Origin of the sequence: Vibrio sp. 10N.222.52.B12 (assembly GCF_002875385.1) — a bacterium.
Taxonomy (GTDB): Bacteria; Pseudomonadota; Gammaproteobacteria; order Enterobacterales; family Vibrionaceae; genus Vibrio; species Vibrio jasicida.
In genome coordinates this window covers 1-83,424 of record NZ_MDAW01000152.1, presented here as the reverse complement: position 1 = coordinate 83,424, position 83,424 = coordinate 1, and the positions used below count along the sequence as shown (strand labels likewise).

Annotated in this window: 79 protein-coding genes and 1 tRNA gene; 19 read left to right on the top strand and 61 right to left on the bottom strand. The window is 43.9% G+C overall.

Going from position 1 to position 83,424, the window contains the following annotated elements:
- Together BCT11_RS23750 and BCT11_RS23745 are read right to left on the bottom strand one after the other, a co-directional pair.
- On the bottom strand, positions 1 to 3,383 hold a 3,383-nt coding region (locus BCT11_RS23750; RefSeq protein WP_133152159.1), incomplete at its 3' end, for a retention module-containing protein.
- A 281-nt stretch (positions 3,384 to 3,664) separates the two neighbouring features.
- Positions 3,665 to 3,928, bottom strand: coding sequence for a hypothetical protein (locus BCT11_RS23745; protein WP_038867962.1), 264 nt, complete (start codon positions 3,926 to 3,928; stop codon positions 3,665 to 3,667).
- A gap of 324 nt (positions 3,929 to 4,252) precedes the next feature.
- On the opposite strand from BCT11_RS23745, the gene BCT11_RS23740 reads away from it, so the two are divergent.
- Positions 4,253 to 4,501 carry a YgjV family protein gene (locus BCT11_RS23740; RefSeq protein WP_038867963.1) on the top strand — a complete coding sequence of 83 codons (249 nt, stop codon included), beginning with the start codon at positions 4,253 to 4,255 and terminating at the stop codon, positions 4,499 to 4,501.
- 82 nt (positions 4,502 to 4,583) lie between these two features.
- Here BCT11_RS23740 and BCT11_RS23735 read toward each other — a convergent pair whose 3' ends face one another.
- Positions 4,584 to 4,865, bottom strand: coding sequence for a DUF2218 domain-containing protein (locus BCT11_RS23735; RefSeq protein WP_038867965.1), 282 nt, complete (start codon positions 4,863 to 4,865; stop codon positions 4,584 to 4,586).
- An 80-nt stretch (positions 4,866 to 4,945) separates the two neighbouring features.
- Entirely contained in the window at positions 4,946 to 6,952 is a 2,007-nt protein-coding gene (locus BCT11_RS23730; protein WP_102389434.1) for a TonB-dependent siderophore receptor, read from the bottom strand.
- A gap of 116 nt (positions 6,953 to 7,068) precedes the next feature.
- Here BCT11_RS23730 and BCT11_RS23725 point away from each other — a divergent pair, with 116 nt between their 5' ends.
- A complete protein-coding gene (locus BCT11_RS23725; protein ID WP_102389433.1) occupies positions 7,069 to 8,028 on the top strand; it encodes an AraC family transcriptional regulator in 960 nt (319 codons plus the stop codon).
- Between the two features lie 406 nt (positions 8,029 to 8,434).
- Positions 8,435 to 8,821 carry a Cu(I)-responsive transcriptional regulator gene (gene cueR / locus BCT11_RS23720; protein ID WP_005437780.1) on the top strand — a complete coding sequence of 129 codons (387 nt, stop codon included), beginning with the start codon at positions 8,435 to 8,437 and terminating at the stop codon, positions 8,819 to 8,821.
- A 44-nt stretch (positions 8,822 to 8,865) separates the two neighbouring features.
- Here the strand turns inward: cueR and vctC are convergent, their stop codons facing one another.
- Genes vctC through BCT11_RS23700 form a run of 4 tightly spaced genes read right to left on the bottom strand, consistent with a single transcriptional unit; the run spans position 8,866 to position 12,431 of the window.
- A complete protein-coding gene (gene vctC / locus BCT11_RS23715; RefSeq protein ID WP_063345326.1) occupies positions 8,866 to 9,621 on the bottom strand; it encodes an iron chelate ABC transporter ATP-binding protein VctC in 756 nt (251 codons plus the stop codon).
- Between the two features lie 2 nt (positions 9,622 to 9,623).
- Positions 9,624 to 10,574 carry an iron chelate uptake ABC transporter permease subunit VctG gene (gene vctG / locus BCT11_RS23710; RefSeq protein WP_102389432.1) on the bottom strand — a complete coding sequence of 317 codons (951 nt, stop codon included), beginning with the start codon at positions 10,572 to 10,574 and terminating at the stop codon, positions 9,624 to 9,626.
- Positions 10,567 to 11,502, bottom strand: coding sequence for an iron chelate uptake ABC transporter permease subunit VctD (gene vctD, locus BCT11_RS23705; RefSeq protein WP_102389431.1), 936 nt, complete (start codon positions 11,500 to 11,502; stop codon positions 10,567 to 10,569). The genes vctG and vctD overlap by 8 nt, the downstream gene beginning before the upstream one ends.
- A gap of 20 nt (positions 11,503 to 11,522) precedes the next feature.
- The gene (locus tag BCT11_RS23700; protein ID WP_102389430.1) at positions 11,523 to 12,431 is read right to left on the bottom strand and encodes a siderophore ABC transporter substrate-binding protein; all 909 of its coding nucleotides are present in this window, start codon (positions 12,429 to 12,431) and stop codon (positions 11,523 to 11,525) included.
- Positions 12,432 to 12,677: 246 nt separating this feature from the next.
- On the opposite strand from BCT11_RS23700, the gene BCT11_RS23695 reads away from it, so the two are divergent.
- Positions 12,678 to 12,842, top strand: coding sequence for a DUF3012 domain-containing protein (locus tag BCT11_RS23695; RefSeq protein ID WP_078609721.1), 165 nt, complete (start codon positions 12,678 to 12,680; stop codon positions 12,840 to 12,842).
- 76 nt (positions 12,843 to 12,918) lie between these two features.
- Here BCT11_RS23695 and BCT11_RS23690 read toward each other — a convergent pair whose 3' ends face one another.
- The 10 genes from BCT11_RS23690 to rbsD all read right to left on the bottom strand — a co-directional run bounded on the left by BCT11_RS23690 (position 12,919) and on the right by rbsD (position 22,109).
- Positions 12,919 to 13,599, bottom strand: coding sequence for a Crp/Fnr family transcriptional regulator (locus BCT11_RS23690; RefSeq protein WP_005437794.1), 681 nt, complete (start codon positions 13,597 to 13,599; stop codon positions 12,919 to 12,921).
- Between the two features lie 122 nt (positions 13,600 to 13,721).
- A complete protein-coding gene (locus BCT11_RS23685) occupies positions 13,722 to 14,453 on the bottom strand; it encodes a nucleoside phosphorylase (RefSeq protein ID WP_102389429.1) in 732 nt (243 codons plus the stop codon).
- 10 nt (positions 14,454 to 14,463) lie between these two features.
- Positions 14,464 to 15,195 (bottom strand): nicotinamide riboside transporter PnuC, encoded by a 732-nt coding sequence (pnuC, locus tag BCT11_RS23680; RefSeq protein ID WP_039976726.1) that lies wholly within the window; start codon positions 15,193 to 15,195, stop codon positions 14,464 to 14,466.
- Positions 15,196 to 15,352: 157 nt separating this feature from the next.
- On the bottom strand, positions 15,353 to 15,571 hold the full coding sequence (locus BCT11_RS23675) for a hypothetical protein (RefSeq protein WP_039976727.1): 219 nt from the start codon (positions 15,569 to 15,571) through the stop codon (positions 15,353 to 15,355).
- Positions 15,572 to 15,793: 222 nt separating this feature from the next.
- Positions 15,794 to 16,804 (bottom strand): substrate-binding domain-containing protein, encoded by a 1,011-nt coding sequence (locus BCT11_RS23670; protein WP_005435752.1) that lies wholly within the window; start codon positions 16,802 to 16,804, stop codon positions 15,794 to 15,796.
- 286 nt (positions 16,805 to 17,090) lie between these two features.
- The gene (rbsK, locus tag BCT11_RS23660; protein WP_102389428.1) at positions 17,091 to 18,005 is read right to left on the bottom strand and encodes a ribokinase; all 915 of its coding nucleotides are present in this window, start codon (positions 18,003 to 18,005) and stop codon (positions 17,091 to 17,093) included.
- A 204-nt stretch (positions 18,006 to 18,209) separates the two neighbouring features.
- Positions 18,210 to 19,088 carry a ribose ABC transporter substrate-binding protein RbsB gene (gene rbsB, locus BCT11_RS23655; RefSeq protein ID WP_102389427.1) on the bottom strand — a complete coding sequence of 293 codons (879 nt, stop codon included), beginning with the start codon at positions 19,086 to 19,088 and terminating at the stop codon, positions 18,210 to 18,212.
- A 91-nt stretch (positions 19,089 to 19,179) separates the two neighbouring features.
- Entirely contained in the window at positions 19,180 to 20,163 is a 984-nt protein-coding gene (gene rbsC / locus BCT11_RS23650; RefSeq protein ID WP_039976729.1) for a ribose ABC transporter permease, read from the bottom strand.
- Entirely contained in the window at positions 20,160 to 21,665 is a 1,506-nt protein-coding gene (gene rbsA / locus BCT11_RS23645) for a ribose ABC transporter ATP-binding protein RbsA (RefSeq protein WP_102389426.1), read from the bottom strand. The genes rbsC and rbsA overlap by 4 nt, the downstream gene beginning before the upstream one ends.
- A gap of 24 nt (positions 21,666 to 21,689) precedes the next feature.
- A complete protein-coding gene (rbsD, locus tag BCT11_RS23640; protein WP_102389425.1) occupies positions 21,690 to 22,109 on the bottom strand; it encodes a D-ribose pyranase in 420 nt (139 codons plus the stop codon).
- Positions 22,110 to 22,625: 516 nt separating this feature from the next.
- On the opposite strand from rbsD, the gene BCT11_RS23635 reads away from it, so the two are divergent.
- A complete protein-coding gene (locus BCT11_RS23635; RefSeq protein ID WP_038880724.1) occupies positions 22,626 to 24,962 on the top strand; it encodes an EAL domain-containing protein in 2,337 nt (778 codons plus the stop codon).
- Between the two features lie 102 nt (positions 24,963 to 25,064).
- On the opposite strand, the gene BCT11_RS23630 is transcribed toward BCT11_RS23635, so the two are convergent.
- The 4 genes from BCT11_RS23630 to BCT11_RS23615 all read right to left on the bottom strand — a co-directional run bounded on the left by BCT11_RS23630 (position 25,065) and on the right by BCT11_RS23615 (position 28,101).
- Positions 25,065 to 25,820, bottom strand: coding sequence for a 5'-methylthioadenosine/adenosylhomocysteine nucleosidase (locus BCT11_RS23630; protein ID WP_009704133.1), 756 nt, complete (start codon positions 25,818 to 25,820; stop codon positions 25,065 to 25,067).
- Between the two features lie 357 nt (positions 25,821 to 26,177).
- Positions 26,178 to 26,876 (bottom strand): aspartate/glutamate racemase family protein, encoded by a 699-nt coding sequence (locus tag BCT11_RS23625; RefSeq protein ID WP_102389424.1) that lies wholly within the window; start codon positions 26,874 to 26,876, stop codon positions 26,178 to 26,180.
- 8 nt (positions 26,877 to 26,884) lie between these two features.
- Positions 26,885 to 27,502, bottom strand: coding sequence for an NUDIX hydrolase (locus BCT11_RS23620; protein WP_038867999.1), 618 nt, complete (start codon positions 27,500 to 27,502; stop codon positions 26,885 to 26,887).
- Between the two features lie 188 nt (positions 27,503 to 27,690).
- Positions 27,691 to 28,101 (bottom strand): NUDIX domain-containing protein, encoded by a 411-nt coding sequence (locus BCT11_RS23615; protein WP_102389439.1) that lies wholly within the window; start codon positions 28,099 to 28,101, stop codon positions 27,691 to 27,693.
- A 574-nt stretch (positions 28,102 to 28,675) separates the two neighbouring features.
- Between BCT11_RS23615 and BCT11_RS23610 the strand changes: the two genes are divergently transcribed.
- The 3 genes from BCT11_RS23610 (at position 28,676) to BCT11_RS23600 (ending at position 30,377) form a co-directional block, all read left to right on the top strand.
- The gene (locus BCT11_RS23610; RefSeq protein WP_038868002.1) at positions 28,676 to 29,317 is read left to right on the top strand and encodes a murein L,D-transpeptidase catalytic domain family protein; all 642 of its coding nucleotides are present in this window, start codon (positions 28,676 to 28,678) and stop codon (positions 29,315 to 29,317) included.
- Between the two features lie 179 nt (positions 29,318 to 29,496).
- The gene (locus BCT11_RS23605; RefSeq protein WP_227740528.1) at positions 29,497 to 29,970 is read left to right on the top strand and encodes a hypothetical protein; all 474 of its coding nucleotides are present in this window, start codon (positions 29,497 to 29,499) and stop codon (positions 29,968 to 29,970) included.
- An 83-nt stretch (positions 29,971 to 30,053) separates the two neighbouring features.
- A complete protein-coding gene (locus BCT11_RS23600; protein WP_102389423.1) occupies positions 30,054 to 30,377 on the top strand; it encodes a hypothetical protein in 324 nt (107 codons plus the stop codon).
- Positions 30,378 to 30,461: 84 nt separating this feature from the next.
- Here BCT11_RS23600 and BCT11_RS23595 read toward each other — a convergent pair whose 3' ends face one another.
- The 3 genes from BCT11_RS23595 to BCT11_RS23585 all read right to left on the bottom strand — a co-directional run bounded on the left by BCT11_RS23595 (position 30,462) and on the right by BCT11_RS23585 (position 32,262).
- Positions 30,462 to 31,139 carry a DedA family protein gene (locus tag BCT11_RS23595; RefSeq protein ID WP_038868006.1) on the bottom strand — a complete coding sequence of 226 codons (678 nt, stop codon included), beginning with the start codon at positions 31,137 to 31,139 and terminating at the stop codon, positions 30,462 to 30,464.
- 49 nt (positions 31,140 to 31,188) lie between these two features.
- A complete protein-coding gene (locus BCT11_RS23590) occupies positions 31,189 to 31,596 on the bottom strand; it encodes a hypothetical protein (RefSeq protein WP_102389422.1) in 408 nt (135 codons plus the stop codon).
- Positions 31,597 to 31,743: 147 nt separating this feature from the next.
- The gene (locus BCT11_RS23585; RefSeq protein ID WP_038868008.1) at positions 31,744 to 32,262 is read right to left on the bottom strand and encodes a DUF4136 domain-containing protein; all 519 of its coding nucleotides are present in this window, start codon (positions 32,260 to 32,262) and stop codon (positions 31,744 to 31,746) included.
- Positions 32,263 to 32,575: 313 nt separating this feature from the next.
- Between BCT11_RS23585 and BCT11_RS23580 the strand changes: the two genes are divergently transcribed.
- Positions 32,576 to 32,650, top strand: a tRNA-Gly gene (locus BCT11_RS23580).
- A gap of 185 nt (positions 32,651 to 32,835) precedes the next feature.
- On the opposite strand, the gene BCT11_RS23575 is transcribed toward BCT11_RS23580, so the two are convergent.
- The 6 genes from BCT11_RS23575 to BCT11_RS23550 all read right to left on the bottom strand — a co-directional run bounded on the left by BCT11_RS23575 (position 32,836) and on the right by BCT11_RS23550 (position 39,350).
- Positions 32,836 to 33,243 carry a hypothetical protein gene (locus tag BCT11_RS23575; protein WP_042605618.1) on the bottom strand — a complete coding sequence of 136 codons (408 nt, stop codon included), beginning with the start codon at positions 33,241 to 33,243 and terminating at the stop codon, positions 32,836 to 32,838.
- Positions 33,244 to 33,346: 103 nt separating this feature from the next.
- Positions 33,347 to 34,204 carry a sterol desaturase family protein gene (locus BCT11_RS23570; protein WP_042605619.1) on the bottom strand — a complete coding sequence of 286 codons (858 nt, stop codon included), beginning with the start codon at positions 34,202 to 34,204 and terminating at the stop codon, positions 33,347 to 33,349.
- A gap of 9 nt (positions 34,205 to 34,213) precedes the next feature.
- Positions 34,214 to 35,224: a DUF2804 domain-containing protein gene (locus tag BCT11_RS23565; protein WP_102389421.1), complete on the bottom strand. Its 1,011-nt coding sequence runs from the start codon at positions 35,222 to 35,224 to the stop codon at positions 34,214 to 34,216.
- A 253-nt stretch (positions 35,225 to 35,477) separates the two neighbouring features.
- Positions 35,478 to 35,942 carry an OsmC family protein gene (locus tag BCT11_RS23560; RefSeq protein WP_039976737.1) on the bottom strand — a complete coding sequence of 155 codons (465 nt, stop codon included), beginning with the start codon at positions 35,940 to 35,942 and terminating at the stop codon, positions 35,478 to 35,480.
- A gap of 80 nt (positions 35,943 to 36,022) precedes the next feature.
- Positions 36,023 to 38,386, bottom strand: coding sequence for an ATP-binding protein (locus tag BCT11_RS23555; protein WP_102389437.1), 2,364 nt, complete (start codon positions 38,384 to 38,386; stop codon positions 36,023 to 36,025).
- Complete coding sequence (locus BCT11_RS23550) at positions 38,379 to 39,350, bottom strand: cytochrome c peroxidase (protein ID WP_241909056.1); 972 nt, start codon at positions 39,348 to 39,350, stop codon at positions 38,379 to 38,381. Before BCT11_RS23550 ends, BCT11_RS23555 begins: the two co-directional genes overlap by 8 nt.
- 263 nt (positions 39,351 to 39,613) lie before the next feature.
- Here BCT11_RS23550 and BCT11_RS23545 point away from each other — a divergent pair, with 263 nt between their 5' ends.
- The 3 genes from BCT11_RS23545 to BCT11_RS23535 all read left to right on the top strand — a co-directional run bounded on the left by BCT11_RS23545 (position 39,614) and on the right by BCT11_RS23535 (position 46,093).
- Entirely contained in the window at positions 39,614 to 43,219 is a 3,606-nt protein-coding gene (locus tag BCT11_RS23545; RefSeq protein WP_102389420.1) for a transporter substrate-binding domain-containing protein, read from the top strand.
- Positions 43,216 to 44,358 carry an EAL domain-containing response regulator gene (locus BCT11_RS23540; protein ID WP_102389419.1) on the top strand — a complete coding sequence of 381 codons (1,143 nt, stop codon included), beginning with the start codon at positions 43,216 to 43,218 and terminating at the stop codon, positions 44,356 to 44,358. Before BCT11_RS23545 ends, BCT11_RS23540 begins: the two co-directional genes overlap by 4 nt.
- 67 nt (positions 44,359 to 44,425) lie before the next feature.
- Positions 44,426 to 46,093, top strand: a complete 1,668-nt coding sequence (locus BCT11_RS23535; RefSeq protein WP_038880748.1) for a response regulator — start codon at positions 44,426 to 44,428, stop codon at positions 46,091 to 46,093.
- Between the two features lie 37 nt (positions 46,094 to 46,130).
- Here the strand turns inward: BCT11_RS23535 and BCT11_RS23530 are convergent, their stop codons facing one another.
- On the bottom strand, positions 46,131 to 46,397 hold the full coding sequence (locus tag BCT11_RS23530) for a hypothetical protein (protein WP_102389418.1): 267 nt from the start codon (positions 46,395 to 46,397) through the stop codon (positions 46,131 to 46,133).
- Between the two features lie 96 nt (positions 46,398 to 46,493).
- Between BCT11_RS23530 and BCT11_RS23525 the strand changes: the two genes are divergently transcribed.
- Entirely contained in the window at positions 46,494 to 47,861 is a 1,368-nt protein-coding gene (locus tag BCT11_RS23525) for a nodulation protein NfeD (protein ID WP_102389417.1), read from the top strand.
- A gap of 9 nt (positions 47,862 to 47,870) precedes the next feature.
- Positions 47,871 to 48,662, top strand: coding sequence for a slipin family protein (locus tag BCT11_RS23520; protein WP_038868031.1), 792 nt, complete (start codon positions 47,871 to 47,873; stop codon positions 48,660 to 48,662).
- Positions 48,663 to 48,951: 289 nt separating this feature from the next.
- On the opposite strand, the gene BCT11_RS23515 is transcribed toward BCT11_RS23520, so the two are convergent.
- The 3 genes from BCT11_RS23515 to BCT11_RS23505 all read right to left on the bottom strand — a co-directional run bounded on the left by BCT11_RS23515 (position 48,952) and on the right by BCT11_RS23505 (position 51,105).
- Positions 48,952 to 49,323 carry a hypothetical protein gene (locus tag BCT11_RS23515; protein WP_102389416.1) on the bottom strand — a complete coding sequence of 124 codons (372 nt, stop codon included), beginning with the start codon at positions 49,321 to 49,323 and terminating at the stop codon, positions 48,952 to 48,954.
- Positions 49,323 to 50,189, bottom strand: coding sequence for an HNH endonuclease (locus BCT11_RS28480; RefSeq protein ID WP_241909055.1), 867 nt, complete (start codon positions 50,187 to 50,189; stop codon positions 49,323 to 49,325). Before BCT11_RS28480 ends, BCT11_RS23515 begins: the two co-directional genes overlap by 1 nt.
- A 493-nt stretch (positions 50,190 to 50,682) precedes the next feature.
- Entirely contained in the window at positions 50,683 to 51,105 is a 423-nt protein-coding gene (locus tag BCT11_RS23505; protein WP_102389415.1) for a globin, read from the bottom strand.
- A gap of 287 nt (positions 51,106 to 51,392) precedes the next feature.
- On the opposite strand from BCT11_RS23505, the gene BCT11_RS23500 reads away from it, so the two are divergent.
- Positions 51,393 to 52,049, top strand: coding sequence for an NAD(P)H-dependent oxidoreductase (locus BCT11_RS23500; protein ID WP_102389414.1), 657 nt, complete (start codon positions 51,393 to 51,395; stop codon positions 52,047 to 52,049).
- 157 nt (positions 52,050 to 52,206) lie between these two features.
- Here BCT11_RS23500 and choV read toward each other — a convergent pair whose 3' ends face one another.
- From choV to BCT11_RS23465, 7 genes are all read right to left on the bottom strand, one after another.
- The gene (gene choV, locus BCT11_RS23495) at positions 52,207 to 53,391 is read right to left on the bottom strand and encodes a choline ABC transporter ATP-binding protein (RefSeq protein ID WP_102389413.1); all 1,185 of its coding nucleotides are present in this window, start codon (positions 53,389 to 53,391) and stop codon (positions 52,207 to 52,209) included.
- Position 53,392: 1 nt separating this feature from the next.
- Positions 53,393 to 54,235, bottom strand: coding sequence for a choline ABC transporter permease subunit (gene choW / locus BCT11_RS23490; protein WP_005425967.1), 843 nt, complete (start codon positions 54,233 to 54,235; stop codon positions 53,393 to 53,395).
- Positions 54,236 to 54,297: 62 nt separating this feature from the next.
- Positions 54,298 to 55,236, bottom strand: a complete 939-nt coding sequence (locus BCT11_RS23485; RefSeq protein ID WP_050914127.1) for a choline ABC transporter substrate-binding protein — start codon at positions 55,234 to 55,236, stop codon at positions 54,298 to 54,300.
- Between the two features lie 29 nt (positions 55,237 to 55,265).
- Positions 55,266 to 56,966: a choline dehydrogenase gene (gene betA / locus BCT11_RS23480; protein WP_102389412.1), complete on the bottom strand. Its 1,701-nt coding sequence runs from the start codon at positions 56,964 to 56,966 to the stop codon at positions 55,266 to 55,268.
- Positions 56,967 to 56,985: 19 nt separating this feature from the next.
- A complete protein-coding gene (betB, locus tag BCT11_RS23475) occupies positions 56,986 to 58,446 on the bottom strand; it encodes a betaine-aldehyde dehydrogenase (RefSeq protein ID WP_102389411.1) in 1,461 nt (486 codons plus the stop codon).
- 16 nt (positions 58,447 to 58,462) lie between these two features.
- Positions 58,463 to 59,062: a transcriptional regulator BetI gene (betI, locus tag BCT11_RS23470; protein ID WP_041060594.1), complete on the bottom strand. Its 600-nt coding sequence runs from the start codon at positions 59,060 to 59,062 to the stop codon at positions 58,463 to 58,465.
- 418 nt (positions 59,063 to 59,480) lie between these two features.
- On the bottom strand, positions 59,481 to 60,542 hold the full coding sequence (locus BCT11_RS23465; protein WP_038880774.1) for a sensor domain-containing diguanylate cyclase: 1,062 nt from the start codon (positions 60,540 to 60,542) through the stop codon (positions 59,481 to 59,483).
- A 205-nt stretch (positions 60,543 to 60,747) separates the two neighbouring features.
- Here BCT11_RS23465 and BCT11_RS23460 point away from each other — a divergent pair, with 205 nt between their 5' ends.
- A complete protein-coding gene (locus BCT11_RS23460; protein WP_038868052.1) occupies positions 60,748 to 61,068 on the top strand; it encodes a hypothetical protein in 321 nt (106 codons plus the stop codon).
- 235 nt (positions 61,069 to 61,303) lie between these two features.
- Positions 61,304 to 61,465, top strand: a complete 162-nt coding sequence (locus tag BCT11_RS28170; protein ID WP_198593994.1) for a hypothetical protein — start codon at positions 61,304 to 61,306, stop codon at positions 61,463 to 61,465.
- Positions 61,466 to 61,935: 470 nt separating this feature from the next.
- Here the strand turns inward: BCT11_RS28170 and BCT11_RS23455 are convergent, their stop codons facing one another.
- A complete protein-coding gene (locus tag BCT11_RS23455) occupies positions 61,936 to 63,198 on the bottom strand; it encodes an amidohydrolase family protein (RefSeq protein WP_102389410.1) in 1,263 nt (420 codons plus the stop codon).
- A 182-nt stretch (positions 63,199 to 63,380) separates the two neighbouring features.
- Between BCT11_RS23455 and BCT11_RS23450 the strand changes: the two genes are divergently transcribed.
- Complete coding sequence (locus BCT11_RS23450) at positions 63,381 to 64,520, top strand: hypothetical protein (RefSeq protein WP_102389409.1); 1,140 nt, start codon at positions 63,381 to 63,383, stop codon at positions 64,518 to 64,520.
- Between the two features lie 39 nt (positions 64,521 to 64,559).
- Here the strand turns inward: BCT11_RS23450 and BCT11_RS23445 are convergent, their stop codons facing one another.
- From BCT11_RS23445 to BCT11_RS23365, 16 genes are all read right to left on the bottom strand, one after another.
- Positions 64,560 to 65,567 carry a hypothetical protein gene (locus BCT11_RS23445; protein ID WP_102389408.1) on the bottom strand — a complete coding sequence of 336 codons (1,008 nt, stop codon included), beginning with the start codon at positions 65,565 to 65,567 and terminating at the stop codon, positions 64,560 to 64,562.
- An 804-nt stretch (positions 65,568 to 66,371) separates the two neighbouring features.
- Complete coding sequence (locus BCT11_RS23435) at positions 66,372 to 67,796, bottom strand: hypothetical protein (protein WP_241909054.1); 1,425 nt, start codon at positions 67,794 to 67,796, stop codon at positions 66,372 to 66,374.
- Between the two features lie 88 nt (positions 67,797 to 67,884).
- Complete coding sequence (locus BCT11_RS23430) at positions 67,885 to 68,565, bottom strand: OmpA family protein (RefSeq protein ID WP_102389405.1); 681 nt, start codon at positions 68,563 to 68,565, stop codon at positions 67,885 to 67,887.
- 8 nt (positions 68,566 to 68,573) lie between these two features.
- Entirely contained in the window at positions 68,574 to 70,121 is a 1,548-nt protein-coding gene (locus tag BCT11_RS23425; RefSeq protein ID WP_039976750.1) for a TadE/TadG family type IV pilus assembly protein, read from the bottom strand.
- Between the two features lie 4 nt (positions 70,122 to 70,125).
- The gene (tadF, locus tag BCT11_RS23420; RefSeq protein ID WP_102389404.1) at positions 70,126 to 70,686 is read right to left on the bottom strand and encodes a tight adherence pilus pseudopilin TadF; all 561 of its coding nucleotides are present in this window, start codon (positions 70,684 to 70,686) and stop codon (positions 70,126 to 70,128) included.
- Positions 70,673 to 71,155 (bottom strand): TadE family protein, encoded by a 483-nt coding sequence (locus BCT11_RS23415; RefSeq protein ID WP_045423976.1) that lies wholly within the window; start codon positions 71,153 to 71,155, stop codon positions 70,673 to 70,675. The genes tadF and BCT11_RS23415 overlap by 14 nt, the downstream gene beginning before the upstream one ends.
- A 2-nt stretch (positions 71,156 to 71,157) precedes the next feature.
- Positions 71,158 to 71,880: a tetratricopeptide repeat protein gene (locus BCT11_RS23410; RefSeq protein ID WP_102389403.1), complete on the bottom strand. Its 723-nt coding sequence runs from the start codon at positions 71,878 to 71,880 to the stop codon at positions 71,158 to 71,160.
- On the bottom strand, positions 71,880 to 72,731 hold the full coding sequence (locus BCT11_RS23405) for a type II secretion system F family protein (protein ID WP_038880821.1): 852 nt from the start codon (positions 72,729 to 72,731) through the stop codon (positions 71,880 to 71,882). Before BCT11_RS23405 ends, BCT11_RS23410 begins: the two co-directional genes overlap by 1 nt.
- The gene (locus tag BCT11_RS23400; RefSeq protein ID WP_038880822.1) at positions 72,728 to 73,630 is read right to left on the bottom strand and encodes a type II secretion system F family protein; all 903 of its coding nucleotides are present in this window, start codon (positions 73,628 to 73,630) and stop codon (positions 72,728 to 72,730) included. The genes BCT11_RS23405 and BCT11_RS23400 overlap by 4 nt, the downstream gene beginning before the upstream one ends.
- 1 nt (position 73,631) lies before the next feature.
- Entirely contained in the window at positions 73,632 to 74,903 is a 1,272-nt protein-coding gene (locus BCT11_RS23395) for a CpaF family protein (RefSeq protein ID WP_038880823.1), read from the bottom strand.
- Complete coding sequence (locus tag BCT11_RS23390) at positions 74,900 to 76,141, bottom strand: P-loop NTPase (protein WP_042605640.1); 1,242 nt, start codon at positions 76,139 to 76,141, stop codon at positions 74,900 to 74,902. The genes BCT11_RS23395 and BCT11_RS23390 overlap by 4 nt, the downstream gene beginning before the upstream one ends.
- Position 76,142: 1 nt before the next feature.
- Positions 76,143 to 76,619, bottom strand: coding sequence for a hypothetical protein (locus BCT11_RS23385; RefSeq protein WP_039976756.1), 477 nt, complete (start codon positions 76,617 to 76,619; stop codon positions 76,143 to 76,145).
- Positions 76,616 to 77,986, bottom strand: coding sequence for a pilus assembly protein N-terminal domain-containing protein (locus BCT11_RS23380; RefSeq protein ID WP_042600395.1), 1,371 nt, complete (start codon positions 77,984 to 77,986; stop codon positions 76,616 to 76,618). The genes BCT11_RS23385 and BCT11_RS23380 overlap by 4 nt, the downstream gene beginning before the upstream one ends.
- Positions 77,986 to 78,810 carry a Flp pilus assembly protein CpaB gene (gene cpaB / locus BCT11_RS23375; RefSeq protein ID WP_038868087.1) on the bottom strand — a complete coding sequence of 275 codons (825 nt, stop codon included), beginning with the start codon at positions 78,808 to 78,810 and terminating at the stop codon, positions 77,986 to 77,988. The genes BCT11_RS23380 and cpaB overlap by 1 nt, the downstream gene beginning before the upstream one ends.
- A gap of 21 nt (positions 78,811 to 78,831) precedes the next feature.
- Positions 78,832 to 79,269 (bottom strand): prepilin peptidase, encoded by a 438-nt coding sequence (locus BCT11_RS23370; RefSeq protein WP_102389402.1) that lies wholly within the window; start codon positions 79,267 to 79,269, stop codon positions 78,832 to 78,834.
- A 152-nt stretch (positions 79,270 to 79,421) separates the two neighbouring features.
- Complete coding sequence (locus BCT11_RS23365; protein WP_038868088.1) at positions 79,422 to 79,640, bottom strand: Flp family type IVb pilin; 219 nt, start codon at positions 79,638 to 79,640, stop codon at positions 79,422 to 79,424.
- 476 nt (positions 79,641 to 80,116) lie between these two features.
- On the opposite strand from BCT11_RS23365, the gene BCT11_RS23360 reads away from it, so the two are divergent.
- Complete coding sequence (locus BCT11_RS23360; RefSeq protein WP_038868090.1) at positions 80,117 to 81,007, top strand: LysR family transcriptional regulator; 891 nt, start codon at positions 80,117 to 80,119, stop codon at positions 81,005 to 81,007.
- 186 nt (positions 81,008 to 81,193) lie between these two features.
- On the opposite strand, the gene BCT11_RS23355 is transcribed toward BCT11_RS23360, so the two are convergent.
- Together BCT11_RS23355 and BCT11_RS23350 are read right to left on the bottom strand one after the other, a co-directional pair.
- Positions 81,194 to 82,243, bottom strand: coding sequence for an alpha/beta hydrolase (locus tag BCT11_RS23355; RefSeq protein WP_102389401.1), 1,050 nt, complete (start codon positions 82,241 to 82,243; stop codon positions 81,194 to 81,196).
- 366 nt (positions 82,244 to 82,609) lie between these two features.
- Positions 82,610 to 83,424: BspA family leucine-rich repeat surface protein (locus BCT11_RS23350; protein WP_347231050.1), on the bottom strand; the 815-nt coding region annotated here is incomplete at its 5' end.

The window sequence follows — 83,424 nt, the reverse complement described above, 5'->3', positions numbered from 1 at the left end:
GTTAAACCGTCAACTGGTGTTGATGTGCCATCGAGTTGGTAGCTCACCACTCGGTCTGAACCTTGTGTGGTGGTGAAGTTACCATCAATAGAAATTGGATTGCTTTGGTCTGAGCCAATTGAAGCTAGATCATCTTCATCAACCGTAATGGCGTCGACGTCGGTAATCACTGGCTTATCGTCCACGATCGTCACAGGGATCGTGGCATTTGTGGTGTCGCCATCAAAGTCGGTCGCGATGATTGGGAAGTTGAGTGTCAACTCATCGCTATCTACTGCGTGGTCGATTGGCCCTTCAATCGTGAAGTTATAAGAGCCATCAGTGTTCACTGTCAGCGTAAAGACCGCTTCAGAGCCCGCAGTTGCCTCGTAAGTAAAGCTGCCATCACCATTTGCAGTTTCAGTCAGCGTGACTGCCACGCCTTGTGATGTGAGTCCAGCCACTGGTGTTGCGGAAGCATCGAGCTGATAGCTCACCACTCGATCAGAGCCTTGTGTGGTGGTGAAGTTGCCATCGATTGAAATCGGGTCAGTCTGATCTGAGCCAATCATGCCTAAATCATCTTCATCAACGGTAATCGCATCGACATCGGTAATGGTCGGCTTATCATCCACGATGGTAACGGGCAGTACGATTTGGCTTGTGTCACCATCGAAATCGGTAGCAATGACGCTAAAATCAAGGGTTAAGCTGTCGCTATTTGCCGCATGGTCGATTGGACCTTGCAGCTCAAAACTGTACGAGCCGTCGGTATTCAAAATTAATGTGAAAACTGCACTGCCATTTGCCGTTGCGCTGTAGGTGTAACTGCCGTCTGCATTTTGCGTTTCGGCAATGGAGACGGTTTGCCCTTGAGATTGCAGGCCATTTAAAGGATCAGCATTTACATCCAACTGATACTGTACGACGCCATCAGAGCCCTGAGTCGTCGTGAACTGACCTTCAACCAGCGTTGGCTGTGATTGGTCAGAGCCTACCGAACTTAAGTCATCTTCATCGACGGTAAGAGCAACAACGTCGTTAATGGTTGGCACATCATCAGTAATGGTTACCGGTAGAACAAGTGAACTGGTGTCACCGTCAAAGTCCGTTGCGACAATAGTGAAGTCTAGCGTTAAGCTATCGCTACCCACAGCATGATCGATTGGACCTTCAAGGGTAAATAAATAAGAACCGTCAGGGTTCACTTGTAAGGTGAAGATAGCGTCCCCTTCTGCCGTTGCAGAATAGGTAAAGCTGCCATCTGAGTTGGTTGTTTCCGTCAGAGAGATAGATCGACCCTGTGATTCCAACCCATTGAGTGAATCAGTGCCGCTCTCTAATTGATAACTTACAACACGGTCTGAGCCCTGAGTCGTCGTGAAGCTGCCTTGCGCGAGCACAGAGTCGCTTTGATCGGAGCCGATGCTTGATAGATCATCTTCATCGACGGCTAGTGCATCAACGCCATCAATCGTAGGAACGTCATCTTGAACTTGAATGACAATTTGCGCCGCTTCTGGTGTGTTCGAACCTTCGGTAATCGAGGAGCGGTCGCCATCTGCATCTACCGCGTAAACTGGCAGTGAGAAAGTAAGCGAGTCATCGTTAGCACCCGTATGATCGAGTTGTTCATACAAGTTGAATTGGTATTCGCCCAATGTAGGCGCATCAATCGCCACATCAAATACGGTGATACGCACGCCATCCAGCTCGATGAAGCCTTCGTAAGTGCGCACGCCGTTACTCTCGGACGCAAGTTCCAGTTGAACAACCTGCCCTTGAGATTGGAGTTCTCCACCAACATTAAACTCTGTAGGTTCCAACTCATAGTGATCAATGATGTCACTTCCGACCGCTGTCGTGATCGACCCAGTACCACTTGTTACTACCGCGCCTTCCTGTGAACCTTGGTCAACCCCCGCCTCGTCTAAAGACAATCCCGTCACGTTTTCAATCACTGGATTATCGCCATCAAGGATGGTCATCGTAAAGGTGTTGCTTGCCGTATCTTGGTCAAAGTCGACGATTGTGGTTGGCAAAGAGAGCTCAATCGTATCTTCACCGTTTGTTTGTTCTAACGGCTTAAATTGCTCAAATTGGTAGGTACCATCAGTATTCAAACTGATGGTTAAGACGGTTTCATTCGAGCCCGCAATGGACAAGGTGATAGTACTGCCGTCTTCAGAGAGTACCACCTCTGTCGCCTGATTATCACTCAGTAGGCCATCGAATTGACTAAGCCCTTCTTGATTAAACGTGACCGTTGCCAATTGATCACTACCAATATCAACAAAGGTGCCAGTGATTGGTACAGAGGAAGATTCAACGTTTTCAAAAGTAACGTTTTGCGGCGCAGGATCATCGCCATCAATAACGGTTGTCGTAAAATCGATAGGCGCTTGAATGCTGTTCCCACCAATATCTGCGCCAGTAATATCAAAAGCGATATTGATTTGATCACCGGAGATCGATACTTGGCCATCAGCAACAGACGCGACATGGTCAATACCCTGGCTAATCGTGGTAACGACCTCTAACTCTAAATCACGGCCTAAAGATGTCGCTTCGATCTCGATACGAAGCACTTCGTTACCTTCTTGAGTACCGATAATGGCATTTTGCGCTTCGTCATAAACGAACGCCACTGGCTGACCACCAGAGGTAATATCACTGTTAAGCTCACTTAACAAAGACTCTAAAGAAGACGTTTCGGGTACAAATGAAGTAGTATCAAGTGCGAGATCCCCTGCTTCAACCAGCACACTAGACGAAATGGTTTGCGGGTAGCTTGATAGAGAAATTGAGCCTTCTGTTACTTGAGAAGAAAGAGACTGACCGCCGTCAGCAAAAATGGTGATGTCGAGGCCATCAATATCATCGTCGGTTTCGGTATCACCGCTTGGAGCCGATGTCTCGAAGAAGGTTGATGCGAGTACTTCAGGATTGTTGTACTCAATGGTAACAAAGCCCGCATTCGCAGAACCGGAACCACCACCTCCGCCAGGGCCTGCAGCGGTTGCTTCTAAAATGGCGGTAGGGTCGGCACCTTCCAAAATGGCTTGTTGAATCGCAGCCACGTCTTCTGCACCAAACTCAGCGTTTGCCGCTGCCGTTGGGTCAACATTGACTTGTCCGTCAACAGGCGCTTGAACGACCGCTTCCGTCGGTACGGCTTCAGGTGTCGGCGCTGGAATGCACGCCACACAATTTTCGTCCACTAAATAGAGAGAACCTTCCGCTAACACTTCAATTGAAGCGCCGTTTTCAGTGATAATGACATCACCCGGAACCAGTGTATCTCCAACGTTAACCGCTCTGACCTTCCCCTCAAGGTCTAAAGCGTAAACATCCCCTTCGACAGCGTCTACAATGACGGCTTGCGGCACAGCTTGTGTACTCATCTGACCCCCGCTAAATGGTTAACGTCTTTACGTTAGACCTTTATAAATTATTTTAGTTTATCGGAATGTGATTCACATTTTCTCATACGCTGATTTAACTAACTATTGAGTCAATAAACAATCATATTTTGCACTTTCGTTAATCAGTCGAAACGAAATCAGGATATAGTCACAATTATGTGACACCTTAACTAAGGTAAAACCCCAACCAAGCATATGAAAATAATAGCTTATTAATCAAAGTTTAGTTAGTTTGCATGAAAACTAGAAATTGAATCAGCTTAATGACTGAGAACAAGGCCGCCGGTGCCAATCAAAAGCGGTAGAAAAGCGAACAAAATGTCAAAACTAGAAGAACGCTTGGCGAGCCTGATCAGTAAGGGAGAAGAGAAGAACATGACCATCAAGTATTGGATTGCATAGTCAGAAGGAATCACAAGCAACATGACAACGTGCGTCATAATATGAATAACCACACCCCACGAATGAGGTTTGGTACGCATCATCAAAGCAAGTGAATACAGAAAACTAATAGCAACAGGCATAACTCAATTCTTTAATTAATAATGATTCTCATTTTCAATATTATGTCATTGTTGTCATTGCTTCAACTTTGTTTTGTCTATCATTTGAATCGTTATTATCAATCAACACAATAAGTAAAATTATCAACAATTTCTTTCCTAAACGTTTGCGTAATCGCTAACCTTCTCTTAACCTTGATTTGAGGCTTTCATCACGATTTTTCCATTGCTATAGTTCACCCATCAGAACAAACAAGACCATTCGAGGCATGGAGCTTCCTCGCTAATCTCAAGATGAGAAGAATAGGTACCGAAAACATTCGGCAGATTTAAGAGGGTCAAATAATGGAGATGAATATGGTTGAGATTTTAGGTTACGCGGCATCAATCATGGTTGCTATTTCGCTGACTATGAAAGACATCGTTAAACTACGTATCCTAAACTTCATCGGCTGTGCACTGTTCACTGCATACGGTCTAATGATTGATGCGTGGCCTGTTGTGCTAACAAATGGTTTTATTGCATGTGTTAACGTGTACTTCCTTGCTAAAATGCAGCAGGAAAAAAAAAGCCTAGCGCCTGAAGAAGCCTAGTAGAAATGATTTTAGAAAGCCCGTAAGTGTTACGCTTACGGGCTTTTTCGTTTGTTTCTTTTGATCCGCTCGTGCACTTTCGTTATCGTATCCAGTTCAACTCTAGAGTTTCACGACGCGAAAACATTTCTACATGAACCGACACAACGCCCTTCACTTTTTCTAATGACTCTTCAGAGTCCGCCTCGCAAGTTATCAGTAAACGCTCCCCCTCTAACTTGAACTCCGTATTTCCAACAGGAAATGTCACCAAACCTTTTTCATCATTCCAAGTCGCCGGCACTTTACGTGCGAAGTGGCGACACAAAGTCACGAGATATTTCGCCGCATGCTCGCTTTCAATTACAGTGGTTTCTTTGATCAATTTCAGTCCCTCGTCCCTTTCATAAAAAAGGCTCTCGTACGAGAGCCAAACATCTAAGGTTGTTGTTATTGCCCTTAGAGTTAGAATTGATAAGCGGCAGACAACTTGTAGTTACGCCCTGGTTCGTAATCGTCTAACGTAATCCCCCTTGCTGTGCCCGAGCGAGAGGCGTGAGACGTGTAAAGCTCATCAAATACGTTATCAATACCAAAGGTGACCGATAGCCCGTCAACGTTAGAAGGCACCCATTGTGCGTACAAGTTGTGAACATCGTAACTGTCTTTCTTCGGTTGGCCGTCAAACACATTGTCTTCCTCAAGCACAAACATTGAGTTCCAACCAAAGATGGTTTCTAACGAATCAGATTGGTAATCCAGCGTTAAAGCGATACTGTCACCCATGTCAATACTACGGCCATTGCCTCCCGCTACTGGGCCGCCCGTATCTTTGTTCTTTGTATCCGACTTAGAGTAAGACAGTTTGCTGCCGAAGCTTTCGTAACCATAGAAAGCACTCGCTTCAAAGCCTTTGATCTCGACATCACCTTCATTGTAAATAAGGTATGTTTGAGTCGCTCCTTGATACGCTTTTGCAATGTAGTCATCAATATCGGTTTGGAACACGGTTAGGTTTGCGCCAAATGTGTGTTCATCTACCGTCTTATTGAAACGAACACCACCTTGAGTGTTGAGTCCCGTTTCTGGTTTCAAACCATCTTGTAGGTAAGCCACATCTTGGTAAGCAATAAAGGTTTCCATCAGTTCTGGACCTTTAAAGAGCGAACGAGAACTTGCAAACAGTGTCCAGTCTTGTGTTACTGCCCACTCTGCCGCTAGTGCCCATGTCACTTTGTCGTAATCGTTGTTAGCTGTTTCTGCTTTGCGTTGGTAGTCGTCAAATCGTAGGCCGGCCGTGATCGAAAGCGCATCCGAGATAAAGAATTGGTCTTCGACGAACAAAGCTGTAGAAACCGCAGATTCATCCATGAACTTGCTACTGCCATAGTAACTTTCAGAAGTTTTATCCATGTAATCAAGGCCGTAAGTCGCGCGATGATCAAAGTTCCCCATAGTGAGCAACGATTGGAATTTTGCACTTAAGCCAAAGTTCTGGTTTTTCGCGGTATTTTTCGATAAACGGTTTGCTGGCCAACGCGGCGCCATGACAGATTCATCACGGACGATTTCGGTTTCAGTGTTATATAACGTGACGTCCCCTTGGTGTTGCTCACCACGAAGCTCATAACTTAATGTGACCGTGTCACGATCATAATCGGTTGGAATCAGAAGCTCACTAGACAAGCCATTATTAGCGTTACCAGACATATCAGGGCGTGGGTTGTAATCACCACTGTCACGATACATATCGTATGAGATTTCTAGTCGGTGGATATCACCAAACTCATAGCCGAGCTTACCTAAGATGTTGTAAACATCTCCTTCCGCACCAAAGGTTTTATTGCCATCACCATCTTTAAAGTCATCACGTGTTACGTAGTGACCATAGACCATCGCGTCCACGTTTTCAGACAGTAATCCATAAAGTGTTAGGGAACCTTGTTGGTTGTCGTTAGACGCATAACCGCCGTAAACGCGAGCACCAAAGTTTTCATCGTAACGCAGCAGATCACGAGCATCTTTAGTCTCAAAGTACACTGAACCACCAAGACCGCTTTGAGTAACTGAGTTATTACCCACTTGGATATCTGCTGACTTTAGAATGTCTGGGTTGAGTGTAAGGTTCCCAATATGGTGGAACATGTTGGCATGCTGAGAGGCGCCGTCTAAACGGATATCAAGATCGGTTTCACCAAGACCACGAATGGTGATACGTTGATTGACAGAATGTGTACCGCCCACGTCAACGCCGGGAATATCACGAAGCAAATCAGACATGTGGTCAGCTTGTTTGAGCGACATATCGTCGGCAAACATTGATTCGGTGTTACTGGATACCTTCGTACCCCATACCACTACCTCTTCGAAGTGAGAATCTTGATCTTGGGCTAAAGCGGGATGAGCAAGTGCCACCACGACTGCTAGGCATAGGCTTGAAAGCTTAATTGATGAGCTAACTGGGCTTTCCATAAACGTCTTCCTAAATATAAATGATAATAATTCTCACGTATGATAGGGTCGCTATTGATAAATACAAAGACGAATCACTTATGCGAAATCGCATAGGTGTTATGAGGAAACGTCAAATGGCGGAAGAGACAAAAAAAAGAACTAAAATTGCCAAAGTGGCTCTAACCAAAAAGCTTGAGCAGACGGAAAAACAGATCATTGTGACTCAAGGTCAAAGCAGCCAAACCCAACTCGCGGAAGGTCAATTCCTCTCCTACCAATACAACGACCAAATCTTTGTTCATGGCGGACGTTGCATTGAATTAGTCGATTCGAATATCGTTTCAACCGCACATTCTGCACTACTGATTACCATTCTGTTGGAGGGGAAACTCTCTTTTGGTTACGATGACCTCCAATTTGACTTTGACGCAAGCAAAGGCCCACAAGGCGTGGTTGTTAACCTAGCTAAGCCTGCAAACTTCCGCCGCTCGCTGATTCAAAACAACCGAATGAATAAGATTAATATTCTTATTAAGCCACCTTGGTTGGAATCGAGAATGGCGGGACATTGCGGTCACAAGCGCTTTATTGAAACTCACCAAGCCTTTTACACGCTGGAGCTTAATGAGACGTTAATTGATTTAACACGAGCTCTCACTCAACATGAATCTCCGACAAACATGAAAGATCGTATCGGGGTAGAGAGTTTGATCTACCACTCGATTGGGCAAATGCCAGACGACTACTGCGCAGAGTGCGAAGAGAAAAAGCGTTCTGGCGATGCTCGAATCGAGGATGTAGTCAGTTATATCGAGACGCACCTCGAAGAAGATTTAACCTTAGAGCGCTTAGCAGAACAGTTCTCGATGAGCGTTTCTAATCTGCAGCGCCGCTTTAAACAATCTTTTAATATGACCATCAACGGTTACATCCGTCACCGCCGCTTAGAGATCGCTCGCCAGCATTTGGAGCGCGGATTAGTGACTATCACAGAAGCGGCATACGAGGCGGGTTACCACCACCCATCGAACTTTACCAACGCCTTCAAGAAAGTGTTTGGTGTTCCACCACACGAGGTCGTAAACAGCCATTGATGGTATCCATATATACCCAAGTGACTTCAAGATGCAGGATTCAGAGCGTTGTCATTGATTCGAGAGTAAGGAAAACAACGCAGTGTAATAGCTAGCTCTTTCCAAGTTGTTTGACGCAGCCATTTGTTTGACTAAAAAAGCGAGTCAATGACACGCTCCTAAAGGGCACTCTTTGCAAATAGTAAGGGCCTTGGCTTGTATACTTTGTTGCCGATTCTTGATTTAGAATGACTAGATCTTTAAATCGCCGCCGCGTCTACAAACCAAGTCATTCTCGCTGAACCTAGCATCTCGAGGTTACTTGGGTATAAACGCCACAAAATAGGTTTGCTATCAAAGCCATTTGGGAAGATAAACACTTGGCGTTATACTCGCGAGAAAGGTTATCTGAAATACAGAGGTCATCATGAATATTGGTGCAGTTGCGAAATTAACAGGGTTGTCTTCTAAGTCGATTCGTATGTACGAAGACAAAGGCATCATCTCGTCACCAGCTCGCAGCGATTCAGGCTATCGCGAATATTCTGACAAACACATCCAAGAGCTCAACCTTGTTTCCCGAGCGAAAAACGCAGGATTCTCACTACAAGAATGCAAAGAATTTGTGCAACTGGCGCACAATCCAAATCGTAAGAGCAGCGAAGTGAAAGCGCGTACGATGGATAAGCTTCATGAAGTTGAGCAAAAGATCGCGCACTTGTTGGAGATTAAAAAGCAATTAGAGGGTTGGGTTTCATCTTGCCCAGGCGATGCCGAGAGCCGATGTCCAATCATTGACGAGCTCACCAAGTAGGCTCGCCAATATTTCTATTTCGTTTTAATTTCATGAATATAGGTTTAATGGTAAGTGCACATACGCTTGCCATTAAGCTCAATGATATTAAAAGGTGTCTCGTAGATATCTTCTAACGTGGATGCCTGAATCACCTCCTCTACTTTGCCAGTGGCAACCACTTTGCCCTTCTTTAACGCAAGGATCTCGTCGGAGTAACAAGCCGCAAAGTTAATATCATGAATCACCACGACCATGGCTTTATTCATATCGTGAGCAAGGCGCTGAACGACTCTCATGATCTGCAATGAATGTTTGATATCAAGGTTATTCAATGGTTCATCGAGGAAAACGTAATCCGTATCTTGGGCAATCACCATCGCAATAAACGCCAACTGCCGTTGACCACCACTCAATTCATCTAAGAACTTATCTTGAATTTCTTTTAGGTCTAGGTAGTCAATTGCTTGGTCGATGATCGCATGGTCATCTTTGGACAAGTTGCCTTTTGAATAGGGGAATCGCCCAAACGAGACCAATTCTTTTACGGTAAAACGCATCGTGATCGTGTTTGCTTGGCGCAACACCGCCAATTTTTTTGCGAGCTCTTTGGTGTCCCATTCTGCAATCTCTTTGCAGTCGATCATGACACTACCGCCATCTCGCTCGGTCAATCGTGACGCCATCGACAGCAAGGTACTCTTTCCTGCTCCGTTTGGACCAATAATCGATGTCACCTTCCCTTTCTCAAATTGGGTATCCGCGCCATCAACGACTTTGTTGGAACCAAATGCTTTGGTTAATTTATCTATAACTATCATGTTTATACGACTTTGTTTTTCAGCAGTAGATACAAGAAGTAGATACCACCAATAAAGTTAATCACCACGCTCAGCGTCGTTTCAAATGAAAATAGGTTTTCTATAATCCACTGCCCCGACAACAAGGCACAAATTGCCATCAATGAACAACCAACTAATAAAGTACGATGCTGGTAAGAGTGGAACATTTCACGGCTCAAGTTCGTCACCAATAAACCAAAGAACATGATTGGCCCGACTAAAGCCGTCGAAATGGCAATGAGAACCGCAGAGAGAATAAAGACATTGCGCGTCACTTTAGGGACATCAACCCCTAGGCTCTTAGCATTGTCTTGGTCGAGCCAAAAAACATCTAAAGTGCGATGCATGCGATACAGCAACCAGCAAGCGATGAGCAATATTGGCGAACTAAGATACACCAAGTTCACCTTCACGTTGTTGAAGCTGGCGTACAGTTTAGATTGCACAAACGCAAACGTATTTGGGTCCATCAGAAGGGAGAAGAACACTGCACTATTGCTAAACAACTGCCCAAAGATCAGCCCCACCAACAACAAAGTGATGAGATTGCGCCCACCTTTTGAAAAATAAAACCCAAACAGCAACATCGAAAAGCCTACCATCACCAATACAGCAATCGAAAAGTTGATGTAAACATTCAGAACGAGTGCGCTTAAACCACCAAACAACAAAACAATCAGCACTTGCGTCAACACATACAACGCATCAAATCCCATGATACTTGGAGTAAGAATCCGGTTGTGGGTAATGGTTTGGAACACCAATGAAGATTGAGCAATCGCAATACCCGCTAATACCATGGCTAATACTTTAGGCACACGTCGCGACAAAAAGTATTGGTAGTTATCTGCTGTTAAGCCAATACCAATAAACAGAAACGCAAAAAGCAGCGCGACGGCTGCCAATAAGAACAGTTTCTTGGAATCACGCACTTTGCTTACCTCGCAACAACATCGCGATAAACACCACTCCGCCCAAGATACTGATCACGATTGAAATCGGCATTTCATGAGGGAAGATGATCAATCGGCTAACCAAGTCACACGCCAAAACGAGTATTGCCCCATACATGGCAGTAAGCGGGATATTGCGTTTAAGATTGTCGCCATAGAAGTAACTGACTAAGTTTGGAACGATAAGCCCAAGAAACGGCAGTTGACCAACGATCATCACAACACTGGCAGACATTACCGATACCAAAAGTACACCTAACGTCACCACTTGTTGGTAGTTAAGACCAAGGTTTACTGCAAAGTCTTTACCAATGCCAATAGCAGAGATACGCGAGGCAAACAGGTAGCTTAAAAGCGCCACAGGCACGGCAATGTAAAGCAGCTCAAAATCACCACGCAAAATGTTGGCAAAATTCGCTAAGCTCCACGCTGAAAGACTTTGTAGTGCATCGTATTTGTAGGCAATGAAAGTAGTAACGGCGTCAACAACGTTACTAAAGATGATGCCGACGAGCGGTACAAACACGACACTTTTGAATTGGATGCGTTGAATGAACTGGACGAACATCAAGGTCCCCAGAATAGAGACAGCAAAGACAAGCCAAAGCTGTTCGCCATTACCAAAAAACACCACACTCATTACGTAACCGAGCATGGCACACTCAATCGTGCCCGTTGTTGAAGGCGCGGCGAATCGGTTTTGGCTAATTTGCTGCATCACTAATCCAGCGATGCTCAGCCCTGCTCCGGCAAGAAGAATGGCAAATAGACGCGGAATTCGGCTAGTAAAGAAGAGTTCTATTGCTTTTGCATCGCCCGAAAACAACTGTTGGGGTGTCATATTTGCCACCCCAACAAACAACGATGCGACGCTTAGAACAATAAGAACAAGCAATAACTTTTTCAAAGTTAACCTCAGCTAGCTTTTTACAGATCGATCGTGTGTTTGATTTCACTCACCATCTTTTCCGTCGCGGTTACCCCAGACATCGCTAAGTACCAAGCATCAACATCTAGGAAGGTAATTTTCTTGTTCTTGTATGCCGAAGTTGCTTTAACCAAATCGTTATCCAACGCTTTAGCGAGGTCATTGTCAGACTTTGCGTGAAGTGAGTTTCTATCAATGACTAGAATATTTTTCGGGTTAGCTTCGCGGATAAACTCGTAAGAGATGACATCACCGTGCGTGCCTGTTTTGAGGTTCTTCACTGTTTCAGTAAAACCAAAATCGGTGTAAATCGCGCCAAAACGAGACTTCGCACCGAACGCACTGATGTTGTCTCCGATACTCAAAATCGTGAGTGCATCATTATTATTGGTTTGGTTGTATTCGCGAATCGCCTTGAACTGTGCATCCAAGTTTTCGATCTTTTGCTCAACCTTGTCCTCTATGTTGAAGATCTTACCAAGATTACGCCATTGTGCTTTTGTGCCCTGCCAGTAAGCTTCTTTCTCTCCTGATGCAAAAACGACTGTTGGTGCAATTTCACTTAACTCATCGTATTTCGATGAACCACGAGGACCAACCAAAATCAAATCTGGTTTTTGCATATAGATGGTTTCGAAATCCGGTTCAAACAAGCTACCAGCAGAGGTGTAATTGTCTTTATTGTATTTCGATAAGTATTTAGGGAGATGCGAGGCATTCGAAACTGCAACAGGGTCGATGTTAAAGCTATCGAGCATATCAAGAGGGCCAAAGCCAATCACAACCACACGCTTTGGTGATTGTTCGACTTCTGTCGTCCCCATGTAGTGATCGATTTTGACGGTTGCAGCAAAAGCAGGTGAGATTGTGAGCAGCGAAACAAGAGCCGCACTGACGAGTTTTTCCATTATTTTAAACCTTAAATGAGATCCGTTATCATGCGCATTCGCAATATATCGTTACTCACATAGGCATTCAACCGATTATTTAATAACTTTACATTCGTTACACTTCTGAATTGGCTCAATAAATCAACAAATTACACTGTACCTATATCGGATTTGAGACGGTAAGCGCAAAATAATAATTTTCATGTTTATCTCGTGATCGAGTGCTTATACTTCAAAACAAGTCTTATCAAAAAGGATTAGAAAATGAAGAAGTTAGCATTAATGGTTTTTGTCGCAGCGCAACTGATGGCTTGTACAGAGGTGGGCAGTGAAGCGTGGTGTAACGACATGAAAGAAAAGCCAAAAGGCGAATGGACCGCTAACGAAGCGTCTGATTTTGCTAAAAATTGTGTTTTTAAATCAGAATAAACACACATTGTTCTGATTGAATAACAGATAAACCAGATAGCCCGCAGCTTTTATTTTTAAAATGGAATCGTGCGAGCTATTCATAGGCATCAAGAAACGCTTTTAGTGCAAGTTCATCAACAATCTCTAGCCCCTGTTCGCCCTTTCTGATCAACCCCTTTTCCATTAAATCTTTCACCGCTCGGCGATAAACACGCCCCGAAGTGCCAAATCTTTCGGCTTCTTGGTTTACTTTGCCAAATCCACCCAACAAGGTATTAGTCTGTTTTTGCACCAACAAATCATAAGCGATGTTGTAAGTAATTGGGTGTAACAAGCGATTGGTATAGATGTCCATTGAATCCTGATAATCCTCCGCCAAAGCAGAAGCAAAGAAGAACATCATGTCAGGTTGCTGATGCAGCGCCTCAGTCAGTTTTTGGATACAGATGATATCCACCTGCATGTGTTCATCAGCTACCACATTCCATTGGCAAGGCGTTTGTGTGAAGTACTCCATTTCACCATAGATATGATAATCGCAATTGGCTTCACCCAGTTGGAAACGACGTCCATTAGCTGCAATGATGCTCATCGAAACTCGACCGACTGGCACAACATAGAGATATTGAAGTTGTTCACCTTGGCGAAGGATCTCTTCACCAGAGTCAAAGTATCGACTGCCGATTTGGCATTGATAGATTAAGTCACGAAACTCGGCACTTTTCTGTTCTAGAAAGCTTTTGAAACGTCCGGTCGGATAAGGGCTTATTTTCACGTGAGTTTCTCTTTAATGACAACAATCTCAAATAGATTGTACTCGCTAGAATCGTTTGATGACAGCCAATAAAAAAGCGACACCAAGGTGCCGCTTATAAAATTAACTAAGCTGTGATCTGGTTAACTCTGTGCAATTAAGGCTTCAAGAGCAGCGTAAGACGCTAAACGCTCCCCTTCCATCATCACTTGCGCTTCGTCTACGTACTGCCCTACGCCTTCTTTCACATCCTGCTGATACAAAACCACATTGTTCAAGATGGAAGCGACATTCAGACCACGCAGTCGACCGACAGTAAACAGAGCTGAGGTTTCCATATCCGCGCCGAGAATACCCTTCTTGTTCCAGTACTCGCAGATCGCTTCTTCGTCGTCGGTATAGAAGCTGTCATGAGAGCGAACCACACCTAAATGATAGTGCGCCTCTTTTTCGGCTAAATAGCTATCCAGCGCTTTCAGTAACGAAAAGCTTGCGTAAGCAGGATAAGAAGAGCGAACGTACGCTTTCGAGCCACCTTCGTCTCTTACTGCGCCTTCAGCCACAATCAACTCACCAAGTTGAATGCCAGATTGCATCGCACCAGCCGACCCCACACGAATCACATCTGTCACACCACACTGCTTTAGCTCTTCCACCGCAATGATCATCGATGGAGCGCCGATACCTGTACTACACACTGATACGCGCTGACCTCGGTATGTCCCCGTAAACACTCGATACTCACGGTTTTCAGAGACCAGTTCTGCGTTATCAAATAACGCGGCAATACGGTTTGCTCGATCTGGCTCACCACAGACGATCACTCGAGGCGCTATTTGAGTGCTGTCTACGCCAATATGAGGTTGTTTCATCATTGGCTTAACCTTAAGCTGCGGCTTGAGTTAGGGGCTTCTCACCGTTGCGTTTTGCGCTACGTGCCCACTCTCTTGTGCCGTTTGCTGCGATGAACATGAGAATCGCGTATTGAACCGACATTGCGTACACACCTTGTGTCGCATAAATCCCAACACTGATGATGTTGATTACGACCCAAAGAATCCAGTTCTCAACGTACTTACGTGTCATCAAGATTTGCGCCACGATAGAAAGCACGGTCATGGTTGCATCCCAGAATGGGAAAGCATCTGGCTCTAAGACTGGCTCAGACAAACCTGCACCGAACACATTCAACGTATCAACGGCAATGTTAGCCAACGCAAAGAAGAATGGGTCGATGTAAATCGTTAACATCGCAATCGCAACAATGCTTACAGAACCTGTCGCGATCAGCTTCTGTTTGCTTAACCAACGAACCTCAAGTGTCTCACCTTGTGCATTTGGTCTTGTCCATGCATACCAGCCATAGATGTTGGCGCAGAAGAAGAAAAGTTGAAGCAGAAGCAATCCGTAAAGCTGAATCTGGAAAAAGATAACGGCAAAAAGTGTTACGTTCAGCAGACCGAACAAGTAGTTAATGGTTTTTTCTTGGCTCGCAAACCAAATACAAAGCAGACCGAAAACTGTACCAAACGCTTCGATCCAGCTCATTGCATAGCCACCACCAATAGGAATGTTAACAAGGGTGTTGTTAATGTCTAACAGGGCAAATAGGTCCATGAAGATGTCCTTTATTATTGTGCTTGGGATGCGCTCATCTTATTGTCTCGCAGCAAACAAAAAGGAGGACATTTGTCCTCCCTTTGATGTATCCGATCATAAATCAGATCAATAATTGTTTTAAAGTGCTTTGATGGCACTTGTCACCCCAAGTTGTTTACAACTCATGCCCTAAATAGCGCTTTTTGAAAGATGACGCAGAAGCAAAAAATGCAGTTGCAATGAACGTAAAAGCAATACCCGATAAGTAGACGAATTCTTCGTTTGCGAGCAGTTCATAAACACTGACTACAAATACGAACAATACCAACATTACATTGATACGATGAAACCACGGTCTCTTGGTTGAATACTGTGCGTATCTCTTAACAAACATAAAAAATTTCCATTCACCACAATAATTTATAAATCTATTTATAGACTCTTCTAATAATAAGCTTTCCTGTGAATTTCTACACGATATCTTTCACTTTACGCGCAAAAAATCACACTTTGATGGGCTTATTATGTAAAAAGAAGGCATTTACTTTCTAAATCCATTCAGAAAGCTAACCATTATAAGTTTAGATAAATAACTAATTGAGAACGAATAACTTCTTTATTCGGAGAGGCACTTCACACTGTTACGCTCAACTAATGTAGGTTCAAGCTGTACAACCTGAGCTTCATCAGATTTATCATCCAGTTTTCGCAATAGAGTTTCGACTGCGGCTTGCCCTAGGCGGTATTTTGGTTGGTGAATCGTTGTCAAAGATGGAGACATGAATTTAGCGATATGAATATCATCGTAGCCAATAATGGATAACTGCTCTGGAATTTTAATGCCTAGCTCGTTAGCCGCGTTAATTGCGCCCATTGCCATCATGTCGTTGGAGACAAAAATCGAGCTTGGTAACGGACCACGTTCCGCCATTTTCTTGAAGGCTTGATAACCACCTTCACATTCAAAGTCAGATTCAACAATCCAGTTTGCATTGAACTCAAGCTCAGCTTCAATCATCGCTCGCTTGTAGCCTTCATAACGCATTTGCGCTTGATGCTTGATTAGTGGACCTGTAATACAACCAATCTCTTGGTGGCCGCAGTCGATAAGGTATTTAGCTGCAAGATAGCCACCACGAAGCGAATTATCTTGAATCTTATCGCTGGTGAACAGCATAGGGCCCCAGTCCATCACTACAACAGGAATGTCAGGGTAACGTTCGAATACATCAATACGCTCCCCTTCTAACGATGAACACATCAAAATCAGGCCATCAACGCGCTTTTGCAATAGCGTATTGATAGATTCACGCATTCGCTCGTTATCACCTTCTGTGTTACACAGGATCAGGCTGTAACCTTTGTGGTAGCAACTGCGCTCAACACCTTTTACCACTTCACCGAAAAATGGGTTGGTTGAGGTGGTCACTAGCATACCAATGGTTTTGGTGCGGTTCACTTTGAGGCTACGCGCCAAAGCAGACGGCGCGTAGTAATTGAGTTCTTTGGCAGCGTTGTTGACTCGTTCCGAGATCTCTTCGCTGACAAAGCGAGTTTTGTTAATAACATGGCTCACAGTTGAAGTGGAAACCCCTGCCAGTTTTGCGATGTCTTTCATCGTTGCCATGTTATTACTCCTTGATTTTAGGGTCTGTTGATCTTTCGTGGTTAAGTTTTGTTCGAGATAAAAGCGTTTTAATCGCGACGAGAGGTTTGTAGCCTAGTCACCCTAAGCACATGCCTCTCAACAAAGAGTAAAACGCTTTTAGCCGAACCCTTCGGGCAACATTTGTGGCTTATTTCTACTTCGTTATCGGCTTATCAGGTAGGCCAACTACATTTCAAAGCCTCTGCCTTGTATAAACTGCCCACAAATCGCTGCAAAAATCAGCTCGAAAGGTCAACAGGCCCTACTATTGAGCCAGAAACTCCTCAACCTCTTCACGGGTTGGAATGGAGGTTTGCGCGCCAAAGCGAGTTACTGAGATCGCTGCTGCTGCGTGGGCAAACTTAATCGCTGATTCTAAAGGTAAGTCTTCCAATAAACCAGTAACTAATGCCCCATTAAACGTATCGCCCGCAGCAGTGGTATCTGTGGCTTCTACGCGGAAGCCAGAAATGATTTCACCACGACCGTTTTGACTCAACCAAACTCCTTTCGCACCGAGCGTGATCATTACAATTTCAATGCCTTTCGAATGCAGGATGTTCGCCGCTTCTTGTGCACTGTCATCGTCCGTTACCGTCACACCTGTTAGCACTTCCGCTTCCGTTTCGTTTGGTGTAATCACATCAATGCAAGACAGTAATTCATCTGACAGCTCGCGAGCTGGTGCAGGGTTAAGAATCACGTTGGTCTTGGCATCTTTCGCGATTCGCGCTGCTTTCTCGATGCCGCACATTGGCGTTTCTAGTTGCATCAACAAGTAATCAGCCTGACGAATGCGCTCTAGATCAGGCTCAATCGCCTCTGCAGTCAGCTTTGCGTTGGCTTCTGCTGAGATACAAATGCTGTTCTCGCCACTGTCCGCCACTTGAATCATGGCAATGCCCGTTGGACAGTTTGGCTGCATCTTCACACCAGTGATGTCGATGCCATCCATTTTGAAGTTCTCACGAATGTTGATGCCGAACGAATCATCACCCACACACGCAATAAAACCGATGTCTGCGTTTAATCGAGCTGCCGCAACAGCTTGGTTGGCACCTTTGCCACCTGGGATAACTTGATAGTTGCGACCATGCAGCGTCTCGCCAGGGCGAGGGAAAGAAGGCACTTGAAGAACATGGTCAGCGTTTACACTACCTAACACCACTAACTTATTCATACGGTTATCCTCGGTTCTGATTGAACCCTTTATATTTGAACAGGAGTAATAGGTTTACGCTCTTTGAAAAAACGTAAGCGTATTACGATTCAACTAGATTTGATTTTCTAACGTACCGCTTTCGTTGTTTGGAATGACCCAACACACTCATTGGGTCATTCCGTTATCTTCAACAAAGAAGAATCACTGAGTCGGGAGCTAAACTTACTTAGTCACGACTTTAAGCGGAACAGGAATGTACTCCTCAACCTTCTCGCCTTTCAATACTTTCGCTGCAGTTTCTACACCCAACGCACCAATAAGATCTGGTTGCTGTGCGATAGTCGCTGCGAGCTTGCCACGGTTAACTGCTGCAATGCCGTCATCAGTACCGTCAAAGCCAACGATAAGTACGTCTTTACCTGATGCCTGAACTGCGCGAAGCGCACCCAGTGCCATCTCATCGTTCTGAGCAAAGACCGCTTGAACATCTGGGTTAGCTGCAAGCAAGTTTTCCATTACGTTCAGACCTTTAGTACGGTCAAAATCAGCAGGTTGGCTTGCTAGTAGCTCCATGTTGCTGCCCTTCACTGCTGTCATGAAGCCTTCACCACGCTCACGCGCCGCAGACGTACCTGCAATACCTTCTAGTTGGATAACTTTCGCTTTCTCTCCTACTTTTTCCATGATGTAGTGACCAGCCATTTCACCACCAACTACGTTGTCAGAAGCGATGTGGCTCACTACGTCACCACGGCTTGCACCACGGTCTAGTGTCAACACAGGGATCTTAGAACGGTTCGCCATACGAATCGCGTTTGACACAGCGTCTGAATCTGTTGGGTTAATCAGAATCGCTTTTACGCCACGAATCGCTAGGTCTTCGATGTTTGATAGTTCTTTACTCGGGTCATTTTGCGAGTCCAGTACAATCAAGTCATATCCCAGTTCTTTCGCTTTCGCTTCTGCACCGTCTTTCATCGTTACGAAGAACGGGTTATTCAGTGTAGAAACTACAATCGCCATTGTATCTTGAGCATGCGCCGCTACCGATACGGTTGAAGAAAGAAGTGCAGCAGAGATAAGAGTTGCGAGTTTTTTCATCGTTCTAGTCCTTTGTGTAGGGTGAGCCAGCACACGTCCTCTGGCTCGATTTGTATTCAGGATTTAGTGGAGCTCTTTATTTAAATATCAATTACTTGTTTTTGTTGTCTACCAGTACTGCTAGCAAGATAACCACTGCTTTCGCAATCATTTGGTAATAAGAAGAAACATCGAGTAGGTTCAGCGCGTTATTTAAGAAGCCGATGATCAGAGCACCAATCAATGTACCCATGATGCGACCTTTACCGCCCATCAAGCTGGTACCGCCAAGAACAACCGCTGCGATTGCATCTAGCTCGTAACCCATACCTGCTGTTGGCTGCGCCGAAGACAGGCGAGACGTTACGATGATGCCAGCAAGCGCTGCCAACATACCGCAGATGGCGTATACACCGATTTTCACACGGTCAACATTGATACCAGAAAGGCGTGTTGCTGATTCGTTGCCACCAAGTGCGTACACGTAGCGACCAAAGCGAGTGTGGTTCAGTAGGTACCAAGCCGCAGCAAAGACAATCACCATCAACCAAACAGGAACTGGGATACCAAGTGCATAACCGGTACCGAACCATGCAAATGCGTCTGCGGTATCAGTAAAGCCCGTTGAGATAGGACGACCGTCTGTGTAAACCATGGTGACACCGCGCAATAACGTCATGGTAACCAGTGTTGCGATAAAGGCTTGAACCTTACCTTTCGCAATGATGATACCGCTGATCGCACCCAGTGCCGCACCAGCAAACAATGCCGTCGGAACCGCAATAAGCACCGGCACTTCTAACGCAATCATGCTCGCCGCGAAAGCACCACATAGCGCGAGTACAGAACCTACGCTTAGGTCGATACCTGCAGTCAAGATAACCAACGTCATACCTACCGCGATGATCGCATTGACTGAGGTTTGACGAAGAATATTAAGAATGTTGTCTACCGTAAAAAAGTTCGGGTTCAAGAATGACACAACAACAATCAAGAAAATCAGTGCAATCAGTGACTTTTGCTCAATCAGCCATTCTTTGGTGAACAACTTTTTGTTGTTCGCTTCGGTTGGTTTGCTCATGGTCTTAGTACTCATGCTGCTTCCTCATTGATCTTTCTGCCTACGGCACAAGCGAGTAGTGTTTCTTGGTCGGCGTCTTTCGCATCGAATTCACCAGTAATACGACCTTCGTGCATCACCATGATGCGGTCACTCATGCCCAGCACTTCAGGCATCTCAGAAGAAACCAAGATGATGCTCATGCCCTCGGCTTTAAATTTGTTGATTAGCTGATAGATTTCTTTCTTCGCACCCACGTCGACACCACGAGTTGGCTCATCCAGAATCAGAACTTTAGGTTTGGTCATTAACCCTTTTGCGATTGCCACTTTCTGCTGATTACCACCAGAAAGGTTACCAATGATTTGGTCTCGTGTTGGGGTTTTGATATTGAACAACTTAATGAAGTCTTCAACCGCCAACACTTCTTCGCCATGTTGGATTTGGAAGCCTTTGGTGAGTTTATCCAGTGCACACAGAGACATGTTCTCCTTCACGGATAACCCCAAAACCAAGCCATCGCCTTTACGATCTTCAGAGATGTAAGCAATGCCATTCGCCAAACCATCTTGTGGGCTCACAGGATTAATGGTTTTGTTGTCTAAGTTGATAACGCCACGCTCACTTGGTAACGCGCCGTAAATCACCTTCATCAACTCTGTACGCCCCGCGCCCATCAAGCCTGACACACCAAGGATCTCACCACGTTGAAGAGTGAAGCTAATGTCGTGAACGCCCGAGCCCGTCAAACCAATTACTTCAAGACAAACGTCACCATGCGTCACATCGATACGCGGGTATTGCTCTTCCAACTTACGACCAACCATCATTTCGATGAGTCCATCTTCGTTGGTGTCTTTAACTTGGCATTCGCCAATGAACTTGCCGTCACGTAACACAGTAATGTCATCACAGATTTCGAAGATTTCTTTCAGACGGTGTGAGATGTAAACGATGCCGCAACCTTGGTCGCGAAGTTCGTTAATCACTTTAAACAGCGATTCCGTCTCTTTGTCGGTTAGCGCATCCGTTGGCTCATCCATGATGATGACTTTGGATTCGAAAGACAGCGCTTTCGCAATCTCCACCATTTGTTGTTCACCAAGGCTCAAATCACCAAGCAGCGTTTTTGAAGAGTGTTTTACGTTAAGGCGTTGAAGCAACTTGTCTGCTTCTTCATACATCTTGCCCCACTGAATACGCCCCATCGTGCCGGTAAACTCACGACCTAGATAGATGTTTTCGGCAATCGTCAGTTCCGGGATCAAGTTCAATTCTTGGTGAATGATACTGATGCCGGCTTCTTGCGAGTCTCGTGGACCTTTAAACGCCGCTGGCTGGCCTTGATATTTGATGCTCCCTGCATCCATGTGGTAGATGCCCGTTAACACTTTCATCAAGGTCGACTTACCTGCGCCGTTCTCGCCCATCAACGCCATCACTCGACCCGGGTATACATTAAGGCTGGCTTTATCCAATGCCTTAACGCCCGGGAAGGCTTTCTCAATGTCGTTTAGTTGTAGAATGGCTTGAGTCATAATTTGTCCTCAATTAGTTGTGGCTTAAAACACCACGCCAGCTTGGAAAATCACGTTCGCATACGGTGTGCACTCGCCTGTTCTAACAACAGCGCGGCTTTGTTCTGTACGAGCTTTAAAGTCTTCATGCGATACGTAGTTAATCGCGATTTGTTTACCAGTTAGCTCACTTTCTTTCGTCAGCTCAGTAACAAGTGCATCATGGTGAACTGGGCTAACTTTTGCGAATTCTTCAGCAATGATGACCCCCTCAATTTGGGACTCAGATAAGATCACTCGGACGGTATCTAGAAAGCCAGGGACTCCGTGCGTCAACGCTAAATCAATGCGCTGTGCATGATCAGGAATTGGCAATCCGGCGTCACAAATGGTGATTTCGTCGGTATGACCAAGCGTCGCCACCAAGTAAGAAATTTCTGAGTTAATTAGGGTACTTTTTTTCATCTCATCGACCTTTCGGTTACACGTTCATACAACTGTGAGTGTCTCTCTTGGACTAAATTCCATATTGACAAAACACTCATCGAAACGTTTCGATGCAATAATAAAACGCCAAGAAGAATTGACCAGTCACAGATCGATAAGGTGTGAGAATGATCCGTAATTGAGTGCTAACTGATTAAGAAAAAGATATTGCGGTCACACTTCCCTATCGAAACGTTTCGATGACTTATGAAAATATGAGAAAAGTCATTGAACTGTTAATTCCGAGAGCAAACTCATTCACAACAAAAATGTGTTGAGTCAGTTTGAAATAACGAAAATATGTCTAAAGTTTGAGACTTATTCTGGTCAATCTCGTAAAAAAGCGCACACAGCATCACAAATATACGAAGGTCGTCTGACTTTAGAAAACCACCCACTTACAATTTGAAAAACACAGAAATACTATCGTCATCCGTTCGGAACCTTTAAGTAGGGAACGTTTGTAGGGACACAAACGGAAGTTGAAGAACCATAATGAAACTAAGCAATAGAGTTGTTTTGCTTGTCGCGCCAGTCATTCTTATTAGCGCGTTGGTGTCGAGTTACATCATATATAGCATTCAAAAAGTCACACTGATTAAGCGAGAAGACAGCTACATTCAGCTGCAAATGGAAAAGCTCGCGGGGCAATTTCGTCAGGCCAACATATTCCTCAATAGCTACGCCTACACATTAAGCAAAAGCGAAGTTTTACAAGACTACTTCGTCAATCATGACAATCCGTATCGTGAGCGACAGCTATTCAACCGTCTCGATGAAACCGTTGATGTATTAAGCCATGGCTACAGTGGCGATGCGAATATGGCGATCCTCGATGGCAATCAAGAACTGCTTTATTACACTGAGAACCAATTCTATGAATCCAGTGGTCGCTTTGACCCCAAGATCCTTGAATACGTAGAAACGAGTTACGCGCAGCATGGCGAGGTTAGCCACACTGGCTTTATCTATAACTCCAGCGGCCAGAGCATTCTGCTTCAATACGAACTGTTTGATCAACGAACGGGCGAACACCCACCAAGCTTTGACCCACAAAATGCTTTCTTCGTTGTGGTTTCAGTCTCTCTAGAAGCATTCAATAACATCAAGCACGAGATTGAGTTCGATACCCATAGCGTCATCACCTTTTCTAACAAACCGATTATTCTGGATATCCCACTCGCACAAACCATCGAACTGCTACCCCATTTTTATGCGGTGCTCTCTCCTGCAGAGTACTTAATGTGGAACAAAGTCGATAAAGTATGGCTAGAACTGGCGCTATCATTTGGCATTGCGTCTTTCTGTACAATCACTCTGATTGTACTGATTCTCTACCGATACGTCCTAAGTCCTGTTTCTCGACTCGATAGACAGTTACGCGAAATTGAGTCAAACAAACGCAAAAATATTGAGAAGCTGAATACAGATGACGAAATAGGACGTTTGTCATCCCGCTTCTTCGATATGTATGAAGAGCTAAACAATATCTATCACAAAACAAAACGATTAGCAGAAACCGATCACCTGACTCAGTTAGCAAACCGTCACCGTTTTCACGAATTAGCGACCCGCGAACTGGCGGAACCATCAGAACAATTGTGGGTGATTTATATCGACCTTGATAACTTCAAATACGTAAATGACAAATACGGCCATGAGTTAGGCGATAAACTGCTACAAGTATTTTCCAAACACATCAAGAAAGTCTGTCAAAAGTTCACTCAACAGTACAATAGCCCATGCTTTGGAGCTCGCTTGTCTGGGGACGAATTTGCGATTCTCCTTAGTGCAAACCACAAAGACAGTAACATCCCAGATTTGTTTGCAACCGAACTACTCAAACCCATCCACAATTTGAGTCATTCATCCACAAACTCATTTCCTGTCACCTCAAGTGTTGGTATCGCCCAATACCCAAGAGATGGTGCCGATGTCGCTAAATTGCTTTCTAGTGCAGATGCCGCGATGTACCAAGCAAAGCGCGCAGGTAAAAATCAGTATGCGTACTATTCTGCCGCTCTGAATATTGAAGCGCAGCGTCGCAGCCAAATTGAGCGTGCACTGCGTAAAAACAACGTTGAAGACGAGTTCCATTTAGTCTTCCAACCTTACATGAACAGCAATGCTAACGAAATTGAAGGCTTAGAAGTTTTACTACGTTGGGAGGCGGAAGGCATTGGTTCAATACCGCCAAAAGAGTTTATTCCGATAGCAGAACAGACCGGATTATTTGAGAAAATTGACCGTTGGGTCTTCGCAAACGCGATGGAAGAATACCACCAGCTTAAGAGCATTTTTGGTAAAGACATCATTCTATCCATCAACTTGTCGTCTGCCGAACTCAATTCGCTCTCTATGGCAGAGTTTATTCACGATAAAGCGAAACTAAATGGCGTGCCAGCACATTGCATTGAGTTGGAAATTACCGAAACCTTCGCTGCGGACCAACAAGGTACTGCCCTACTCGACGAGTTGGCAAAACTGGGATACAAACTAGCGATCGACGACTTCGGTTCGGGCTACACATCACTGACACAATTGGTGCAATACCCAGTGCAAAAGATCAAGTTTGACCGAGAGTTTCTTTTAACATTAATGAACACCGATAATGGACATGTCATCAAGCCAATCATTGAGCTCTGCCATGCACAGAATAAAAAAGTCACCGCAGAAGGCATCGAACACAACGTCATGCACGAATGGCTTTCATCTTATCGGTGCGACTTTATGCAAGGCTACCTGTTCGGTAAACCAATGGATAAAGAGCAGTTAAATCTCTGGTGGAAATCCGCCAATGACCAGCCATTTTCTCAATCAGATATCGCTTAGTCGAATGAGTACTTCATAAGCCAACATGACGACGTGCAAAACTCAACAAAAAAGCAGCACATCAAGTGCTGCTTTTTTAGTTTTTAGATAAGAAGTAGAACACTACATTCGCTTAAGCATGTTTAGCGTAATGTTGGCAGAATTATCCGCAGTTGCCTTTTTAAGATCCGAGTAGACAACATCTGCCGAACCATCCGCTTTGTCTGAAATCGTACGGATAACGACGTAAGGTACTTTGAACGCATCTGCTACTTGACCTAACGCTGCGCCTTCCATTTCCACAGCCATGGCGTTGTATTCTTGGTAGATACCCGTCACTTTTACTTTGCTTGCAATGAACTGGTCACCAGATGCGATAACGCCACGGTAAACACTCTCTTTGCCAAGCGTATCAACGGCTGCATCAAATGCATACTTTTGCAGTGTTTTATCTGCGTAAAAGTAACGCTCTTCGTAATCAGGCAGTAGACCTTTCGGCATATTGAATGCGGTTAGATCGACATCATGCTGAACCAAACGCGTAGAGACCACGACATCTAACGGGTCCAATTTAGGGTCGCTAGCACCAGCAATACCCGTGAAGATCAGTTGGTCAACGCCGAAAGACTCAATCAGAAGTGTGGTAGTCATTGCTGCATTGACCTTACCTACGCCAGATTTCGTCACGACAACGGTTTTGCCCTCTAACTCCCCCGTGTAAAAGCGATGGCTACCAATTTTCTTTACTTGTTGGTTTTGGATTTTTGGCAATAGCGCTTCAACTTCGACATCCATCGCACCGACAATACCGATGGTCGAACCTGCAACCGAAGGAAGTGAGTACGCAGCAAGCATTAGAGCAAGAGATTTCTTCAACATGGGAATCCTGAAATGTAATACGCGCCACCAAAATGTGACGCGACGCAAATTATACAATACATTCCCAAGGTGGCAATCGTTTGCATCAATCAACTAATACTGATTGATTAAGAAATTCTCAATTAATGAGAACGACTTAGCCATTTTTACTTTTTAAAGGAGAAACAACTCGATCTTTAACCCGAATCGTCGGCATAAAATAATCGCAAGCTGCACGGTTCGTATCCGTTGGATGACCCCAAGCACCGCAAATATCAGCACTGCTCTTCTGTCTCGTAAACTGGCGACATTGTCCGCATCGATAATTCATAACTCTTCCCTGAGCAATTTAATCCTGTCGATCAATTCTGTAAAAAATTACGCTTCATTCAGCGCAGCTTCTACCGCGGCCTTAGCGTGAATCTCTGTTGTATCGTAAAGCTTAACGTCTGTGTGTTGAGGTTCAACTAACATCGCAATCTCAGTACAACCAAGAATGACCGCTTCAGCGCCCTCTTCAACTAACTTATCGATAATAGCGAGATACTGTTGACGAGAATCCTCACGCACTTCTCCTTTGCACAGCTCGTTATAGATAACCTCATGAACAATCGTTTGGTCATCTGAACTTGGAACGACAACATCAACACCAAATTTATCGATGAGTCGCTGCTTATAAAAGTCTTGTTCCATGGTAAAACGCGTACCAAGCAAACCAACCTTCTTAATGCCATCCGCCACCAGGTTCTCAGCGGTCGCATCTGCAATATGAACAAGCGGTACATTGACAGCTTGCTGAATTTGGTCCGCGACTTTATGCATGGTATTAGTACAAATCAGAATGAAGTCCGCACCGCCTGCTTCCACCGATTTTGCTGCTTGCGAGAGAATCGTAGCCGTGTCGTCCCATCGACCTTGATGTTGAAGTGTTTCAATTTCGGCGAAATCGACACTGTACAAACAGACTTTTCCTGAATGTAACCCACCTAGACACGCTTTCACTTCACGGTTAATGATTTGGTAATAGTTCGCGGTAGACTCCCATGACATACCACCAATTAGGCCTATCGTTTTCATTTTCTTCCTTAATCGACGTGTACTTGAAAATCTTCACTGTAAAAAGCATCAAAGACCATTTCAATATCTCTTGGTAAAACTCGGCTTTGTGAAAGTGGTGGAATCTTATGCTGCGCGAAGAAATCGATTTCCGAAACTTCAATGTTCTCTTTAGGTTCACCAGAAACGTATTCACACAAAAAGAACATCTTATAGATGTGGAATGGATAAGGCGGCTGATAGTCATGCATCGCTCTGTCTCGAATCGCAATCAGTTTCGGGTTCGCAACCACAAAACCAGACTCCTCCAACACTTCGCGTACCACCCCACTACTTGGAGTTTCACAAACATCAGCCCAACCACCAGGTAATGTCCACCCTCCGTCTTCGCGCTCTTTTACGAGAAGTATCTTGCCATCTTTTATCACCCCAGCACGTAGGTCGACTTTGGGTGTTGGATAGCCCGCTTCAGGGATAAATAAGTTTTGAATATCGGCAACGGACTTATCGCTGATGTCAGCAAACATCTGATGAGCGATGTCTTCGACCATTTTGAATCGTTCTAGATCGTAAGCATCTTTACTGTATGCTTCCCCTGCTTGAGCAATTGCTTGTAGTTGCTTTGCCCAATCTAACCACTTCGACATACACATCCCTTTTTCAACTTACCTTTGCAGAAACTAGCATAACCAACTGAAAGCAAAGTTTATTTTTGATCAAGTTTTCGCAAAGTATTTATCCACTATATTTTGTTTACAAGATAATTCGAATATTTTCGATATTTACAATTCAATCAAAAATATTATTACTCGTCACAATTATTATTTATGGAACTTCATTTATTAAACATCGTTCTTAGCGCTGTATTTAATCGAAGATATTCACTTAATGCGACGCGATCGACTTCCGTCGAGACTGGTGCATTTATTATTGGATACCAGTTAACAGACTCCGCTTCGAAGCTCTGAATATCACCTTGCCAATTGGTCACCACATAATAGTGAATCAATTGCAGTTCTGTAGTTGGGTGATATAAAGAGCATAAATAACCAAATTGAAGTGGCTTGATGTTGAGTTCTTCTTGCAATTCTCTAAACAATGTTTGTTGTTGGGTTTCGTTTAACTCCATATGGCCACCGGGTATAGCTATTGCCCCAGGGTCAGATTCCTTATCCTTTGCTCTAGTTTCCAGCAACACTTGTTCGCCCTTAACTAAGATAAATGAGACACACTCATGAACTTCCATCTTCATCGTCCTTTGATAACCGTTTTTTAGCAAACTAACATAAATCATTCCGATGATGTGAACAGCAATACTCAATAAATTGACCACATACAACAACCTAGCTGCACGTATAGTTGAATATGCGGAGTTAAGTATTCGCTTAATCTATCAATTGTCTGTAGTTGGGTAATGATTTGTTACGACTAGGATCACAGTCTAAAAAATTTTTGCACAATGCTAAGTATGAAATAAATACATTGAATTCAAACGGTATTTTTATTTCATTTATAATTAAACGACGTTTTATTAGCACCACTGCTTAGTAAATCACGGTAAACACAGTTTTATTAATTACCTAAATCGGCTAGTATTTGTCTTGAAGATTTTTAAAGTCATCGATTAACCTCTCAATGTTGATTAATATCAGCGAGTTAGTTGGCGGAACTCTACCAAATACCAAAAATGGTTCGGTAATACGTGTCACTACGCATAATAGGAAACGTTGAGAATAGAATTAAATTGATGTGCATGCTGTATTAACGACTGCAAGACGCAATCGCTGAATTTGCTACACCAAGAGTTTTATTTAGTACAAATGAAAAAGCTATTTTTATTATTGATATGGACATCGCTCTCTGTTTCGCCATTTGCCTTTGCTCATCACTCTGGCACAAAAACAGAAACCAAAGCCACTCAACAACTGGTTGAAAAAGCCTATAAGCAGGCCAATCTAAGCGGAGTCATTGATTACAAATTATTCAATGATGCATTTTTGGCTTACAAGAAAACCCCAGATCGTAAGAAATCGCTTCTTACTATTATCGACTACAGTAAACCATCTACTGAAAAGCGCTTTTATGTGGTCGACTTAGATAAAATGAAGCTGATCTTCAACACCTATGTCTCTCATGGAGTGAACAGCGGTAAGAAAACAGCAACCAAATTTTCGAACGTCGTAAACTCTCGTAAGACGTCTTTGGGTACATTCTTAACTGACACGACTTATTATGGCTCTAACGGTTACTCACTTCGTCTTGACGGATTGACATCAGGCGTGAACGATAAAGCACGTGAGCGCTACATTGTGGTTCATGGCGCAGACTATGCGAACCCTTCTTTTATCCAAAAGAATGGGTACCTTGGCCGCAGTTGGGGATGTCCAGCCCTTCCACAGAAACTCTCACGCAAAATCATCGATACCATTAAAGGCGGCAGCGTCATTTACGCAAGTGCTTAGTCGTTGTTTATCTATCTTCAAGAAAGGGAGCGGATTCGCTCCCTTTTTTATTGGTCATAAAAAACTGTTCATCTTCTCAGCATCTGGTTAGTATACGCAATCATTGACCTCGTGCGGTCCTCTTTACCAGTAGCACTAGGTCCATTAGGTTTCGTTTTGGTGAGGTTGTAGGGTTCGTTTTGCGTCATCTATTTCGTCTTATGCTGTTATTGTCACTTGCTCTATTCTCAGGGCAAATGGTTGCTGCACACGCACATGATATTTCGACTCAGAATTTCAATACATCACAAAAACTCGCTAAACTCAGTCAGCAAGATTACGCATCGCTAAAAGCTCCTTTTCTTGAAAAGCATAGCGATAGTTCCTGGGGGAAAGACGGTTACTTTCGCTTTTTAAAACGTGATTTTCTTGGGCTATTGCCTTGTCGAAGAAATTCGGGCGATGACGGTGAGTTGCCATTAAACATCAAACCTGACTACCACTTACTCGTCGCGTTTTTGTCTCCGCCGTTGTTGGCTATCGCATTAAAAGCAACGCCTCTCCCAGATGACAATGCTTTAGACGGCAAACTTCCTTTTCACCTATCAGGGTGGAAACAAGCAAACTTGTTGTACGTTTTCAAACACGGCCGCGAATCTATGCTCGCCGTTTGACTTCACTGACTTAAAGAAGGAATGCGTCAGTGTTAGCCAAGGATGATCTCATCTATCCATTGAATTAACTCGAGATCCTTACAATGAAAAGATTCGCAATCACCGCCGCTATGGCTTTAGCACTTGCTTCATTCACAACATCAGCAAGTGAGACATCAAAACCAGAACAAATGACTAATGAAGCGCTTCTAGAATGTGTGAACGCTTCGAATGCTCGTAATGCCGTGCCAGAGCATAGAGCGATGTTTAGACACTATCTCATGGCTAAACGCGGTTATACCTTTAGCCAACTGTCTTCTGCTGAAACTGAGTTTAAAGCACAAGGCATGGATGAAACAAAGATGGAACAGTTCTACAAAACTGAGTGTAAGGAAGCAGGCGAATACCTTTACAATATCGGTTACTGATTCGCGCTCGTTGCAAGCAATGTAAATACAGAAAAGGCGCTGTGATAGCGCCTTTTTTGCTTTTCAAATTTCTTACCAGAACAATTATGGCAGTTGTGGAGTTGTTTTTGATTTGCTCCAAGCCTTGCGAACTTTTACCAACACAAAACTCATGATAGCGATGGTCAATGTAATCACAGGAGCAGCCATTAATCCCATCGTCACAATCTTGTTGAGCTTTTCTGGTAGTAATGGCAACAGCAACCCCAAACCACATAGTAACAACGTCCACAAGATGGCACTCAGCCATGCAAAGTAATGGAATTTACTCACGCGATTCACGCGAAGCCCCATCATCAATGGAAGTAAAGAGCGAACTACAGGAATAAAACGTGCACAAAACAGTGCAATCAATCCGTGTTTGCCTAAGAGCACGTCAACTTGTTCCAAACGTTTCGCTGGCACAGCATTCACCCACCCCTGTACTTTCGGCAAGCGATTTAACCACTTTCCTTGCAGGTAGGCCGCCCAACTGCCCATTGCCGCACTCACAACAATCACTAGCATAATGACGACAGGATCTAACACACCTACCGCAGCTAACGTGCCGGACAAAACCACCACGCTATCACATGGAAATGGAGCGGCTGGAATAAAGCCACTTTCTAAGAAAATAAGTGCTGCAACAACAAAGTAAATCAGCCCTGCACTGCCTGGGGCCATTAAAGCCGTGAAATCTTGGTGCCAAAGCGCAAGTAACACCTGAACAATTGAATCAAACATAAATACTCCTAAACATCATAACGAATTTGCGAAAACAGACGATTAGGCACTACCTCGCATGCATGAAGCGGTAAATCAGGTTCGATTCTTGCCGACCTCCAATTCGATACTTTGAACGAGGATAAATAGTTCGTAGGATTGGGGAAACAAAGGCCGAAAGAAAACGATTCGTAGACTCTGTCGATACCGTTAACCAACGCGCGGGCAATACATCGAGCTCATCATTATCTGTGGTCAAATTAGAATGATTAACGCGCAATGCATTGCGGCTGAGTAAACTTGCCGTAACTTTGCGCCTTGGAGAGAAAGGGACTTCCTCAAGATGGGCTTCGCCTTTGGTAAGAGAAGAAGTAAAAGCAATCGCATGGGAAAGTTTTGGTGACGGTTGTTCCTGACTCAATTCAAAAGCCATCAGCGCAACAAAAAGCCCTAACACACAGACTAGGTAAGCACGCACAGAATTCACCTAAACCACAACGATACGCTGTTTTAACTCCATGCGTGCCAATTTGCAATCTAAATTCTCAATCGATAATAAAAAGAGAGTTTTGCAAACCTTTGCTAGGGCAATTTGATGTCCATTTAACCTTTATTTAATAGTCGCTTAATCTTTACCATACGGGTAATTTTCAAACATTTTTGTCACTTCTTCCGAAATCAATTCTTCACGTTTTTCAGTGCTCATCGACTCCGTAAGTTTACGGCTTGATACCCCTTTCCATACCACTTGATTCGCTTTGGTATCGACTAACTCCACCACTAACTTGCCATACTTCTTTTCTTTGTAACGCTCAGGACTTGAGGTTACAACGCCAAAACTGTTCCAGCCGTAGCCCACACTGAAAGAGGAACCAGAAGAAACGAGCTCCGATTCTTTGATGATGTCGTGGTGCACATAAAGGTCACCACCATTTTTTACTTGTGATAGCCCTTTTGCTTCCAATTGAGAAGCAAGACCTTGCTCAATACGACGAGCATCTAGGCTTGTTGGAGCCTCTGATTGTTCTCCAAAATCAAACGTTTTGTAGGATGAAAAATCCGCTTGTTTATCGACGTCGGTCGTCACGGTTGTACAGGCCGTTATCATAAATACGAAAGACGCCGCCAATAAACCTTTCCACATACTCATTCTCCTCTCTATTTTGCCGTATTTATCGGCCTTCATTTATTGCAACTGGGAAAAAATTGAATCATTTCAACATTTAGTCTTGACCATGATTGCCAAGTGTTCAAATTCGAGAAACAATAGAAAGCGAGAACAGACGAAAATTCTGCCCGATTGAGTTTAAGAAGAGCGCTCCGCCACGACTGTAAAAGCAACAAATCGAACGCTTTATAGGCAATTTGAGAGTTATTTACGCATTGAGCAACCAATTGATCAAAAAAGACTTTTCTTTTGTCGTTAATGTGGCATATTGGAACTGTCCTATCGATGCGCGGGCATCGTATAATGGCTATTACCTCAGCCTTCCAAGCTGATGATGCGGGTTCGATTCCCGCTGCCCGCTCCAAGCTTTCCCTTAAGCTAGTCTTTTTCTCAGATTTCCAAAACTATCCTTTAAATTCGTACTTCACTGCTATCATGCTGTGGCTGTAATCGATCTCTTGTATTTGCTACCTAAAACTGCAGGCATAAAAAAGCCCCTGCAAAATACAGGGGCGTGTCTTCGTTATAATGTTCCCCATATCTTTGGGGTTAATCCAACTGAAGTGTCGTGAACGTGTCGTTTTTCAGCCCGCCACCAGCGCGTTTCTTCATGGTGACTTCGACCGATCGCTTCCCTTCATTGACGCGATAACGTATTGCTTGAGCGAGGTATTCGTCATTTCGCTTCAAGTCTTTAGCGTCAATCTTTAACGTACGATTTTGACGATTTACCGTGCAGCGGTAATCCCAATCATTTTTACCATTTTTCAAAGCCAGCAAAATACGATGACCTGACGTTCCCGCCGTTTTAATCCCGCGGGGCTGCTTATCTATCGCCAGTGCTAACCCTGCTTTACACAGCTGATCGGCACTAAAAGCAGTTGCTGCGTATGTGTACCCAGAGCCGAGCATAGCGGCGGTCATCGTTACAATTGAGAAAACTCGATTAAATGTCACCGTCCGTTCCTTAAAACTTACAAAACACCGTACGCATTAAAACAACATTACCGAATGCTGTCAAGAATAAATAGTATGGCGTTTAGTTAATCATAAGAAACGGCTATTCCAAGGTGTCAGACGGAGGTGCAAACAAACACCGCCAGCGTTGACGCCAAGATAAGTTTGGACGAGTAACTTCTTTGAACATGTCTTTCCATTCCGCAAACGTCACGGTAATAGGATTAAAGCTGTGAACAGGTTTTGAAATGCCATAACGAACCGTTTCAACTTCTGGCTCGAATGTACCAAACATGCGATCCCAGATGATCAGCACGCCAGCGTAATTTTTATCGATATATTGACGATTCACACCATGATGAACACGGTGATGAGATGGCGTATTGAAGACCCATTCTAAAGGACCAAGAGAACGAATCGACTGGGTATGAACAAAGAATTGCAGACCGAGATTAAGCAGAACAACAAACACTACCCACTTAGGATCAAAACCAATAATGACCAGTGGCACCCAAAACAACCACATGCCGGCCAATGGGTACATCAGGCTTTGACGAAATGCGGTACTGAAGTTCATTCGCTCTGAACTGTGGTGCACCACGTGTGCCGCCCACATCCAACGGATACGATGACTTGCTCGGTGGAACCAGTAATAGAAAAAGTCTTGCAAGACCATTAAAAGTAAAAACATCGATACCGTCATTTCGATATCAAATAACCGCCAACCAAACCACCAAAGATAGAGCTTAGCTATCAGCAACCCAGACAGAATATCAGTAGCTTGGTGCAGACCTGCAAGGACAAAGTTACATGCAACTTCAGGCAAATAGTAGCGTGCGCTTTCAGGTAACTTCCCCCCTCGCTGCCCAATCCAATACTCTGCGGCAATGCACAGGAGAAAGATCGGTGCGAGCAGCATCAATAATAAATCAGGGTGTTCAGTAATTCGTGACCATTCCATCGTCTCTTCCTACCACTTCGCGTAGTGATCTTCGGTGAGTCCCATCACCTCATCAAGTTCGTGTTTAATGCCATTGCCATCAATCAAATAGCCAGAAAAGTAGCCGACAAACTGACGAAAGTTACTCTTCAAAAACCAGAAATCCTTTTTCTCTGAGCGCTGATTTTTAGGTTTGAAGATCAAGTCGATGCGCTTGTCTTGTGACGTAATTCGCCATGACGCTTCTTGATGCATACGAGAAAAATCGAATTGTACAGGTGGCATCAAATGCCGTTCACCATCAATCCAAATCACGTTTTCACAATACCCGGTTTCGTTAACTCCAGCAGCAAAGTTCAGCCCTATCCGTTTACCTTCACTGTGATGATTAATGCTCGCCCATCGCCAACTGGTTTCCCTTCGCATATACCCGGCAGAGAAGTCATACCCAGCAACTGCGTTGGTTAGATCTTGTGGTTGCCCTTTAACACTCATTTCACCTTGGACAGCGAGCACGTTGTGTTTTTGGGTGTAGGTCCAACCTGAATACGCGGTTGGCGTGCAGAGCATCAAAGGCAAGCTTTCTGACTCAGGTTTTAACCTCAAGTCAGCTTGAATAAGGTCTGTTGAAAGCTGTATGTGCCAGAGTCCATTTTCAATCTTGAATTGAATGGCATCATTAGCGAGATAGGCTTGACTGTTCCAACTTGAAGGCTGTGTTTGATAGCCCATGTTGAGCGGCTTTAGCCACTGCTGCTCCACCAGTTCATGGGTTTCAGTATCAAACACATAGCAAAAGCCCGAAGCCAAGTAACGAATGTCCGCAATGGCCACGCCGATGATGAATTTAGGCGTGACGATCGAGACAAATTGAAACTGTTTGTAATCAAAGCGCTTACGCCAACTTGACGCAGGACTGTCCATTTCATTGAGGTATCGGAAGAGATCAAGTTGTAGCGATTCAGGTATCGCGTCTAGGTGACCAAATTTAGGTAATCCATTCGCTTGAATAAAGGGATTCAAAGGCGTTTGCACATCCATGCTCGCTATTAATCAATGACACACCATTCGATATTAACATTAATTTAACAACAAACAGTTTGCGCCACTGCACAACATTGGTTCAGTTCTCGGCTTCAAATGAGCTGAAATGTGAAACCAGTCACTCATATCGAGCATAAAATACCGTTTATTAGAGCTTTCAGCTAAATCAAAAGCGACGAAAAGCAAAGCCATTTCGGCACTCTTTCATTTTGAACTGAAATGACGAGAGAGTAGCGCGGCATTGAATGTTTTAAATGATTTCAGTCGTCACTTCCGTTTTCACCGAGTTCGCAATAAAACAATGCTCGTGTGCCATATGATGCATTTTTTCTAGCTGCTCGCGTGTTGGTTGTTTCTCACCTAAAAACACGACTTTTGGTTTAAGCACCACTTTGGAAACCCATTCCTTGCCATTTTCGCCAACAGCAAGCTCACCTACCGCTTCATCGATATAAGCATCCACAACATAACGACGCTTTGCCGCTACAGAAAGAAAGACCAGCATGTGGCAACTCGAAAGTGCGGCAATGAAAGCTTCTTCTGGATCAACATTCTCTTCTACCGAAAAGGGTAAAGGGACAACATGAGGAGAGGGAGAAGCGGGTACTTGTAATCCTCCATCAAACTCCCATATATGGGCACGGCTGTACTGGTTGTCACTGAAGATTTCATCAATATTGCGCTGCCATTTAATTCGTGCGGTGTGCTGGCTCATAACGGCTCCTTGTAATCAAGAGTCCTCAGTAAAACATACTCATAGATTCAGTCACACCCAAAGAAAGAAACATTGCGCGTTCATGTCACTTGGTTGGAATCATTCATTTGAGACCTCGCTTTTTCAATCAAACGTTGACCTTGGTGAACATTGACCTGCAGCCGGTTAATCAGTTTTTGCAACTGTTCAATCTCAGGGGTTTGTCTATTCTTTACCTGCGTTTCAATTTCTAATGCTTGATTGGCCAAGGTATCAAGCCCTAGGTTCAATGCCATGCCTTTCGTCGTATGCAAGGTACTATGAAGTGAATCTAAATCTTCGACCATAAATAATTCAATTAGCTCATCAACGGCGCTTTCAAAATCACAGACGATGCTTTGTAACAAGTCCACCAGCGCTTGTGGTTCCTCTTTCAAGATTTCAATCGTCTCTGAGTGGGTAAGCTCTTCCTCTGTTAAACGCAGCTTCTCGATTGGCTCGCGATGCAGTTGAACCACATTCTCAGATTGTTCAGCCTCCCCAATTACTTGAACAGGTAAACGGGAAGAAAATTGCTTCAACGCATCCGTAAAACTCTCACGCTGCAACGGCTTGGTTAATACATGGTCTGCGCCGGCTTCAATAAAGTTATCATGAGCCTCTCTAAATACATCGGCGGTGTAAGCAAACAATAAAGTACCCAACCCTAGGTTTTTTCGGATGAAACGCGTGGCTTCGACGCCATTCATTTCTGGCATGTGGTTGTCCATCAAGATCAAGTCATAGTGGTTTTGTTGTGCTTTCTTCGTTGCTATTAACCCGTTTTCTGCAATTTCTACCGTATGCCCTAACTTCTCACAAAAACCTTTTGCCACAATAGCATTCACGCGATTGTCTTCCGCTAGCAAGATATTAAGGTGGCTTTTGTTCTCCCTTTTCGATTCAACCTTAGCTTGTTCTCGATAAAGTACTGGCTTTTCTTCCCATGGAATCGGGAGTTGCACGACAAACTGAGTCCCTACACCGTCAACACTCTTGACGGCAACCTCACCTCCCATCAGCTCGGTGATTTTTTTTACGATCGCTAAACCGAGCCCAGTGCCGCCGAACTTACGAGTAGTTGATTTATCCGCTTGCTCAAAGGAGTTAAAAATTCGGTCTTGCTTGTCCGCCGGAATCCCTATTCCCATGTCATTGACGAATAGCACTAAACATTTCCGTTCTTGGTCCAACTCAGTTCGAATTAATACATGGCCATCGTGAGTAAACTTCACTGCATTCCCCGCTAGGTTAAACAATATCTGACGAATACGGGCGCAGTCTCCTTGAAACTCGATCTGTTCAGGCACTTGATTCTCAATAAATAATTGAATGTTCTTTTCTTCGATTAAAGGTTGGATAGCACTGCATACTGGCGTCAGTATCTGCAATAAATTGAATGGTGCCTCTTCAAGCTCTAGCTTGTTTTCTTCTACCTTAGAGAAGTCCAGAATATCGTTGAGAATCGTCATCAAGTGTTGACCAGAATCCAAAATAACTTGCACGTGCTCCTTCGTATTTGGTTCATTAGTCTCACTTGCAATGATCTGAGATATCCCTAATACGCCATTCATCGGCGTTCTCAACTCATGACTCATGGTCGCAAGAAATTGTGACTTCGCTTTGGCTGCTCGTTCTGCTTTTTTCGTTGCCTCTTTGAAGTCGTCATTTAGCTGCTTGAGTTTGTAAACACGATATTGTGTTTGTAGTACGAACATACTGACAAGCAATAAAATTGAGATAAATACGAACGTCCAAGTTAGTCTCATTTCTCCTTGCATAATTTCAAGTAACTCACTCTCTGAGTACTCAACAAATTCAAAATAATGGCTTTCTAATATTTGATTCGTTAGAAGCTCAATCTTCCGGTCACTTCCACGCAATCGTTCTAAAAACATCTCGACACTTTTACTTCGAACACCATCGTCTTGCTGGGCAACGTTAGTCAGAAAGTCAAAGTAATGCTGCTCTAACCAAGCATCTTCAGCTTTTGTGGAGAACTGTTCTTTGTATATGTTGTGCAAGGTCAATAATTCATAGTGATTTGCCACTTGTAAACCGATGAGCATGTCTAATATTTTAGTCACCTCCTGCACTTTTCCATCAAATTGGACAACCATGCTGTGCACACGACGCTTGCTCGACGTAAACTCAAACCAGGTGACTTGTTTTACATTTTCAGTCAAGTGTGCGGCGGCAATTTCTAGCTTGACCAAATTTTCTGTCAATTTGTGGTTATTACGTTCTTCAAGTTTATAGCGATTAACAACACGGTCCCGCTCTTCAATCAGATGGTGTCCAATTTCGGATAAGGGAGCGTGTAAAGCTTGGGTATTCTTAGCGTTGACATGAGCCATGTAAGCCAACGTTAACACAGCAATGATAGCGATAATGAGGAATGAATTAATTAGTCTGAATTTATTCACTTTCAAACACCTCCAAAATCGGTGGTCTCGCTGCGGTCAATGTGTGGAGGAAGGCTTCAATGTCTTCCGCATCCTGCTCACTGAGCTTCATTCCAAGCTCTGACTCGGCCATGATTTGAATCGCCTCTTTTAACGTATTGATTCGGCCATTGTGGAAGTATGGAGCAGTTTGAGTCACATTTCTAAGGCTGGTCACACGAAAGTAATATTGGTCTAAACCGTCTGCGGTTCTAAGGTATGACCCCGTGTCAGAATCTACGTCTTTAAAGTAATCAAATTGCTGAACCATCGAGCCTCCAACATTTCGGCCTTGATGGCACAACATACACCCCGCTTCTTTGAATACCTGCCAGCCTCGAGTTGCCTTTTCGTCTATAGCTTGCGTTTGGCCTTGAAGGTAATAATCAAAAGGGGCGCCTGGAGTCTGGAGTCCGTTAAGAAACTCAACGATTGCGAGTTTGATATTTTCAATATTGATATCAAGACCATTAGCTTGGGCAAACAAAGATTGGTAACGAGGTTCGCTTTTTACATATTTCTGTACTGACAACCAATTGGAATCCATACCTGTAGAGCTAGTAAGGGGGCCATCTATCTGCTTCATCAACGAGTTTTTACTCGCATCCCATAGATATCGGTAATTTAAGGATACGTTAAAAATAGTGGGAACATTACGGGTGCCATATCCGTTAACTCCCTGAGCAAGCGCGCTTGTTGTTGCGCCATTCGTTTGTAAGTCGTGGCACGACTCACAACTTATGTTTTTGTTAGAAGATAAGTTTTTATCGCGAAATAGATACCACCCGATACGGGCCAAATCCATATTGACATCAACTTCACTTTCAACCGGGGGAAGCAACACCAAGTCTTTATCGTCATGAGGAGTCGCGAGACCTTTGCTTCCTAAACACGCTAAAAAGACCATTAGACCTAATATCGCTTTGCAGCAAACGTTTGTTGTCATGGTTCGACTTTCCTTATCTTACCCCTTATTATGAACTTAGTTGCTTTTATGTATTTTTCCATTCACTAACGCATAGATATCGATATATATCCCATAACTTATTGATACTCTCTTATTACTAGACAACGCAGTCCATCATGGCGGATACGGTGCCAAGAGTAAGTTGTCGACAAGACAAACAACCCTAATTGGCTAAAGCGGTGAAAAGCTATACGATTCGGCCCCCTTTTTTGATTCCGCTCTATGTTGGAAAGTAAAACTTAGTGAAGATTTTTGCTCTTATACCGGCACTACTTACAGCCTTGTCATTCAATGCACTTGCTCAAGATTTTCTAAGTTTTGAAGAACGAGAATTTCTCAACACAAAAAATACACTCAAAGTCGGTGTTCTCGAAGGTGACTGGTTACCCTACTGGGGTGACCTAGCATCAAAAGAAGGCATCAACATCGAATACGCGGAATCCATGCTGCACGACTTGCATGTTGGTGCTGAGTACGTGCCATATAAAAGCCTCAACACTTTATTTGATGGTTTGGAAAGCGGAGAGATCGACTTAACCGTTGGCTTTGTTGCAACCCAAAAACGTGCGCAACGCTTTCTGTACTCTCAACCTATTTTCAATACGCTGAGACTGATATGGCTTCGAGATGACAGCCTCGCAGACAAACCTCTTGATGAGCTGAAATGGGTTTGTGTCAAAGATTCCAGTGCGTGTGACCAAGTCCATGCATTAGGGTTCAGACACGTTCATACCGTTAAGAACAACTTAATGATGACAGCATCACTCAACAGTGGCGCTGTTGATGCTGCTGTCGTGGGTCTCTCTACACTGAGTTCTTACGGCTTTAAAAATCCAAATGGCGAACTTGTTGGTAAGGTGGTTTACAACCGCTCTCTTAAACCGGGAGAGGTCACGGTGTTTACTGGCAAGAAATCACCAAAGCTGATGAGCATCATCGACAAGTACATTAAGCACTCGAAAGAGTCTAAACATAGTCGTTTACACATTGAAGCCAACATCAACATTCTTCACAACGAGTTGATGTTGGATATTTTGAAGCAGCAACAAGGGCACAAAACTGTTCGTTATACGATTCAAGATAACGTATACCCATTGTCTTACCTCGACCGAGAAACAGGTGAGCTAAAAGGTTATGTCCATGACTTATTAAAGCTTATGGAACAAAAGAGCATGATCAAATTCGAATACGTGCCAACGAATGGACGTGATGTGGATTTGATGCTTCAAGAAAAGATGGTCGATTTGCTGCCTGCAAGAAACATCAACCTAACAGATAAAAAGCGCTTTATTACCACTCGCACACTTGGGTTCCTTCAATATGGTTTTATTGAGTCACTCAACGAACGAGCGAAGAAGTCCGTCGCAATTCTAGACCGTTCAGGGAACTTCTACCCTCATTTTCTCGATCATCCAGAATATGAGTTTGCTGCGGTTTATAGAGAGTTTGACTGTTTGATGAAAGCGTTCGAAGACGGTGGCATCTCTCACGCATTCGTCAACCAAAGCCTGATTGACAATCATTACTACGGTGGTCAAGGGGTGAAGTTTAAACCAGCGACACCGCCCAACGATATGCAGTTGAAAATAAAGTTGGGTATGGAGTTAAGAAAAGACTCAGAGTTTCTGCGCCGAGTACTAAACACGGTACTTAAGATCACGACCGACGCTGAGCTAAAACATTTAATGGATCGCCACAATAAAGTAACGGTTCAATACGGTGTCGACAAAGAAACCGTCGTCATTTGGGCGTTGGGTGGCGTCTGCATTTTGTTGGTTGCTGTACTGATTTACATCGTTAGAACCGGACATCTGACTCGCACCATCAAACGCAAAGAATACGAAACTCAGATTCGCCAAAAGCAAAACAAGTGGTTGTCGTCCGTACTGGATCAACTGCCCAATAAAATTCTGATATCGGATGACAATAACAAGCAGATTCTGGCAAACAAGCCGTTTGTTAACATGCTTTCGCGCTGCAATGTCGATAAGAGCATTCCAGATGATGAACGAGAGCAAGTGCTCAAGTTGACCCGAGAATGCGTAAACACAGATGCAGAAAGCGCCGAAACGTCTTTATGCTCTTTGGGAGACAAACACTACCGCGTTCGTAAGCAGGCCCTACTCCACCCGGAAGAAGGGGCTCAATATCGCATGACGGTGTTTGACGATATCACTGAGTTAAAACAAAAACAGTGCGCGCTTAAAGAATCAAACATTAAAGCAATGCAAGCGATCGAGGCTCGCGAGCATTTTCTAGCCGTGGTTAGTCACGAACTCCGCACCCCAATCGCTGCAATGTTGGGCTTAATGGAGCTCCTAGAACCCGAGTTAAAACGACGAGAAAGCAAAGAATTGCTTAGGAACGCCATGCTATCGGCTGAGCGTTTAAAGTTGCATGTGAACGATATTTTGGACTTTTCAAAAATTGATGCAGACCAGTTGCAGTTAGACATTCAAGTCGGAAACAGTTACCAAGAACTGGGGCCAATGTTGCGCAGCTTTGAAAAAGTCGTAGAACAAAAAGACCTAGCATTCCATGTGAAATGGACGCCAAGCCCGTATGCTTTTGTTGAGCTTGATTGGTTGCGCGTCAATCAAATTATGAACAACTTGCTAAGCAATGCAGTCAAATTCACTGAACAGGGCCACATCACGGTCAGTTTAAATATTGAACAAGACGCGTTGAAGTTGTCGGTTTCCGACAGTGGCTGCGGAATGAATGACAGTCAGTTGGCTTCTCTTTTCCAACCTTTTGTTCAAGGAGACAAAAGTGTCAGTCGTCGCTTCGGTGGAACAGGGCTTGGTATGTCTATCGTATACAGCTTAGTCAAGATAATGGCCGGACATATCGACGTAGAGAGCCAACCCGAAATTGGAACAACGGTGTATATCCAACTACCACTGAAAAGCGAGGCACTTGAATTAACCGGACTTGGCCCTGTTTACACTGAAAATGCGTACATTCAGAAATGGCTAGAGTGTTGGCAAGTCACCTTGGATGAATTTGAAATGCGACATCACGAGATCAAAGCCGATTCAAACTACAGCAGCATCTACCCCGACTTGATTCACCAAAAGCTGGACACGAGTTCGATGGTTTACGACTCCCTTGAAGAGCGGCCAGGACAAGACTGGAAGGGACGAGTTTTTGTCGTTGATGATGATGTGATCAACCGATTACTTTTCAAAAGACAGTTTGAACGACTTGGGGTTGCCTGTGATGTAGCGAAAAGCGGTACAGAAGCGTTACGACAGCTTTGTGCCATTCACGATGATACACAACAAACGCCAGTCAGTTTGATCATCACTGATTGCCATATGCCAGAAATGGACGGCTATCAGTTAACTCAAACACTCAAACAAAACAACTCGCTGAAACATATCCCTGTCATCGCTTGTACCGCGGAAAACTCAAGGAATGTCGTGGAACGAGCAAGAGAGTTTGGTATAGAAGAAGTGTTATTCAAACCTTATAGCTTGGATGACCTACGTGACTTGTGTGAACAATATTTGGCATTGGAAATCACAGAAGAAGCAAGAAACGCGTGGCTAAGTGCTTATAACCAAGAAGAGAGTATCGAAATGGCTCAAGTGGTTTGTGATGCACTATCTAGCGACATCGAGCTGATTGAATCAGGCAAAGAAAGCTTAAAATCAGTAGCGCATCGTATCAAAGGCTCGGCGGCAGCATTAAATCTCAACCCGCTACAAAACTTGGCCAAACAGTGTGAAACGTTAATTGGCACACCGCAGGAGGTACAGGCGAAACATGCCCTTCTGCAAGAGATGAATTCGATTGTAGCCATCACTAAACAATGGCTAACGCTTTGTGAGAGCAATAAATGAACGTGTTGATTGTTGAAGACGACATTTTACAAGCAACAAATTTAAAAATTTTGGCAAACCGTTTAGTTGACGGGCAAGTGAGCCTAGTCCATAGCGGTTCAAAAGTGTCAGAAGTGTGTGCTGGCGGCAACATTGACCTAATGATTTGCGATATTGACCTGCCCGACTTAAATGGTATCAACTTACTCTCAACATTGTCTGAGGAAATCAAACCAAAGGGTGTGGTGATATTAAGTGCGATGAGCAAAGACATTGTCGAGATCACTTACAACATGTGTTTATCCGCCAATTACGTATTTGTGCGTGCCATGACCAAACCCATCTCTTTTGAACAGTTACACGAGATTGTAACTGCATTTCAAAAACAGATGCAGCAATCGGAAGTAAAGCAACCTCAGATTCAACTCAATAACGAAGAGATTGAGCAGGCTTTTAATAACGGTTGGTTTGAAAACTATTACCAACCTCAATACACCACAGACGACAACACGCTGGTTGGTGTAGAAGCCTTGGTTCGCTGCCATCATCCGGTGCATGGCTTGCTTGCCCCTGTTGCGTTTTTGGATCAAATAAACCAACGCAACGAACTCGATCGTCTATTTTGGCTCGTGCTTCAAGAAGCACTACGTGATATCGCACATTTGGGTAAAGCGATTCATTTATCGGTCAACATGAACCAGAAATCACTCAGGGAGCCTATGAGTGAACGCTTTTTTGCTTTATGTACTGACTATGGCGTTGCCCCTGAACGCATCACCTTGGAACTGACGGAAGATGAAGTTTACGACTCAGGTGTGATCTCGTTGGCCAACCTCGCTAATTTACGTTTACGTGGCGTTGGTTTAGCTATTGATGATTTTGGGACGGGTTATTCATCATTAAGTCAGTTGGCGGTCTTGCCGTACACCGAGCTCAAAATTGATCGACAATTTATCAGCAATTCTTTGTCCAATTTCAAGAGCCAACAATTGACCATTTCAAGCCTTCAACTGGCGAAGTCATTGGGCTTAAAATCGGTTGCAGAAGGGGTCGAAGACGAAGATACCTTGCACTACTTGAATCAATTAGGAGTGGACTTGTATCAGGGATTTGTCGCTTCTAAAGCGATACCACTTGAAGCCTTAAAGAAGCTTGTATAACGCCTTTGTTCATTGCTGCTGACGAACCAGCAGCTTTGTTTAAACCATTAGACGATTACATAAAAAAATGAGCAGTAAATCTTTCTCTGAATACAATATCCTGATCGTTGACGATGCGCCTATTGTCGTCCTTACTCTTCGTAACATGCTGACTAAACTTGGCTTTTCGGATAAACGTATCTTTACAGCACGCTTAGCAAGAGGGGCAATTTCGATTGCGCACAAAGAGCACATCGACCTGATCATTTGTGACTACAACTTCGGTCGGGGTATGAATGGCAAGCAGTTGTTTGAAGAACTTAAACATCTCAAATTGCTCAACCATGACACGGTGTTTATCCTTGTTACTGGTGAGAGCTCTGCCACTATCGTGCGTGCCATCATTGAGCTTAAACCCGACGAATACCTGCTCAAACCTTTTAATTCCATAACGCTTAGAGAACGTATTTCAGCCGCAATAAAGCGTAAAGTCACTTTGCGCGCACTCTATGAGGCTGAACTCAAAAACGATGCTCGCTCAGGGTTAGAGGCCTGCGATGAGTTAACACCATTTAATCCCGAATATTTCTTCATTATTGAGAAGTTTCGTGCTGACTTTCTAACACGCCTCAAACTACACCAAGAAGCCAAACACGTTTACGAACGAGTGATTGAGCGTAAAGACGTGAATTGGGCAAAGATTGGCTTGGCAAATACCATGGTTGCGCTGGGTGAAGCAGACGAGGCAAAAAGAATAGTACTCGCCTTGTTAGAGGAGTCTCCGAACAACGTTGAAGTCCGCGAATGTGCAGCAAACTACACAATGCTTAACCGTGAGGTGCCAACTGCGATCAAACATTTGGAGCTTGCAAGCAGTTTGGTTGAGGGGAACTCGGAACGCGAACTTGTCATCGTGAATTTATGCTTAGCTGAGCATGACTATCATTCTGCTCTAATGCATTACCATGTATACATGGAAATCAACAAAGATACTTACAGAAACAATACCTACGCAAAGTTAAACCTGATTCGAATCCTTCTTTATTGCGCACGCAAACTCGAGGGAAGAGAAGACTTATTGGCTCAAGCAAAGAACTTGTTCAAATCCGTCATGTCTGGGCCGAAAAATAAAGCATTAAAAAATGAATTGGATTTGATTGCGGCACATATCGCGATTGAAGAGAACCAATATGTAGCAGCGTTTAAAGTGCTCAGTGATTTATATCACCGCAAACCATTCGCGCATTTTTACGCACAGTTTCATCTCGCGTGGCTATTACATGAAATGAACTTTGAATCCGAGTTTACTCATGCAATCACATGGTGTTTTGAGAACTTACAAACCGATTCTAGTGATACCATTTTGTCGAGTAAAATTACACTTGGTCGCTCATTGGAAGCGGACAATGTTGAGCGACAGGCGTGGATGCAGGAACAATACAAAAAGATCCGCGCGGCAGAACAAGATTATCAATCTCTCATTGATGCCTTGATTGAGTTACAAGCACACTGCCCTTTACTGCGTACTGTGTGTATCAACATCATCAAGGTGCTGACTCGTGCATGGCCAACCAATAAGAACGCACTGCAAGTCGAAATCCTAATCAAGAAGTGCGATAACATCGTTAAACAACTTGTCTCTAGCGAAGAACTAGAAAGAAGCGGTTACGACAAGTTTCTTTTCCTAGCTCAAGATCGATGTCAGCAGATGTCCGTGGTGAACACACCACCTTCACAGCCAGAACTGACAAATTAGACAGCAAAAAGGGGCGCGATGCCCCTTTCATTTCGGATTACAGATTGAAGAAACGGTTAATCCAAGTCACCTCACCGAACGCAATCAAATCGTAGATAGTGAAGAACACTGCACAGATAACGGCAAGCTTCACCAATCGAATCGCAATTAACATCATAATTTCCAACTTATCTTCTTGTCTGAGTGTCGTTGATTCTTCGCAGTTTACTGGTTTTATTACGAACCACAACGCATGAAAACCCAGATTACGTGACAAAGTGTGTAACACAGCGAACGTCCCACCTTTGTACATTTGCTTATACATTTGGGTGCAAAGGATAAATCCATCCTCTCATCCACTCGTATCTATACTTTAAATAGTGTTTTCAAAAAGTCCCAGTGGTAACACAAGGAGGGCTGTATGAAACAGATACGATTGTGGCTTCTTCCTCTACTCTTGTTTGCCAGCCAAGCGCTAGCGAGCACCGTTTGGGTATTGCCAGTCAAAGGCGCAATTGGTCCTGCTCTGAGCGATTATCTGTCGCGAGAGATTGAAGAGGCTCAGCAAAACAACGTCGACCTCATCATTCTAAAAATGGATACCCCCGGCGGACTTGATAGCTCAATGAGAGACATAATTCACGCCATCACTACCTCTTCCGTCCCTATTGCAACTTGGGTTGGTCCGTCAGGCTCTCGGGCAGCCAGCGCTGGCACGTACATTCTGCTCGCCAGTCATGTCGCCGCGATGGCAGAAGCCACCAATTTAGGCTCAGCTACGCCTGTTTCACTTGGCGGCGCACCACAGCAACCTTCTAGTGCCGACGACAAAGACAATGACGAATCGAATGATGAATCATCAGGAAAAAACTCCGATGAAGTACCTGCTAAAACCGCAATGGAAAAGAAAGTCATTAATGACGCCAGAGCGTACATCAAAGGTTTGGCGCGCTTGCATGGCAGAAACGCAGAGTGGGCAGAGAAAGCCGTCAGCGAAGCTGCAAACATCGATGCTTCAGAAGCGCTGGATTTAAACGTTATTGATTACATTGCTAACTCGCCCGAAGACTTGGTTAGCACTATTAATGGCACAGAGATAAAAGTGAACGGCAAGCCATACAAGCTAACGTTAGATAACCCAATGTGGGTCGAGCGCATCCCAGACTGGCGTGCAGAGATGTTGGCGGTGATCACCAATCCCAACGTGGCTTACATCCTGATGCTAATCGGTATTTACGGGCTGTTATTAGAGTTCTACAACCCTGGCATCGGCTTGCCAGGTGTGCTCGGTGGGATATGTTTGTTACTCGCCATGTATGCCCTACAAATGATGCCAGTGAATTACGTTGGTTTAGGGTTACTGCTGCTCGGTATTGCTCTGATGATTGCCGAAGCCTTTAACCCGAGCTTTGGTATACTCGGCTTAGGTGGCGTCGTTGCGTTTGTTCTCGGCTCCATCTTTCTAATGGACAGCGGCATCCCCGGCTTCCAAATCGCTCTTCCATTGATCATTGGTATCGCTGTTTTCTCTGCCGGATTAATTGTGATTACCGTTGGCTTGCTTCTTAAAATTCGCAGTAAAAAAGCCACCACCGGACTAGAAACCTACCCGGGCAAACTCGCTGTTGTGAGCGATGATTTTGTTGATGGAACGGGGCTTGTCCAACTGGATGGTGCTTTGTGGCAAGCCAAAGCTGACGCACAGCTCAAACAAGGAGACCACGTCACCGTGGTAACTATAAAAGGGTTGACCCTAACCGTGAAACCCAGTGACCGCCCTAAGGAATAGGAGGCGCTTATGATGCTCTACACTGTTGCCGTTATCATTGTTTTATTGGTTGCACTGGCAACGCAAATGTTCAAGGTGCTGCGTGAGTACGAGCGCGGCGTGGTGTTCTTCCTCGGTCGCTTCCAAGAAGTAAAAGGACCGGGCTTAATCATCTTAATCCCTTTCATTCAACAAATGGTTCGCGTTGACTTACGTACCATTGTGTTAGATGTCCCAACCCAAGATCTAATCACCCGTGACAACGTATCAGTCAGAGTCAACGCCGTGGTTTACTTCCGAGTTGTCGACCCACAAATGGCGATCAACAATATTGAAAGCTACAGCGATGCCACCAGCCAACTTGCGCAGACAACGCTGCGTTCGGTGCTTGGTCAGCATGAACTGGATGAGTTGCTTTCTGAACGTGAGCGCCTCAACAAAGACCTACAATCCATCCTCGACCAGCAAACTGACGACTGGGGTATCAAGATAGCAACGGTTGAGGTGAAACACGTTGATCTGAACGACAGCATGGTGCGCGCCCTCGCCCGCCAAGCCGAAGCAGAACGTAACCGCCGAGCGAAGATCATCCACGCAACTGGTGAGTTGGAAGCCTCCAACAAACTCAGAGAAGCCGCCGAGATGTTAAATAAAGCACCTAACGCATTACAGCTTCGTTACATGCAGACGCTCACTGAAATCACCACAGACAAGACATCAACCATTATCTTCCCGATGCCGATTAATCTCGTCGAAGCGGTCTCCGATATAGCCAAGGCTGTGAAAAAAAATCAAGGAGAATCGGAAGAAGGGAAAGAGTAAGACCAGTAGACGCAAATGAGAGAAGTAGAAATGAAAAAAGGGAGTCGCCATTTTCTACTCCCTCTCTAAATAATGTTGCCAAGGTTTCTATCGATATGAACCATATGATAAGCGTTCAGCAAATAACCAATTGCCATATCGATACACCAAATGTAATGAGTAAGTATTCTTCAGCATCCCTTGCACTTCGGTATAAGGGACGCATATTTGTAGATTGGGGAACTATGAACTTAAATGAAGGGCCTAACGTACCGTCTCTTCACCATACTTGAACGGCTTTCGCTGCACTCTAAGCTAATTTGGACAAAAAGGTATCTAGGTTTTTATCTAAAAGGAAACACCCAAAGTCAAAATCTAAATAGTAGACGAAACCTTTATTTTCAGGGCCAAAACCTAGACATACATAAGCATTCCCTAACCCTTCAATAATCGGAGCTATATCAGATTCATTGGAGATCTCAGGATTGTCTAAGTATGGTTTAAACCTCATGTAGATATCTTCAATATCATCTATATCGAATACCTCCGACATAGGGACTTCGCCTCCGCATGTTGCCTCTTCGACATGAGGGTAATTTGAAAGCAGAAGCTCTTTCTCAGTTAAGTCATCATAAGCTTGTAGCTTTTGGATATCGTAACCAATTGAATCAATTATATTCATTACTTTTTCTCCGGTGGAGACATGTAATTCAGAATATTTTCTGGATTACTTTTGTTGTGTTTAATAATGGCGCCACCGCCAGTATGGCTAACCCCACCCATAGCGACCGAGTGAACGTTCTTGGGAACTAGCATCATTGACTTAGCATCTTGATGATGATGCCAAACCATATCTTTCTTGTTGTAGTCATTCATGCCCAACGCTTGCATTGCCAACTTTCCGTCTTTAGCTCGGTTACCGGTCAGGCCATCGACACGAACAATTTTTTCAGCATATGGGGTAAAGTCAGGAAAACCATCAAAGTCGATAAACACTTCACCGCCTTCTGCTTTAACAGCTTTTCCGGCTAAATCGCTATTGATGATTTTTCTACCATTAATCTCTTTAAATGGGTTTCTCTCAAAGGCTTCTTTAACTAACCTACCACCGGCATCATCTAAAAACTTGCCAGGAATAGCGATAACAGCCATGGAAGCCACGCCCGCTAATGTTGGTTTATTGATGAACTCTTTTCCCTCTTTAGCCAGTGCCTCAATATCATCAGCAAGCATTGAGGCAGGGTCAAGCTTAACTGAATTAACCGCATCCAGTTCAGGGTTCGCCAGTGCCTCATCAAGATCGAAACTCGGCACTTCAATTTTTTCTAGGCGGCCAATGGATCTTTCTCGATTTGCGGCCCAACGGGCTTCATCTTCTTTTGAGTAGGTCAGTTCTTCTTTACGTGCCAAACGCTGTCGTTCAGCAAGCTGTTTAAGAGTTTCTCCAAGCGTCTTTGCTTTAGGGCTAACCTTCCCCTCAACAAGTGAGGTGTAACCTCCGCCGCTACTAGTCGCTATGTGCTTCTTTTTAATATCATCGCCATCCATAGATAAGCGCTTCTCCTATAAAGCCAAGTGCTTATTATATAGCCACACTTTATACTGGTTATACCTTAAAGAGCAAAGCGTTCTTTTTACTACAAGAAAGGCCGTTTTAAAGGAGAGTAAAAACAAATCGTCCCTATAAAGGACATGTTTTCTAGTACACTAGCATATTTCCTTAGAGCTAATAAAAAACCTATCTTTAAGCAAGCACGATGCAAGTCGGCGTCAACTATGATGCTTCAGATTTATCGCTTCTCATCTAAACAACGCTCTCGTAATGGCTTTGTTGCTTAATTCAGTAAAAAGACATGGCTGCCCCATGTTGAATGCTTCTTAAACAACACGCTGAGTTTAAGACATGCCAATCCCTGTAAGCTTGTTGAGCGCTTTAATCATTACATAGGCCTACCAACCTGAGCATTGTAATTTCTCAGGCTTAGCTTCCCACCCTTAGTAAATAGTAAAGAATTCTAGTATTCAGCCATTTCAAGGATACTTATAACATTGATTGAACTTGAGCGTCGGTGCACTCTTTCTTCATAATTGCCAATCCTGTTTCAAAGCAGTGACGCCACGCGTACTCGACCCTTTCATCAAAGTCAGGATCACATTGAGCGACGGTTTCTAACAGGCTTTCAAACCAGACATCGATATCTTCAGGGGCGACGCCAATATTGTTGTGTCCATGCTTATTGCCGTATTTACGCATCATGTCACGAGCGTCTGTTGAAGTATCTGCCATCATCACAAACACAATAGACCCTTTAAGCATCCGGATTTGCTTCTTCATGTCCACGCCATCGAACTTTTGTCTGAAGTTTTCACCTTTCGACCAAAAGTTCTCGTAGAACAAATCAAAGAAGTCCTCATGGGTAACACAGCGTTCATAGCTGTCGTTAAATACCTCGATTACGTTCATACCCTAACCTCCAACCAACTTATCTATTTTCATTATGAATGTAATTTAATAATACTACCAAGCTCATTGGTGGTTTCTGCGGTTTCTGAACGTCGGCGTGCGGAGAATGCTAACCTGCCTGCTAGCCGTTCAAATTCGATTTTCAATAAAAAATAGAAAGTGATTTAAACGAAACACGTATTATCAATTCGATAAAAGTCGATATTATGGACTCACTTTCGAGGTACGCATGGTTGTCGATGCTAAGCGCATCCTCATTTGTCTAATAATATTAAGAGGATATAAACGTGTCTCATCAAATCATTACAGACCTAAACAACCGTTACACAGCTAAAAAATACGACGAAGAGAAACGCATCTCTCAAGAAGATATGGCAATCATCAAAGAAGCAATTCGCCTATCTGCGTCTTCTATCAACTCTCAGCCTTGGAAATTCATCGTAATTGAGAGCGACGAAGCGAAACAGCGTTTCCACGACACGTTTGCTAACATGCACCAGTTCAACCAACCGCACGCTAAAGCAGCATCTCACACTATTCTGCTAGCGTACGATCCAAAATTTACTAAAGAGAAATTCGCGAAGCGTGTTGATGCTGAAGTAACTTCTGGTCACCTACCAGCAGACATGTACGACATGTTCATGGGTGCTTACGCATTTGCTGAAGCAAACACAGATGAGAACGGCTACAACGGTGGCTGGACGAAAGCGCAAGTTTACATCGCACTTGGTAACCTACTGCACACACTAGCGCGTCTAGGTATCGACTCTACTCCAATGGAAGGTGTTGACCCAACACTGATCGGCGAAGAGTTCAAAGTAGAACTAGACGGTCACGTATGTGAAGTTGCACTGGCAATCGGCTACCACAAAGACGGCGAAGACTACAACCACGGTCTACCAAAAGCACGTCTACACATGGATGACGTAATTACTACTCTTTAATGAGTATCGTCTCCTAGCTCCTGGGTTCCTAGCCTAGAGCTTAGCTATCTAAATCATTGTTCAAATTGAAAGAGCCGTACTTCTTAGTTTCTCAGTCTAAGAGTACGGCTCTTTTTTATTTTAGGGGGATCAATAAACGTTTTGAAATAAGAGACAGCTACGCCACTTGCTTGGACTTAAAGTTACCAAGCAATGCGTCATACAATTCATTGTCACTTAGTACACCCACTAACTTGTTCTCTTCAACTAGCAAGATAGGTTGATTGCTGCGTTGCTTCAGTTCAATCGCCTCACGCATGCTGATGTCTGGGTTAGCTTGAACGACCGTGCTTTCGCCGATGTCGTCGAGTGTGGTTGAATCGCTTTCCCAATTCACCAATGACTTATCCGAATCCACCAGCGTGACACCTTTCGGCTCTTGCTCGACCCAAATCTGCTTATCTGCACACACCAATACGCGGTCATTCTGCTGCTTAAGCTCGGTACTAGCTTGCATCAATGAACGACCTTTCAAAACATTGAGCGGATTAGTGTGAGCCACAAAATCTGCTACATAGTCGTTTTCTGGCGCAAGGATGATTTGCTCAGGCTTGCCGTGTTGAATCAGTTTGCCTGACTCCATAATGGCAATGTTGTTACCGATTTTCAGCGCTTCATCTAGGTCATGGCTCACAAACAAAATCGTCTTATTGAGCTTCTCTTGCAGTTGAATCAATTCATCTTGAAGCTGAGCACGAATCAGAGGATCGAGCGCGGAGAACGGTTCATCCATTAGTAAGATATCGGTATCCATAGCAAAGGCGCGAGCCAAACCTACACGCTGCTGCATACCACCTGAAAGCTCATGCGGGAACTTACTCTCCCACTCGCTTAGCCCAACCATTTCTAATTGTTCACGCGCTTTTTTACGACGTTCCGCTTTGCCAATGCCCTGCATCTCAAGACCAAACGCCACGTTATTCAATACAGTCAACCACGGCATCAGCGCAAACTTTTGGAACACCATCGACACGCGATGAGTACGCAGGTTACGTAAAGTCTGTTCGTCACAATTGGCAAGCTCTACCATGTCGTCGCCATCTTTGATTTTGAGTGAGCCACGAGAGATCTCATTCAAACCATTCACGGCACGAAGCAAACTTGATTTACCCGAACCGGAAAGCCCCATCAATACACAGATCTCACCTTGTTTGACGCTCATTGAGACCTTATCAACACCAACTACTTGTCCGGTTTCATCAATGATCTCTTGGCGAGACTTGCCTTGGTCTAAAAGTGCCAATGCTTGCTCTTGCTGCTGCCCAAACACAACGTCGAGGTTTTCAATCGTAATTGCATCCATGTTATGCCTCCTTTTGGTTTGGCGCTTTGCACAGGCGGTCGAGAATAATCGCGACCAAAACAATCGCTAAACCAGCTTCAAAGCCTTGAGAAATGTTCACTGTGTTCAGTGCACGTACGACTGGCTTACCTAGACCATCGGCACCTACTAGTGCCGCAATCACCACCATAGAAAGCGATAACATAATGCACTGGGTCACACCCGCCATTATGCTTGGCAATGCCGCTGGGAGTTCGACTTTGAAGAGCAATTTCATGCGGCTTGCACCAAACGCTTTACCCGCTTCAATCAACTCTTCTGGCACTTTGGTGATGCCAAGGTAAGTCAGACGAATCGGCGCGGCGATGGCAAAGATAATGGTGGAAATCAGACCCGGAACGATGCCTAAACCAAACAGAACCAATGTTGGGATCAGGTACACAAACGTTGGTACGGTCTGCATTAAATCGAGTATCGGGCGCAATAAGGTATACAACCACGGGCGATGCGCCGCCATGATGCCAAGCGGCACGCCAATTAATACGGAAATCGTTGTCGCAGCGAAGACGAGAACAAAGGTTTCCAGCATTTCTTGCCAGTAGCCGAGGTTAAGGATAGTCAGCAGCGCCAACACGATAAACACGACTAAAGGAATGCTACGGTGTAGGAACCACGCAATCGCTGCGGTCATGATGATTGGTGCTGCCGGTGGCATCCATTTGAAAATATCCACCACGAATAGAATGATGGTTTCGAGAAAAATAGAGATAGCATCAAAGAAACCCGACGCGTTCATGGTTAACCAATCTACGCCTGTTTCCATCCATTCGCCCAACGGAAGTTTGTTGTCCGTAATAAAATTCACAATAAAACCTTTGTGTTAAAAGGCGGGCATCTCTACCCACCTTTTCCTAAAGAGAGGAATGATTAAGCGTTTGTTTTTAGGTAAGAAGTAATCGCTTGTTTTGCGTCTTTGCCGTCTAACGTCTTCACGCCTTCTAGCCACGCTTCAAATTGTTGTGGGTTGGCATTCAACCATTCTTGTGCCGCTTTCGCTGGCTTTTGTTTTTGGTTTAGAATCGCTTCCATCAACTGGTTTTCCATTTCTAGGCTGAACTCTAGATTCTTAAGCAGTTGACCCACGTTTTGACACTCAGATAAGTAGTCTTGGCGTACGTTAGTGTAAACATTTGCACCGCCGTAGTTAGGACCAAAGAAGTCGTCACCACCAGATAGGTATTCCATCTCAACATTGCTGTTCATTGGGTGCGGAGCCCAACCTAGGTAAACGATCCATTGGTTACGGCGCACTGCACGAGACACTTGAGACACCATACCCGCTTCGCTTGATTCCACTAGGCTGAAGTCTTTCAAGCCGAATGCATCGCTGTCGATCATATCTTGGATCAAACGGTTGCCATCGTTGCCCGGCTCAATGCCGTAGATGCGGTCTTTAAATTTGTCGGCATGTTTTGCCAAGTCAGCAAAGCTTTTCACGCCAGCTTCGTACACGTACTTTGGCACGGCTAGGGTGTATTTCGCGCCTTCAAGGTTTGCACGAACGGTTTCCACTGTGCCAGCTTCACGGTACTTGGCAATATCGCCTTCCATGGTTGGCATCCAGTTACCTAGGAATACGTCAATGTCGCCGTTTGCCATTGAAGAGTACGTTACAGGTACAGACAGAAGATCGGTCTTGGTTTTGTAGCCCAAGCCTTTTAGCAGTTCAGAGGTAACAGCAGTAGTTGCAGTAATGTCTGTCCAGCCTACATCGGCAAATCGAACAGTTTCACATTGGTTAGCGTAAGCACCTGTCGCCACTGCACTCAGCGCGATAGATGAAAAGATTTTTGTCATCGTAGACATGTTTAAATTCCTTGTAATGATTACTGACTTTATGAAATTGAGCTTAAGTCTCTTTTCGGCGGACGCATTCTTTGCGTCTCTTGCCAGTTCGGAGCAATCCAAACCGGTGTGTTATTCGATTGTTCGAGGGGATTACCCAAGATCATGTCCGCGGCACGCTCTGCAACCATGATGGTTGGTGCGTTTAAGTTGCCATTCGGAATGGTTGGGAAGATGGATGAATCCACCACGCGCAAGCCTTCAATGCCACGCACTTGGCAGGCTTCATTCAGAACTGCCATTGGGTCATTGTCTGCGCCCATTTTGCAGCTACACGATGGGTGGTAAGCACTTTCCACATTTTGCTTCACCCATTCATCAATCGCCTCATCGCTGGTGATGTTCAGACCCGGTTGAATCTCTTCACCGCGGAACGCATCCATTGCAGGTTGATTGAGGATTTCACGCGTTAGACGAATACAGTCTCGCCAATCCTGCTTATCTTGTTCCGTCGAGATGTAGTTGAACTCGATTTTTGGCTTGTCATTTGGGTTGGCAGAAACCACTTCGACACTGCCGCGACTCTCTGGCTTGTTTGGACCAACATGCACTTGGAAGCCGTGACCATCAAATGCCGCGCGTCCGTCATAACGCATTGCTGCTGGTAGGAAGTGATATTGAATGTTTGGCGATTTCAAGCCTTCACGAGAACGGATGAACGCGCACGATTCAAAGTGGTTGGTCGCCCCCAAACCTTTGCGCGTCAGAATCCACTCCGTACCAATCAAGCCTTTGCTGATCAAACCTAACTTGCTGTTGAGCGTGATCGGCTGTTTACAATGATATTGAAAGTACACCTCAAGGTGGTCTTGCAAGTTCTTACCCACACCTTCAAGAGCGTGTTTCACTTCAACGCCCGCTTTCTCAAGCACAGTCTTAGGACCAATACCCGAGAGTTGCAGCAGTTGTACCGAGCCGATAGAACCTGCGCTCGACACCACTTCTTTATTAGCAAAGCACTGTTTGATTTTGCCAGATTTTTCAAACTCAATTCCAACCGCTTTTTTACCTTCAAGCAAAATACGGTGAACAGTTACGCCTTTCATCAAGGTGAAGTTACTGCGCTTTTTTGCACGGCTTAAGTAAGCGTTAGAGGTAGAAGCTCGCACACCTTTGTCTACCGTCATATGCATTGGACCGAAGCCCTCTTGCTGATAGCCGTTGTAGTCTTGCGTTTCTGGGTAGCCTGCATCTTTACCCGCGTCAATAAACGCTTGGTAAAGTGGATTCAGCTTCATGTCGTTGCCGTTACACGTCCCAACAGGACCACTGTCGCCACGGTATTCGTCTGCGCCGCCTGTCCACGTTTCCGTTTTACGGAAGTACGGCAAACACGTTTGGTAGTTCCAGCCTTTCGCGCCTTCTGCTTCCCATTCGTCAAAGTCACATGCATGACCACGAACATAAACCATGCCGTTGATCGAAGAGCTTCCGCCTAACACTTTGCCGCGTGGACAATGCAGTTGGCGTCCGTCTAGTCCATCTTCCGCTACAGTTTCAAACTGCCATGCGTACTTTTCAGTATTCATTGGGTAAGACAGCGCCGTTGGCATCTGAATGAAGATACTCTTGTCTGAGCCACCCGCTTCTAGCAGCAAGACTTGGTGTAGACCGCTTTCACTCAAACGATCCGCCAAAACACAGCCTGCCGAGCCAGCACCGACGATGATGTAATCGTAGTGTTGTTGCATTACAAATCCTCCAGACTGATTACGCGTAAGGGCTATCGAAATCGCCCAAATGCACTAACACGCTCTTGGTTTGGGTGTAATGCTTAAGGGTTTCAACGCCGTTTTCACGTCCAATGCCAGACAGTTTGTAACCGCCAACTGGCATTTCAGCTGGAGAATCACCCCAGGTGTTAATCCAACAAATGCCAGCTTGGATTTGATGAATGACGCGGTGTGCACGAGAGAGATTTTGCGTGAACACACCAGCTGCAAGTCCGTAATCGGTGTTGTTAGCGCGTGCAATCACTTCGTCTTCATCACTGAACTTAAGCACTGACATTACGGGACCAAAGATCTCTTGCTGCACATGCGGCATGTCGTCTTCGCAATCAATGAAAACCGTTGGCACAACAAAATTACCGCTCGCCAAACCATTGTCTGTGACTTTGTAGCCACCGGTCAGCAACGTTGCTTTGCTTGCTTTCGCTTGTTCAATTGCGGAAAGGACTTTTGATTCGTGTTCTTTGGAAATTAGCGCACCAATTTGGGTTTGCTCATCAAGCGGATCGCCAACCACCAGCAGTTCGGTGCGTTTCTTAAGTTGAGCGACAAACTCATCATAAATACCTTCATGAACGAACACGCGAGTACCGTGTGTACAAACCTCGCCTTGGGTGTAGAAGTTTGCAACCATTGCAGCAGAAACCGCGTCGTCTAGCTTGGCATCATCAAAAATGATCATTGGCGATTTACCGCCAAGTTCCATGGTCACTTGCTTTAGTGTATTAGCACTGTCACCCATCACGACTTTGCCCGTACCAGATTCACCCGTGAAAGAGACTTTAGCGATGTCTGGATGTGCGGTGAGCATTTGGCCTACTCGGTAATCACCTTGAATGACGTTGAACACGCCATCTGGCAACCCCGCTTCGCTGTAGATTTCTGCCAGCTTGAGTGCGGTTAACGGCGTTTCTTCTGATGGCTTAAAGATCATCGCATTACCCGCAGCAAGCGCAGGTGCAGACTTCCACATCGCGATTTGAATTGGGTAGTTCCACGCCCCAATGCCCGCACAAATCCCTAGAGGCTCGCGGCGAGTGTAAAAAAACTGGGATTCATTAAGCGGTTGCTGTTCGCCATGCATGCTAGGCGCAAGACCTGCGTAGTATTCGATCACATCAGCGCCCGTTGCAATGTCTACGCAATTCGCTTCTTGGATTGGTTTGCCCGTATCCGCGACTTCTAATGCTGCCAGTTCGTCGTTTCTTTCACGAAGTAGCGCCACTGCTTTAAGCAGGATACGACTGCGTTCTGTCGCCGTCATGGCAGACCAAATAGCAAAACCGCGCTTGGCAGATTCAATTGCCGCTTGCATATCTTGCTGGTTAGCCTGCTTCACATTCGCAAGCGGCCCACCATTGGCAGGATTGTATGTAGTGAAGTGTTCTTCTGAGCATCCTAGGTGCATGGCACCATCGATGTAGTGTGCTTTCATATCCATTTGAAGATTTGACTCTTTATTTTTGTTTTGAGTAGAACGTGAGTTGTTTGTCGAGATAGTCGTTGATGATGACGCGTGCTTTCTCGGCATCGATGCCTTGCGGGTTGAGCGTTCCGCGCAGCCAAATGCCATCAATCAGTGACGCAATACCATGCGCTACAAGCTCTGCTTGGTCTTGATCCAGCAATGCTTTTAATTCTTTTTTTAGGTGAGAAAGGAGACGTCGTTCATTCACTCGTTGCAGACGTTTGAGCTGCGCGTCATGCATGGAGTACGACCAGAATGCCAACCAAGTTTTTGCCACTTGGTTCTCGGCTTGGAAACCCACAAAGTTGCCGTCGATGATGGCATTAATACGTTGATGATGCGCATCAGCCGGTAGCTGGCTTAGGTTCTCTTTGATGGTTGCAGAAAGCTGGCGCAAGATCTCACGCATGGTCTCTTCTAACAGACCGTGCTTACCACCGAAATAGTGATTAATGATCCCCGTTGATACTCCTGCTTCTTTGCTGATCAACGAGATGCTCGCGGCGTGCAAACCTACTCTGTCGATGACCGACATCGTCGCTTTGACTAGCTGCGGTTTTCTGATTTCAGGCATCCCAACCTTGGGCATTTTGCATCCTTGTTATTTTTAATTGAACGGTTAGTTAAATATAAAATGCCTCAAATTTAGTTCGAACTCAAACTAATTATCTAGAAAAAATGGTAGACACCAGCGAATCATTTCGACAACAATCATTAATTAAACATCTGTAAAATGAAGTTTAAATCGAGATTGACATCTTAACGCACAAGAAATAAACCATTAAATTTCAGACATTAAGAAAAGAAAACCGGAATTTAACGAGCAAATACTTCATGTTGAGCACTTACACCTCAAAAACATAAACAAACAAAAATACATCGACATCAAATAATTACGACTCATTTTAATTTCATGACTATCAATTGGACAAAGAAACACCATTGCTTCGTCAAGTTGTTATAAAATGTAAACCGCTTTCTGATTATCTTGTTACTGTTTGCGTCATTTACATGAACGCTTTTGCTCTTTTCGTATGAACTATGTGTTCAGAATATCCATCAGAGCTACACACTCGATTTCGCCCCAGTGTTTTCGCACGATACAAAGCCTTGTCTGCTCGGCGATAGCTCTGCTCAACAGAACGATTGATCGTCGTAATTCCACCACTTATCGTGATGCCCAGTACGCTTTTTGATTGAATGATTTCTTTGAGACGGTAAATCGCTTCAAACGCGTTGCGGTTATTAGTCTCTGGCATGATGATCGCAAATTCCTCTCCGCCAACACGAGCGACAATGTCTGTCTCTCGACACTGCGCTTGCATCAACTCCCCAAGTTCTTTAATCACCTCATCACCCACATCATGACCATGTTTGTCATTGATCTGCTTAAAGTGATCAATATCGATAATAGCCAGTGTGGTATTCGACACCGCATAACGGTCAGCAATACTGGCGTGACGTGCTATCTCCTTGTCAAAACGACGACGATTCCAACAGCCCGTTAGTGGGTCTTTTTCTGCAAGATTCTTGAGCTTATTCTCCAACCGAACTCGATGGCTGATATCTCGGAAGCTAAGTACATATCGATCACTCATTCCCATCCCCATTTCATAATGCGTGATGTGAGTATCTAACGTTAAGTGGTCACCAAAACGGTTCGTCACTTTGATTTCGCCTTTCCAGTTTGCTTTTGCTCCTAACTTCGCAATCGCGTCGTTCAAACAACTGAAACCATACTTCTTCAAATCTTCTCCATTCAATTGTTTGGCCGTATGTCCTGTTAACTTGGAAAAGCTTTTGTTCGCAAAGTCGACTCGTAAATTTTGATTGAGGATGACGACACCAATCACTGAGTGCGCGGCAATACTCGCGATCTTTTCGTCAATGCGTTCGCTTTCTAAGTGGTAATTACGTAATACCATCAGTAACCCGATGACAAACAACAACAATGCCTGCCAACTGTAATCATGTGTGAGCGTGTAAATCCCCCAGCCAGTCAGCGTCAATAGATAAACAAACGGAAGTAACTTGCGCTTGGTATCGTTAGTAAATTTTCTCGCATTCATAATGCGTGCTCCGAATGATTCGATGAGCAAAGATTATTGAATTCAAGTTGTTAAGATTTACCAATTTGCGCCACACCTTTACCACTAACAGGTTTCTGACAAACAAGCGTTATTGCTCACTTTTCGCCAATGTCGCTTAATGGCAATTTTTAGAGGTCGTTGCCCTTTATCTTATTCATCAACTTGATTGAATTAGGAAAGAAAAATGAAAGCACGCAATGCCCTTTTAATTTTACTCACGAGCACTATTGGTTTTAACGCTCATGCGATTACCGACGCAAGCAAGATTGGCGCAAACGCAGGAGCGATGAGTTACTGTTACGATCGTGTCGCCTCTGGCAAAGACAAATCGAAATACCGTTTATTGAAGCTGAAAACCTTAGAAGAATATCAAGACCTAGACAGTGGTGACCGAGCAAGAGCATTGGTCATGAAGAAAGCGGCAGAAGATGGCGAATACCTTGGTGACCCACTAGATAAGTCTCGCTGTAACAGCCTCAGAAAAATGTTGTTTGTAAAATACTAATCACACTAGCCCCTTTGAAGCCATCACTCTTTAGTGGTGGCTTTTTTGCACCTGCAATCCACCTATCACAAATTCACCACGACTATTTATAACCATCATAATCGATATTACTTTTTTATCTTTACGTGCGAAGTGGCGCCAAATGGTAAGTCCCCATTCCTGCTTATTTCTACTATATCGCTACAGGGTATGCATTGAGCGACAGGAGTCCCCACTTAAAAAATGAGAGACCAACATGACTTACGCAGAGTTCAAACAAACTGATTTACACACTTGTCTAACCGTTGCCAGCGAACTGGTGCTGTCCATAGGTAAAGTTGCCTTTAAGACCATAAAAATTTTATTCAAAGCCTTTACTTGGTTGGCAATCAAAACTTATCGCTATGTGATGAAGTAAGCTCGATTTGATTCTGTCACTTTACCTTTATCTAAACCGCACCTTTTTGAGGTGCGGTTTTTTGTATGCCATATCCCTGAATTCATGTTCCTATCATCACCTTGTGCCCCTTCTCTCTTTCTAAACTTTAGTACCTAAGACAGGGCCATTGACGGCCAAAAATAAGAAGTAAAATTGTGTCTATTCATCGCTCTTATGCCGCTATGTTTAAGGTCTTACCCCTTCCGCATAGGGTACTAGAACATAACCAAACTCAACGCGAGGGGAGCATCGAGGCGCTCTCGCTGGACAATACAAATTAGCCTAAAAGGATACGTTAGTTTCAATGAAAGATGATACTGGTAGGAAGGTTTAAAGGGCTAGAACGGGTCAAAGGATTAATCCAGAAAGCTTTCGCTAAATGGCGTCCAATCTTTCCCCAAACGCAAAAAAGGCGCTCAGTGAGCGCCTTTGGTAAGGAGGTATTTAGCCTATAGTGTGTTCTTATACACAACACCGTCTTTCATGATGACTTTCTTAGTTTCATCTTGTACCACGCAATCTACACCTTCTAGTGGATTGCCATCGACGATAAGCAAGTCTGCATAAGCACCTTCCACAATTTGACCTAACTTACCTTCTTGATACGGATGTTTGTAAGTCGACAATTCAAATAGACGCCCACAGTTTGAGGTAGCCATGCGAAGTGCTGTAATCGTATCGAATGTGGTTTCAATAGCGCCCAGCTCTTGCATCTGACTTTCATGAACGTTTGCTTTACCAACACAGTCAGTACCAAACGCTAGGTTTTGAATATCGTATTTCTTGATAAGCTCAGCAGACTTAAACATTGCTTTACCAACGCGTTCTGTCTTGCGGTAAGTCTCTTCGTTTGGCAACGGGATCTTACGTTCTGCAATCAATGATGACGTGAAGTATGATGGAACAAGCCAAATGCCTTTCTCTTTCACAATTTGAGCAATTTCTTCATCCATAATAGTGACGTGCTCAAAGGACATGACACCTGCCTCTGCGGCACGTTTCATCGCTGGTGCTGTGTGAATATGAGCCGCTACATAGGTACCATAATCGCTTGCCGCTTCCACCGCCGCTTTCATTTCATCTAACGTGTATTGCAACGTATCCAGAGGATCAAACGTAGAGGATGCACCACCACCTGCCATCACTTTGATTTGAGAAGCGCCCATAAACAATTGCTCTCGAACCGCTTTCAATACTTCTGCACGACCATCCGCGACTTTAAATGCGCCCGACTTCATTAGTGGTGAGTCTTCATGACCGTTCGCTAGGCGTTCTTGTGCTTGGTTTTGACGGTAGTCTGAGTGACCACAAGTTTGCGAAATCGCGGCCATACAAGGCAAAATTCTTGGACCTTTCGCATAACCTTTATCGATACTGTTCTTCAGACCCAATGTGTTGCCTGCAACATCACGAATGGTCGTAAAGCCACGCATCAACATCTCTTCAGAGATTCTCGCTGAGCGAATCGCGATCTCTTCTCGAGTCATGCCATCCAGCTCATTGAAGCCCGCTGAAAGCGTAATGTGTACGTGTGCATCAATCAAACCTGGCATCACCGTTTTGCCTTCTGCATCGATGATTTGCTCAGCATTCGAGTCATCCACTTTCCCGATTTGTGTGATTAAGTTATTTTCAATCAGAAGGTCCACGTTCTTCAGAAGTTGCTCATCTACACCGTTAAACACGTTTGCATTTTTAATTACGATACTCATGGTTTCTATCTCCGAGTCAGTTGTCTCAATACAGGTGCATCATATCGAGTGGACCGAAAATAAAATTGCCATTTCGTGACAAGCAAAACATTCAAGACTTAAGTTAGGTTTCGTGATAGATTCCGTCGCCATTTAAATATGCACTACCACCCTTATTAACTATCGCGCGGACAATCCACGTTATGTTTTCTCAATCAGTCATCGAACAACTTAAATATTACGTTTACTTCCTACGAGACCCTCGCAACGGCATCGTCTTCTATGTTGGAAAAGGCAGAGGCAATCGAATCTTTAATCATGCGGAATGTGCATTAGAAAGTGATAGCTCTAGCGACAAACTTGACACAATTCGAAGTATTTTAAATGCGGGATTCAAAGTAGAACACTATGTATTGAGGCATGGATTAGACGAAGTAACAGCATTTGAGGTTGAAGCAGCGCTCATCGATTTTATAGGACTAACCAACCTGTCTAATTTACAAGGGGGTCATTACTCCAGCGATTTTGGCATTAAAACGACTGATGAGATTATCGCTATGTATAGTGCCGAAGCGCTCGAGACCTCATTACCCATCGTACTTATTAACATCAATAAAAAGTACTATCGCGAAGTTACGCAAGAAGAGCTTTACGATGCAACAAGAGAAGCTTGGGTCATTGGCAGCAAACGAGATAGAGCAACTTACGCAGTAACAACCTATCGTGGGTTAACTCGCGAAGTTTACAAGATCAAATCTTGGTATCCAATCGATATTGATGGAAAAGAACGTTGGGGCTTTATTGGAGAATTAGCCAATGAAACCGTTCGAGAACAGCTTCGTTACAAGGCCATTTCTTCGCATTTCCCACAAGGCGCTGCAAACCCGATTAAATACCTAAACTGTAATGCGCCTTTATCTGTTGTCAGAACTACGCCGCCACAAAAAATAGTACAAGCTCCTATTGATGCAACGGAAAAGAACTTGAACCTCATTGTGCATATTCAGAAAGGCAAAGAAAAACATGGTTATGAATGGGGAACACGCCAAGCATGGAAATGCGGAGATAAAGCACATCGGGTAAAACGTGTAATCGGTGTCGTAAAAGGTAAAGTCGCTTGCGTAATCGATGGAGTGACAGCTCAGCTATCCACTCCAATGATCAACCCAAACCACGATATAGGCTGTGAGGGACGTTATGCATTCTTAAATGGTATCTGCGTCAATGAAAATGATCCCCATGCAGAAGAACAATGCGAATTGATGTTCAAAAAGATATCGGGGCTTGGGCAAGGCCACCGTTATCTCAACGATGAAGAGTTGGAATCACTCACAAGCGAGTGATCGAAGAGCCGCCATACGCGGCTCTGTCTTACTACACTGTCAAACATGAGTTCTAGATTCAGTCACGTCTAAAAAAGGAATGCGATTACCTATTATCATTTCATCTTTTCTAAAATCACGCAGATTACACAAGTTACAACTTGGATCGCAATCCACTAGACATTCGAGCTTTTCTTTCACCTTCTTCAATAGAACGGGGTTAGAAATCGATTTGATTATATTGTGTCTGAATAGGTAAACACCCATGCTGCCCTTCTCTTTTGGCGGATAGTACTTTACTTCTTCTGCGTTAAAGACCAGCTTACTGAATGCAATTAGTGGTTGAAAATCGACGATGAAAAAGTACGCGTAATCTTTTTTACTGGAATATCTAATCAAGTAATAGCAAAGTGCTTGAATAATCAATTCAAAATAATGAGCAGAGCTCGTATAGTAACCTACACCAATCAAACAGCTACGCTCAGCTTCTTCCTGTGGGAACGTAATAAATGAAGGTAGCCCATTAATACCTTCAATGTTCACCATGCCGTACCAATGACCTACCGTTGCCTCTTGGTCATTTTTAATTAAAACGCATTGATACTTCACATCACTCGCTTTCTCTTGAAGGTCCTGATAGAACCTTTTGAGAGGTGAAATGTTATGGTTAAACTCTTTGAACATGTCAGAGTATTCATTGATCGTCAGACTTTTTATTTCGCTTTTAGGAGGCCCAGACACCTTGCGATAAGAAAGGTTAGAAATCGAAAAATCTAGAGCTCGAACTAAGGTGCTGATGACAAGATCATGTTTGTTCGAGTAACGAACCTTAGACAGATCCATTCGTAACAGAACCTCTATTAAATCTATATCCAAACACTTGGCAATATAGAACTGTTTATATATTGGCGGGATACTTTTACCGGTAAACCATCGGCTTAAGGTAATAGAATCAAGGCCTTTAAACTCCTCATAGTAATTATTTTGTAACAGCGCGATAAGGTCCTTTCGAGAAATATCTCGAGTATCGACCCACCGACTCAACTCATCTTTAAAACAATAAGTCATATAACTCCCCTCCCTGTAAAACTCAAAATGCCCATTGTAAAAAATGGACATTCATACCCCAGAAACCGGTATCTTGAAGTTACTCGGGTATCAGTTAGATATCGCATTTAAATCTTTGAATACTTCTATAGGTATTCTCTATCAAATAACGCTGCCAACCATAAGTTGAGATTATTTAAATTTACCTAAATTAGAAATACATGCAGGTGAGTATCAGATTTTTCTGACGTGACATAGAGAACCTCTGAAGGCTCAATCGAATATCGGGTCCTCAATATCGCTTATTGCATAAAAAAGAAGCATTGAAGTGGTATTTATTTACCTTTCAGATAGTTAAGTCGATTCAACCCTCGTACTGCCTCTCTCGTTTCCTCTCGCTGATAGGCCGCCTCTGTTAAAAAACACATGCCATGCTCTCTACCACGACATCGGCAAAAATCAGACCGAAGTAATGCCCAATACTTATTCGTGCTGCCCTCAGGTGCTTTTGTGGCAGCTTCCGACCAAAGCTCGCACGCCAACCCCCATTCGTATTCTCTTTCACTCTGACAAGCTTGCTTTGCCAACTCTAAATACATTCTGTTCGCCATATGCCCACTCACGTTTTATTTTTAAAAAGAACATGTTATGAGGTAATAACTATAATGGGATAGCATTGAGAAAGGATTTAAACACAGCAAGGCAACTGTCTAAGCTATCCCCCCTTTAAGCAAACTAATATTCACCAAAAGAAGACAAAAAAAGAGCCGTAAATACGGCTCTTATAGAAGTTTTTTGCGACGCAGAATAGTATCGTTGTCGTTGTTAGCTCATACTCACCATGCAAATAAACTTGTTCGTATCAAACGCTTTATCAAGCTCTTTATGCTTATCTGATGAATAAACGCTGCCTTTATTCGTCCAATAATCTCCAGAAGAAAGGTTGGCGTACTTTTCAAGGTATTGATAAGCAGTAGTGCTAGGTAAACGAGAGGATAGACGTTCACAATACTGGGTAGCCTGCTCTCTATTTAGGAAGATATCGTGAGACTTTTGGTTGCCTTTGAATTGGGGTAAAAGGTAAGTAAACGCATCGTCTTTATACAGCACTTTATTGGTATAGCGTTTCACATCTTGCTTCACAGCAGGCTCCATTCCGGCAACGGCGTTTGGAGGTAAAAGACTCTCAGAGAATTTGCCAGAATGCTTGTCTCTAGTCGCTTCATCATCAACCTTACTCGCCTCTTCCATTACTGAACGAGTTGAATGGAGGTCGGTTGCGTTGGCCTTATTTGAAAATGGGAAGAAGTAATCACCGCCATTTTTGAGATTCAATTTAAGCGATTGTGTCTGATTGCTATTTACGGCGCGAACACTGTAAACCCCCACGTAATTACCCGTCACATCTACTCTACCACCCGACCCGACTTCTTGATCGTTGATGTAGAACACCGTACTTTCCGAGTTCGAACGGAATACAAACCGCACTCTATCTAGGTTTAACGCCTGTCTAAGCTCCACTTCTGTATTTGCACTGTAGGCATGTTTGTAACTCGCATCCGCGGTAAAGGAGAGATCGCCATTTAGTCTTTGGTTTGCATCTACCACTCTAAAACGCGTAAGTTGAATGCGCGACAAGCCACCTTTACTCAACACAAATGCATTTTTGATAGAAGGAAGATTGCGGTTCACGCACGTTGATAAGCTTTCCGATACATTACACTGTAATTGGCCTTGATAAGTATCATTAATAACGCGTTTCGAATCATCCAAATGTCGAGCTTTGATCTTCTCATACAAAGCCAGCAACGCGTCGTTTTTCTTTCGCTCAATCTGACTGGCTTCTCGTTGGTCTTGCGACAGCTGCTGTTTTGTTTCTGCAAGCAACTTGCCGGCGGTCTCAATCTCTTTCTTCATTGAGTTCACTTTGGATGACATATTACGTAAGGTGAGCATCAAGGATTCATCGTAGACGCCATCGACCAACTTGTCTGTTAAACGGTTTGAATCAGATTTGATCATCTCAACGTTGTTGACCAACTTGATCTTGGTGGACTCAATTTCAGCATTCAATTTATTGTAATGCGCAATATTTTCATCAATATTGAGCGCGCTATATTCTTGCTGATAAGCCGACTTGATGTTGTTTAGCTTATCTTGCTCATTAAAGTTAATTAGCTCTGAGGCAGCGGTAACACCACTCCATGCTAGACCCACCCATATGACTAATACTGTTTTAGATTTACCCACTGCCACTCCAAATTGACCCACCACGACACCATTGTTGTTAATGCTTCACCTTGCGTTTTAGGCAAGGTGAACACTCTGCGATTAAAACCTATTCCGTTGGCTTTACTTCGTCTGGTTTTATTTGATCTGGTTTTGCCTGATCATTCTTAGAAGCCCATATTTCTGAGCGTCTGTTTTGTGATCGTCCCTCAGCGGTTGAATTCGACGCAATCGGCTGAGTTTCACCAAATGAACGAACGACGATACGGCTTTTATCCACGCCTTGCGCAATCAAACCGTTAGACGTTGTCAACGCACGCTGCAAGCCCAACGATTGGTTGTAGCCTTCAGAACCCTTGCTGTCGGTGTGACCATCTACCGCAATAGCACTATCGCTATTTTTAAGCGAACCTGCGAGTTGATTCAGAGCCTTACTGCCCATCGGAGTTAAGTTGGATTGGTCAAAGCCAAAATGCAGACGCGCAACTAAGCCCTTGCCTTGTAGATAGTTGTTTTGATTGCCAATCCAAGTCGAACATCTAGATTGTTCCAACCCCAACTTTGATTTACCCGCCAACACTTGTTTTAGCTCGTGACTGTCGGATTTCTGCTCTATCTGCAAAAAGCCCTGTCGATGTTGACCAATTCCGATAACATCATCCACAGTGACACTATGTTGGTACTCGCTGAAGGTATTGTCGCAATAAACACTAAGCCCTTCTCCAGCCTTTACTGCAAAGCTTAACGGCATCATTGATAACGCGATTGCGCCAATCACTAACTTTTTCATATTTTCCTCTAGTACAACTTAGTTATTCCGCTTGTTTTTGAGCCTTTGCGGATGAGTTCTTCTATCTTTTCAATCAATTCATCTAAGTCAGATACATCGATGATGTCTTCACTTGGATTGACAACACAGTCTTGAAAACCACTTTGTTGAGAAGCACGAAAATCGATACCAATAACACCGATGTATAAGCCCGGAATCTCTGCTCTGGCTTTGTCGCACATACCGTTGTCTACTAGCCCTTTCAGAATGCCGTTGTTAGGACTTTCCTGCCCATCACTCAAAATCAGCAGCATCTTGATTTTCTTGTTGTACGCTTGCTGCTCTTCTTCATCTGTACTGTTTGGGTCTCCATCATGAAGAACCTGAGATCCTCTTAATATGCCTTGAAACGCAGCAGTACCGCCATCTGCCCACATCGACTTAATTGCGTTCAAATCGGAAAGCTTGTTCGATAATCGAATGTTGTAAAACTGCGATGAATTGGAGGAACCATGTGCGTTAAATAGACGTGTTCCACTCACACTATAGAAATTGGGCTTTAATCCCGATTTATCAGTAAACATGGTTGAAACTGACGCCGGAAAATCCACATAGTTGTAAACATCCGCAACGGCATAACGGTCCAAATTGATGACATCACGAATACGCTTCGCATACTTTTGATTATCCGATTTGGGGTTTGAACATCTTGATTGCCTGCTCGCACAGTTGAGTACCTGACTTTGCGAATACGTACGCCAATAATCCCAATTAACATCGTTATAGGTATACGGCGATAGATAAGCGTTATAACCATCTCTGTAACTTAATTGGCTAGTCGCCCGAGCTTGATTGCCCCCGACAATTTCTCTGGTTCGAACGTTAAATGGAACAAAACCTACTCGATTAAGCAGCTTGTCTCCGGTTGTATCTTCTCCCGGCTCGTCACAAACATCTTTCCACTCCCCATCGACATACTCTTTACGAGTAGATGTACAAAGAATCTTGTTTGATATTTGATCGATTGCGGTTTTCAAATCATCAATTTTTTTATGTCGACTTGATCCCCACCTTTCGTCCATCGAGCCTGAAAAATCAGATACGAAGACAATATCGATGTTGTTATCTCCAAGGTAAACGGGGTATTTTCTGGCTAACGAACGGCCCGCTAAATCCTGTTGCTCATTAAAAGAAGGAACAAAACTACTCGCAAACCATGAGTCGTGTGTCGTCCTTGCGTTCACCGTATATTGAATGTATTCAAGCACCCCTGCCCCTTCATCTTCCGCCTGATGAAATCGCTGGGCAGAAAGGCTGGCAGATTTAATATCTCGCACATAGTTTTCGACATATTTCGTTGCCAGTTCACGAGCTGCATCGGGCTGGTCTTCAATGGTCACCGCCATCGCAGCAGCCTCTGCTGAGTCTCTTAATCGGCTGGACTCTTGAACATAACGTGTTCCCTCAACAGCCCAAAAAGTGAACCCCATGATAGGAACAAGCAATAAACCCATCCATATCGCGGCGACGCCTTTTTGTTGTTGGAGACTTTGATGCTGGTATCGCTGCATTTTCATTTCATTATCTCCCTGGCATGATTGAAGAAGAGCCAATCTTGACCGTTGTCCCGGTGCCGCCATTGAAAAAAGGTTTGAACCAAGAGCTTTGCTCTTCGCATACACTGACTCGATACAGTGGGTATACGATGCCTTTTTCAACCGGAGCCAAATCTGCATGAGCAAGAATTGAGTCCGTTTCGCAACCTAATTTATTGAATTTGCTACTGGTAAAAGCAGCCACATTCGCCTTATTCGTCAACGACTCGACTTTAATCGCCACATTATCTGGCGTTGTATCTAACATCCGGCTCGCCACTTGAGTCAGGTCTTCTAAATCTGTATTGGTGACGGATAAGTTTTTCCCTGCCAACACATCAGCATCAAAGTAACGAGTACGTTCTTTGATCACATTGACCAAGGCAAAGCTGGAACGATCGAGCTTTGCGCGCACAAGTAGCTGATAACTGAGATCCGCCGCAAAAAGGTAAACACCCCACAATGCGACAAGAACAAACACAAGCTCAATAGTAAATGCGCCTTTTTGGTGCTTGGTAGAAGGTAAAAATCGGTTACGGAGTGTCATCTTTCCACCCTTCATGCTCTAAGTTCAAAACCATGGTTCGAGCAATGTCTTTATCAGCAGCACCAGTTAGTTTTATCATTGGAGAGTAGTGATACGTAACCGTGATTTCGGCTAGGTCATAATTGAAGTTCAGACCTTGATCAGAATGCCCTCTATTGGCAATAAAATCGTCATAGGTTTTGTAGTACCGACCTTGAATAGAGAATCGGGCACTATCAATTAAGAAATGCCACAGGTTATTATCGGCTTCTATCAACGTTCGAAACTTATCTTCATACTGTTGATTAATGCCTTTTCCCTCATAGATCTTTGTGTTTCTGATGGTTTCTCTGAGAGAGTACTCCGTCATATTCACGACGTAGATTTGATAGCTGGACTCGAAAATAGCAAAAGTGGCAAAGAACAAAACGAGCGCACCCAAAGCAAACTCTATCGCCGTCACCCCCTTCTGCTTGCAAAGACTTCTCATCACTAACTCCTAGTCTGAGTCAATTCAGTCGCGATACTGTGGATCTCTTGAGCTGAAAAATCACCTTTAAGCAATTTCTTCGCTGCGTCCATTTGTTGTGCTTTCATAAGTGCAATAGCAAGGTTCGCTTTGACCACTTTATTTGCTGGATTGTCTTTTAACACGGGAGTGAGCGTCTCAATTGCCTGATGGTACTCACCGTTTACCATATGTATCATCGCAATATTGTTCTTGATCACGACATCGTCGTATCCACGTAAGCGGGCGTTATTCAGCTCTTGATAAGCATCTTCATACTTACCCGCTTTGGTGTAGGATACGCCGAGCAAGACATGAATTTGTCCTGCCTGATTACCAGCACTGACTGAAGATAGATAAGCGGCAATGGCATTTTCAGTGTCGTTTTTTGCATCAAACACCTGCCCTTCTAGTTGATACAGACTAGGATTCTCAATACCCTCTTTTCTGAGGTGTTGAACGTAGAAGTTAGCTGATTCAAGATCCCCTTTATGGAAGTAAGCCCACGCGAGGTTTTCTTTTACCGCAGGATCTTGCGAACCTTGCTCCAGCTTGGATTTATAATGCGTGATTAAGCCGTCGTAATTCTTCACTTTTTCCATGCTAGTGACATCATCTAGTTGCTGGCTCTGCTGTGAAGGTGTCGATTGACAGCCTGCTAATACGCTTAACGCGAACAAAACGACAGAAATACGTTTTGCAACCATTAGTTACCCCCAATATTGATCGACATTTGCATGACACTCGGAGCGAGTATCAGAATGACGATCGGAAACATAATGAATAAGATCAAAGGCACACTCATCTTCGCCGAGAGTTTGCCAACCTTTTCCTCGACCGTAAGAATTTGAACTTTTCGCATGTCCTCTGCGAGATCACTTAATACTTGAGCGACGGAGGTTCCGTATTGCAAATTTTGAATAATAGTCAGGACAAAGCTTCGAACTGCTGGTGTTGGTATCCGGTCACTGAGATCATTAAGCGCCTTTTCTACACCGTGTATTTTGGCTGAATCGGAAGTGCGTTTAATTTGATAGCAAAGGTCTGAATCAAACTCTGCCAACTCCTTCCCTAAGTACACCAAAGCCGCTTCTATGGTCATACCGGTTTGAACACACACCGACATCATGTCTAATAAATACGGTAACTGAGATGACGTCTTACTAATCAAAACTTTACGTCGAAGCTGCAGCAAGGTATCAGGTACAACTATCACGCCAATAAGAGCAAAAATGACCACAATAAGCTGACTGGTCGTTGTCATATCCGACAGTAAAACCCCACCAGCAACCAAAGCAAGTACCAACAACTTGGCCGGAAAATAGAACTTGGCCCACTCTGTGTTGTAATACCCAGCTTCAATCATTTTTTGTTCTAATTCGTGTCGATACTCTTTACCGAAACGGACAAAAAAACGGTTAACGCGAGAGGGGGCACGCACTGCATCTCCCCCGATGTAAAATGCCACTTTCTTGCGTCGCTGCTCAGTACGTAGTGAATCAACGATTAAAAAGAGTAACGAAACAAACAGCACAACAAGAGAAACCAATAACATCATGCGCGCACTCCTTTGACTAACAGCCAAACAATGAATAACCCGAACAACTCACTGCCAAGTACATAAAAGAGCACGATTCGGCCAGAAGGGTCATACAGGACATAATCCACATTGCCAGGGTTTACATAGTTAAGAATAACCATAAAAATCAGAGGGATTGCTGCCACAATCTTGGCCGAAATCCTCGCTTCAGAGGTCATCGCCATTTTCTTTTTCTCTAACGTCCTAGCATCCACTAAGACTCGAATAAGTCTTGCTAACACCCCTTTAAGCTGACCACCACGCGCAATGTTTGCTCTAAGCGTTACGGTAAAGAAGAGAAACTCCGGATACGGGTAGTTCTTGCAAGAGCGTTGAAGTACCACTTCAGGAGATTCACCTAACTTCAACCGGTCACCCATTAACTTGAATTCACGACCAATTGAGTTGTCCATAACCTCGCCGACGTAACTAATGGCTTGCATTAGACTGTCGCCAGCCGTTACCGCGCTCATCAGAATATTCAGCGCATCCGGGAATGTGTTTTCAAAATCTCGACGTCTTCTTGTGACCAGGTAGCGATAACCAAAAATGGTAAGCAACAAAGATAAACCGAGAATCAACACTGTATTCGTCATCAACAATAACTTAACGACGACGTACCAAGATGCAATCAGACTGCCCGTGATATACAGCGCTATGTACAGAGAAGATCTCGGCCCCAATACAGTTAATGTTGGTGAAATGGACTCTTTGAACTTTTGCCAGCTTTGCTTTCGTACCAATGATTTAACGTTGATAGCATTGAAGTTTTCCGCTTCAGCTTCTTCAATATTGAAAAACTGGTTAACCTTCTTGACCTTCGAATCCCTGATCAAAAGCAGTACAACCGCAAAGAGGATGAGCGAGATCCAGAGCATGCTATATCCCCTTAAATGCAGCCATCAGCTCGTCATATAAGCCGAAGAATTGGGATTTTTTCACAAGCTCAGATCGTTGCATGATGCCACTGGTCACAAAGTCGCCTTTCACCGTTTCCCCGAAATGCGCATCGTCGTAACGGAAACGATAGATCTCTTCCATCACAACGCTATCGCCTTCTAGGCCAACAATTTCAGAGATACTGGTAATTTTACGGGAGCCATCACGTAACCTATTAACTTGAACGACCATTTGAACGGCACTGACGATTGTTCTTCGAATCGCGTCAAGAGGTTGGTTCAAATTCGCCATCATCACCATGGATTCAACACGAGCAATCGCATCTCTCGGAGTGTTAGCGTGCAACGTAGACATCGAACCATCATGGCCAGTATTCATTGCTTGCAACATTTCAAAGGCTTCAGACCCACGACACTCACCCAATATGATTCGGTCTGGGCGCATACGAAGTGCGTTGATCACCAAATCTCGTTGCGTTACCGCACCGGTTTGTTCCACGCTGGACGTTCGAGTTTCTAATCGGACCAAGTTCGGTTGTTGCAAACGTAGTTCCGCAGCGTCTTCAATCGTGACGATGCGTTCATCTTCTGCAATGTATTGAGACAATGCATTGAGCAGCGTGGTCTTGCCTGAGCCTGTACCACCTGAAATTAGCACATTCATTCGACAGCGAGACGCAATCATGAGCACTCTTGCCATATCTGGTGACATGGTTCCAAAGCCAATCAAGTCTTCGAAACCAATGTTCTGCTCCCTGAATTTACGTATCGAGATTGACGTCCCATCTAACGCAATAGGTGGGATAACAATGTTGACACGGCTACCGTCATCGAGTCGGGCATCAACCGTTGGAGACAGCTCATCAACACGGCGACCAACACGTGAAGCAATACGCTTCGCAATGGCTAGGAGTTGTTCTTCATTTACAAATGTGACTTCTGACTTTTGAACTTTCCCGTGTCGCTCAAAGAAAATATGGTTTGGTCCATTCACCATAATATCGGAGATAGACTGGTCTTCGACCAAAGGTTGCAAAGGCCCTAAGCCAAAAAGCTCATCAATTAAGCTTTTCACCAACCCAGACTTCATCATGGAAGTGATCGGTCGTTGGTAGCTGTTCGCAAGAAGGTCTACCGCAGCTTGTATCTGGGCCTCAAGATCTCGACGGCTCATTTTCTGAACCGCTTCAGCATCTAACGCTTCAAATATTTGGCCACGAAAAGCGAGATATAAGTCTTTGTTAGAACTCATTTAGCACGCACCTTCTTTAACCACGATCCCATGCCTTTTTGATCAACAGGTTGGCCATTGATCAGCTTCACCAGTAACTCCATAGAGCGACTGACGTGGCGATCATGTTTATGGCCTCGCTTACCATCAATGATGATGTGTGAAAGCGATTTGCAGTAAGCCACTTCTAGGTCAACATCCGCTCCTAAGTATTTAGTTAAGTCAGGCTTCTGCAATACATAAGCATTTTCTGGTCGATGGTAGTTCACGACCGTAATAACACGAGTGCGAGATGCGAGTGTGAGCTGCAAATTCGACATTTTTTCAAATAACCGCTTTGCGCTTCTTACCGAAGACACCGATGCGTCTAATACCAAAACAACCACGTCGAAGTTTTCTACCAAGAGTTGAGGTTCAACTTTGAAATCCACGCCACCAGAGAAATCTTCGATAATGAAATTGGTATTTCTTGCCAAAAGGTCACAAAGCGTTTGGTTATAGTTAAGGATATCGGTCTGACTCATATCCCCATCAATCGCTAACAAACGTAGGTTTTTTCGTGCATTAAACAGATAGCTCAATGCACCTTCTTCATCCATTTCATGCAATGGCGCGGTAAACTCATCGATACCGCGGGGTTTAAAGTCTTTTAAGCCCAATAAGACATCAATATTGGTATCAGTGTATTGGTGATCAACAAGGATGGTATCCGTGCCCTGAGTAGACAGTAGTGAACTCAACTCTGTTGTGATAAATGAGGCACCAACACCACCTTTTGCTCCCACAACTGCAACACGTTTTGCTTTGCGTTTTTGGCTGACACCCGAAAACGTCTTTAGGTTCTTGCTAACATGATTTAAGAAGTCAGCAAATTCCTGTTTGTTCACTGGCCAAAAAACATAATAGAAGCCCATATCTTTCAGCGAACGCAGCGTCGAAATAGCATCCTCTTTGCCAATTACGACCACGCCTTTATGCGTAGGCAATTTGCTGGCAAAAGATTTGGCGTCTTCAACAACGTTATTGGATTCATTAAGCTCAAGGATAACAATGTGACTACTCTGCTGTTCCGTTAACTTAGTTAATCCAGCATTGGCTTTGACACATTCAGGGTCATTCCAACCTTCAAATCGAAACACTTCCTGAACTAGGTTCAAACACTCTTGTGATTGATAAAACAAAGTACAACCAGCAACGCCAGTCGCGGTGGACTGAGTAGGCTTAGCCTTGGTGCTTAAGGCTTTGGTCAGATCAAACATGTTATTCTCCCACCAATCTAGACTTGTAGGACACTTGTTTTAGACGCATCGACTCTACAAAGCAGTCAGGTTGACCTAGTTGGACGTGAATTTGTGCAGGCGCACATTGCTGAGTCTTCATGCGCGTTAACGTTACTTGAATGCTGAGATCATTCGGTAAATGAGGTGCATTGCGGAACGTCACTCTTTGCGGCGCGACAATGTGTGACGGATATTGGCTAAATATCTGCTCTAACATCGTCTTGCTACGCGTTGATCTGTAATCCACCACGTAAGTCGCCTCTTTATCCATCGACTCAATATCGTGAATCAGTTGCTTAATCTGCTTGGTGGTTTCCGCTTGTTTTTTGATCGCAAATTCGAAATTGTGGTGTTCTTTGTACACCAAAGCTTCAGCACCGTTACCACCAAAATAACGCTCTGAAGCGCAACCAAAGAGGGATGAAGTCAATAAAGTAATGAGTACGAGTTTCTTCATTGAATGAAACCTCCTTCAGACAGTAAGCGAATCGTTGCATCCGATGTCACTGGGGAATTACCCTCGGAATCAATATTCAACCAACGCGCCAATGTTGATGTTTTTTTGATATATGGGAGTTGAATGTCTTTTGGTTTCATTGGTTCAACCAGATTTACCGTCGCCACGATGATCAACTCAGTGCGTTTTCTGTCTGTCGTTGCCTTACGGAATGCCGCGCCAAGTACAGGGATATCGCCGACAAAAGGAATCTTCTGCATTTTTTCTAAATCAGTGCTGCTCATTAGTCCACCTAGAATGAAGCTATCTCCGTCTGCTAACTCGACCGTCGTTAACGCTCGACGCGAAGCCAGCTGTGGCACTTTTATACCAGCCGCCTCTACATAGCTTTCTACTTCACTGACTTCTGGGGCTAATTGCATTCGGATCTTATCTTGGCTAAGTACCTTCGCGGTAAGGTCCAACTTAATGCCGAACTCTTTAAAAGTGATGTTGACATTGCTGTCCGTCGATACGATGACCGGCACCTCTCCACCAACGAGGAAACTTGCCGATTCGCCGGAGAGTACGGTTAAATTAGGTTCAGCTAAAACTTCAGCAATTTGGTCATTACCTAATGCTGTAATCAACGTGCTTAAATTTGCGGCGTCAAACTGATCAAAAACAAACTCACCGACACTAGAACCCACAGAGCTCCAGTCAACGCCTACTGTTTTTCCAAATGATTCGGTGACTTGAGCAACGGAAATTTTGACGTTCACTTGTTGAGTCGTCGCGACTTCAATGCGTTCGACGATCCCTTCCCATGTCATATTTCGCGCGAAAACCATCCCCTCCGGCTCTTCATAGTCGGCACTTTCAGAGCTGAACTCCAACTTCTCGGCTTTGTCCCATCGCTCTGTCTTTTCTCGGCCAAGTAGTGTTGCAACCAATCGATAGATGTCATCACGCGTTGCTTCGGAATCAACAACACCACTGACGGCAACTTGCTCACCAACAGACTGAACCTTGACCTTAGCATCTGGAAAATGGAATTTAAGCTGGCGTCTGACTTCGCTTAAGTCCAAATCAACAATAATGCGATCAGAGAGCAGCACATCATCATCAATCCCGTACACAATCAATCGTGACTGCCCTATTCCATTAGCGAATACCACCAATGTGTTGTCATTGATGATTTTATAATCCGCAATATCAGGATTACTGATGAAGACCTTTCCAATTGGTGTCTTAAGCTGAATATGTTGTCCATCATTGAGCGTAATGGAGCGATTCGCCGCATAAACATTTGTTACGCACAGCAAGCCCATAAAAAAGAGCACGATAGAACGGTAAACTGATTGCTTCATTTGAGGTTGTATTGTCATTACAGAGCCTCTCTTGGGTTGTTGACGTTACCGCGCAACTCGTCAATACCAGTGTAATTATCAATAATATTGCGCACTTCTGCGTACTCAGGCTGCTTGTAGGTTTGGCTTCGGTATATTTCGATGTGCATAGTTCTTTGGGCTAACGCAAGTTTAGCTAGGTCATCAGGTCTAACTTCAATGACAACAGTCGTTAAACCGTCTTCTTTACTCGGGGCTCGTGCAGTAACAGAACTGTTTTCCCCTTCTCCATCACCGATGTTGAGCACTTTAATATGCTTGAGGAACATTGATGCTTTCACGCCTCTGAAGCGCTTTGGCTTATCAATATTTCCCGCTAAGTTATCATTTGGAGAGCTCACCGTAAGGACATCAATGTATGAACCTGGTCGGATATAATCATTGATTAGATTCTTGTTGCTCACTTCGAGTGGATACAACGTCATTCCCTCCGTGACGAGAAGATCGATATACCCAGGCTGACCAGACGCGACTTGGTATTCTGGCAACACAACTTCGCCAGGATTCAAATCTCGATTCAATAAAACGGAAGGGGAAAAACTGATTTCAGCGTCTTCTCTCACACCAAGCGTCAATGCTTCGCTAAGTGGGAGCTGTCGTTTTATGACGCCTTGAGCACTGATCGCATGCCCTTTTTCATACGCTTCTGTGGTCGTCCAGACAGCAACATGCTCTTCTTCTTTGTTATCTGCCAATTCAGCGGTAGTTGCTGACTGAGGTTCGCTTTTGAACAAATCGACAACGCCTAGCGCGCCAACTATCAAAGCAACAATAGCAACAAGTAATACCAGTCGAGATCTCATAACGTGCCTATTTTTGGAGGTTTATATATGTGGCGTATTTTGAGTTAAAATTACTAAGTAAAATCCAACGCTAATTGCTATTCCATATGGGATTCCCTCTTTATTATTCGACGTGTTGCTTATTAGCTTTTGACCTATCAAATAAATAACAGCTAAAAAACCACCAGCAAAAGCCGTCAAAATATAGGCCCACGGCAAATCATGTAAAGGGATTGAAAGAGATAAGACAGCGGCATACTTAATATCACCAGCTCCAATCGAAATCAGAGCGTAAAGTATTAACCCTACCCCTAACACCAACAAAAAGGTTGTTATTTGAATATCTAACGGTGAAAAAAAACTTTGCAACAAGAGGAGTATGAGCAAGGTGTAATTATGTATTTTTCGACAAATAAAATCGAAAAATGAAACATAAACACACGCAATTGCCAATACTAACAAATACCATTCATGACTCAAAAATAAGACTCTCAGGTTAACTTTTCTGGTTTATTTTCAAAAAACATTTATTAGATAATCTGAATTAACGATGCCAGACCAATGAAAACCATAGGTCTGGCATAAATATCTATCGATATTATCTACATAAAACCAAAGGGTAATATGTTAAATTATGGCGTTGGTTTAGTACCAGCAGTTTTGATCGTATCAGCAATCGTATCAAACGCATTACCCAGCTCCTTAATGAAGCCGTTATCACCTACCGCTACGCTAACTAGCACTGCCATTGCAACACCAATTAGACCATATTCAATCGCCGTTACACCACGCTCATCGTTTTTGAATTGCGACAAAAACAGGCCTGTTTTCACGTACAATTTAGTAATCATGTTTTGTTCCTATGAAGTGAATTTACAAATGCAGCCCCATATTAATTAATACTTCCATTCAACAGAAAATAGCCCTTATTGATAAAATCGATAGGCAATCGAAAAAACAACCAAACAAAAAGCAAAGGAAGCCGAACAAAAAACACACAAAACCATATTTTACAAATAGTTACCTTAGTAAAGCTGAGAAGAATAACAAAAATCACTTAAATTAAAACAATGCAAATGATGAGAGGTAGATCATTTATAGAGTAATAAACTATCTACATGATAATTGATTCTATCAAAATGATAGATTTTTGTAATGAATCCTTATGCAAGATAGTAATATGGCAAGAATGAAAGCTGCACTCTTAAATAACTATGCTTTATAAAACGTGTTGAAATACGAGCATCATCACGCTATTGTGTTGCAAATATACAAATTACAATTCAAAAAACTAAAATTTGCTTGCTTTTAAAAGGTTGGTCGAATCATGAAACTGCATTTCGAAAATATTGTTTCGTTTGTAGCTGTAGTTGAAGAGGGTTCATTTAGTTCTGCTGCTCGTAAGCTTGGTAAATCCCAATCTACCGTTAGTACTGCTGTTCAAAATCTTGAATCAGACTTAGGCTTCAATTTATTTAATAGGCAGTATTCTAAAGTCTGGTTGAATGAAAAAGGGAAACGTTTATTTCATTTATCAGCCCCTGTTGTTTCAAAGTACCGCGAATTGATGACAACAGCTCAACAAATGAATATCTCGGAACAAATTGTTTACCGCGTTGGAATAGATCCATTGGTATTCAATCAGGAAGTAAAAAAAACACTGTTGGATTTCTCAGAAGCATTTCCTAATGTGGATCTGCTGGTTGTCACTAAACCAAGTTTTGTATTAGGAAATTACATTAACGAAGGAAAAATAGATCTTGCCTTAGGAAACCCGTACCACAAAACGGGAAACGACTTTAACATTGATGAATTGTTTCACGTCAATTGTTGGTGGGTAGCTCACGAAGACTTAACGCACATTGGTGGTAGTCCATCACAACGCGTTCTTTTAATGGATGGGTGCGAGGAGTTACTCAATTTATCAAACATCGCCGCCTATAATTTGTGGAGGCTTGATGATTTAGGGACCATCCTAGACCTATGTAAAGCCCAAAAAGGCATCGCATTTTTGCCGGAGTTTCTTATAGAGGGGAACATAAAAGAAAATAAGCTAAAGCTGATTAACGACCACCCCGATTTTTTTGGCAAAAGAGTCATTGCCTCCCTTTTCTGGCCGCTACATTCTGACTTTAGTTTGTTTAATCAGTGGATCAAAGGGGAGTTGCAAAGTAGCTTAAGAAACCAACAAACATTCGTTGCAGACCTGGCACAATAACGCTCCGTTGAGCTTTTAACGAAACTCACTTTCGAATAAAAAAGAGCCGCAAACTGCGGCTCTTAGTTTATTTAGTATTCAGGCAAAAACTTATTCTTTACCAAAGACGTTGCTTTCTTGCTATTGCACACAGATGAGCGAAGTACGTTTGACACGACTCAGTGCTTATCCACCCCTCCCCAAAAGCTATAACAACGTTGTTGAGAAGAACTTATCAAGTTTAGTGACGGCTTGATCAACATACTTGTTTTGATCGTAGAGGTCGAAGTGTTGCGCCCCTTTAATCTCAAACAACTCAGCGTCAATACCAGCATCTTTACCACGTTTTACCGCCACTTCGCTAAAATACGCCGATAGCGCTTCAGTCCCAACGACAGCCAAGAAAGGAGTGTCGCCAAGTAACGCCATGTTTTCTGATGGATTATAAGCGTAGCGTGTATCTAGAGACATAGCAGCGCGCATTGGCGAATAGTTCTCGGCACCGCCACCACGCTCAGGGTTACGATAGTAATCAGCAGCGCGAACCCAAAACTCATTCATTGATTTGGCTTTTTCTGCTGATGGAATGCCATCAACAAGCACGACCTCACCTGTTTCGTAATACTTTTGACGTGCCTCGCTCGCCATTTGGATCTGCTGACGATATTGCTCAACCGGATCGCCCATAAGTTGGTCCATATACTGAGTTGCACCACCCATACCATAGTCAGTAAAGTCAACAAAACCACTCACTGTCGCAACAGAGTCTAAACGGGTATCCTGCATTGCAACTTGTAAGCTGTATCCAGCACCAGAGCAAATGCCTAACTCACCGATGCGCTGAGGGTCAACGCCTGGAAAATGACTCAAGAATGTAATGGCATTCTTAATATCTTCAACCTTCATGGGCGCATTTTCCATACCGCGAGGATAACCACCGCTTTCACCGTAAGTACGGTGGTCAAAAGCTAGGGTAATATAGCCTTTTTTGGCCATTTTCTCGGCGTAAATACCTGCGGTTTGCTCTTTAACCCCACTAGCCGGCGTAATCACTACTAGCGCTGGATAGTTTTTGTTCTCGTCATAATTGGGTGGCAAGAACACATTGCCAGCAATACGAACATTTTCACTAAGAAAAGCGACTTTATTTTTGCCATCGTGATAGTCAGCACCTAAGAAGGTTTCCGCAGCAACAGATGTTGTTACTAAAACGGCACTCGCAACTAACGAAAGGGGGATTAATTTAGTAGTTTTCATATCTTACTCCATAGATTTCTGAGATTTGCAACGTTCCCCGCTGCAACAGATGTATGTTATGAAAACCATAAGTGTTGATATATAGCACTCAAATCAATTCACTATTGCTATTAAACAACAATTAAAAAGATACATTTATAGAAATAGTCACAAGTATCCGTAAGTAAGGTATGACTTAATCGCTTGGAGAGGTAGCTTAAAGCATGACAATTCTTGCTAGCCATAACCTGGCGCCATTTTTATTCGACTTTATGCGCCCTGGGTTGAACTAACCGGTATTCTCTCGCCAGCATCACTTCTAAACAAAAAAACCAGCGTTAAATCAATCAACACTGGCTTTTTTGTTTAGTTAAAACGATGAGAGAATCAGTCTACAAAATACGGCAGGTGATCTTCAGTCAAAGCACTGTCTCTCGCAAAGTCAGTATGCTTCGTTACCTTGCTCACGTTCCAGTTAGATAAGTCTTGGTTAAATACCTTAGCCTCAGCAAACATGCGATCCATATTCAGCACGTTCGATGTATCCCAAACACCTATATCTTTGTTAAATACCTCCGTATAAGAAAACATCCAGCTCATATCCTTAACATTAGATGTATCCCAATTTCCTATATCTTGGTTAAAGGCCTTCGTATAACCAAACATGTAGCTCATATCCACAACATTCGATGTATCCCAACGGCCAATATTTTGATTAAAGGCTATAGTCGAGTTAAACATGTTTTGCATATTCGTCACATTCGATGTAGCCCAATAACCGATATTTTGGTTAAAGGCACTGGCTTCCCAAAACATAGATTTCATATTACTTACCTTGGACGTATCCCAGTAGCCGATATTTTGATTGAACGTAGAAGCCCCCATAAACATTTCGAGCATAAGTGACACATTAGACGTATCCCAATAACCGATATCTTGGTTAAAAGCTTTTGCACTCCGGAACATGCCCTGCATATTCCATACCTTGGACGTATCCCAGTAGCCGATATTTTGATTGAACGTAGATGCCCCAAAAAACATGAGATCCATATCCTTCACATTCGATGTATCCCAATCGCTAATATCAGCATTAAACTTTTCGCGATATTTAAATACACGGCTCATATCCGTCACCTGAGTGGTACAGAAGCGAATTTTTCCTTGCTCTAGGGTATCTAACAGGCTTTGTTGCGTAATTCCTT

What these genes read in the sequence shown, in the direction of transcription:
- BCT11_RS23745 (WP_038867962.1), bottom strand. Translation starts at nt 3,928, where the DNA reads ATGCCTGTTGCTATTAGTTTTCTGTATTCACTTGCTTTGATGATGCGT.
- BCT11_RS23740 (WP_038867963.1), top strand. Translation starts at nt 4,253, where the DNA reads ATGGAGATGAATATGGTTGAGATTTTAGGTTACGCGGCATCAATCATG.
- BCT11_RS23730 (WP_102389434.1), bottom strand. Translation starts at nt 6,952, where the DNA reads ATGGAAAGCCCAGTTAGCTCATCAATTAAGCTTTCAAGCCTATGCCTA.
- BCT11_RS23725 (WP_102389433.1), top strand. Translation starts at nt 7,069, where the DNA reads ATGGCGGAAGAGACAAAAAAAAGAACTAAAATTGCCAAAGTGGCTCTA.
- cueR (WP_005437780.1), top strand. Translation starts at nt 8,435, where the DNA reads ATGAATATTGGTGCAGTTGCGAAATTAACAGGGTTGTCTTCTAAGTCG.
- vctC (WP_063345326.1), bottom strand. Translation starts at nt 9,621, where the DNA reads ATGATAGTTATAGATAAATTAACCAAAGCATTTGGTTCCAACAAAGTC.
- BCT11_RS23700 (WP_102389430.1), bottom strand. Translation starts at nt 12,431, where the DNA reads ATGGAAAAACTCGTCAGTGCGGCTCTTGTTTCGCTGCTCACAATCTCA.
- BCT11_RS23695 (WP_078609721.1), top strand. Translation starts at nt 12,678, where the DNA reads ATGAAGAAGTTAGCATTAATGGTTTTTGTCGCAGCGCAACTGATGGCT.
- BCT11_RS23685 (WP_102389429.1), bottom strand. Translation starts at nt 14,453, where the DNA reads ATGATGAAACAACCTCATATTGGCGTAGACAGCACTCAAATAGCGCCT.
- pnuC (WP_039976726.1), bottom strand. Translation starts at nt 15,195, where the DNA reads ATGGACCTATTTGCCCTGTTAGACATTAACAACACCCTTGTTAACATT.
- BCT11_RS23675 (WP_039976727.1), bottom strand. Translation starts at nt 15,571, where the DNA reads ATGTTTGTTAAGAGATACGCACAGTATTCAACCAAGAGACCGTGGTTT.
- BCT11_RS23670 (WP_005435752.1), bottom strand. Translation starts at nt 16,804, where the DNA reads ATGGCAACGATGAAAGACATCGCAAAACTGGCAGGGGTTTCCACTTCA.
- rbsK (WP_102389428.1), bottom strand. Translation starts at nt 18,005, where the DNA reads ATGAATAAGTTAGTGGTGTTAGGTAGTGTAAACGCTGACCATGTTCTT.
- rbsB (WP_102389427.1), bottom strand. Translation starts at nt 19,088, where the DNA reads ATGAAAAAACTCGCAACTCTTATCTCTGCTGCACTTCTTTCTTCAACC.
- rbsC (WP_039976729.1), bottom strand. Translation starts at nt 20,163, where the DNA reads ATGAGTACTAAGACCATGAGCAAACCAACCGAAGCGAACAACAAAAAG.
- rbsA (WP_102389426.1), bottom strand. Translation starts at nt 21,665, where the DNA reads ATGACTCAAGCCATTCTACAACTAAACGACATTGAGAAAGCCTTCCCG.
- rbsD (WP_102389425.1), bottom strand. Translation starts at nt 22,109, where the DNA reads ATGAAAAAAAGTACCCTAATTAACTCAGAAATTTCTTACTTGGTGGCG.
- BCT11_RS23635 (WP_038880724.1), top strand. Translation starts at nt 22,626, where the DNA reads ATGAAACTAAGCAATAGAGTTGTTTTGCTTGTCGCGCCAGTCATTCTT.
- BCT11_RS23630 (WP_009704133.1), bottom strand. Translation starts at nt 25,820, where the DNA reads ATGTTGAAGAAATCTCTTGCTCTAATGCTTGCTGCGTACTCACTTCCT.
- BCT11_RS23625 (WP_102389424.1), bottom strand. Translation starts at nt 26,876, where the DNA reads ATGAAAACGATAGGCCTAATTGGTGGTATGTCATGGGAGTCTACCGCG.
- BCT11_RS23620 (WP_038867999.1), bottom strand. Translation starts at nt 27,502, where the DNA reads ATGTCGAAGTGGTTAGATTGGGCAAAGCAACTACAAGCAATTGCTCAA.
- BCT11_RS23615 (WP_102389439.1), bottom strand. Translation starts at nt 28,101, where the DNA reads ATGGAAGTTCATGAGTGTGTCTCATTTATCTTAGTTAAGGGCGAACAA.
- BCT11_RS23610 (WP_038868002.1), top strand. Translation starts at nt 28,676, where the DNA reads ATGAAAAAGCTATTTTTATTATTGATATGGACATCGCTCTCTGTTTCG.
- BCT11_RS23600 (WP_102389423.1), top strand. Translation starts at nt 30,054, where the DNA reads ATGAAAAGATTCGCAATCACCGCCGCTATGGCTTTAGCACTTGCTTCA.
- BCT11_RS23595 (WP_038868006.1), bottom strand. Translation starts at nt 31,139, where the DNA reads ATGTTTGATTCAATTGTTCAGGTGTTACTTGCGCTTTGGCACCAAGAT.
- BCT11_RS23585 (WP_038868008.1), bottom strand. Translation starts at nt 32,262, where the DNA reads ATGTGGAAAGGTTTATTGGCGGCGTCTTTCGTATTTATGATAACGGCC.
- BCT11_RS23570 (WP_042605619.1), bottom strand. Translation starts at nt 34,204, where the DNA reads ATGGAATGGTCACGAATTACTGAACACCCTGATTTATTATTGATGCTG.
- BCT11_RS23565 (WP_102389421.1), bottom strand. Translation starts at nt 35,224, where the DNA reads ATGGATGTGCAAACGCCTTTGAATCCCTTTATTCAAGCGAATGGATTA.
- BCT11_RS23560 (WP_039976737.1), bottom strand. Translation starts at nt 35,942, where the DNA reads ATGAGCCAGCACACCGCACGAATTAAATGGCAGCGCAATATTGATGAA.
- BCT11_RS23550 (WP_241909056.1), bottom strand. Translation starts at nt 39,350, where the DNA reads ATGACAACAAACGTTTGCTGCAAAGCGATATTAGGTCTAATGGTCTTT.
- BCT11_RS23540 (WP_102389419.1), top strand. Translation starts at nt 43,216, where the DNA reads ATGAACGTGTTGATTGTTGAAGACGACATTTTACAAGCAACAAATTTA.
- BCT11_RS23535 (WP_038880748.1), top strand. Translation starts at nt 44,426, where the DNA reads ATGAGCAGTAAATCTTTCTCTGAATACAATATCCTGATCGTTGACGAT.
- BCT11_RS23530 (WP_102389418.1), bottom strand. Translation starts at nt 46,397, where the DNA reads ATGTATAAGCAAATGTACAAAGGTGGGACGTTCGCTGTGTTACACACT.
- BCT11_RS23525 (WP_102389417.1), top strand. Translation starts at nt 46,494, where the DNA reads ATGAAACAGATACGATTGTGGCTTCTTCCTCTACTCTTGTTTGCCAGC.
- BCT11_RS23520 (WP_038868031.1), top strand. Translation starts at nt 47,871, where the DNA reads ATGATGCTCTACACTGTTGCCGTTATCATTGTTTTATTGGTTGCACTG.
- BCT11_RS23515 (WP_102389416.1), bottom strand. Translation starts at nt 49,323, where the DNA reads ATGAATATAATTGATTCAATTGGTTACGATATCCAAAAGCTACAAGCT.
- BCT11_RS28480 (WP_241909055.1), bottom strand. Translation starts at nt 50,189, where the DNA reads ATGGATGGCGATGATATTAAAAAGAAGCACATAGCGACTAGTAGCGGC.
- BCT11_RS23505 (WP_102389415.1), bottom strand. Translation starts at nt 51,105, where the DNA reads ATGAACGTAATCGAGGTATTTAACGACAGCTATGAACGCTGTGTTACC.
- choV (WP_102389413.1), bottom strand. Translation starts at nt 53,391, where the DNA reads ATGGATGCAATTACGATTGAAAACCTCGACGTTGTGTTTGGGCAGCAG.
- BCT11_RS23485 (WP_050914127.1), bottom strand. Translation starts at nt 55,236, where the DNA reads ATGTCTACGATGACAAAAATCTTTTCATCTATCGCGCTGAGTGCAGTG.
- betA (WP_102389412.1), bottom strand. Translation starts at nt 56,966, where the DNA reads ATGCAACAACACTACGATTACATCATCGTCGGTGCTGGCTCGGCAGGC.
- betB (WP_102389411.1), bottom strand. Translation starts at nt 58,446, where the DNA reads ATGGATATGAAAGCACACTACATCGATGGTGCCATGCACCTAGGATGC.
- betI (WP_041060594.1), bottom strand. Translation starts at nt 59,062, where the DNA reads ATGCCCAAGGTTGGGATGCCTGAAATCAGAAAACCGCAGCTAGTCAAA.
- BCT11_RS23465 (WP_038880774.1), bottom strand. Translation starts at nt 60,542, where the DNA reads ATGAATGCGAGAAAATTTACTAACGATACCAAGCGCAAGTTACTTCCG.
- BCT11_RS23460 (WP_038868052.1), top strand. Translation starts at nt 60,748, where the DNA reads ATGAAAGCACGCAATGCCCTTTTAATTTTACTCACGAGCACTATTGGT.
- BCT11_RS28170 (WP_198593994.1), top strand. Translation starts at nt 61,304, where the DNA reads ATGACTTACGCAGAGTTCAAACAAACTGATTTACACACTTGTCTAACC.
- BCT11_RS23455 (WP_102389410.1), bottom strand. Translation starts at nt 63,198, where the DNA reads ATGAGTATCGTAATTAAAAATGCAAACGTGTTTAACGGTGTAGATGAG.
- BCT11_RS23450 (WP_102389409.1), top strand. Translation starts at nt 63,381, where the DNA reads ATGTTTTCTCAATCAGTCATCGAACAACTTAAATATTACGTTTACTTC.
- BCT11_RS23445 (WP_102389408.1), bottom strand. Translation starts at nt 65,567, where the DNA reads ATGACTTATTGTTTTAAAGATGAGTTGAGTCGGTGGGTCGATACTCGA.
- BCT11_RS23430 (WP_102389405.1), bottom strand. Translation starts at nt 68,565, where the DNA reads ATGAAAAAGTTAGTGATTGGCGCAATCGCGTTATCAATGATGCCGTTA.
- BCT11_RS23425 (WP_039976750.1), bottom strand. Translation starts at nt 70,121, where the DNA reads ATGAAAATGCAGCGATACCAGCATCAAAGTCTCCAACAACAAAAAGGC.
- tadF (WP_102389404.1), bottom strand. Translation starts at nt 70,686, where the DNA reads ATGACACTCCGTAACCGATTTTTACCTTCTACCAAGCACCAAAAAGGC.
- BCT11_RS23415 (WP_045423976.1), bottom strand. Translation starts at nt 71,155, where the DNA reads ATGAGAAGTCTTTGCAAGCAGAAGGGGGTGACGGCGATAGAGTTTGCT.
- BCT11_RS23410 (WP_102389403.1), bottom strand. Translation starts at nt 71,880, where the DNA reads ATGGTTGCAAAACGTATTTCTGTCGTTTTGTTCGCGTTAAGCGTATTA.
- BCT11_RS23405 (WP_038880821.1), bottom strand. Translation starts at nt 72,731, where the DNA reads ATGATGTTATTGGTTTCTCTTGTTGTGCTGTTTGTTTCGTTACTCTTT.
- BCT11_RS23400 (WP_038880822.1), bottom strand. Translation starts at nt 73,630, where the DNA reads ATGCTCTGGATCTCGCTCATCCTCTTTGCGGTTGTACTGCTTTTGATC.
- BCT11_RS23395 (WP_038880823.1), bottom strand. Translation starts at nt 74,903, where the DNA reads ATGAGTTCTAACAAAGACTTATATCTCGCTTTTCGTGGCCAAATATTT.
- BCT11_RS23390 (WP_042605640.1), bottom strand. Translation starts at nt 76,141, where the DNA reads ATGTTTGATCTGACCAAAGCCTTAAGCACCAAGGCTAAGCCTACTCAG.
- BCT11_RS23385 (WP_039976756.1), bottom strand. Translation starts at nt 76,619, where the DNA reads ATGAAGAAACTCGTACTCATTACTTTATTGACTTCATCCCTCTTTGGT.
- BCT11_RS23380 (WP_042600395.1), bottom strand. Translation starts at nt 77,986, where the DNA reads ATGACAATACAACCTCAAATGAAGCAATCAGTTTACCGTTCTATCGTG.
- cpaB (WP_038868087.1), bottom strand. Translation starts at nt 78,810, where the DNA reads ATGAGATCTCGACTGGTATTACTTGTTGCTATTGTTGCTTTGATAGTT.
- BCT11_RS23365 (WP_038868088.1), bottom strand. Translation starts at nt 79,640, where the DNA reads ATGATTACTAAATTGTACGTGAAAACAGGCCTGTTTTTGTCGCAATTC.
- BCT11_RS23360 (WP_038868090.1), top strand. Translation starts at nt 80,117, where the DNA reads ATGAAACTGCATTTCGAAAATATTGTTTCGTTTGTAGCTGTAGTTGAA.
- BCT11_RS23355 (WP_102389401.1), bottom strand. Translation starts at nt 82,243, where the DNA reads ATGAAAACTACTAAATTAATCCCCCTTTCGTTAGTTGCGAGTGCCGTT.